We start from the raw sequence: 115,343 nt of genomic DNA, 5'->3' as shown, positions 1-115,343 counted from the left end.
TCCGCTGTGTTTCCGCATCCGCCACGATCTTCATAAACCCTTTCGTCTCGCCCTTTTCGACCGCGCGCCCGACACGGGTCATCGGCCGCTTCGAGACCAGGATCGGTCGCCCGGTCTTCTCCGCCTGCGCCTGCGTCATCCCCACCCGGCCGAGCGGCGGATCGGTATAGAGCGCATAGCCAACCAGCCGCTCGCTCAGCGTCCGGTCGTCATGATCGAGCAGGTTCGCCGCGGCGATCTCGAAATCGTTGTACGCGGTATGCGTGAATGCGCCGCGCCCGTTGCAATCGCCCAGCGCCCATACGCCCGGCACGTTGGTCTGCAGCATGTCGTCGACGGTGACATAACCCCTCTCGTCCGTCGCGATCCCCGCGAGATCGAGCCCGAGGTCGTCGGTATTGGGGCGCCGGCCGACCGCCAGCAGCACATGGCTCCCGATCACCTTCGGATCGCCCGCCTGGCAATCGACCGATACCGCGACGCCGTCCGCATGGCGCGCGAACGCGATGCAGTTCGCGCCGGTTCGCACGGTGATCCCCTCGTCTTCCAATATGCCCCGCACGGCGTCCGACACGTCGGCATCCTCGTGCGCGATCAGCCGTTCGCCGCGCTCCACCACCGTCACCGCGGCGCCGAACCGCCGATACATCTGCGCGAACTCGAGCCCGACATAGCTTCCGCCGACGACGACGAGATGCGCGGGAATCTGCTCCAGCGCGACCATGTCGGTATTGTCGAGATGCGGCACGTCGCCGACACCGGGCATGTCCGGCACGCTCGCGCGCCCACCGACGTTGAGGAAGATGCGCGGCGCGGTCATCTCCTCGCCGTCGACCGCGATCGTCCGCGGTCCGGTAAAGCGGGCGTGGCCGCGCAGGAATGTGAGGCCCGCCATCCCCTCGAGCCAGCGCTCGTTGCCTGATCGCGCGTCCATCACGACCTTGCGCGCGCGGGCCGCGACGGCGGGCATGTCGACCGTGACGTCGCCGGTCGCGATGCCGAAATCCGCCCCGCGCCTCGCTAGGTGCGCGGCATAGGCGCTCGCCACCAGCGTCTTGGTCGGCATGCAGCCGGTATTGACGCACGTCCCGCCGACCAGCTTCCGCTCGATCAACGCGACCGTCATGCCCGCAGCAGTCAGGCGGCCCGCCAGCGGTGGTCCGGCCTGCCCGGCACCGACGATGATCGCGTCGAAATTCCGCATCAGATCGACAGCACCACCAGCACCGCCAAGAGGATCGCGACCGCATCCTCGATCAGCGCAGCCGGTCGATCGTTACCGAACGTTGCCGCCAATCGCGCGCGCAAAGCCGCGCCGCCATAAATTCCGAAGACCGCACCGACGACGCCGAGAACGATTCCCGGCAACGGCACGCCGATGCCGTATCCCACCGCCGCACCCGATACCCCGCCCGTGAGCAGCCGCGCGACGAACTGCGGCGGCACCTTGCGGCTGGGCGTGGATGGCAGCTGATCGGTAACGAGTTCGGTGGCCGCGAGCAGCGTGAAGATCCACGGCGTGAACCGGTAGCCGAGGAACGCCAGCCACGTCCCCTGCAACGGCAACGTCCCCTTGCTCGCGGCCCAGGCTACCGCGGCAGGCGCCAGCATCGCGCGCAACCCCGCGACGATGCCGATGACGAAGGCGAGGATCAGTCCGTGAACGAGCGGGGGGACGAGCATGGCAGTCTCCGATCCGGTGTGTCCAACATCGTCCCACGCACCGCCCCGAGCGTCAATTCGTTACGCATCCGATCTGGCCTCGATCCAGTCGCGGATTACCGTCCGCCAACCACCCGACCGGACCAAGCACCTGATATCGAAAGCGAACACGAGGCCATTTTCGCCCGAATTTATTTCGCCGCCGTTGCCTCGATCTCGACCAGGAACGCCGGCCCTGCGAGTGCCGCGACCTGAACGGTCGACCGCGCAACGGTGTTCGGGTTCTCCGCCGTCCCGAAATACATCTTGAACGCGTCGTTCATGCCCGCAAAATCCATCTTGCCGCCGAGCTTCGGATCGCCCGCGACGAACACGGTCAGCTTGATGATGTCGCTCATCGCATAGCCCTGCGCGGCCAGGATCGTCTTGATCTTGGTGAACACGCTGATCGTCTGCGTCTTGGTATCGCCGAAATCTGCGATCGTCAGCTGCGCGGGCGGCGTCTTGCTCGCCGGATCGATCGGGGCTGCCAACTGTCCGCTGAGATAGAGCATCTTCGCCTCCGCCGGCACGGTGACACCCTGCAGGATCAGCCCAGGTGGCGTATTGGTATGGCGGACTATGCCGGATTTGGGGGCCTGCGCACCGGCAACCGACGCGCCCACCAGCGCTGCGAACAGGGCAAGCGATCTAACAAAAGTCTTCGTCATGGATATCCCCTCGTAGAAACCGGGCGCCGGATGTTTCCGGCGCCCGGCAGACATTAGAAACTGACGTTCATGCGCGCATAATAATAGCCGCCGTTGATCCCGTACGGGCTGAACGTCAGCGGTGCATCGAGCTGGTTGCCACCGCCAACCAAGGTCGCATTGGTCGTACCCGGCACCAGGCCAAGCGTCGGCGACTTCTTGTTGAAGACGTTGTTCGCACCGATCGACAGCTCCAGGTCGTCGGTCGCCTTGAAGTTCAGTTCGACGTCGCCGATGAACGCGGTGCCGATCGTCTGCTTGTAGAACTTGCCACCATCCGGGCTGTATCGGGCCGAGCTCTTTCCGTAGACCGTACCGCGCAACGTCATCGAGAACTTGTCGATCGAATAGAAGGTCGAGCCGATGACCTTCACCCGCGGCGATGCGGTCTCGATATTGGCGCGAGCGCCCTCGTCGAACAGCGGAACCGTGATCGTCTGCCCGAGGACGTTGACCAGCGGTGGTGCCGACATGACCTTGGTGATCTTGGTCTGGTTATAGTTGCCTGACAGGGTCCAGGTCGCGTTGCCGTAGTCGCCGAAATCGCTCGCATAGCTGGCGACGATATCGACGCCGCGTGTCCGGGTATCCGCGCCGTTGGTGAAGATGTTGATGCCGGTCTGCGTCACCGTCGGATCGAGCACGTTGCCGTTCGCACGGATCGCCGCGGTCACCACGGGGAAGTTGACGTTGACCGGCGAGGTCGCGCCACCGCCGCCGAACAGCGAGCCCGTGCCGAGAATACGGTCCTCGATCTTCACCTGATACGCGTCGATCGTGATCGTCAGGCGCGGCACCGGCCGGATGACCGTGCCCAGGCTATAGTTGGTCGATTTCTCCGGTTTCAGATTGGCGAAACCTAGCAGTTTGGCCGCAGCCGAATTGGCCGGCAGCTGAACGAACGCGGAGGTCGGCGAGACGTTGGTCGCGGAGTAGAACGATTCCGCCAGCGTCGGTGCGCGGAACCCCGTCGAGAACGTACCCCGCAGCGCGAACGCATCGGAGAAGTCGTAGCGGGTTGTGCCCTTGTAGATGAACTTGCTGCCGAAATCGGAATAATGTTCGTACCGGCCGGCGACATCGACCTTCCAGCCCTCGACCGGCATCAGCGCCACATCGACATAGCCTGCCTGCGAATTGCGCCCGTTGACGCCCGCATCCGAACTGCGGAAACCGGGATAGGACTGCCCGCCTTCCTTGTAGGTGGACGCAGCATCGCCCGCGCCGATCTGATAGACGTTCTTTCGATATTCTCCACCGAAAGCGAGGTTGATCGGGGCCGCCATGCCCGCTTCGATCTCATGCGTGAAATCGGCGTTTGCGGTCAGCTCGCTCGATTTGAAAAAGCCGTTGTAGAAGGTCGTCGGGGTAAAGCCGGTGTCCGCGTAGAGCGAGGCGTTTGCCGAATTGACGGTATAGATCTCGTTCTTGTCCTGTCCGAACGTCGACGACAGGTCGTAGTGGAAGCCGCTGACGTCGCCGCGAACGCCGCCGGTGAACGCCATGTCTTCCTCGCGGATCTTTTCACGCGGCGAGAAACCGTTGACCGGGCTATCGCCCTCGGGATCGAAATAGGTCGTTACGCCTGCGACGGTGCGCGATACGCGGGTCGGCACCCGGACATTCTCATAGGCGCTGGCGACCCGGCGTGAGTAGGTGCCGAAGCTGTACGCCTCGATACCGCCGAAATCATACGCCGAGTTATACTGGAGGTTGATGAGGCGCGACTGCGCATCGCCGCTGATCTTGTTCACGTAGGGGAAGTCGGACATCCCCGGATAGAGGCTTTGCTGAAGCGGCGTGATCGACGGCGTCGTCGCACTCGTCAGCAGCTTGCCGTTGATATCGGTGATGCGGCGATCGAGCCCGCCGACCTGCGTGAAGTCGTGATAGCGGTAGAAGCCGGTGACGTTGATGAAGCCGTTTTCACCGACCTTGGTCGCGAGGTGCAGGCTTCCCCCATAGGTGCGGCCGCCGGTGTCGTAATTCTCTCCCGCTGTCAGCGCAGCGTCGCCGCCTTCCTTGTCGTCCTTCAGGATGACGTTGATGACGCCGGCGATCGCATCCGAGCCATATTGGGCGGCGGCGCCGTCCTCCAGCACCTCGATTCGCTTGATCGACGCTGGCGAGATCAGGTCGAGATCGGCGGTCGCCGCGCCCTGGTAGGGTCCGCCGAGGACGGCGAGGTTCGAGGTGCCGTGTCGTCGCTTGCCGTTGATCAGGACCAGCGTGTGGTTCGGGCTCAACCCACGCAACCGCGCCGACAGCGTCAGGTTGGCGGTGTCGCCGCCGAACGCTTGCGCGGTGAACGACGGTACGAGCTGGGTCAGCACCTGGTTGAGATTGGGCTGGCCGACATGGCTCATGAGTTCGGCGTCGAGCACCTTGATCGGGGCAGCGCTTTCGGCCGCGGTAATGCCTGTCGCGCGCGTGCCGGTGACGATGATGTCGTCGGGTATCTCGGAAGATCCGGTCTGGGGATCGGTCACGGTAACCGACGCGGTTTGCGCGGAGGCCGTCATGTGTCCGGCGCTGGCGAGCGCCACGATAAGTGCGCCGCGTGAAATGCTGGTAACGATCCGCATAAGGTTTCCCCCCTTATTGTTGAGCGCCTTCAGCCATCCTCAATATTCTTCGATGATCTTCTGCCATCTATTTACAGTTACCCGATCCACGAAACACCGTTTCGTAGTTCCATTCCCTGATTTACTTGATTCCCTAACCTTAGTCAGGATTGACTATAGAAGGATACGTGACAACTAATTCTGATCTAATCGACATTTAATACAGAACTATTGTTTGCACTGTCACTAATATGCAACGTTTTACCTTGAGGCGCTGGTGTTAGGCTGCGCGTCTTCCATCGCGTGAACCCAGTACGGCCCGGTTGGCGCCCTGCGCCGCGACGCGTTTAGCCAGCGCGATGACCTGCCCTTGCGCGGACTGAATGCCGCCCTCCTGCCAGCCCGGCGTTTGGCTGAGTGCGGCGGACGCGAAATAAACACGGCCGTCGGGCTGCTGGAGCAGGCGAAACTCGGGCGTATCGATATGCCCCTCCTGCCGCCCATTGGTGCTGCCCGCGTTCCAGTCGGGCCAAGGCCCCAGGCTGTACGGGATCTTGTGCCAGTTCACCGCGATGCCATTGACCAGATCGCCGCCATGCCCGGGATGCAGCCGATCGATCACCCCACGCGAAAAGGCGATCTGTTCCGCGATCGGCCGCTTGGCAAACTCGGCGGCATTGGGTCCCGACGAATAACAGCCCAGGATCATGCCGCGGGCAGAGTGCAGCCCTGCCGATGGGTACCAGATCAGTGTCGTCGGGCCGCCGACGAACGAGATGCCGCCATAGATCTGTTCGCGTTCCCAGAAGCGCGGGCTTTCGAACGCGACCTTGTTCGAGTGATCGTAGACCACCCCGGCGATCGTCTTCTTCAACGCGGGCGAGAAGTCGGTATCGATCGTCGCGAGCACCGGGAACGGGATCGTGCAGATGATGTAATCCGCCGTCACTGTGTCGACCACGCCGCTCGCCTTGTCACGGTAGACGACGTCGACGCCGCGGGCGGTGTGACGGACTTTCGTGACCTCCGCACCGCGGATCGCGGGACGGCGCAGGTTGCGATCGAACCCGGCATGGATCCGGTCCATGCCGCCGACCGGCTCGAACATCGTCGCCTGCATGTAGAGGTTGTCCTCGAACAGCGTCATCGGCAGCCGTTCGTTCGCCAGCAACTGGTCCATCGGCACTGCGCTGCCCGCCGACGAGAAGGTGACGCCCGCACCCGGCGCCGTCCCGAACCCCGATCGCTCGGTGCCCGCAAACGCATAGTCGGTACCGAGGTCGCCATATGCCTTGAGGAACGGCAGGAGTTTCTGCTTGTCCGCCGCCGTCACCGACTGATCGAGCGCACCCTGATTGATCGCCTTCGCCAACAGTTCGGCGATGTGGCCGCGCATGTCGTTGATCGCGGTCCGCATCCGGATCTTGCTGCCGTTCTCGCCCATCACGTACGCCGAACGGCTAGAATTGACCTCGACCTCCAGCGGCACGTCGAACTTCTTCGCGTACCCGATCAGTCCTTGGTGAAAGCTCGGAATGCGCGCCGGCCCCGCGTTGAAGTAGATTCCGTCGGAGAACTTGGCAGTCTGCGTTTGCTCGCCGATCATCTCGATCTTGTCGCCGTCACGCACCGTCCAGGCGCGCCCACCGACCCGCTCGCGGGCTTCGAGCAAGGTGACCTGGAAGCCCGCTTGTTCGAGTTCGTATGCCGCGGTCAGCCCGGCGATCCCAGCCCCGAGCACGACGACATGTGTTCCCTTGCCGACCCCCGGCGGCAGCATCGCCAGCCCCTCCGCCTGCGAGGTACCGATCAATCCATTGGTAAGACCCAAAGCCTGCATTGCGCCAAGCGTAGCGCTCAACCCTCCCATCAGGCCAAGTCGGCCCAACAAGGTCCTGCGTGTCATCACACCGTGTCTAGTCATCAAGGCCCCCCGAAACGGCACCCCCCTGGGTTTGCCGAACATCAGAATTGCCGGCGGATCGAACCCGTCAGCAGCCTTGCAGGATCATCATCCCCCGCCAGCCCCGATGGACGTCAGACAGCGATCGCAAAAGAACACATCGTTCCTTTGCACGCGATATCTCGACACGTTGCATCTTTTGACTGGACGATCCGGATTGAACATTGCTTTGGCATGTAACGCAAATGAAATCTTTAACGCCGCGGTGACGATCTTGTGGCGATAACCCGTACGAACACGCGGGCCTTGAATTCGGTACGTGCTCCGGCCAATTCTCGGACTGATCATTTCACCAAGAGACCTGTCACATCCTATGACCATCGAAACCGCTTCCGCTGCCGAGACGTCCGCGCCCGAGACCCACGCCTTCGAGGCGGACGTCGCGCGGCTGCTCCACATGATGGTGCACTCGGTCTATTCGGATAAGACCGTATTCCTGCGCGAGCTGATCTCGAACGCCGCCGATGCGTGTGAAAAGCTGCGGTACGAGGCGTTGAGCGCGCCCGAGTTGCTTGGCGACGAGACCCGGCTGGCGATCGCGATCACGCTCGATCCCGACGCCAAGACGCTGACGATCGAGGACAACGGCATCGGCATGACTGCCGAGGACATGGGCGAGGCGCTTGGCACGATCGCGCGCTCGGGCACCAAGGCGTTCATGGACCGGATCGCCGCGTCGAGCGGAAGCGACGGCGCGCAGCTGATCGGCCAGTTCGGCGTCGGCTTCTATTCCGCGTTCATGGTCGCATCGAAGGTCGACGTGATCTCGCGGCGCGCCGGCGCGGACACCGCCTCGCTCTGGTCGTCGGACGGCCTCGGCACCTACACGATCGCCGACGTGCCGACCGCCGACGCCCCTGCCCGCGGCACCCGCGTCGTGCTGCACCTGCTCGAAGACGCGACCACCTACACCGACCGGTTCACCGTCGAGCGCCTGATCAAGGACCAGTCGGGTCACGTACCCGTGCCGATCACGCTGCGCGAAAAGCCCGATGCCGATCCGGTCGACATCGCCGACGGCGCCGCGCTGTGGACCAAGCCGAAGGCGGATATCTCGGTCGAGGATTATGCCGATTTCTACCGGAGCGTGTCCGGCCAGTATGACGAACCCGCACTGACGCTCCACTACCGCGCCGAGGGGCTGCACGAATATTCGGTGCTCGCCTATGTCCCGGGGGCCAAGCCGTTCGACCTGTTCGACCCCGACCGCAACGGCCGCATGAAGTTATACGTCAAACGCGTGTTCATCACCGACGATGCCGAAGTCTTGCCCCGCTATCTCCGCTTCATGCGCGGGCTGGTCGATTCATCCGACCTGCCGCTCAATGTCTCGCGCGAGATGATCCAGGAAAGCCCGATGCTCTCGGCAATCCGCAAGGGCGTGACCGGGCGCGTGCTCGGCGAGCTCGACAAGCTCGCGACGCGCGACCCTGAGGCCTATGCGAAGATCTGGGAGAATTTCGGCGCGGTCCTGAAGGAGGGGCTGTACGAAGATTTCGAACGGCGCGAGGCACTGCTGAAGCTCGCCCGGTTCAAGACCACGACGTCCGACGGCGCATGGCGTTCGGTCGCCGATTACGTCGCGGCGATGAAGGACAACCAGACCGCGATCTATTACGCGGTCGGTACCGATCTCGACCGGCTCGAAGCCTCCCCGCAGCTCGAGGGGTTCCGCGCGCGTGGGATCGAAGTGCTGTTGCTGCCGGACTCGGTCGACGGGTTCTGGGTGACGGCGGGCATCGATCATGACGGCAAGCCGTTCAAGTCGGTTACGCAGGGTGCGGCCGATCTCGGCCTGATCCCGCTCGTAGACGGTGCCGAGGAGCCGACCGCCGATACGACGCCCGAAGTCGCGGACTTCATCGCGTTCGTGAAAACGACGCTCGCCGATGCCGTTTCGGAGGTCCGCGCGTCCGAGCGCTTGACGGACAGCGCCGTCTGCCTCGTCGCAGCGGACAGCGGCATGGATCGCCAGCTCGAACGCATCCTCGCGGCGAGCGGTCAGGCGATGCCGGCGGCCAAGCCGGTGCTGGAGATCAACCCGCGCTCGGCATTGATCGCCAAGCTGGCAGCGCTCGGCGAGACCGAGACGGCCCTGCGCGAGGACGCGGCGCACCTGTTGTTCGACGAGGCGCAGATCGCCGATGGCGAGCGTCCGGTCGACGCCCGCGCTTTCTCGGCTCGCCTGACGCGGCTTTTCACGCGCGCGCTCGGCTAAGCGCCCCGACCGCGGTTTCGCAAATTTGCGGAACCGCGGTCCAGCGACTACCCCGCTCCAAAGACTGAGGAGCAGGATATGTCGCCCATTCTAGACCGTCGCCAGATGCTGACCGGCGGCGCGGCCATCGCTGGCCTGTCGCTCGGCTCGACCACCGTGTTTGCGCAAAGCGACCGGATCGAGAGCCTGATCGCCAAGATGACGCCCGCCGAAAAAGCGGGCCAGCTCAGTTGCTTCTCGGATCAGATCCGACCGATCGGCGTGCCCTTCAACCCAGGCCTTGCGACCGGGGGCGCGGCGGAGCAGCTTGCTCGGATCAAGACCGGGCAGATCGGGATGCTCTTCAACGGTGTCGGCTATGCCGGTGCCAAGGCGGCGCAGGACGCCGCGCTCGCGACCCGCTTGAAGATTCCCCTGATATTCGCTGGCGACGTCATCCACGGCCTGCGCACCGCCTACCCGCTGCCGATCGCAGAGGCCTGCGCGTTCGACCCCGACCTAGCGATGCGCACCGCACGTGCGGCAGCGCTTGAGACCACGGCGCTCGGCATCCACTGGACCTTCGCGCCGATGGTCGACGTCGCGCGCGATCAACGCTGGGGTCGTGTCGCGGAAGGCTCGGGCGAGGATCCGTATCTCGGCATGGAACTGGCCAAAGCGCGAGTCCGCGGTTTTCAGGGCAACGATCTTCGCGACCCCACGCGCGTCGCCGCCTGCGCCAAGCATTTCGCTGCGTACGGAGCGGTTTCCGGTGGCCAGGATTACAACTTCACTGAAATATCCTCCGCGACGCTGCACGAAGTCCACCTCGCTCCTTTCAGGGCTGCGGTCGATGCTGGCGTTGCAACTTTGATGAGCGCGTTCAACGACATCGACGGCGTTCCTTCCAGCGGCAATCACTGGCTGATGACCGACCTGCTGCGTGGCGAATGGCGGTTCCGCGGGATGGTGGTCGGCGACTATACCGCGGACGAGGAACTGATCGCACACGGCTATGCCACCGATGGCCGCGACGCCGCGAAGAAGGCGTTCATGGCAGGGATGGACATGGCCATGCAGTCCAACCTGTTCAATCTGTGGCTCCCCGACCTCGTCGAGAAGGGCGAGGTCCCGCTCGCGCGGCTCGACGAAGGCGTTCGGCGTGTGTTGCACCTGAAGGATGCGATCGGCCTGTTCGACAATGCCTATCGCTCGGTCAGCCAGAAGGCGGAACGCACCAGCGTCTCGACACCCGCCATGCTGAAGCTCAGCCGCGAGGCCGGGGCGCGTTCGATCGTATTGCTAAAGAACGACGGTAACCTGCTGCCCTTGAAGAAGAACCCGGGCCGCATCGCCTTGATTGGCCCGTTTGCGGAGGATCGCAAGAACGTCGTCGGCACCTGGGCGTTCATGGCCGACGAAAAGCTCAACGTTTCGATCGCGCAGGGGCTCCGCACACGCGGACTGACGGTCACGACAGCGCCGGGGTCGGAGATCGAAGCGCCCCTGCCCGGTGGGATCGCCGCCGCCGTCGCCGCTGCGCAAAACGCGGACATCGTCCTGCTCGCGGTCGGGGAATCTCAACTCATGTCGGGCGAAGCGCAATCGCGCACCGAGATCACCATCCCAGCCCCGCAGATAGCGCTCGCCGAAGCCATTGCAGCGACCGGCAAGCCAATGATTGTCCTCCTCCGCCACGGCCGCGCTCTTGCCCTGCACGGGGCAGTGAAGGCCGCACCAGCCATCCTCGCGACGTGGTTTCTCGGCTCCGAAAGCGGCAACGCGATCGCCGACGTTCTGTTCGGCGACGTCAACCCTTCAGCCAAGCTTTCCGCCAGCTTCCCCAACGAGAGCGGGCAGGAACCCTATTTCTACAATCACAAGAACACGGGTCGCCCGGCACCGGATACGGGCAGCCAAGAATACAAGTCGCGCTACCGTGAGACCAAGAACGAAGCGCTTTATCCGTTCGGTCACGGCCTGAGCTACACCAGCTTTTCGGTATCGAATGTCGTCGCGCCAGCGCGGATGACCAATGCGCTTACGGTGACCGCCACCGTTACGAACACCGGTGCGCGAGCCGGCGACGAAGTGGTGCAGCTGTACATCCACGACCGGGTCGCCAGCCGCACCCGACCGGTCCGCGAACTCAAGGGGTTCGCGCGCGTTTCACTGGCACCCGGCGCATCGAAGCGCGTGACATTGACCTTGAAGCGCGAAGACCTACGCTTTTGGGGTGATGGCGATTGGGTGATCGAACCGGGCCTGTTCGACCTCTGGGTAGCGACGAGTTCCGTCGATGGCGAGAAACAGAGCTTCGAACTCGTATAACCCTGTTCGTCCGCGAAGCTACATCCGCACGACCCGGTTTCCGATCCGCTCGGCCTCTTCAGGGTCGTGCGTCACCATCAGGATCGGAAGCTTGAGTACGTCGCGGACATGCTCGATCGCCAGCATGATCTCTTCGCGACGCGCACGATCGAGCGACGACAGCGGTTCGTCGAGCAACAGGAAGCCCGGTTGGCTGAGCAGCGCCCGGCCGATCGCCACTCGCTGCGCTTCGCCGCCGGAGAGCGTGCGCGGCCAGCGATCGAGCAGACGACCGATGCCGAGAAAACCGATTATGTCCTCGAACCGCTCCGCTTCGCCACGAACGCCGTACAGCAGGTTCGCGCGCACGCGTTTATGCGGGAATAATCGCGCTTCCTGAAAGACATATCCGGCTCTCCTGCGCTCGGGTGGTACGTCCAAGCCGTCGCCGAACAGCGTTTCACCATCGACCACGATCCGGCCGCGGTCGGGGCGGAGTAGCCCGGCGACCATGTTGAGAACGCTTGATTTTCCGACGCCCGACGGGCCGAACAGCACCGTCGCCCCCTCGCCTGCCTCCAGCGTCAACGACACCTGCGTATCGCCGAGCCGCTTCTCGATATCGATCTTAAAGGACATGGAGACCCCGCCCCGCCCGGCGCGTCAACAGTTCCGACGCAATCAGAGCGATCAACGACAAGCCTACGGATACGCAGGATAATCGCCACACAAGCGCATCGGCGCCGGGTTGCTGGAGCGCCGAATAGATCGCCAGCGGCAAGGTCTGCGTTTCGCCGGGTACGTTGGAGACGAAGGTGATCGTCGCGCCGAATTCGCCGATCGATCGCGCAAAGCCGAGTACCGCACCGGCCAGCACGCCGGGGGTACTGAGCGGCAACGTCAGCGTCCAGAACACGCGCCAAGGCCCCGCGCCTAGCGTTCGCGCGGCGTTCTCGAGCCGCCTGTCGACCGCTTCGATCGAGATACGCATCGCACGAACCATCAATGGCAGCGCCATGACGCCCGCCGCGATCGCCGCGCCGGTCCAGCGGAACAGGACCGTCACGCCGAACCAATCCTGAAGCCAGGCACCGATCGGGCCATTGGAACCAAACGCGAGCAGCAACAGCCACCCGGTCACCACCGGCGGCACCACCAGCGGAAGATGGATCGCCGCATCGACGATCACCTTGCCGGGAAACCGGACGCGCGCGAGCAGCCAGGCCAGCGCGAAAGCGACCGGCAGGGTCACCAGCATCGCCACCCCGCCGACCTTCAACGACAGCGCGACGATCCCCCATTCGGTCGCGTCGAGCACTAGCGCGCGGAGAACCCATAGCGGACGAAGATCGCCTTGCCCACAGGCGAGACGAGGAAGCGGCGAAAGCCCTCGGCCTCCGAGTTCGTCGATGTCTTCAGCCGCGCGATCGGATAGGTGATCTTAGGGTGCGTTGCCTCGGGGAAGACACCGGCGATACGAACCTTGGCCGACGCCTTGGCATCAGTCGCGTAGACGATCGCAAGCGGCGCTGCGCCGCGCTCGACCAGCGCAAGCGTCGCGCGGACATTTTCCGCGCGCACCACCTTCGGCGACACCTGCGCCCAGACGCCGAGCTTCTCGAGCGACGCCTGCCCGTATCTTCCGGCGGGCACGGCGGTATCCGCCATCGCCAACGGTCCGGCGGTCAGTACGCGCACGAGCGCAGCGGGCGGGCGCACCGGGATCCTTACCTTGCTACCCGCAGGCGCCGCGACGACGAGACGGTTGCCGAGGAACGTGACGCGGGTGCTGGCGACGATCAGGTTCTTAGTGGCGAGTTCATTCATCCAATCCTCGTCCGCCGACACGAACAAATCCGCCGGCGCACCGGACTCGACCTGCCGCGCGAGCGCCGACGATGCCGCGAACGAGATCGTTGGCTTCACATGCCCCTTCTTTGCCCATGCGTCCGCGGCCGCGGTTAGCGATTCCTGCAACGAAGCTGCGGCGAGCACCAACGGAGGGCGCTGTTGTGCGTGTGCACCCGACACCCCAAGACTGACCGCCATCACCACCGCCGACGTCAGATACCGCATGCCACCTACCTCTCGAACTCTGCGCGTACCGATATATAGCGCCGGGCCATAACGCCAGTCGGTTCGATACGTTGCGCGCCTAGTTCGTCGTGACCCGTCCCGTCCGCGCCAGCTTGCCCCAGCCAACCAGCGGTCCCCGCAACGCCTGCGCGATCGCCTTTAGGACGACGTAGTACATTACCTGCCGGTAACCGATCCGCTGCGGGATCAGCAGCCAGAGCAGCCGCCAGCGCTCCTTGCGCTCCAAGGCAAACGCGATCGTCGCGGCGAGCAGGTCGATCGCGGTGAAGATCAGCCAATAGGCGAGCATCGTATAGACGTCGTGGCTCGTCTGCTCCCAGCCATGCGCCTGGACGGCTAGATAGGTCGAGGCGAAGCTGACGAGCAGCGCGAGATCGATGATCGGCGAGATCGACGCGAGCACGATCTGGAACACGATCGCCTGCGGCAACCCTACCCAACCCAGCCCGCGCGGATGCGAACTCCCAATCGCCGAGCGGTGCTTGTAGAGGCACTGCAACGTCCCGAACGCCCAGCGGAACCGCTGCTTGGCAAGTGCACGCATCGTCTCAGGCGCCTCGGTCCAGGCGATCGCGAACTGGTCGTATTGGACCTTCCAGCCGTGGCGCTGAATCGCGATCGTGAGGTCCTGATCCTCGGCGAGGGTGTCATCGGGATAGCCGCCGACGCTGCGGATCGCCTTGAGCCGCCATGCGCCGACCGCACCCGGCACGACGGTCATCGCGTTCAGCCGCGCGAGCGCCCGCCGTTCGAGGTTTTGTGCGGTAATGTATTCGAGCGCCTGCCATTTTGTGATCAGGTTGACGCGATTGCCGACCTTCGCGTTACCCGCGACCGCGCCGAGCTTCGGATCGTCGAACCAGCGCGCCAGACGCGCGATCGTCATCGGTTCGAACTGCGTATCGGCGTCGAGCGCGATCACGATCTCGCCGCGTGCGAGTTCGAGTCCGCGGTTGAGCGCGCGTGCCTTGCCGCCATTCTCCAAGGTCAGCAGGCGGACGCGGTCGTCGCCGGCGAACGCCTCGGCCACGACGCGGCTGGTGCCGTCGCTCGATCCGTCATCGATCACGATCACCTCGATCGCGACGTCGTTCGACGCCAGCACGCCCTCCACGGCGCGGACGATCACGCGCTCCTCGTTGAACGCCGGGATCATCACGGTGACGAACCGCGACGGGTCGATCGCCGGGAACACCGTCTTCAACTCGCGCCGGGCCTGGATCAGCGCGAGCGCCGACAAGGCTAGGGCGCGAATGATACCAATTGTGATCGCGATGCCGAAGATCCAGCGGAGCGCGACGACGATGCCGCCCAGCGTGCTGAACAGCGCGAGGTCAGCAACCGCGGCAACACGGTCGCTCGACGAGATCACCGGCATCGACTGGTTGCGCGACAGCCCGGCGAGCGTCGAGACGGGGACGAAGCTGTAGCCCATCGCCCGCAACCGCTCGATGATGATCGGGAGTGCGGCAACGGTCTGGGCGCGGTTGCCGCCAGCGTCGTGGAGCAAGATGACGTTGCCGCTGCGCTCGGGATTGCCCGCCTCGACGCCCGCAATGGTCCGGTCGATGATCGCCTGCACACCGGGCCGCTTCCAGTCGTCGGGATCGACGTGGAGACCGACCGAGATATAGCCGCGCTGCTGTGCTTCGAGCGCGGGCAGGATCTCGTCCGCGGTGCTCGGCTCGGCATCGCCGAAATAGGGTGCGCGGAACAGCCGGAGCGAGCGCCCGGTGAACGCCTGGAACAGCCGCTGCGTGGTGTTCAGCTCGTACTTCACCTGCCGCTGCGAGACGTTGGCGAGGTTCGGATGCGTATAGGTGTGGCTGCCGATCTCATGGCCTTCATCGACCATCCGTTGGAGCAAAGGCCGCTCGGTCAGCGCATTCTCGCCGATGACGAAGAACGTCGCGGGCGCGTGTTCGCGCTTGAGGATGTCGAGGATCTGCGGCGTCCATTCGGGATCGGGCCCGTCGTCGAACGTCAGCGCCAGCTGCTTCGGACGATAGCCGGTCCGCACCACGACATAGGGCGACGGCATCCGCGTGAAGTTGACGTCGGCGATCGTGCCGTCCTTCGCCGGCACCGCGTCGCGAATACCGGTGACAGGCTCTGCGGCGATCTTCAGGATTTCGCCGCTGCCCTCGATGTCGACATTGGTGCCGGCCGGCATGTTATCGATCGAATCGGGGATCGGCAGTTTCCGATGGTCGCGACCCCAGATCGACCAGAGCCCGGGATCTTCCGAGCCGAGACGCCAGAGCGCGACGCTGCCGAGACCCGCCTTTTGCAGGAACGCGATCTGGTTGTACGCCGACGCCGCGTCGAGCAGCCAGACCTGATGCTGCACCCCGCCCTCGGAATAGGCGAAGCTGCTGTTGCCACTGGTCTTGTCGAAAGTCGGTACGGTGCCCGAATCCGCTGCGGCCTGCCATGCCTCCTCGACGTCCAGCGCATCGCCGTTGCCGCTGTCTGCGCCCGCATGCCAGTCATAGGCATAGGAGCCGATCGCGACGACCAGCTTGGCGGGGGGAATGCCGCGCGCTGCGTCGGCGACCATGCGCGCAAACCAACGCTGCGACGCGATCGGGCCGGGTGCGCCGCTCGTCTCATGCTCGTCATACGCCATCAGGAAGACCTTGTCGGTCACCTTGGCATAGGCGGGCAGGTTCCAGTCTGGATTGGCAACCGGCGCCGCGATCGCGACGACCCAACCGCGCGGCGCGAACCGCGCGCGCGTTTCGGCGAGGAAGGCGCGGTAATTGGGCTGCGCCGATGCGGGCAGGTCCTCGAAATCGTAGAACACGCCGCCGGCATGGTTCGCGCTGAGGAACGGCACCAGCTTGTCGAGGAAAGCCGCACGCGCCTTCGGATCGGCGAACAGCGCGGCACTACCGGCGCCGTCCCAATTCCCGTCGACCGCGTTCTGCACCATCGGCAGGATCATCGGGCGGTGGACCGCCTTGTTCAGGATGTCGCGCCCGGCCTGGTCGCGAAACACCGTGATGTGGTGATCCTTGCCGGTGATCGAGACCCAGCCGGGGATCAGCCAGTCGAGCTGTTCGACGTGCCGTGCGAGGCTCGCCGTGCTCGCCTCGTCCCAAGGCGCGTGGAAGGCGATCGCAAGCGGCGGGTTGGCGCCGTTGCCGATACCGGGCTTGGCCGCGCTCGTCCCGAACAGCTGCTTGGCGTAGTAATTGAGGTCTCGCCGGGTCTCGCGGAGGATGCCGCCGCGCGGTGCGGGCAGCTTGTGGAGCGCGGGATGCTCGGGCTCGATCGGGAGCAGCGGCGCGGTTGGCACCGCACCGATCGAGACGGCGAACATCGCGATCGACAGCAGCAGCAGGGCGATGAACGCCGCGACGCCAAACGTGAATCGCCGGCGACGACGGCCGCTTGCATCATAGAATACGGGATTGAGCGACATGGAGCGAGTATCAACCGGCCGAAGGAAAACGGCAACTCGCCGCAACGTTGCGCTACAATGCCGTTTGCGCCCGCGCTGCTGAAAAATGCGTCACGCATAGTTTAGGTAGCGACGCAGACCTCACTGCATCCCCTCCCGCAAGCGGGAGGGGACCGAGGGGTGGGCGCCCGGCTCGAACGCACGCCGCGCTTGACGATAGCGCGAGCCCACCCCCGACCCCTCCCGCACGCGGGAGGGGGAAGAAATCAGCGGAACTTGCCGCTGAGCGAAACGCCGATGATCCGCGGTTCGTTGAATACCGCCGCCATGTAGTTCTCGATCACGCCCTTGAGGTTCTTCTCGCCGGTGATGTTGCGGGCGAACACAGCCAGTTCGTACGCATCGTCCGGGGCCGCATAACCGATCTTCAGGCCGCCCTCGAAGTTGCCGTTCGCAGTGAACTCCTTGGTCTTGTACAGCACGAACTGCGTGTAGCCCTGGATGTTGAAGTCGCCCGCGATGAATGCGCGACCGCCATTGCGGAGCGGCTGGTCATAGCGCGCGGTCAGGTCGACATTGTATTCCGGCGCATTCGGCAGCGGCTCGCCGTCGATCTTGACCAGGTACGTCGTACCGAAAGCGCCGGGAACCGCGCGGACCGGCGCCGAGGGCGTGCAGACCACGACGTTGTTGAGCGCGCAGATCTGCACCTCGGTCGTCTTGTCGCGGATCGCGCTGTGCAACAGGCTGAGGCCGGCGCCCAGCGTGAGGTTCGGTACCGGCTTCCAATTGGCCTCGGCTTCCATGCCGTACGCCTCGGCCTTGTTGCCGTTGAACAGGATGCCGTTGCCGTTGACGTCGTTGCCGTTCAGCTGGATGTCGTTGACGCGGTAGCCGAACACCGTGGCGTTAAGCGTCAGCGTATTGTCGAGCAGGCGCGTCTTGATCCCCGTCTCCCACGACAGGATCGTCTCGGAATTCGCGGTCGAGAAGTCGGAGTTGAACACCGCCGAACGACCCTGGATCGTCGGTCCGCGGAAACCCTGGGCGACGCGCGAATACAGGCTGATATCGGGGCTCGCCTGGTACAGGATGCTCGCATCCCAGCTCGGCTTGGTCGACTTCAGCGTGACGTCGCGGCGGAAGTTGATCGGATACTGATTGACGCCAGCCGCATTCTGAACGGTCTTCAGCAGCTGCGTACGCTTCTTGTCCTCGGTGATGCGCCCGCCAAGCGTTACCGTCAGCTTGTCCATCAGGTCGTAGCTGACCTGGCCGAAGCCCGCCCACGAGGTGTTGACGTCATGCAACCGCACCCAGTTGTTGGGATTGCGCGCCGCCGTCGTCAGGAAGAACGTCCGCTGATAGAAATCGGTGATGTCGCGGTTGTCGAAGTACAAGCCACCGAGCTGCCAGTTGAAGCGGCCACCGGGGGTGCCGGCAACGCGCAATTCCTGTGACCATTGATCCAGATCGCGGATCTGGCCCTGCGACTGGCCGAAGCCGTTGGCGACGCCGCGGACCGGGAAGTTCGCGCCCGCGCCACCATCGGTATCGCCGCGGCTGAACCCGGACGTGGTCTCGTATGCCGTGATCGAGGTCAGCGTGGCTGGACCGAAGTCGTACGACGCACGCGCCGAGCCGCCATAGGTATTGTAGCTCTGCGGGTTGTCGTTCCCCTCGTCGAGCGACACGGTGTTGCGCGGCTCGGCGGAGACGTCGTTCGAACCCTTCTTGAGCGCGCCGCGGTGGAACAGCGTCGAGGTGCCGTCATACCAGCGCGCGTGGCCCGACAGGTCGAGCGTGAAGCGTTCGCCCGGTGTCAGCGCAAGCTGCACGCGGACGTTGCGATCGTCGAAGCCGCCCATCGCGTCCTTGCGCGGCGTCGCGGTGCTGTCCTGGCTTACACCGGCATAGGCGTTGTCGATGTAATCCGAGCGGTGCTGGAGCAGCGTCGACAGGCGGATCGAGAGGAGGTCCTTGATCAGCGGACCGCCGACGCCCGCGTCGAGGCTGACGCTGCCATAGCTGCCGACCGAGGCCGATGCACGGCTCTCGAAGTCGTTGGTCGGCTTGTTCGTGTCGAACTTGATGATGCCGGCGGTGGTGTTGCGCCCGAACAGCGAGCCCTGCGGACCGCGGAGGACTTCGACCTGGCGGACGTCGAACACCGGGTTCGACTTCAACACGACATGCTCGAGGATCACGTCGTCCTGGATGATCGTGACCGGCTGCGATGCACCAAGGTAGAAATCGATGTTGCCGAGGCCGCGGATGTAGAACCGCGGGAAGATACGGCCGGTCGTCGATTCGACGTACAGCCCGGGGACGCGGCCCGACAGCGCGAGCAGCGTGTCGTCGCCGCCTGCGGTATACGCGCGCAGTGCGTCACCCGACGCGACGCCGACCGAGAGCGGGACCTTCTGGAGGTTTTCCGAACGACGCTCGGCGGTGACGACGATGTCGTCCAAGCCTTCCTCGGGAGCAGACTGCCCAGCCTGAGTCTGGGCCTGATCCTGGATCGGCGCGACCTGTGCGAACGCAGCCGATCCACCCACAACCGAACCAAACGCGACGCCGAGCATCAACGCCGACTTAACGACCGAAATCTTCAAGATGATATTCCCCAATAGTGCGGCGGCGTCCCTGACGACCGGCCGCACATCCCAATACGCAACGTCGCTACGCGCCATCGACCGCCCTCCCCGGACGGCCCGACGACGCCTCGCGACGCTCACTCCCCGGTTGGGCGGGTAGGCCGGGAATGTGTTGGTATGATGACAGTTGGTTACGGTGTTTTGGGGTTAGTGCAGGTTTGCGACACAGTGCGATATTTTGGCCGATGGTAGGAAGCGGAAACGCTATGCTAGCTTCGCCCTATGGACTTCGTGATGCAATTTTGGCTGACCATTCGGCGTTCGGGTTGGTTCGAGCCCAGTGCGACGGGCGGCATCTTCCCGTTCCCGTTCGCCTGGCAGGCTTGGGCGATCATGGCGGTGTTTATCGCCGCGATCGCGGCTAGCGTTGTGCTGCACGGCGAAGCGGCGTGGCTGACGCGGATTATCCTGTGCGTCGGCTACATCGCGTTTGGGGTCGCGACGTACGAGTGACGGCGACGTATCGCAATGCGCCGTCCAACTACGGGCAGGCTTTCGGGGTTTGGCTCACGACATTGCAAAGCCGCTCAACGACCGCGGATTGGTTCGGCGCTTGTTCCGTGAAAACGAGAACAGCTTGTTTCCCCGCGGAGGCGGGGATCCAGCCTGGGCTCCCGCCTTCGCGGGAGAACAAGGAGTAGCGGAGTGGCGTTCGAATACGGCCGCAGCTTCGCCGTGGCAAAGCGCCGTCCTCGCGCGACACGGCCGAATACGAGCCTGCCATGTCGCCGTCCGGCTTGGCGCTAGCTTCAGCTAATCGCTGCCCCGCCTACCCTTGGCCGCCTACGCGTCGTCACCCATCCGCAGCGCCGCAATAAATGCCTCCTGCGGGATGCTGACCGAGCCGTATTCGCGCATCTTCAGCTTGCCCTTCTTCTGCTTTTCCAGAAGCTTCTTCTTGCGGCTCGCGTCGCCACCGTAACACTTCGCGGTCACGTCCTTGCGCATCGCGCTGATCGTCTCGCGCGCGATCACCTTGCCGCCGATCGCCGCCTGGATCGGGATCTTGAACAGATGGCGCGGGATCAGCTCCTTCAGACGCTCGACCATGCCGCGGCCGCGGACTTCGGCGGTGCCGCGGTGGACGATCATGCTCAGTGCGTCGACCGGCTCCTCGTTGACGAGGATACCCATCTTGACGAGGTCGCCCTCGCGGTAGCCGATCTGGTGGTAATCGAAGCTGGCATAGCCCTTCGACATCGATTTCAGCCGGTCGTAGAAATCGAACACGACTTCGTTCAGCGGCAGTTCGTAGGTCGCCTGCGCACGACCGCCGACATAGGTCAGGTTCTTCTGGATCCCGCGGCGGTCCTGGCAGAGCTTCAGGACGCTACCGAGATATTCGTCGGGGACGTAGATCGTCGCCTCGATCCACGGCTCGCTGATCGTCGCGATCTTGTTCGGCTCGGGCATGTCGGCGGGGTTGTGCAGCTCGATATGCGTCGTGCCGGACGGATCGGGATGAGTCAGCTCGATCTCATATACGACGGAAGGCGCGGTGGTGATCAGGTCCAGATCATATTCGCGCGTCAGTCGCTCCTGGATGATCTCCAGATGCAGCAGCCCGAGGAACCCGCAGCGGAAGCCGAAGCCCAAGGCCGCCGACGTCTCCATCTCGAACGAGAAGCTCGCATCGTTCAGCCGCAGCTTCGAGATGCTCTCGCGCAGCTTCTCGAACTCGGCGGCATCGACCGGGAACATCCCGCAGAAGACGACCGGCTGGACTTCCTTGAAGCCCGCCAACGCTTCGAGTGCAGGCCGCTTGGCGTCGGTGATCGTGTCGCCGACGCGCGTCTGCGCGACCTCTTTGATCTGCGCGGTAATGAAGCCCATCTCGCCGGTGCCGAGCTCGGTTAGCTGCTCGATCTTCGGGCGGAAACAGCCGACCCGGTCGACCAGGTGCATCGTGCCGGTCTGCATGAACTTGATCTGCTGGCCCTTTTTCAGGACGCCGTCGATCACGCGCACGAGGATGACGACGCCGAGATACGGATCGTACCAGCTGTCGACCAGCATCGCCTTCAGCGGCGCTTCCGGATCACCGCTGGGGGGCGGGATCTTGGTGACGATCGCCTCGAGGATCTCGACGATGCCGATCCCGGACTTGGCCGACGCGAGCACCGCCTCGGACGCGTCGATGCCGATCACGTCCTCGATTTCCTTGCGCACCTTCTCGGGCTCGGCGGCGGGCAGATCGATCTTGTTGATCACCGGCACGATCTCGTGGTCGTGCTCGATCGACTGGTAGACGTTGGCGAGCGTCTGCGCCTCGACGCCCTGCGCGGCATCGACCACCAGCAACGCGCCCTCGCACGCGGCAAGACTGCGGCTGACTTCATAGGCGAAATCGACATGCCCCGGCGTGTCCATCAGGTTGAGGACGTAATCGAGACCGTCCTTCGCGTGATAGGCAAGGCGCACGGTCTGCGCCTTGATCGTGATCCCGCGCTCCTTCTCGATGTCCATGTTGTCGAGCACCTGCTCGGACATTTCGCGCGCGGTGAGGCCGCCAGTTTCCTGGATCAGCCGGTCGGCGAGCGTCGACTTGCCATGGTCGATATGGGCGATGATGGAAAAATTGCGGATGCGGTCGAGCGGAGTCATGGCGCGCTCCTAGCAGCGACACCGCGTGCGCGATAGATCGCGGACACACTCCATAATTGTCTTGAACGTTCGGGATGTCGCGGCTAGGGCGCTCACCGGCAATGTTGTCGGGGCGTGGCGCAGTCTGGTAGCGCACTGGTCTCGGGGTCCAGGGGTCGTAGGTTCGAATCCTATCGCCCCGACCATTGCCGATTTTACGGGGTGAGTTTGCCCCCTCCCCGAACCCAAACTCTCCGTGATGATGAAGCGCGCAGCGGGCCGCCCTGCCGCCGAGATAAAACTCAGCGCCCTAGAACGCGTTGGCAATCCGCTTCTGCATCGACCGAACCGGGCTCGCGATTACCTCCGGCATATCCTGCGCCTCGTCCATCAGGGCCACGCGTCGATGGAGATCGGTGCTGGACCCGATCATCTCGCGCGCGCGCGTCGGCAGCATCGCGAGCAGCGCGGCGTCAGTGATCGGCGCATCGCCCAGCCGCCGCGAGGGATCGAGCGCGTCCCGGGGCCGTAGCTCCCCCGCTTGGACCGCGCGTTGCGTCAGCAGCCACGCGATGACGTGCATCAGCCGGGTCGTCACCTTGAGCGATTCGCAGCTGAAGCTGACCCGGATCAGCGGATCGAGCGCCTCGCGTTCGACCCGGCCGGCTTCGTCGAAATAGGTCCGAGCCTCGTCGGCCAGCAGCATCGCTTCGCTGTACAGAGCGTCGATCAGGCGGCGCTGCATCCGCGATTCATAGCCGGCGTGGGTCATCGATTGGACAAATGGCACACCGGCCGGACGCCATCCAGAGAGGTTAACGACGCGCTAACCATCACCTGTCCCAAAATGCGCCAGTACGTGCGCGTTCCAGTTTAGGACGTTGCAATCACGCGATAATATCGGGAATCAGCAGGTCTTCCAGCGAGGCAATTTCGTCCCGAAGCCGCAATTTGCGCTTTTTGAGCCGCGCCATCTGCAACTGATCTGGCGTCGACGCCTGCGCAAGGGCGGCGATCGCGTCGTCGAGATCGCGATGCTCGATCCGCAATGAATCAAGTCGAACTCTGGTCTGCGCGTCGTCCACTCGCCCCCCGATGGCTGCCGTCATGTGCGCTGCCCTTAGCAAACGCAGCGCAGTGCGCGAGTGCGAAACCGTCCCTGCAAGGCGGACCGGGGTCGAAAACGTACTTCACGACGAATCGGGACCCACCGCGCACGATCGGTCCGTCGCGCCAAATCGTTCGACCAATCGATTTGGTCCGTTTCCGATGAAGACATTTCGATGACGGAGTGGTTTACTCAGTTCCCCAACCCGAATGCAGGAGGCAACCCACCGTGCAGACGACTCATCAGACAGCCCTGGAAACCAAGCATGCCGTGCTGGAGCAGCGGATCGCCGACGAAACGCACCGTCCGCTACCCGACGCGAACCTGTTGGCGAGCCTGAAGAAGCAGAAGCTGCGGCTGAAGGAAGAGATCGTCAGCGTATGACGGTCGTCGATACTGCTCCCCGGGTCGATCCGGGGAGCCACTAGCCGGAGTTACAGTGGTTTCGGATTGCGCAAAGCGTACGCGCTGTCTGACGCCTTGACCGTATAGGATGACGACGAGGGCTTGGTCCCACCGGGAGATTTGCGCACGAGCAGCGGATCGATCGGCGAGGCGAGCGATATGCCCATCCGCCCCTCGGTGCACCACGCGACCGTGCCGGCAACTTCGCCGATCCCGCGCAGTGATACCGTGACCGGCGTTCCGACGTCGACGACCTTGGCGAGTTCGGCCATCAAACCCGTCTCGGACAGATTACGAACCCTCGCATCGCGGGCAGTCGTCTCGTCGCCGATCCTCACCTGCGCGATCAGCAGCAGGCTGTCCCGCTCACGCTGTCGCCGGTTCTCGTTGCCGCCGGGCGACCCGGTGTCGATGCTCATGCCGCGACCGATTTTACCATGATCGAACACAGCTTTCTCTTCCCCGTCGGTGGGCGCGATCAATCCTCGCGCGACACCTTCTCGTTACGCTCGTGCCGTTCCTGCGCCTCGACCGTCATCGTCGCGATCGGTCGTGCCTCAAGCCGCGCAAGGCTGATAGGCTCGCCGGTGACTTCGCAATAGCCATATTCGCCTTCGTCGATCCGCCGGATCGCGGCTTCGATCTTGGAGACGAGTTTGCGTTGACGGTCGCGCGTGCGAAGTTCGATCGACCAGTCGGTTTCGCTCGATGCACGATCGGTGAGATCCGCCTCACGCAGCGAATCGACCTGCAACTGCGAAAGCGTTTCCTGCGACTCCCGCAGGATCGATTCCTTCCACTCCTGAAGCTTGCGGCGGAAATACGCCTGTTGCTTCAAGCTCATGAACGGCTCGTCCGCGTCTGGACGATAACCATCTTCGCCGCTGTCGTTGGCGGCCTCTCGACTGGAATTCCCGGTATCGTCCACACGATTCATTACGGTCGCCATACCACTCTCCCTCTGGCCCCGTCGCATCAGCCTCGCTGATTTCCAAGGACCGCCCCCAAATGGTGAAAGCGCCTATAGTCTCACGGGCATGCGACCACAAGCGACAGCGCTTGCGCATTCTGCCCCGAAACCGACATTTTATTGCGGCGCCCGGATAACGCATGTCGCGTCAGCGTTTTTCGGCACGGGACGGATTCGCGGGATGCCTGGGCTATACTTTGTCCCAGCCCGGCACGTTAACGATGACGCACTGGTTTCCGCATAAGTAAATCCTCGTTTAACCATCCGGAATGTGGTTAAGCCACTTGCGCTTAACGCTTTGTTTTGCAGTTAGTCGGATAGCAGTTCCGAATACTGCGTACGGGGATCCGGCAACACGAGGGTGCCGGCAACGAAAGAGTGACGATATGTCGGTGAGGATGGCCCTGGCGAAATTGTGCGCGTGCGCGTGCGGTGGCGCTTTGATCGGCGGCGGCGCGGTGCATATCGCCGAGCGCCCGCAGCGAACCGCCAATACCAAGCGAGTGTTGGTCAAGCGTGTCGCGCGACCACAGATCGCCGCCGTGACTCGGCCGCGCGTCCGCCGCGTGGTCACCACGACTCGACAGACGTGCGCGCCGACCGTTGTAACGGTCGCGAACGCAGCGCCCGTCCCGGTTCCGGTCGGCACCGGCTACATTGGCGGCGGCGGCGCGGGTCCGGATCCGATCGCGGTTGGCGGCAGCGGCGGGTTCTTCGGTACGCCCGGCGGATTTGGCGGCGGGTTCGGTGGTGGCTTTGGCGGCGGCTTCGGTGGCAGCGGCGGATCGAGCGGGAGCATCGTCATCTCCTCGACGTCGAGCGGCGGATCGACCTCGACCGGCGGATCGTCGACCAGCAGCGGCGCGTCTTCGACATCAAGCGGCGGGTCGTCGACCAGCACGGGGGGCGCGACCGTCTCCAGCACCTCGTCGACCGGTGGATCGAGCGGCAACGTATCGTCCGCATCGGGTGGATCGAGCGGCAACGTCTCGTCGGCATCGGGTGGATCGAGCGGCGACGTGTCGTCCTCGACCAGCAGCGCATCGTCGGCATCGTCCGCCTCCTCCGCGTCGTCGGCCAGCAGCGGTAGTTCGTCCGGTTATGGATCGAGCAGCAAGGGTTGGGGATCGAGCGGCGGCTGGAACTCGACTGGTGGCTGGAGCTCGAACGGATCGTCGGGCAGTTCCGCGTCCTCGGGCAGCAGCGGTTCGACCGGCAGTGGGTCGAGCGCAAGCAGTGCCAGCAGCGCGTCGAGCGCAAGCAGCGCGAGTTCGAGTGGCAGCACGGGATCAAGCGGCGGTCCGCCGGCACCCGTTCCCGCTCCGCCGATGGTGCTGCTGTTCGGTGCAGCAGCCGCCGCGCTCGTCGCGCGCAAGCGTTTCGCCAAAACGAAGGCGGTTGCAGCTTAACCTCTGGAACTTCGCATAGAAAAGGCCCCGCCGGAGATCCTCCGACGGGGCCTTTTTCTTGATCTGCGATCAGGCGTTCATGAGGGCCTTCTCGATGTCCTTGATCGGATGCCCGGTCAGGTCCTTGTCGAGTTCGCCCTTGAGGCGGCTGGTGACTTCCTTGTGGTAGTGCTTGCGCAGTTCGCCGAGCGTCTTCGGCGGCGCGATCACGATCAGCGAGTCATATTTGTTCTTCAGCGCACCGGTCTTCAGAAAGTCGGCCGCGTCGGCGGCAAAGCGGTCTTCCTCGATCTGGTGGAAATCGGTCGGCTCTACCGAACTCTGCACACCGCCCTGTGGCGACGAGGCACGGCCAGCGGAATCTGTCGCCTGGTCGCGCGTCGCCGGATTGTCCTGCTCCTGCGCCTTCTCGACGACGAGATTGGGGAACTCGGCGTCCCCCTCGTTGCGCAGGAACAGCATTTTCCGGCCGTCCGCGACGAGCACGACGGAGTTGTGGGGAAGATGCATGCGTGTCTCTCCTTTTCGCTATGCGTATGCGGGGTGAACGCGCCGCGTACCGGGGAGGTTGCGCCGCCTTGCGTACGCCCCCAGCGGTCGGCATAGCCCAGCCATGCACGACATACGCCTGATCCGCGACGATCCCGCCGCCTTCGACGCCGCCCTCGCCAAGCGGGGTGTCGCACCGCAGTCCGCCTCGCTGGTGACGCTCGACGAGCAGCGCCGCGCGACGATCGCGGACTCGCAGAGCGCGCAGACCCGCCGCAACGAACTGTCGAAGGCGATCGGCCAGGCCAAGGCACAGAAGGACGAGGCCAAGGCCCAGGCGCTGATGGCCGAGGTCGCGAGCCTGAAGGAGGCGCTGCCCGCTCTGGAAGCCGATGAGGCGCGGCTTGGCAGTGAACTCCAGGCCATGCTGGCCGCGATCCCGAACCTTCCCGCGGCTGACGTGCCCGAGGGCGGTGGCGAGGACGACAATGCGCTCGTCCACACGCGCGGAACGCCGACAACGTTCGCGTTCACGGCGCGCGAGCATGACGCGATCGGTCCTGCGATCGGCCTCGATTTCGAGACCGGCGCGGCGATGTCGGGCGCGCGCTTCACGTTGGTCCGCGGGCCTGCCGCCAAGCTGCAACGCGCGCTTGGCCAGTTCATGCTCGATCATGTCGCCGACGCTGGCTTCGAGCAGGTCTCGCCGCCGTTGCTGGTCCGCGACGAGGCCGTGTTCGGCACCGGCCAGCTGCCCAAATTCTCGGAAGACCTCTTCCGCACCACCGATGGCCGCTGGCTGATTCCGACCGCTGAGGTGAGCCTCACCAACATCGTCCGCGAACAGATCCTGAGCGAAGCCGAACTGCCGCTGCGCTTCACCGCGCTGACGCCGTGCTTCCGCTCCGAGGCGGGCGCCGCGGGTCGCGATACGCGCGGCTACATCCGCCAGCATCAGTTCGACAAGGTCGAGATGGTCTCGATCGTCACGCCCGACATGTCCGAGGCCGAGCATGAGCGCATGACGGCGTGCGCGGAGGGCGTGCTCGATGCGTTGCAGCTGCCGTTCAGGCGGATGCTCCTATGCACCGGCGACATGGGCTTCACCGCGGCACGCACCTATGATCTCGAAGTCTGGCTGCCGGGTCAGGCGCGCTACCGCGAGATCAGCAGCGTCTCGACCTGCACCGATTTCCAGGCGCGGCGGATGAACGCACGCTATCGGCCGGAGGGCGAGAAGGGCACGCGGTTCGTCCACACGCTCAACGGCTCCGCGCTCGCGGTTGGGCGGACGCTCGTCGCGGTGCTGGAGAATTACCAGCAGGAGGACGGCTCGGTCGCGGTGCCGTCGGTGCTCCAGCCGTATCTCGGCGGACTGACCATGTTGGAGCCCAAGCGCTGATGCGGATCCTGCTGACCAACGACGACGGCTATCATGCGCCCGGTCTGAAGGTGCTGGAGACGATTGCCCGAACCTTGTCCGACGACGTCTGGATCGTTGCACCCGCGGAGGAACAGTCGGGCGCGGGGCATTCGCTCACGCTGTCGCGACCGATCCGCGTGCGGAAACACGGCGAGAAGCGGTATGCCGTCGCGGGCACGCCGACCGATGCGGTGATGATGGCGCTTGCCAAGATCATGAAGGATTGCCCGCCCGACCTGATCCTGTCGGGCGTCAACCGGGGCGCGAACCTGGCCGAGGACGTGACCTATTCGGGCACCGTCTCGGCAGCGATGGAGGGCGCGTTGGGCGGCATCCGGTCGATCGCGCTGAGCCAGATCTACAGCCGCGAAGGCATGGGCGATAGCGTGCCGTTCGAGGCCGCCGCGGCTTGGGGCGAGCGCGTCCTGCGGCCACTGGTCGACGCACCCTTGCCTCCGCGCACACTGGTCAACATCAACTTTCCCGCCGGCCCGGCCGACGCGGTGAAGGGCGTGCGCGTCGTCGGCCAGGGTTTCCGCGATTATGGCCGGTTGCAGATCGTCAGCAACACCGATCCGCGCGGCTACGAATATCACTGGTTCGCGCTTGGCCGAACCGTCGAGACGCCGGCGCCCGCGACCGACCTTGAAGCGACCGCGGCGGGGTACGTCTCGGTCACGCCGCTGCATCTCGACCTCACGCATTTCGAATCGATGGACATGCTGACGCAGGCCTATCGTTGATGCGGCGTGCGGGCGTCCTGGTTTCGCTGGCGACGCTCATGCTGACCGCGTGCATTCCGCACGTCGATCACCCCGCCGGCTACGGTAATCCGCCACGGCGTCCGTACCGCGATCCGCCGCCCCGCCGCGACGATCCGCCGCGTCCCCGTGACGATTCGCCGCGGGAGGATACGCCGCGTGACGACCGGCAGCCGCAGGACATCCCCGGACGTGACACGGGCGAGGTCACCACCCTGCCCGCCCCGCGCCCCGCCTGGGAGGCGCGGCCGGTCAGCGCGGATGCGAAGACGATCCCTGACACGACCTATGTGGTCCGCCCCGGCGATACGTTAAGCCGCGTGGTCGATCGCAGCGGTGCGAGCCTCGAAGCGATCGCGCGCGCGAACGACCTCGAATCGCCCTATTCGATCCAAGCCGGCCAGCGGTTGCAGATTCCCGGCGGCCGCTATCACCAGGTCCGACGCGGCGAGACGGGCATCGCGATCGCCCGCGCGTATGGGGTCGAATGGTCGCGGATCGTCGCTGCCAACGCGCTCGTCGAACCCTACGTGCTGCGTGCCGACCAGCGCATCCAGATCCCTGGCGAGCCCAGCGGCGGCACCACAAGCGCATCGGAACGCGCGCGCGCCTTCTCACTCGCCATCGACGATATTCTGACTGGCGGCGAACCCGCGCTTGCCAGCAACCAGGCGCCGGCAAGACCGATCGCGACGCCGCGGCGCGTGCTACCGTCGAACGCGGTCGTCACCGCGCCGGCGCGTCTCGCGAGCGGCGGGTTCCTGTGGCCGGTCGACGGCAAGGTCGTGAAACGCTTCGGCCACGGCGCCAGCGGCGAACGCAACGACGGCATCAAGATCGCCGTACCGGTCTCGACCCCGATCCATGCGGCCGCTGACGGCGTCGTCGCCTATGTCGGCGACGGCATCGCTGCGCTGGGCGGGCTGGTAATCGTCAAGCACGGCGGCGGCTGGACGAGCGTCTATGGCCACGCGTCGAAGCTGCTCGTGCAACGCGGCCAGAGCGTCAAGCGCGGCCAGACGATCGCGCTGTCGGGCGATACGGGGTTTGCGGATCGCCCCGAACTGCACTTCGAACTGCGCAAGGGGCGGACTCCCGTCGATCCAACGTCGCAGTTGCCTCGAACGTGATTCTCCCCTCCCGCTTGCGGGAGGGGTCGGGGGAGGGCATGGGAGCCTGCAAGCCCCTCCCCTAACCCCTCCCGCAAGCGGAAGGGGAACGAGACGCACCATGACCTACCAGTCCGACCTGCTCACCACGCTGACCTCGCGCGGCTATGTCCACCAGATGACCGACGCGGCCGCGCTCGATGCGCTCGCGGGCAAGCAGGTCGTGCCCGGCTATATCGGCTTCGATCCAACCGCGCCGTCGCTGCACGTCGGCAGCCTGGTCCAGATCATGCTGCTCCGTCGGCTCCAGCAGACCGGGCACAAGCCGATCGTCCTGATGGGCGGCGGCACCGGCAAGATCGGCGACCCGAGCTTCAAGGACGAAGCGCGCAAGCTGCTCGGCGAGGACGGGATCAAGGCCAACGTCGCCTCGATCCGCCGCATCTTCGAACGCTTCCTGACGTTCGGCGATGGGCCGACGGACGCGGTGATGCTCGACAACGCGGAATGGCTCGACGCGCTCGAATACATCCCGTTCCTGCGCGACGTCGGCCAGCATTTCTCGGTCAACCGGATGCTCGCGTTCGACTCGGTCAAGCTCCGCCTCGACCGCGAACAGTCGCTGAGCTTCCTCGAATTCAACTACATGATCCTCCAGGCGTACGACTTTCTCGAACTGTCGCGCCGTGCCGAATGCCGGTTGCAGATGGGCGGCTCGGATCAATGGGGCAATATCGTCAACGGCATCGAACTCGCGCGCCGCATGGATTCGACCGAGGTCTACGGTGTCACCACCCCGCTGATCACGACCGCGGACGGCGGCAAGATGGGCAAGACGATGTCGGGTGCTGTCTGGCTGCACGAGGACCAGTTGCCGCACTTCGATTACTGGCAGTTCTGGCGCAACACCGACGACCGCGACGTCGGCCGCTTCCTGAAGCTGTTCACCGACCTCCCGCTCGACGAGATCGCGCGTCTCGAAGCGCTCGAGGGCGCGGAGATCAACGCCGCCAAGATCGTGCTTGCCAACGAAGCGACCGCAATGTGCCGTGGTCGGGATGCCGCCGAACAGGCCGCTGAGACTGCGCGGAAGACGTTCGAGGAAGGCGCGTCGGGCGACTCGCTGCCGAGCTACGCCGTTTCCGGTGGCTCGATCGGTGTCGTCGAGGCACTGGTCGGGCTCGGCTTCGTCGCCTCCAACGGCGAGGCTCGTCGGAAGATCGCCGAGGGCGCGGTGCGTGTCGATGGCGAGGCCGTCCGCGAGGCCACCACCAGCATCGACGTCGCGTCGCCCGTCCGGCTCAGCCTCGGCAAGAAACGACATGGGATGCTAACCCCCTCGTAATAGAGGCATTCTCGTTTCGAAGAACGTCGCGTTAAGTATCACCGTTCGTATCGGGTTCACGCCGCGCGCCGTACACAGGCGGGATGGTTATTCCAGGGGAGCGATCGATGCCACGCTACGCAATGGCCGTTCGCGATGCGCGCGGCGAGCCCCGCGACGAAGTGATGCACCGCACGCATGCGCTCGACGGCGACGACCGCATGGTCAAGCTGGTGCTGGTCAACATGTCCGCCAACGGCCTGATGGCACGGTGCGATAGCGATCCGGCCGCGGGCGATCGATTGCGGATTCGCCTGCCGATCTTCGGCTATGTCGACGCGGTCGTACGCTGGTCGCTCGGCGGTCGGATCGGCTGCGAGCTCGAACGGACGATCCCGCTCGCCGAATATTACACGATGCTCACGGTGATGATCCGCAACAGCTGACGGCTCAGCCGGAGCGGAGCAGCGCCACGCCGGCGTCGCGGTCGAACAGATAGAGCGCTGTCCGCGCCGCCTGTCCTCGCGGTCCCTCCAATCCACCGTCGCGGTCGATCAGCAGGCGCGCGTCGTCGTGCGCGCATTGCAGCAGGTCGGCCATCATGTCCGGCGTTGCGAGCCGGAACGCCATCTCGCCCGACTGTTTCGTGCCGAGCAGTTCGCCCGCACCCCGCAGCCGCAAATCCTCCTCGGCGATGCGGAAGCCGTCGTTGGTCTCGCGCATCAGCGCGAGGCGCGCGCGCGACGTTTCGCTGAGCGACGAGCCGCGCATCAGCAGGCAGATCGACCGCCCGGTGCCGCGCCCTACCCGCCCGCGGAGCTGGTGGAGCTGGGCAAGGCCGAAGCGGTCGGCGTGCTCGATCACGATTAGCGTGGCGTTGGGGACGTCGACGCCCACCTCGATCACCGTCGTCGCGACGAGGACCGACGTGTGCGCGGCGGAGAACTCGGCCATCACCGCGTCCTTCTCCGCGGGCTTCATGCGGCCGTGGACAAGCGCGACCTTGTCGCCGAACCGGGCGCGCAGCGTTTCGGCGCGCATCTCGGCAGCGGCGAGGTCGCTCTTCTCGCTCTCCTCGACCAACGGGCATACCCAATAGGCCTGCCCGCCATCCGCGAGATGCCGGCCGAGTGCGTTGACCACGTCGTCGAGCCGGTCCTCGGAGATAACGCGCGTCTCGATCGGCTGGCGCCCCGGCGGCATCTCGTCGAGGCGGCTGACATCCATTTCGCCGTACTGCGCGAGCGTCAGCGTGCGCGGGATCGGCGTCGCAGTCATCGCGAGAAGGTGTGGCGGGGCGACGCCTTTCGCCTGCAACGTCATTCGCTGTGCGACACCGAAGCGGTGCTGCTCGTCCACCACCACCAGACCCAGGTCCTTGTAGCCGACCGCATCCTGGAAGATCGCGTGCGTGCCAACGAGGATGTCGATCTCGCCACTCGCCAGCGCCATCAGCGTCGCCTCGCGCACGCGCCCCTTGTCGCGACCGGTGAGCACGCCGATCTCGATCGGCAGGCCGGCGAGCGTTTTCCGCAGCGTCTCGTAATGCTGGCGCGCGAGGATTTCGGTGGGTGCGAGCATCGCCGCCTGCGCACCGGCCTCGACCGCGATCAGCATGGCCATCGCCGCGACAAGCGTCTTGCCGGAACCGACATCGCCTTGCAGCAACCGCAGCATTGGCGCGGTCTGCGCGAGATCGCCCTCGATCTCGCCGACGGTACGCGATTGCGCGCCGGTCAGCGTGTAGGGCAGCTTCAGCATATCGCGCAACCGGCCGTCGCCCTGCAACGCACGGCCTCGGCGCTTGCGGGTATCGGCGCGGACGATCGTCATCGCCAACTGGTTTGCGAACACCTCGTCATAGGCGAGCCGTTCGCGCGCCTTTGCGTCCGACGGGTCGGTGTGGATGCGCGCGAGTGATTCGTGCCAGCCCGGCCATTCGCGTTTCGCCTTCAGCCCCGGCTCGATCCACTCGGGCAGGTCCGGCGCGCGCGCGACCGCCTGCGTGGTCAGTGCCGCCAGCCGCCGCGACGTGAGGCCTTCCGACAGCGGATAGATCGGCTCGCGCTCGCGCAACTCCTCGTCCGGTTCAACGATGTCGGGATGGACGATCTGCAATTCCTGCCCGTATTCGTCCAGCCGCCCGGAGACGCGCTTGGCCTCGCCGATCGGGAGAAGTTTCTTCGCCCAACCGGAACTCCCGCCGAAAAAGACCAGGCTGACGTAATTGCCAAGCTCGTCGGTCGCCTGCACCCGCGTAGGCCCCCGCCCCGCACTGATCCTGTAGTCGCGCGGAGTCAGCGTGATCGTGATGATCCGCCCGGCATCGCTCGACATCAGCTCGGTGCGTGGCAGGCGATCGACGTAGCCGGTCGGCAGATGGAAGGCGACATCGACGACGCGCGCTAGCCCGAGCCGGTCGAGCGGCTTGGCGAGCGCGGGCCCCACCCCCTTCAGGACGAGGGTTTCGGCGAACAGCGGATTGAGGATTTCGGGTCGCATGACTATCTGGCCTCTATAGCCTAGCCGACGCCCGCCGCCAGCGGGTCGCCGGCTCTTCGTGTTTGGAGATACGATGGACCACGAGACCCGCCTCAAGCGCCTGGGCTTTCGCAGCTCGCACCGCGGCACGCGCGAAGCCGACATGATGATCGGCGGCTTCTTCGCGACCTATGGCCGGACGTGGACGCCGGAAGAGCTCGACTGGTTCGAGGCGCTGCTGGAGGAACAGGACGTCGACATCATGGGCTGGGCGATCGGCTCGATCGTGTGCCCGCCCGAATGGGACGGCCCGATGATGCAGGCGATGCGCGACATCAACTATGTGACGGTCGTGAAGTAACTTCGTCTCCCTCTCCCCCTGCGGGGAGAGGGTCGGGGTGAGGGGCAGCCAAGCAGCGCAGCGCCTAGAACAGCCCCTCACCCAACCCTCTCCCCGGCGGGGAGAGGGCTTTAGGAAGCCAATGCCAGACCTCAAGACGATCCTTTCCGCGAAAACCCCGCTGATCCTGTCCGGCGTGCCGTCCGGCTTCCAGCCGTCGCTGCTCGCCGACCTTGCACGCGCCGCGAAGACGCGTGCGGTGTTCATCGCGCCGGACGATGCTGCGATGCGCGCGGTCGCCTCGACCGCAGCCTATTTCGCACCCGATCTCGAAGTGCTGAGCTTCCCGGCCTGGGACTGCCTCCCCTACGACCGCGCCTCGCCGACGCTCCGCATCATGGCCGAGCGTGTCGCCGCGCTCCAACGGCTGCAAGGCAAGCCCAAGGGTCCGCAGCTCCTGCTGACCACCGCCAACGCCGCGACCCAGCGCGTCCTCACCCCGTTCCGCATCCGCCAGCTCGTCGCGCGGCTCGCGCCCGGCGAACGGATCGGCCGCGACAAGCTCGCCATGCTGCTCCAGGCGAACGGCTATGTCCGCACCGACACGGTGCACGACCAAGGCGAATATGCGGTGCGCGGCGGGATCGTCGACCTGTACCCGTCGGGCGAAGACCACGCGCTGCGCCTCGATTTCTTCGGCGACGAGATCGAGAGCGTCCGCACGTTCGACGCGGCCGACCAGCGCACCACCGGGCGGATCAACGGCTTCGTTCTGCTCCCCGCCTCCGAGGCATTGCTCGACGACGATTCGATCAAGCGCTTCCGCACCCGCTACCGCGATGCGTTCGGGGCGACCGCGACCGGCGATCCGATGTACCAGGCGATCTCCGAAGGCCGCCGCATCGCGGGCATGGAGCATTGGCTACCGCTGTTCGAAGAGAAGATGGCGACGTTGTTCGACCATCTCAGCTCCGACGACGTCGTGGTCCGCGACAACGGCGTCGCCGCGGCGGTGGAAAGCCGGCTCGAATCGATTGCCGACTATTACGAGAACCGCAAGCGCGCCGAGGCCGCCCAACCCGGCAGCTACAGACCGATGCCCGCCAAGGCGCTGTATCTAGATGCGCAGGAATGGTCCGGCGGCGTCGAGGCCTTCGCCGCGCACATCACCTCGCCGTTCCACGAGCCGCCGAGCGACACCGTGCTCGACTTCGACGTCGACGGCCCGCGCGATTTCGGCCCCGAGCGCGCAGCGCAAGCGAACATCTATGAAGCCGTCGCGGATCACGTCGAGAAACTGCGCAAGCAGGGACGGAAACCGATCCTCGCGAGCTACTCGATCGGCGCACGTGAACGCTTGGGGAGCCTGCTTGCCGACCACGGCATGAAAGGCGGCAAGCACGCCGAGACCTGGCAGGACGCGCTCGGCATCGCCGACACCGCGCGCAGCTTCGGCGTCGCGCTGATCGTCCTGCCGCTCGATCACGGCTTCACCGCCCCGGGGATCGCGGTCCTCACCGAGCAGGACATGCTCGGCGACCGCCTCGTCCACCGCAAGAAGCGCAAGAAATCCGCCGACGCCTTCCTCGCCGAACTCGCGACGCTGACACCGGGCGATCTGGTCGTCCACACCGAGCACGGCATCGGGCGCTACGAGGGGCTGACCTCGATCCCGGTCGGCCAGAGCCCGCACGATTGCGTCGCGCTCAGCTATGCCGGCGGCGACAAGCTCTACGTGCCGGTCGAGAATATCGACGTGCTCTCGCGCTACGGATCGTCCGAGGAAGGCGCGACGCTCGACCGGCTCGGCGGCGAAGGCTGGCAGCGCCGGAAATCGAAGATGAAGGAGCGGATCCGCGAGATCGCCGGCGAACTCATCGCGACCGCCGCCGAACGCGCGCTGCATCCGGGCGACGTGCTCGAACCCGATGCGAGCGGCTATCCAAGCTTCGTCGACCGTTTCCCGTACGAGGAAACCGAGGACCAGGACCGCGCGATCGAGGACGTGCTGGGCGATCTCGCGGCGGGCAAGCCGATGGACCGGCTGGTGGTCGGTGACGTCGGCTTCGGCAAGACCGAGGTCGCGCTGCGGGCCGCATTCGTCGCGGCGATGGGTGGCAAGCAGGTCGCGATCGTCTGCCCGACCACCTTGCTCGCGCGCCAGCATTACAACAACTTCGTCGCCCGCTTCGAAGGCTTCCCGATGAACATGGGCCGCTTGTCGCGGCTCGTCACCGCGAGCGAGGCGAAGGCGACCAAGGAGGGCCTCGCGAACGGCACGATCGACGTCGTCATCGGCACGCACGCGCTGCTGGCGAAGAATATCGACTTCAAGCGGCTCGGGCTGGTCGTGGTCGACGAGGAGCAGCGCTTTGGCGTGACCCACAAGGAGCGGCTGAAGGCGCTGCGGGCGGACGTCCACATGCTGACGCTGACCGCGACGCCAATCCCGCGCACGTTGCAGATGGCGATGTCGGGCATCCGCGAGCTGTCGGTGATCCAGACCCCGCCGGTCGATCGCCTCGCGGTGCGGACGTACATCATGCCGTTCGACCCGGTCGTGCTGCGCGAGGCGTTGCTGCGCGAGCATTACCGCGGCGGGCAGAGTTTCGTCGTCACGCCGCGCGTCGCAGACCTGCCCGAGATCGAGGATTTCCTGCGCGAACAGGTGCCCGAGATCCGCTTTGTCGTCGCGCACGGCCAGATGTCGCCGACCGAGGTCGAGGAGCGCATGTCGGCGTTCTACGACAAGAAGTTCGAGGTGCTCGTCTCGACCACGATCATCGAGAGCGGGATCGACATCGCGTCCGCCAACACGATGATCGTCCACCGCGCCGACCGCTTCGGCCTCGCCCAGCTGTACCAGTTGCGCGGGCGCGTCGGTCGCTCGAAGACGCGTGCGTACGCGTATCTCGTGACGCCGCCCGAGCGACAGATGACGGTGACCGCGGAGAAGCGGCTGAAGGTGCTGTCCGATCTCGATTCGCTCGGGGCTGGCTTCCAGCTGGCAAGCCACGATCTGGATATCCGCGGCGCGGGCAACATGCTCGGCGACGAGCAGACCGGGCATATCAAGGAGGTCGGCTTCGAACTCTACCAGGCGATGCTGGAGGAGGCGATCATGGACGCCAAGGCCGGCGGCATGGCCTCGTCGCGGCCGCGCGATTTCTCGCCGCAGATCACGGTGGATGCGCCGATCCTCATTCCTGAGGATTACGTGCCCGATCTCGACCTGCGGATGGGGCTGTATCGTCGCCTCAACGATCTCGACGAGGGTCAGGAGATCGAGGCGTTCGCCGCCGAGATGATCGACCGCTTCGGCCCGCTGCCGGATGCGACGGAGAATTTGATCAAGGTCATCGAGATCAAGCTGAACGCCAAGCGCGCGTGCGTATCGAAGATCGACGTCGGGCCGAAGGGCGTGCTCGTGTCGTTCCACGACGACAAGCCGCCGAACATCGACAAGCTGCTGGCGTATGTAGAGCGCTTGAACGGGGTCGCGCGGTTGCGGCCGGATAGCAAGCTGGTGCTGCAACGCGCTTGGGGCGATCCGAAGGCTCGGCTGCACGGCGCGCTACAGCTGTCGAAGGGGTTGGCGAAGGCGGCGGGCTAGCTTCTTGTTAGCCCTCTCCCCTTCGGGGAGAGGGTTGGGTGAGGGGCGCCGCGAGCGCTGCGCTTCCCAACTGCCCCTCTCCCCGGGCCCTCTCCCCGAAGGGGAGAGGGAGCAGCGTAACAAAAATGCCGGACTACCTGTGAACGTAGCCCGGCCTTTTTTCGTTCGCAAAGAAGCGCTTACTTCGGCAGCACGACGCTCGGTCCGATGCTGTCGACAACCTTGCGTGCGTCAAACGCCCGAATGTTGTCGCGCGGGATCGGGCCCTTGCGCATCACGATCTCCGCAGTCGCCTCATACCGGTCGATCGTGCGGATATCGAAGTCGTTGCCCCATGGGCCACCACCGAACCCGCCATAGCCGCCGCCGAAACCACCGCCGAAGCCGCCATACGGGCTCCAGTTGCGCCAGCCGAATCCGCGACCGTAATATCGCCACGACGGACCCCAATAGCCGCCGAAGCCGCCATAGCCGAACCCGCCACCGATCCCCGGCGTCGAGTAGGTCCGCGACTGGAGGTTGGTGTCGCGGTCGGCCATCAGATAGTAGTCGTAGCCATTCTGCAACGTCAGTTCGGCCGCGCGGAAGAACAGGTAACGCTCGACGGTATCACGCGATGTCACGCTGTTACCGGCGAAGCTGACGAGGAAGCGGCCCGGCTCTACCTGCCGGTCGCTATAACCGGTGCGGCTGAACCCCTGGCCCGTCGCCGGCCGATAGGTGGTCTCGGTCGCGCAACCGGCCAGCAATAGAGCGCCCGTTGCGAGCGCTGCCAATGCGACCTTGCGACCAGGTTTCATGAACATGGTATGTCTCCGTTCGCGGCGAGTGCGGCGAAACGCCTCTTATTAGCCGTCAGTGGTGGAACGGTTGATGAACGGGTTCGCTCCAATGCGCCACCTTACTGACTCATTTTTCACGATTCGTCTAAACGCCGATCAAGTGAAGCGCCAATGTGCGGTGATGTGGGCGGCGGCGATGCTCGAACAGGTAGATGCCCTGCCATGTGCCGAGCGCGAGTCGGCCGTCGATCAGCGGGATCGCCAGCTGGACCTGCGTGAGCGCGGTGCGGAGGTGGGCTGGCATGTCGTCAGGGCCTTCATCGTCGTGGAGATACTCTCGCGATTCGGGCGCTATGCGGGCGAAATAGGCTTCCAGGTCGGTCCGGACTTCGGGCGCGGCGTTTTCCTGGATGAGGAGAGAGGCGGAGGTGTGGCGGCAGAATACCGTCAGCAAACCTTCCGTCATTTGCTGTTCGCGGAGCCAGCGGACGATCTGGTCGGTGACATCAACGAGGCCTTGGCGGGTTGTGTTAAGGGTTAGGATAGTGGTGGATTGGCGCATGGGGTCCTAACAATCTGTCAGCAGAGTGGCTCCGAAATCCTTTCCTCGGCGAACAACCGTTCCCCCGCGAAGGCGGGGGTCCAGGGGTCCCACACGCCATCGCTGGTAGCCTGGACTCCCGCCTTCGCGGGAGAACGAAGGGGGCCGTATCATCCCGCACCACCCCGGCGAAGACCGGGGCCCAATTGGGGAACGTCGTCAACGACAGGCGCCGTCCGTTACTTCGACCTCACCAATTGGGCCCCGGCCTCCGCCGGGGTGGTAACGCCTGGTAAACTCAGTCCCTCAAACAGCGCCGTGGCACTGCTTATACTTCCGCCCCGACCCGCAAGGGCAAGGCGCATTACGGCTCACCACGCCTTCCCAGTTCGCAGGATCCTCTCCGATATCGGCCTCCTGCGGCTGCGGAATCTGCAACGGCGGCATCGTCGAGGTGATGTGGCCACGCGTGCCCGCATCGAAGTCGTTCGAATCATCCTCCCCCGTGAACGGGTCGAAATGCGTCGTGATGAAGTCCGGCAGTTCCGGCAGCCCGACCGGTGCCTGCATCTGGAACTGGGCATGCGCGATCGTCTTGGTCACGTCCTCGCGGATCGTCTCGAGCATCCGCTGGAACAGCGAGAACGCCTCCTGCTTATACTCGTTGATGGGCGTCTTCTGCGCATAAGCCCGCAGATGGACGACCTGACGCAGCGCGTCGAGCGTCGCGAGATGCTCCTTCCAATGATGGTCGAGGTTCTGCAACAGGATCGACTTCTCGACCGACGTCCACGTCTCCGCATCCAGATCCGCCGACTTCTGTGCGATCGCCTCGTCGGCCATCGCCCGGACCCGCTCCTCGATCACCTCGGGGTCGACCGACTCCTCCAGCAGCCATGCGTCGATCTGCGGCTCGAGGTTCATCACCTCGGCGAGCCGCGTCTTCATCCCCGCGACGTCCCACTGCTCGGGATAGGAGTTGGGCGGGCACGCATCGCCGACGATCACGTTGACCGTCTCCGCACGCATGTCGGTCACCACGTCGCCGACCGTATCGGCATCCATGATGTCCGCGCGCTGCTCGTAGATGACCTTGCGCTGTTCGTTCATCACGTCGTCATACTCGACGACCTGCTTGCGGATGTCGTAGTTGCGCGCCTCGACCTTCTTCTGCGCGGTCTCGATGGCCTTCGACAGCCACTTGCTGCCGATCGCCTCGCCGTCCTCGATATTGTTGCGCATCATCTTGGCGAACAGCGTGTCGGGCCCGAAGATGCGGAGCAGATCGTCGTCGAGGCTGAGATAGAAGCGCGACAGGCCCGGATCGCCCTGACGCCCCGACCGCCCGCGCAGCTGGTTGTCGATGCGCCGGCTCTCGTGACGCTCGGTGCCAAGCACGAACAGGCCACCCGCGGCGAGCACCGCCTGCTTCTCAGCCTCGATCTCGATCGTGATCCGCTTCGCCGCCTCGTCATATTCCGGCGTGCCCTCGACCAGTTCGGGATGCTCGTCGAGCATGCGGAACTCCAGGTTGCCGCCGAGTTTGATGTCGGTACCGCGGCCCGCCATGTTGGTCGCGATCGTCACCGCGGACTTGCGCCCGGCCTGCGCGACGATGTGCGCCTCCATCTCGTGGAAGCGCGCGTTGAGGACCTTGTGATCGACGTTCTCGCCGACCAGGAACTCGCTCAGCATCTCGGACTTCTCGATCGACACCGTGCCGACCAGCACCGGCTGGCCCAGATCCGCGTGATGCTTGATCTTCTTGGCGATCGCCGCGAACTTGTCCTTGGTGTCCTTGTAGAACTCGTCTTCCTCGTCGACGCGCTTCACCTCGACGTTGGTCGGGATGCTGACGACGTTGATCTTGTAGATGTCGTAGAACTCGGCCGCCTCGGTCGCCGCGGTGCCGGTCATGCCGCCGATCTTGGGGTACATGCGGAAATAGTTCTGGAACGTGATCGAGGCCATCGTCTGGTTCTCGGGCTCGATCTGGACGCCCTCCTTCGCCTCGACCGCCTGGTGCAGGCCGTCCGACCAGCGCCGGCCGTCCATCATGCGACCGGTGAACTCGTCGATGATGATGACCTTGCCGTCCTTGACGATGTAGTCGATGTCCGACTTGAACATCACGATCGCGCGCAACGCCTGGTTGAGGTGGTGCACGACCTGCGTGTTCTCGAAGTCGTACAGGTTCTGCCCCTCCAGCAGCCCGGCGGCCTCGAGCATCCGCTCGACCTTCTCGGTACCGTCCTCGGTGAGGATGATCGTCTTCTGCTTCTCGTCCTTGTCGTAATCGATCGGCTCGAGCTGCTTCACCACCGCGTCGACTTGCATGTACAGCTCGGACTTGTCGTCGGTCGGGCCGGAGATGATCAGCGGCGTGCGGGCCTCGTCGATCAGCACCGAGTCGACCTCATCGACCACGGCGAAGTTGAACGCGCGCTGCGTCATCGCGCTGCGCTCGTACTTCATGTTGTCGCGTAGATAGTCGAAGCCGAACTCGTTGTTGGTGCCGTAGGTGATGTCCGCGGCGTAGGCGGCGCGGCGTTCCTCGTCCGACAGGTTGGGGATGATGACGCCGATCGTCATGCCGAGGAACGTGTAGACCTGCCCCATCCACTCGGCGTCGCGCGCCGCGAGGTAATCGTTGACGGTGACGACGTGGACGCCGTCGCCCGGCAGCGCGTTGAGGTAGGTCGCGAGCGTCGCGACGAGCGTCTTGCCCTCGCCGGTCCGCATCTCGGCGATCTCGCCGCGGTGGAGGACGATGCCGCCGACCATCTGCACGTCGTAATGCCGCTGGCCGAGCACGCGGTGGGCGGCCTCACGGACGGTCGCGAACGCCTCGGGGAGCAGGTCGTCGAGCTTCTCGCCCTCTGCAAGCCGCGCGCGGAACTTGACGGTTTGTGCGGAGAGTTCCTCGTCCGACATCGCCTGGAGCGAAGGCTCGAACGAAGCGATCTTTGCGAGGATCGGGTTGAGCGACTTGACGTAGCGGTCGTTGGACGAACCGAACAAGGATTTGGCGAGGCCACCGAACATGGGCTGATTTCCTGAAGTTGAGACGCGGCGGCACGCAGTGGGCGCACGCGGAAGAGGATCGCTCGGATCCAAAGGTTACGATAAGGTCACACCAAGACGCTATTCGCGGCGGCGCTCTGCCCATAGCGGTAGCGAGACGATTGCGATGGTACGCAGCGTGATAGCGACGGCAACCTGAAGCAGCGCGGGAAGGCCAGATACGGGCCTTATCAGCACCTTGACCGGCGTTGCTGCTACCGACTGCGAGCAGACGTTGCCTTGCACCACTGCCTGTGCGGACTGCCCACGCATACCCGGTACCGCGGCGGTCAGCGCGGAGAGCAGGGCAGAGAGGAGTAGCAGCAGGTTCATGCGGAACCGGCTTTATGCGAACACGTCGTCAAGGTCCATCCGTCGTCCGGTGATCATTTCCCGACGGGCCGTCCGATCAACCGATAGCCCATCTGCATCCGGTCCTGCACCTTGATCGGCGCACCCTGATGCGCGACGAACCGCTCGGCGCTGACGCACGGGTCGACGGACTTTGCATCCTCCTCGCCCATCGTCTCAACGACTAACGTCGAGACCGGCGTGCAACCGGTACGCGTGCCATCGGGCTGGACGACAAACTCGCTGCCAATGTCCTGAATGAGCGTGATTCCGGCAGGCATCGGACCAGACAAACGAGCGGCCTGTCCGATCGTCCGGTCGATCAGCGCCAGGACCTCGATGTCGCCCGGTGGCGAGGTCTCGGGGTTGCCGCCGAACATCGCGGCCATGTATTCACGAAACCCCGCGCACATGGTCATTGCTTCGACTGCAACATTGCCGGGCATGTCGCGAAGCTCACAGCGTTTGATCACGGCTTTGTTGGACAGCAACAGGGTCAACCGCTGCCCCATGCTGTTCAAGGGGCTGGGTGGCGGTTCGGGCAATATCCAACGGGTCTTCAAGGTGTATGATCCCGCAACCGCCTTGCCCTCGGCATCATGCGCGGGAGAAAACACCGTCTTGTGTTCGGTTATGATCCTGCACGTCGCGGCATCGAGCGACGTCGAATCGGAGGACGTGACGATCCGGCATGCCGTTACCGCGCCCAGCGGATCGATCGTCAACGCCGCGACCACCAGCCCGTCCTCGCCAAGATTAGTCGCCAACGGCGGATACGCGTCGGACCCAAACAACGTCGACAGTTCGATTCGAGGTTTTGGCGCGACAGGCTCGGGCGCAGCTTCGACTGGTACAGTCGCGAACAACGCCAGTCCCGTGACAACCCCGTATATCCTCATGGACGAATCCCCCGAAATGATCCGGCGCGCAACCAAGCCGTTGCAGCCGCCGGGCACAAGCGGCAAATGGCAGGCATGACCGAGTCCACATCTCCCCTCGCCCTACCCTTTCCCGCCATGCCGGCGATCGACGGAGTCGCGCTCCATGTCGCGCGGGCGCAGTACAAGGCGTGGGACCGGTGCGACCTGACGTTCGTGACGTTGGAGCCGGGGACTGTGGTTGCGGGCGTGCTGACAACCAGCAAATGCCCGTCGCCCGAGGTGGAGTGGTGCCGTGCGGCGCTGACCCTGGGTCAGGCGCGCGCGCTGGTGGTGAATGCGGGGAACTCTAACGCGTTCACCGGATCGCGTGGGCGAGCGGCGGTCGAGGCGATTGCGGCGCGGACGGCGGCGCATCTTGGGTGCCAGCCTTCGGATGTGTTCGTGTCCTCGACCGGGGTGATCGGCGTGCCGTTGCCGATTGACAAAGCCGAGGCCGGGCTCGACGCCGCGTTCGCCGCCGCGCCGTGCGGGTGGGAGGATGCCGCTGCAACGATCATGACCACCGACACCTTCACCAAGGGCGCGGTGACGACGGCAGTGATCGGGGATCGCACTGTCTCGCTCGTCGGGATCATCAAGGGTTCGGGGATGATCGCACCGGACATGGCGACGATGCTCGGGTTCATCTTCACCGACGCCGCGGTCGAGCCGGAGTTCCTGCAGGCCGCGCTGTCGAAGGCGAACGCGCCGAGCTTCTCGTGCATCACCGTCGACAGCGATACCTCGACCAGCGACACGGTACTGGCGTTCGCGACGGGTAAGGCTGGTAACGCGGTGCTGACGGACGACGATAGCGTCGGCGCGGACGCCTTCCGCGCTGCACTGGCGGACCTCTGCCATCAACTCGCCATGCTCGTCGTTCGTGACGGCGAAGGCGCGCAGAAGCTGATCGAGATCCAGGTGACCGGCGCGGACAGCGACCGCAGCGCGCACCGCATTGCGATGAGCATCGCCAACTCGCCGCTGGTGAAGACCGCGATCGCGGGCGAGGATGCAAATTGGGGGCGCGTGGTCATGGCGGTCGGCAAGGCCGGCGAACCAGCCGATCGCGACACGCTGTCGATCCGGTTCGGGAATACGCAGGTTGCTGAAGGCGGCTTGGCGCTGAGCGGCTACGACGAGGCGCCGGTCGCTGCGCACCTCAAGGGCCACGAGATCGAAATCGGAGTCGATCTGGCGCTAGGCAAAGGCGAGGCCACGGTTTGGACCTGCGACCTTACGCATGGCTATATTTCAATAAACGCCGACTATCGGAGCTAAGACCCCTACGCCGTCACCCCAGCTTTCGCCGGGATGACGGGAGGGCGTCTACCTTAGGCCAGCTCACCCTCGAGCCAAGCCTTCAGCCGGCCCTTGGGCTCGGCGCCAACCTTGGTCGCCGCCGGTGCGCCACCCTTGAAGAGGATCATCGTAGGGATACCGCGGACGCCGTACTTGCCCGGCGCGTCGGGGTTCTCGTCGATGTTGAGCTTGGCGATCGTCACCTTCTCGCCGAGCTCTTCCGAAATCTCCTCGAGCGACGGCCCGATCATCTTGCACGGGCCGCACCATTCCGCCCAGAAATCGACGAGCACGGGGCCGTCGGCGTTCAGTACGTCCGCATCGAAGCTGGCATCGGTGATCTGCTTGGTCGCCATCGTGAATTCTCCTTGGTTGAGTCGTATCTAAGGTCGCTCGCGTGTGCGCTCAACCACCGGGGCGCTAGCTTTGCTCCGTGGGCCGATAGTGCGGCTTGTTCGCGGCCAGCGTCTCGTCGTCCAGCACGATCAGCCGCGGGCCGGCCGTGTACAGCAAGGCTGCCTCGACCGACCGCCCCGGAAAGATCACGCTCAAGGCTTCGGCATAGGCCGCCATCTGCTTCAGGTGATATTCCGGCACGTCGTCGAGACCGCGCGGCGCGCGGCGGCCAGTCTTGAAGTCGACGACGCGGATGCGGTCGGACTCGATAAGCAGGCGATCGACCGTTCCCGATACGACCATGCCGTTCGCGAGGGTCGCAGCGATCGGCGCCTCGGCGAGCGTATCCGCGCTGAAAAGCTCGGCAAAGCGCGGGTCGTCAAGCACGGCGACCACGCTCTGCACGATTTCGGACCGTGCTGCGACATCGTCGACGCCGCCCGCTTTTGCCAGCCAGCGATCGGCTGCCGTCGCGCGGTCGGTGGCGGCAACTGCCGGCAGACGCTCGAACAACGCATGGATCAGTCGACCTCGCTCCGCCGCGACGCGCATCGCTGGTGTCGGCGGCGGATCGGATACCGCGTCGTCACCCAGCGCAGACGGCGACAGCGGACGAGGCGGACGGGCTTCTTGCGGTGCGGGTTCATGCGCCCATCCGGGCAGCTGCGCGTTAGCCGCAATCTCGACCGAAGCCGAAGCCTTGGCGATCACCGCAGGCTGAGGCTCGACCCCGGCGAACGTCCGCGCGCCCTCGGTGATCGGCACATCTAGTGCCGTCAACGCACGATCGGACGCGGCGTACCAACTGTTCTCCGGCGGCACGCCCTTCGCGCGCGGCCCGAGCGCACCGGCGATCACCAGCCGCTCTTCGGCGCGCGTGGCGGCGACGTAGAACAGCCGCCAATGCTCCTCCAGTTCGCGTTGCTCGGCGGCCGACACGACCGCATCGAGCGGGCCGCCGCGCTCGCTCGACCGCGGCCGGAATACCGGGATCGGCGCTGCCCCAGGCTCGGGCGCCCATTTCAGGATCGAGCGCGGCGCCGCCGACGGATCCGCCGTCGCATCCGCCAGGATCACCAGAGGCGCCTGCAACCCCTTCGCGCCATGTGCGGTCATCACCCGCACCGCGTCGAGCGGCGCCGACGGATCGCGGACGATCTCGACATCACCGCGATCGAACCAGTCGAGGAAGCGCTGTAGCGACGGCGTCGTCGTGCTCTCGAACGTCAGCGCGGCGTTGAGCAGTTCCTCGATCGGGTCGCGCGCCTCGGTCCCCAGCCGGCGGATCAGTTTGCGGCGACCGTCGAGCGGGCCCGACAGCAGTTCCTCCAGGAACTGGTAGGGCGTGGCGATATCGGCGCGCGCCAGCATCGCCAGCAACGGGGCGAGCCGCGTCGCGGGTTGCGTGCGTTGCAGGTGCCGCCACAGCGGCCCCGCCTCGCGCGGTGCCGCTGCCATCAGCTCGTCCTGCGTCCAGCCGATCAGCGGCGACACGAGCAGCGCCGCGACGGACAGGTCGTCCTCGGGCTGCAACACGAAGCGGATCGTCGCAAGCAGATCCTGTACCGCAAGCGGCGCGTTAAGTCGCAGGCGATCGACGCCCGCCACCGGCACGCCCTCGGCATACAGCCGCGCGACGATCAGCGAGGCAAGATCGCCGCGTCGCTTGACGAGGATCATGACGTCCTCGGGCCGCAACCGCCGCCCCTTGCTCTCCAGCATCAGGCCCGCATCGGGCGCGAGCCAGCCCTTTACCGCGCGCGCGATATCGCTCGCGAGTTTGCGCACCGCGTCATCGACCCAGCCCTCTTCGTCGTCCTCGCTGCCGCCAGCCGACACCGGCGGCCACAAGGTCACAGTGCCCGGCCCGGCGACCTCGCTGGCGTGCGGTTCCGTAGTCTCGATACCAAGCCCCGGTTCGCCGATTGCTTCAATAGCTGCGTCAACAAACTCTAGAACGGGCAGCGTCGACCTAAACGAATGCGTCAGCGACAGTGCTGATAAAGGCAAACCACGCTCGTTCTCCGGCCAGTCGTCGTCACCAAACGCCTCTTCGGCGCGCCGGGAGAAAGATATCTGCGCGGCTTCGAACTGTCGCGGATCGGTGCCTTGGAACCCGAAGATCGCCTGTTTGTAGTCGCCGACCGTAAACAGGGTGCGCGTCGACGGCGCATAGATGCCGCGGCCGACGAAGAACTCGTCGGCCAGCGCGCGGACGATCCGCCACTGGTGTCCGTTGGTATCCTGCGCCTCGTCGATCAGCAGGTGCTCGGTCGCCTGGTCGAGCTTGTAGCGCACCCATTCGCCGATCCCCGGCTGGTCGAGCAACGCCACCGTCGTCGCGATCAGGTCGTCGAAATCAACCGCCCCCGCGCGCCGCTTGGCCAGCGCATAGCCCCGCGCATAATCGCGCCCGACTTCGAGCCCGTCGGCGAGCAGGTCGCAATAGGTCGCGCGCTGGACCATCGACAGCACGTCGGTGCACGCCTCGCCCAGATCGCGGGCGAGGATTTCGTAATCGGGCTCGGCATCGATCAGTTTCTTCGAGGCTTTGCGCTGCGTGCCCGTGCCGGTGAGCACGACGCTGGCAAGCTCGTCCAACGTCGCAGCGCGGTCCTCGGAGTCGAGCCAGCGCTGCACGGTCGCCGCTGCGGCTTGACCCGTAGCAGTCCCCCACGCGCGGTTCGCCGCGGCAATGCGCGCGATCGCGTCGAGGTCGAGCGCATCGCACCATTCCGCGATCGCCTCGTCGATGTCTCCGGACGGAAGCCCGAGTTCGCGACGGAGCCATGGCTGGATCCCGACCGGGAGGGCCTCCAAAGCGGGCAGCGCGCGGGCGCAGGCGAGCAGGAACGCCTCCGCCCCGCCCTCGCCCATGCGCAGCGACAAGCGTCCCACGATCTCGACCGGACGTTCGCGGCCTTCGCGCTCGGCGTCCGACAGCATCGACGCCAGCGCCTCGCGCGCCAGGCCGGCTTCCTCGCGCGCTTCCAGCGGTCGGAAGCCTGGCGTCAGCCCGGCCTCGACCGGGAACGCGGCCAGCAAGCCTTGGCAAAATCCGTGGATCGTCTGGATGCGCAAGCCCCCGCCCGGTGCATCGAGCACCTTGGCGAACAGGGTGCGGGCGCGGCCTCGCAATGCTTCGGACGTGCTCTCGCCCAGCGCGTCGAGATCCTTCGCCAGAATGGAGTCCGGCATCCGCACCCATGCGGCGAGCCGGCCGTTGATCCGCTGCGCCATCTCCGCCGCGCCCGCCTTGGTGAAGGTCAGGCACAGGATCGCGCCGGGATCGACACCGCGCAACAGCAGCCGGAACACGCGGGCGGCCAGCACCTGCGTCTTGCCCGTGCCCGCCGACGCGGACAGCCAGACGTGCGAGGCCGGGTTGCTCGCATCGGCCTGCGCGCCTCTCAGCCGGGGGAGCGTGGCGAGCGCGTCACCGCTCACGGCCATACCATTCGTCGCGTCGCATCAGTTGGTCGTACTCGGCATAGGGGGCGTATTCGGGGACGAGTTTGGCGGTGAACGCGGCGCTGCCGGTGAGCCATTCGCCGACGACTTCGGTGAAGTTGTGCGCGGCGATTGCCGTGAACTCGGCGGTCGGGATCTTGTCGCGCTTGCCCTCGGGGTCGACCGGGCTCTCGATATAGCCGAACGCGTCGCGCTTCTTGCCGAGCGACCAATATTCGAACGCGCCTGCGGTGCCGCGCACATCCTCGAACCCGCCGCGTTCGGCGATCAGGCCGAGCAGGCCGAGTTGGAGGCTGTAGCCGGCACGCACCGCGGTCGGGGACGGTGGCTTGCCGGTCTTGTAGTCGATCACCGCGAGGCGCCCGTCGGGCAGCTTGTCGATGCGGTCGTAGCGACCTGACAAGGTCACGCCGGCGATCTCGATCTTGCCCTTGCCCTCGGCGCTGGCGACCGTTCGGCCGTCTTCGCCTTGCGCGACTATGGCGCCGGCGATCCAGTCGATCGCCTCCAGCAGCCGCGGTTGCCAGAGCGCGCGCATCATCGGGTGCGTGCGCTCGTCGTCGAGCATCGCCTTGGCACGCTGCCGAAGCGTGTCGACGGTGCAGTTGTCCTGCTTCCACCATTGCTCGAGGATGTCGTGCACGGCGGTTCCGCGCCACGCGGCGCTGGGATCCGCATCGACCGGATCGAGAGGCATCAGCCCCAGCACGCGGCGCGCGTAGAAGGCGTAGGGGTCGGCCTTGAGGCGATCGACCTCGGTGACGGAGATGGCCTTCGGACGCAGCAGCGTGGGCGGCGACGGCGCGGGACGGTCCGCGGGGAGATGCTCGCCCGGATCGTCGAGCGCGCGCGTCCAGCCTTCCAGCGCCGACGCGCGTTCGAACCGGTCCCCCGCGAGAGCTTGCAAGCGGAGCCAGAGGCGCGAGGCCAGAGCGGGTGACTTCGCGTCCCGCCGCGCTCGCGTGACGACCGCGCGAGGTGCGCCTAACGCCTGCGCAAAATCATGCGCCGCGGTGCCGACACGGCGCTCCAGACCTGGTAGCCCGAGCTCCATGCGGATACGTGGCGCCAGCCAAGGATCGGGCGCAGGCCGCCCCGGCCACACGCCTTCGTTCAGTCCGCCGAGCACCATGACGTCGGCCGTCTGCAACCGCGCCTCGATCAGGCCGTATATCGCGAGTCGGGGATGGCCGCCCGGTGCCGGCCGTACCGCTACTTCGTCGAGCAACGTCCGCAACAGTTGCGGCAGTTCGCGCGGATCGATCCGCGGCGGTCCGGCGGGCGCTTCGGCTTCCAGATCGGCGAGGAACTCCGCCGCGGCACGCCCGGCCAGCCCCGACCAGAGGTTGTCGCCGCACAAGGTTTGCGCCGTCTCGCGCAGGCAGGCGAGTACCGATGCCAAGGGCTGTGGCCCCTGGTCGAACGCGTTCGCCAGCGGCGTCAGCAACGGCTGGACGTCGGTCCACCATGTCGCCGCCGTGCCCTTGCGCTCCTCCAGATGTCCGGCGATTCCGTCGAGCCCTGCCGCCGGCCTTGGCCCGCGCAACCGTCGGTCGAGCGCACGCGCGCCGTCGAGCCATAGCAAGCGATCCTCACCCGCGCGCACCAGCGGATGCTTCAGCAGCGCCAGCAATGCGAGCGGCGAGAAGCGCTGCGCCGCCGCTTCGGCCAGCGCGAGGAGCAACGTGCCCGGCGGGAGGATCGACAAGGGCCGTCCCGCGCTGTCGTCGATGCCGATGCCCCAGCGCCCGAGATGTGCTGCCACCCGACGGGCCAGCGCGCGATCAGGCGTGACCAGCGCGGCGGTGCGCTCGGGCACTTCCAACGCCTCGCGAAGGACGAGAGCGATCGCTTGCGCTTCCTCTGCGGGCGTGGCGAGTTCGGCGGCGGTCACGCCCTTCAAGCGGCGATCTTCCGCGGCGATCTGTGTCCATTTGCCGGTGAAATCCGCGGGTGCCAGCGCGTTGGCGATCGCCCGGCCGCGCGCGGGGTCGGCGTCATGCCCGCCACCTTCGCGCCATGTCTGCACCTCGCCGCGAGCGACACCCATGCGAAGGAGCATCAGCTTGGCATCGAACTGTGGGTGCGTCTCGATCGAGCGCCTCGTGAGCCCGGTGACCGGGTTCGGATCGTGCGGGCCGAGCGCGTCCCACTCCTCGTCCGGCAGCGCGAGGTCGAGGCCGGCGAATACCACCATGCCCTGCGGCATATCGGCGATGCAGCGGAGCAGACGCGCGACTGCGGGCGCGGAATCGGTCACGCCCGCCGCGCAGACGATCCCGGCGGGCGGCGCACTCCGCCAGCGCTTGGCAAGCCGGTCGAGCAACGCCGAGCGCCGCGTCGCCGCATCGATCCGCTCAAGCCGTGCGAGTTCGCCGGGCCAGCGTTGCAGGACGATCTCGAACGTCGCCAGCGCGCGCCGCCAATGCTCGGTCAGTTCAGGGCCAAGCTCGATATCGCGCAAGCTGGTCGGCGGTACTTCCTCGACCAGCAACTGATCCAGCGTCCGCGCGAGTTCGCCTGCGAGGCGCACCGCTTCGGCGGCATCGACCGGATGCCCTTCGCGCGCCCGCTCTTCCGATACCAATCGCGCGAGGATCATGCGGCGTTGATAGGGCGCAATGGCGGGCAGCGGCGGATCGATATCGTCCGCCGGATCGAGCGCGGCGCCGACTGCCTCGCCCATCTCCGGATCGCCTAGTGCCACCAGTCGCGGCAAGACGAGCCCGCCGCCACTCGCGCGCACGAACGCCTCGGTAACCGCCTTCACCGCGCGGTTGTTCGGCAGCACGACCAGCGCGCGGGCGAGTGCGAGCGGATCGCGCCCCGCCCGCCGGGTCAGTCCGGCGACCAGCGCATCGGCGAACGCCCGGTGCGCGGGGATCGTGTAGAGCGTCGGGCGATCCGCCGTGACAATATCAGCCATCCGCGAGGATCGCCTCGGTCTTCGGGATCGCGGCGGGCGTGCCGACGTCGAACCACAGGCCCTGGTGGACCTGACCATAGGCGCGGCCCGCGGCGATCGCGCGGTCCCAGAAGATGTTGGTCGAGAACGGCCCCTCCGGCCAGTCGGCGATCAACCGTGGGTGGAGGATCTGGATGCCGGTATAGGCGAACGGCGCGACGCGGCCGGGCTTGCGGCGCCCGACGATCCGCCCGTCGCTGCCGAGATAGAAATCGCCCATGCCGCCGTGATTGTTGGCGCGCGCGAGCGGCACCATCAGCAGAAGCGCGTCCATCTTGGCGTCGTCCCAGCGCGATGCCAGCAGCCTGATCGCGTCGACCGGCCCGTCGATCCAAAGGTTGTCGCTGTTGACCACCAGCACCGGCGCGTCGCCCAGCAGATGCCGCGCCTGGACGAGCCCGCCGCCCGTCTCCATCAGCATTTTCCGCTCGTCGGAGATCACGACGTCGATCCCCGCGAACCGATCGGTGACGTGCGCCTCCAGCGTGTCCGCAAGGTAGTGCACGTTGACGACGGCTCGCTTGATCCCGGCGGCCTGCAAGCGTTCGAAGACGTGATCGATCAGCGGTTTCCCTGCGACCTGAACCAGCGGCTTGGGTCGCGTCGCGGTCAGCGGGCGCATCCGCTTGCCCAATCCCGCCGCCATCACCATCGCCGTCTCGGGCACGATCCCACGCGGGACAGGGCGGATCGTCTGCTGGCGGGTCACGCGCCCAGTGCCAGCGGATCGCCGCGTAACTCGGGCGGCACGTTCGCCGCGAACCACGCCGCGACCGGCGCCATGACCGGCTGCGCCAGGTCGCGCTCGAGATACGTCCAGACGCGCGGGCACATCGTCGCATAATGCGGCTTGCCATCGCGTTTCCACAGTCGCGTGAAGATGCCGAGGATCTTCGCATTCCGCTGCGTGCCGAGCACGTGATACGCGTTCATGAAGTCGTCTCCCGCATCCGCTGCCGCGCGATATCGTGCCAGCATCGTCGCCTCGACCGCCGGATCAACCGTCCGCCGCGCATCCTGCAACAGCGACACCAGATCATAGGCCGGATGCCCCGCGAGCGCGTCCTGAAAATCGAGCAACCCGAGCGACCGCGCCGGTCCGACGAGCATCAGGTTCTCGGCGTGATAATCGCGCAAAACCGTGACCGGAGTCTCGGCGATGGCGTGATCGAACACTGCCTCCCATGCCGCGGCCCAGCCAGCCAGATCTGGCTCGACCCCGACCGCCGGGCAGTACCATTCGACGAATAGCCCCGCCTCGCGCTTCAGCACCGCGCGATCGTAAGGGGGGACCGGCCCAGCCGGCTCGGCGCGCAACCGCACCAGCAAGTCGATTGCCGGCCCGTAGAGCGACAGTTCGTCCGCGGGCGCCGCGTCGACCGCCTCACGCAATCTATCGTCGCCAAAATCCTCGATCAGCACGAGCCCCTGGTCGAGGTCACACGCCAGAATGGCGGGCGCGGCGAAGTCGCGCTCGACCAGCCATTCGGCGATGGCGATGAACGGGCGGGGATCTTCGTGCGGCGGTGGCGCATCCATCAGGATCGCTTGGCGCCCACCCTGTTCGGCGCTCTCGATCGCGCGGAAATAGCGCCGGAACGACGCGTCGCCCGCGACCGGAAGGATCTGTGCCCCACCCCAGCCATGAACGTCGAGAAAAGCGGCGGCGCCGGGCGGCGGGGTCATGTCGGCCATCGCGACTTCCAAGCTTCCGGCACGCCGATAGTCAAGCTGCGCGTGCCGTCCGGCTCGATCGTCAGGCTCAGGCGAAGCGCATCCGGCCAGTAATCCGGGCCTGCGCGTTCCGGCCATTCAACCAGCAGAAGCGAATCGTAGCGCGCGTCGTCGAGCGCGAGTTCCTCGATCTCGGCGGGGTCGTCGATGCGGTAGAGGTCAACGTGCAGTACGGGAAAGCGCACTTCGGGTGGCTCGTAGGGCTGGACGATCGCGAAGCTGGGCGATGGTGCCTCTCCGGCGAGGCCGAGTGCGGCGAGGAGGCCGCGGGCGACGCTGGTCTTGCCGGAGCCGAGCGTGCCCACAAGAGTGATCACGTCGCCGGGTCGAACGCGCTTGGCAAGCATAGCCCCGAACGCTTCGGTGGCTTGCGGGTCGGGTAGACGGATCATGCGCACGAGCCCTCTCCCCCTCGGGGAGAGGGTTGGGTGAGGGTCCGTTCGAGGCGCTGCGCTGCTCGGCGACCCCTCACCCCGACCCTCTCCCCGGAGGGGAGAGGGGGCAGAAGATCGGCGCTCATCGGCGTGGTAGCTCGACGGTGATCAGCGTGCCGGCGCCGGGTTCGGACATAAGCTCGATCGTCCCGCCGTGTGCCTCGACGAACTGTTTCGCCAACGGCAATCCGAGACCCAGAGCGCGATCCCCCATAGGCTTCGACTCCGCAAACCGGTCGAACGCATGCGCCACCGCCTCCGCATCCATCCCAACCCCATCGTCCGACACCACGATCCGCGCCGACGTCGCATTACCGTCGGTATGCAGCAGCACCCGCCCGCCGTCCGGCGTCGCCGCGACCGCATGGCGCAACAGATGCTCGACGACCTCCTTCAGCCGCTTCGGATTGCCGTTCACGCGGCCCGTCGAGCGCGCGACCTCGATCGCGAAGTCGAGTTTACGTCGCTTGGCCGACGGCAGGATCGTTTCCGCCGCGGCGCGCACGGTAGCTGCGAGGTCCACGTCGCTGCGATCGGTTTCCGCACGATCGCTCTCCGCGCGCGTCAGGTCGAGCACGTCGTCGACCAGCAACCCCAGCCGCTCGACGGACTCGAGAATCGCCCCGACATAGCCCTCGGCCTGCGGCGTCAGCGCGCCGGCATATCCGCCATGCAACATCTCCGCGAACCCGCTGATCGACGTCAGTGGCGTGCGCAGTTCATAGCTCATATTCGCGACGAACGCGGTCTTCACCTTGTCGGTCGCCTCGAGCGCATCCGCACGATCGCGCAACGCCTGCTCCGCGCGGCGGCTGTCGGTGATGTCTAGCATCGTGAACAGCGCATTCCCGTCAGGTAACGGCACGCCGGCAAACTCGAAATGCCGCCCGTCCGCAAATGCCACGCGCCCGCCGCGTTGCTGCCGCCCGACCGTCGCCGATCGCACGAGATCCGGGATCAGTGCCGACCGGCCAGGTGTCGCAAGCTTGGCCCCCGCCGCTTCGGCAAAAGCGTCGACGCGGGGGTGCGAGGCGAGAAACTCTTCCTCCAGGCCCCACAGCGCGCGAAACCGGTTGTTCCAAAGCTGCAACCGACCATCCGCCGCGAACACGCCGAGCGCCTCGAACAGGTTGTCGAACGTCGCCGTCCGCACCCGCAGCAACGTGTCGCGCGCGCTGGCAAGCTGGACCTGCTCGGTGCGATCCTCGAAGATGAGCAGCAAGCCGCCATCGGGAAGCGGCTGCGCGACGACGCGCAGGTGCGTGCCGCCGCGCAGGTGCCAATTCTCCTCCATCGCGCCGCCACCCTGGGCCGAGCCGGTCTGCATGAACCAGTCGCGCCGCTCCGCCTTCCAGCTTGGAAAGTCGCGCACCTCCGGTAGCCGGTTAGCCTCGCGCATGCGCTCAAGCACCCGGTCGAACTCAGGCCGATCAGCGAGCCATTCGCTCCGCATCGCGAACATTCGCCGGAATGGCTGGTTGCAGAATACGAGCGACCGGTCGCCACCGAACTGCGCGACGCCCGCCGACAACCGGTCGAGCATCGCGCGCTGGGCTTCGGCAAAACGCTTGGCGCCCGACCGTGCCTGCTCCAGTTCCTCGATATCGATCGCGAACCCGGCCACCCCGCCGCTCGGCAACGGCACGTCGTAGATCTGCAACGACCGTCGCGCACCGTCGATCGTCGCGGGCAGAACCTGCTGATGTGGCCGCCCCTGCTCACGCGCCACCGCCGCGCCGGCAAGAGGCCCGCCACGGCCCGAGCCCTCGACCAATTCCAGTCCACGCGCGACGACGTCCGCGGCATCGCGCCCCTCGACCGCGTCGACATAGGCCGAGTTCACCATCGCCAGTCGCAAGTCGGTCGCGCGATACCACATCGGCATCGGGGCCGCCTCGATCAGCCCCGTCAGCGACTCATACGCCTCACCCAGTCGCGCGGTCTCGGAGCCGAGTCGCGCAATCTCCGCCTCGCTGTCGGTCGCATCGAACGCCCATAGCAGCACCGCCCCGGTCGCCCCCATCTCGCCTGGCGCACGCCCACCGCGAAACGTGATCGCGCGCGTCGAGCCCTGCAACCGCACCGACCGCACGAACGCCCGCCCCGACCGCTGTGCCGCAGTGACGTCGGCAATCAGCCGCGCGGCATCGTCCGCAGACAGCCCCGCCCCCCCGGAAGCGAGCTCCGCGATCGACCGCGGCGGCGCGTCGAGCCCCAGCCAGTCCGCCATCCGCTGCGTCATCTCGATCCGCCCGCCCGAACGGATCACCGTCACGATCGCCGGCGACCCGTCGAGGATCGTCTGCAACTGCGCGCGCACCTCTATCACTTCCGCGGCGTCGGAACGGGCTTGCAGTCCGATGTATAGCAGTACCAAGCCGGCGAGGATCACCAAGAGCAGCAACGCCCCTACCATCACGGCGGTACCGATCCCCAGGACCATTATCGGGAAGCCCGTAGCGACATCATCGGACCATGTAGGCCAAACCGTCCCCCGGGGGAAAGCCACGAGACAAGGAAAAGGGCGGGCCCGACATACGGACCCGCCCTTCTCGATCTAACCGATAGAACCTGGCTTACGCTTACAGCTTCACCGAAGCGCCGATGTACATCGCGCGACCGATGTTGTCGTAGATCGCGTCGCCGTCGCCATTGCCGAGCAGGCCATAAGGCGGCTTCTTGTCGGTCAGGTTGTCGACGCCACCGTACAGGGTGAAGCGCTTGTCGACGTCGACCGACGCGCGAACCGCATGATAGAACACCTTCGGGTAATAGACGACGTCGGCATAGTTCGGGTTGAGCGCGGGAACGCCGTTGGTGTCGTGCTGCGCTTCCCAATCGGTGATCGACTGACGGCCGATATAGCGGACCTGATACCCCAGCGTGAAGTTCTTGTGCGTCAGATCGACCGAGGCGTTGACGTTCCAGATCGGATCACCGAGCTCGCCCTTCACCCGGTCGGGGCGGCTCGGCTCGTCGAGATACGGGAAGTCGGTCCGGTCGCGGACCCAGGTCCCCACCACGCGCACCGCAGCCTTGGTGTCCGCACCGAACCGGCGGTTGTAGCTGGCGTCGAAATCAATGCCCTTGGCCTTGAGCGCGGCGAAGTTGACCGTGCTCTGCAACAGCGCCGGCCGTGCGAACAGGCCGTTCGCCTGGCGCGGATTGATCAGGCTGCAGAACTGGTTGTTCAGCGTCGGAGCGTCGTAGCAGGCATCGAGAATCGTCTGTGCGTCGACAGCGTTGATGACCTTGTTGATCTTGATGTCGTAATAATCGACCGTGAGCGCAAAGCCTGGAAGGAAGCTGGGCTGGAAGATCGCACCATAGGTCCAGCTCCGTGACTTCTCCGCCTGTAGGTTGGGATTGCCGCCTGACAGGATTTCAGTGGAACCAGCCCGGGCCGTGCTGTTGATGAAACCAGCCGGAACACCTGCTGCCGCACAGTTTGCAGCACGGGTCGAGCGCCCCGTGGTGATGAAGTTGACATCGCACGGATCGTCGAGCTGCGGGAAGTCCTGGCTGTTCGAAGCGTACAGATCGCCAAGCGTAGGCGCCCGGACCGACCGAGAATAGTTCACGCGGAACTTGATGTCGTTGATCGGCGCATAGATCCCGCCGAAGTTATAGGCATAGACCGTTCCCGTGGACCCCTTGTAATCCGCGACACGACCTGCAGCGTTGATCGTCAATTCCTTGGCGAAGCTGATGTCCTTCAACAGTGGAAGTTCGATCTCGCCATACGCTTCCTTCACGGCGAATGCCGGCGGACGGAAGTCGGGGATGACATTAAAGAACGTATCGCCGCCCTTGATGGTATCGTCATACGCCGAGAACGCCGTTTCGCGACGATACTCGCCGCCGACCGCGAACCGGACCGGACCGCCGGGCAGTTCGAACAGCTGCGAGCTGTCCCCGACGATGTTGCCCGTCACGTCGAACTCAGTCGCCTTGCCGCGGCTGGTCGAGGTCGTGTTGATGTAGTTCAGCGCGGCTTGGCTAGCCCGCCCCTCGCCCAGGATGTTGAGCGGAGCGCACGACGGATCGACGACAGTCGCCTGGTTGATGCGGCAGACGATCTGGCCGGCCCCGTTACGGACCGCATCGATCGCGTTATAGAAGCGCGACTGGAACTGGTTGTTGTAGAATTTCGACTTCGTACGGAATTCGCCGTAGTTCACCGAGAAATCATACTTCCAGTCGTCGTTGAAAGTCCCCTCTGCACCGACGACGATGCGATAGGTATCGCGCCGATCGGCCTCATCACGCGTGCCGAGATCGGTGTTGTTGCGATTGAGCCGGAAATACTCGGAGCCTGCCGGCAACAACGACCGGATGGTCGCCGCAGCCTGAGGATTGAGGAACGCGTTGTCGAACGCGATTGGCACGCCCCCACCAAGATACGTCTCGCCCTCGGCATCGGTCCCCTGCGATCCACCTTGGTTGAACGTACCGCTCGACTGGGCAAAGCTTTCAACGCGCACGAACTTCGCTTCGAAGAACGGCTTGAACGCCTCCGATACGTCGTAATGGCCGATCAGGTTTGCGACGTAGCGCTTGAGCGACGGATCCAACGTACCCGTATCGGTCAGCGTCGCGCCGCTGCCGTTCTGGTTGTTGTTCGAGCCTACCGGGCGGAAATCATTCCCGTAATTATACTCGGAGAGTTGCCCGTTCGACCCGAAGCCGAACACGCGGGGAGCGCCGTTCGCACGACAGGCAGCAGCTACGCCACCACCGCAGCCCAGCAGATTGCCGCCGTTATAGGCGATGAAGTTGCCGCCATTGTCATAGCCGAAGCTACGGACACCCGTTAGGAAAGTCCGCTGCGGCTGACCGGACGCGTTTGTCGCGACACGCTGGAACTGGTTCCGGCCATCATAGGCACCGGTCAACCCCGGACGGTCGGTATAAGTCAGCAGATCGGCCTGGTTATATTCGAGACCGAGCGCGATGTTGCCGCGCCCCTCGGCGAAGTTCGTCCCGAAGGTGCCCGACAGGCGATATGTACCGCGATTGCCGCGATCCGCGATCCCGCTCTGGGCATTAAGCGATACGCCGTCGAAATTGCGCTTCAGCACGAAGTTCACGACACCGGCCATGGCGTCCGAACCATACACCGCCGAGCTACCGCCGGTAACGATGTCGACGCGGTCGATCAGGTCGGTCGGGATCGTGTTGGTGTCGACGAGAAACTCGCCGGTCGATCCGGTGATGTGACGGCGGCCGTTGACGAGAACCAGCGTACGCGATGGCCCAAGACCACGAAGATCGAGCAGGTTGATGCCGGCGGTACCGATGAACTGGGTCGAGTTCGCCTGGCTGTAGGTCGAGCGCAGCGACGGCAGGTCGTTCAGCACGTCGCCGATCACGACAGCGCCGGTCCGCGTCAGGTCGGCCTGCGTCACGGTGGTGACGGGGATAGGCGAATTGAGCGTCGGCCGCGCGATGCGCGAACCGGTGACGACGATCTCACTGCCGGCATTGGCTTCGGCCGCCACCGTCTGTGCAACTGCGCCCGTCGTAGTGTCCGAACCAACCGGAGCTGTTGGATCGGTGCCGGGCGCCTGGCTTTGCGCGTCAACCGGTGTTGCAGTCTGCGCCGCTGCCGGAATCATTGAGACCAATACGAACGCCACCGTCGACGCTGTTACGAACAATCCGGACTTCCGGATCGGCATGCCAGTCATATTAAATAACCCCTGAACCCAATCTTTTACTGAGGTCAGAAGGACACCTTTCCTGCCCGTTTTTCAATCCGGGCAGCAAAACATTACAAACATGTTGCAGAGCTGCAACACGGATGCGTAACGAAAAAGCCGCGCCCGCCTGTTGGCGAACGCGGCTTTCGAAAACCCTACGGAATCCTTAAGATCAGTAGCGGTAGTGATCCGGCTTGAACGGGCCCTCGACCGGCACGCCGATATAGCCGGCCTGCTTGTCCGACAGCTTCGACAGCTTCACGCCGAGCTTCTCGAGGTGGAGCATCGCGACCTTCTCGTCGAGGTGCTTCGGCAGGACGTACACTTCGTTCTTGTAGTTCTCGCCCTTGGTCCAGAGCTCGATCTGCGCGAGCGTCTGGTTGGTGAACGAGGCCGACATCACGAACGAAGGGTGGCCGGTGGCGCACCCCAGGTTCACCAGGCGACCCTTCGCCAGGATGATGATCTGCTTGCCGTCCGGGAACTTCACCAGGTCCGTGCCGGGCTTCACTTCGGTCCAGTCGTAGTTCGACAGCGCGGCGATCTGGATCTCCGAGTCGAAGTGACCGATGTTGCAGACGATCGACATCGGCTTCATCGCCTTCATGTGATCGGCGGTGATGACGTCGGCATTGCCGGTCGCGGTGCAGAAGATGTCGGCGCGCTTCACGGCCTCTTCCATCGTCACGACCTCGAAGCCCTCCATCGCCGCCTGCAGTGCACAGATCGGATCGACTTCGGTGACCATCACGCGCGCGCCGCCGTTGCGGAGCGACTGGGCCGAGCCCTTGCCGACGTCACCGAAACCGGCGACGCAGGCGACCTTACCGGCGAGCATGACGTCGGTCGCGCGACGGATCGCGTCGACCAGCGATTCCTTGCAGCCGTAGAGGTTGTCGAACTTCGACTTGGTGACCGAGTCGTTGACGTTGATCGCGGGGAACGGCAGCTCGCCCTTCTTGGCGATCTCGTACAGGCGGTGGACGCCCGTGGTGGTTTCTTCCGAGACGCCCTTCAGGTTCTTGACGGTCTCGGTCAGGTAGCCAGGGTTCTTCGCGACGTACGCCTTGAGCGCACGCTGCATCTCGACCTCTTCCTCGTTCTCGGGCTCGGGCATCGTGTGGCCAGCCTCGAGCTTGGCGCCCCAGAGTGCGAACATCGTCGCGTCGCCACCGTCGTCGAGAATGATGTTGGCGGTCTGGCCCTCTACGTCGCGATCCCACGAGAAGATGTCGCCGACATAGTTCCAGTAATCCGCGAGGCTCTCGCCCTTGATCGCAAACACCGGCACGCCGGTCGCGGCGATCGCGGCGGCGGCATGGTCCTGCGTCGAGAAGATGTTGCAGGTCGCCCAGCGGACGTCGGCGCCGAGCGCGGTCAGCGTCTCGATCAGCACTGCGGTCTGGATCGTCATGTGGAGCGAACCGGTGATGCGCGCGCCCTTGAGCGGCTGCGCTGCGCCGAATTCGGTACGCAGCGACATCAGACCGGGCATCTCGGTCTCGGCGATGTTGATCTCGGCGCGACCGAAATCGGCGAGGCTGATGTCGGCGACGACGTAGTCGGTCTTCGCGGGAGCGAGGGTGGTGGCCACTATGGGTCTCCTGGAAATTCTGTGATCGGCGAGCCTCATGCCCGTGCCGGATGCGCTGCCCTGTAGGGGAACGGAGGGCTCAAATCAAATATAAAGATATCTTTATATGACGTCTCAGTGTCCCTTGGGCAGCATGTTCTCCTGCGAACGCAGGAGCCCAGGGTAACGAACGGTGCCCAATGTGATCCTGGACTCCTGCGTTCGCAGGAGAACAGAAAGCTTACGCCCGCCCCGTCTCCGCCACGAGCAACCGCGGGTCCACACCGGCCTGCGCAAACGCCATCGTCCAGCGATCCTCCGCGGCGGTATCGAACAGCAATTCGGCATCCCCCGGCACGTTGAACCACCCCGGCCGCGACAGCTCGCCCTCGAGCTGTCCGCCATCCCAACCGGCATAGCCAAGCGCCACCACCCATTCCGACGGCCCCTTCCCCTCGGCAATCGCGCGGAGCACGTCGACCGTGCTCGACAGCTTCCACCGGCCGGCGACGTCGACCGAGTCCTGCCCGCCCCAGTCGGACGAATGCACGACGAAACCGCGCCGCGGCTCGACCGGCCCGCCGAGATGCACCGGCGCGTTGGGGGCGTCGCCCGGCTCGATCCCGAACTGTTCGAGCAGATCGTGAAAACCCAGACCGTCGATCGTCGCGCCGATCCCGATGCCGATCGCCCCATTCTCGTCATGGCTGCACATCGCGATCACCGCGCGGGCGAACCGCGGATCGCTCATCCCCGGCATCGCGAGCAGGAATTGTCCGGAAAGAAAGGGCGTCTTGTCCATGCGTTCGAACATAGCGACGCGGACGAGCCCCCGCCACGCTTGAAATACGCGCGCCCGCGTCCAAGGTACGGCTCGCCCGCGACCAACGCGCGGCGACAGGAGATTTTAGATGACGATCAGCGTCGGCGACCGGCTTCCCACCACCAATCTCGTCAAGGCGACCGCAGACGGCCCCGACCAGGTCGATACCGACAGCTTCTTCAAGGGCCGCAAGGTCGCGCTGTTCGCGGTCCCGGGCGCGTTCACGCCGACCTGCTCGGCCAAGCACTTGCCCGGTTTCGTCGAAAAGGAAGCCGAACTGAAGGCCAAGGGCATCGACGAGGTCGCCTGCGTCTCGGTCAACGACGCGTTCGTGATGGGCGCTTGGGGTAAGTCGGCGGGTGCCGGCGACATCACGCTGCTGGCCGACGGCAATGGCGATTTCGCCAAGGCGATCGGGCTGACGATGGACGGCTCGGGCTTCGGCATGGGCACGCGCAGCCAGCGTTACTCGATGCTGGTGAACGACGGCGTGGTCGAGCAGCTGAACGTCGAGGCTCCGGGTGAGTTCAAGGTGAGTTCGGCCGAGCACCTGCTTAGCGAGATCTAATCCTCCCCGGCACGGGGAGGGGGACCGTTCGGCACCTTTGCCGAAGGGTGGAGGGGGCTCACCGCGAGCGTTACGGTCGCGGAGCGCCCCCTCCGTCAGCCCGAGTGGGCTGCCACCTCCCCGACACGGGGAGGATTTAGGTGGTCTTGCCACCGTAACGTCCGCCACCTAACACTGCCCGATGACAATCGCATCCGACCTCGTCGCCGAACTCGACCGCCTCTACCGCGCCTCCGTCGAGCGCCTCCAAGCCGCCATGAGCGCGTATATCGCCGACGGCACGACGCCAGATCCGGCCAGCCGCACCGATGGTTCGTTCGCCTATCCCGAAATACGCCTCACCTATAAGGGCGGCGTCGACCGGCCCACCCCGCTCCGCTCGTTCGGTCGTCTGGTCAACGCGGGCGAATACCGCATCAGCGTCACCAAGCCTGCGATCTTCGCCGAATACCTGACCGAACAGCTGACGCTGCTGATCGAGGATTACGACGTCACTGTCGAAGCCGTCGAAGGCCGCCAAGAAATCCCGTTCCCCTATGTGATCGAGCCCGGCCACGCGCTGAGCCTCGATGAGGTCTCCGCCACCGAACTGTCACGTCACTTCCCCGCCACCGAACTAGCGCATATCGGCGACGAGATCGCCGACGGCCTGTGGATCGCGCAGGACGAGACGCGTCCGCTCGCGCTGTTCGACGGCCTGCGCACCGATTTCAGCCTTGCCCGCCTGCGCCATTACATGGGCACGCCCGCCGAACACGCGCAGCGCTTCGTGCTGTTCACCAACTATCACCGCTATGTCGACGAGTTCGTCCGTTGGGCCGGCACGCAGCTTGGTGAAGGTTCGCGCTTCACCAGCCTGTCGGGTGCAGGCGGTATTACGATCTCGTCGGGCGACGACATCGACAAGATCATTTCCGACAGCGCCTGGCGTCGCCACCAGATGCCCGCCTATCACCTGATGGCGGACGACCGCACCGGTATCACGCTCGTCAACATCGGCGTCGGGCCGTCGAACGCCAAGACGATCTGCGACCATCTCGCGGTATTGCGTCCCGAGGCGTGGCTGATGATCGGCCATTGCGGTGGCCTGCGCCCGAGCCAGCGGATCGGCGATTACGTCCTCGCGCATGCGTATCTGCGCGACGACCACGTTCTCGACGACGTCCTGCCCCCTGAAATTCCAATTCCCGCGATCGCCGAAGTCCAGCTCGCCATGGCGAAGGCGGCCGAGATCGTCTCGGGTCAGTCGGGCGAGGAACTCAAGCGCCGCCTCCGCACCGGCACGATCGTCACCACCGACGATCGCAACTGGGAACTCCGCTACTCGAAGTCCGCACTCCGCTTCTCACTCAGCCGAGCGGTCGGTATCGACATGGAATCCGCGACGATCGCCGCGCAGGGCTACCGGTTCCGCGTTCCCTACGGCACGTTGCTCTGCGTCTCGGACAAGCCGCTCCACGGCGAGTTGAAGCTGCCGGGCCAGGCCAATCGCTTCTACGAACGCGCGATCAGCGAGCATCTGCGGATCGGGATCGAGACCTGCGAACAGCTCCGCCTCGAAGGGTCGAAGCTTCATAGCCGCAAGCTCCGCGCGTTCGACGAGCCGCCGTTCCGCTAAAAACCGGAGCGGATCGCACGGGAATGCGTTACGCTTCCGGAATCATTGCTGAGGGAAGATAGAAGTGGCCGACACCGACACGCCCGATACGGAAGCAAAGAAGCCCGCCGCCCGCCGTCGCGCGCCGCGCAAGACGAGCGCGCCTAAGGCGGCACCGGCTGCCACGTCGTCGGCCAAGCCGGTCGCGTCCAAGCCCGTGCCGGTTGCGGACAAGCCTGTCACCGCCGCGTCGTCGAAGTCAGTGGGCAAGCCGACGCCAAAGCCGCGCTCGACCAAGCGCAGCACGCCCCGCCCGGTGCCTGCACGCAATACGGCCACGCCTGTTCCGATTGCGAAGCCGCCAGAGAAGACCCGTGGCAAATGGGGCGCTGCTGCGATCTTTAGTGGTGTCGCGGTAGCTGGAGCGGCGGTTGGCGCGCTGCTAACTCTGCGTGGCAGCACGCCGAAGTCTCAGACAGCACCCAAACCGAAGGGTACGCACGCGCATCAGGCTGACGGGACGGACTCGTCGAAGTCGTTCGACGCGGGCATCGTCGATCCTGGGACGGTGCCGGAGTAAACATATCCCGACCGAGTACTGAATAGATACTCCACCCCGGCGAAGGCCGGGGTCCAATTGGAACGTCTTGTGTAACGAAGCTCATCGCTCTGTTAGCGGCGTTTCCCAATTGGGCCCCGGCCTTCGCCGGGGTGGGCAAGACGGAAAGTCCCGCCTTTCTCGTTCCCCCGCGGAAGCGGGGGCCCAGCTAAAACCACGGGTGCGTTCGTAACCCTGGGCCCCGCCTTCGCGGGGGAACTAGAAGTTGGAGTAGTCAGGTTTATCCCTCACCACCCAGTCGGCTTCCCCTTGTTCTGCACGTCCAGCCACGCCTTCAACGGCGCGAAATACTCCACCAGCGCCGCGCCCGACATCTCGCGGCTGCCGGTGAACACCTGCAGCGCATCGGGCCAGGGCTTCGACTGCCCCATGCTCAGCATCGCGTTCAGCTTCGTCCCCACCGCCTTGTTGTCGTAGAACGAGCAACGATGCAGCGGCCCCTTCCAGCCCGACTGGTCGCACGCCGCCTTGTAGAACTGGAACTGCAACACCCGCGCCAGGAAGTAGCGCGTGTACGGCACCGCCGCCGGGATGTGGTATTTCGCGCCCGCATCGAACTTGGTCTCGTCGCGTGCGACCGGCGGCTTGATCCCCTGATACTGGAGCCGCAACGCGTCCCACGCCGCCTGATACCCGGTCGCCGGGATCTGCCCCGAGAACACGCCCCAGCGCCATTTGTCGATCAGCAGCCCGAACGGCAGGAACGCGACCTTGTCCATCGCCTGGCGCAGCAGCAGCCCGATGTCCTTGTCCGCGCTCGGCACCTTCGCCTGGTCGAGCAGCCCGATCTTCAATAGGTAATCCGGCGTGATCGACAGTGCGACGGTATCGCCGATCGCCTCGTGGAAACCGTCGTTCGCACCGTTCGCGTACAGGAACGGCTGCGCCTTGTACGCGCGCTGATAGTAATTGTGGCCGAGCTCGTGGTGGATCGTGACGAAATCGTCGGCGTTCACCTTCGTGCACATCTTGATCCGGATATCGTCCTTGGCGTCGATATCCCACGCCGACGCGTGACAAATCACATCGCGGTCGGCGGGCTTGGTGATCTGCGACCGCTTCCAGAACGTCTCGGGCAGCGGCGCGAAGCCGAGCGACGAATAGAAGCCCTCGCCCTGCTTCACCATCTTGAGCGGATCATAGCCCTTCGCCTTCAGCAGATCGCCGGTATCGAAGCCCAGATCCCCCGCCCCCTTCGGCGCGACGATGTCGTAGATGTTGCCCCATTCCTGCGCCCACATGTTGCCGAGCAGGTCGCTGCGGATCGGCCCGGTCTTCGCCTGCACCGCGTCGCCGTATTTCTCATTCAGCTTCCACCGCGTGTAGGTGTGCAGCGCCATGTACAGCGGCTCGACCTGCTTCCAGATCTTGTCGGTCAGCGCCGCGAACTGTTCGGGCGTCATGTCGTAGCCCGAGCGCCACAGTGCACCGACATCCTTGTAGCCGAGCTCGCGCGCGCCTTCGTTCGAGATCGACGTCATCTTCGCATAGTCGCCGCGCATCGGCGCGCCGACCTTGTCGTTCCAGCTCGTCCACATCTCGGTCAGCTTGGCGGGATCGCGCGTCGAGCCCATCGCCGCCTCGATGTCCGACCCGTTGATCGGCTTGCCGTCGAGCGTCCCCATGCCCTTGCCGTAGGAGGACGACATCTTCGTGGTCAGCGTCGACAGTTCCTCGGAAGCCCCTGCCCGCGTCGGCGCCGGTAGCGTCAGCCCGCCGCGCAGCAGGTCGAGCTTGCGCTTCGTATCGAACGACAGCCCCGGCACTGACGCATACGGCGCGGCGCCGAGCGCATATTTCACCCCGAGATCGGTCATTTCGGCGCCCGACTTCGCCGCCAGCGCATCGGTATCGTCGGTGATGTACGTCGCGTTGACCCACGCCACGCGGTTGGCGTCGAGCGACGCCGCGGCCATTACGCGTTCGGCTTCGGCCACGAACGCATCCGCCTGCGCTACGGTGGGCTTGCCGGTGGTGGCGGGTGCTGCAGTCTGGGCCTGTGCTACGGACGGCACGGCGATCGCGCACGCGAGCGCGATCAGAGAGACGGTACGGATCATGATCTTCCCCTGGATTATGCCTCCAGAGTGAGCATCCGACCCCGTCTGGTCAACGCCGATCTTTCTAATCCTCCCCCGCTAGGGGGAGGTGGCGCCGAAGGCGACGGAGGGGGAGGAACGCGCCACGGAGGTGGTTTCTTACCTCCCCCTCCGTCTGGCAAGAGCCAGCCACCTCCCCCTGGCGGGGGAGGATCGAGGACAGGGCGTCAACCCGCCAGGAAGTCGGCGATCGCTTGGCCCAGTTCGGGCTTCACGACAGCGCTCATGTGGCCGCCGGGGGTCTCGACATACTCGCCATGCGGCAGCACCGCGGCCAGATCCGGTGCCGAACCATTATCCTGATCCTCGCCGCCGCAGACCACCAACGTCGGCTGCTGGATAGCCTTCACGGACTCGAGTGGCGTATCGACGAACGTCTCGAGGATACCGAGCAACGCGACCGGATCGCCGCCGGTGGTCTTCAGGAACGCCTCCGCCAGCCACTCCGGCGTACCCTGCACATGCTGCCCCAGCTTGGTCAGGATATTGCGGAAATGCCCAGCGCGGCGTGACGTCTGGGTAAGCCCTTCGAGACCCATCCCCGAAAAGATCACGCGCCGCGGCGTCGCCCCCGTCGCCAGCATCCGCGAGGTCGTCCGCGCACCCAGCGAATAGCCACCAAGATCATACTCCGTCAGTCCGAGGTGTGCGATCAGCGCGTGGCCATCCTGCGTCAGCGCATCCGCAGGATACGCTTCGAGCCCGTGCGGCTTCTCGCTCTCGCCGTGCGCGCGCAGGTCCGGCATGATCACGCGGAAGCCCTTGGCGGCGATCTTCGCGGCGTGGCCATAGCGGATCCAGTTGGTCTTCGCGTCGGAGAAATAGCCGTGGATCAGCACCACCGGCCGCCCCTCGCCGACCTCGCGCCACGCGATCCGCGTGCCGTCGAAGCTCTCGAAAAACTGCGTCTCGGTCGGGGTGCTGGCCACGGTCACATCCTGCATTGGTTCGCCGCCAATTCGTAGCCGCCGCCGCCCAAGTCAACCCGCGCCCTCGTCTTCCTTGGTCTCCAACTCCTCGCGAGCCTGAGCCCCAAACGAAAACGGGCGACCCGAAGGCCGCCCGTTCCCAACTTCGAATGACGGGATCAGAACTGATACCCGATCCCGCCCGATGCGCCGGCACGGCCCTGCGAGTCATAGGTGCCGCTCAGCTTGACGACGGTATGGCCATCGCTGAACGCCTTCGACATCCCGACCGCGACCGCCGACTGGCCGGCATAGGTGCCACCACCCATCGCGATCATCCCCTTGCCCGCTTCATACGCCTGCGGGAGTCCGGCTGCCGCCAGCGCGTTGGAGGTCCCGGCGAAGCTGTCCCGGCGGAGGTTGCGCAGATCGAAGTCGAGCGCCGCGATCCGTCCGTCGGTATAGGCGTTCGCCTGCGTCACCGCGGAGTTGATGCCCGAGTTCAGCTGTCCGACATTGACCGCGTCGGTCGTCGACACGCCCGCCGCGACGTTGCTCAGCACGGTGGCCTGGCCGCCGGCGTTGAACGTCACGTTGGTACGCGAAGGACCATATTGCACCGAGTTGCTACCCAGCGCGAGCGCACTGTTCGCGGTGCCCTGCGCCGTCGCGACCGCCTGGTTGGTGGTGTAGAGCTGGCCACCGTTCACCGCTTCGGCGGACCCGGCCGCGACATTACCGGCGGCGACGTTGGCGATCGTCACCGGCGCCGCTGCATTGCCGCCGGCCAGCGTCACGGTGTTGGTCCGCGCACCGTTGGCATCGGTGTTGTACGACACCGCGTTCACCGCCGTCAGCGCCAGGGCATAGACCTGCCCGCCATTGACCGCGTCGGTCGAGCCGGCCGCAATCGAGCCGCCAGCGACGTTGTGCAGCCCGACCGGACCGGCCGCCGCACCGACCAGCGTGAGGTCGTTGGTCTTCGTGCCACCGTTCGGCGTGGTGGCGCTGCCGGGGTTCGAGTATTGCACCGGCCCGGTCGCACCGTTGCTGATCTGGTTGCCCAGGTTGGTGATCGCGGTCGTGTTGTTCGCCACCTGCGTGTTGGTCGCCGCAAGCTGCGCGCCGTTGACCGCGTCGGTAGACCCGGCGGCGACGTTGCCGGCGGCGACGTTGGTGATGACCGTCCCGCCGGCACCGCCGAGCGTGATCGAGTTCTTCGTGCCGTTGTCGTACTGGACGGTGGTGGTGCCCAGAGCCGCGACCTGTGCCGCGACGCCTGCGACCTGGCCGACATTGGCAGCATCCGTTGCTGCCGTGCCGGCCGCGACGTTGGTGATCTGCCGAGCGCCACCAGCCGAGCCGACCGACACTTCACCGACCGAGTTCTGCAAGCCCGCGAGCCCCAGCGCGGCGTAGCCAAGCGTACCGCCGCGAAGCGCCGAGGAGCCGGTGCCAATGGCGACACTGTTGTCCGCGGTCGCGGTCGCTTCCGGCCCGATCGCGATGCTGTCGGTGCCCGTCACGACGCTGTCGCCGCGCGCCGAGAGAACCCGGAAATACCGGATGCCCGCACCGCCGTTGATCGCGCCATCGACCGCATCGAAGACCGACTGGACGTTGCCATATTGCACCCCGCCGAACCCGATCGAGGCCAGCACGCGGTTGGTGGCAGCGTCGTAGCTCGACAGTCCACCCAGGCCTGCCGCGACACTGGTGCCGAGCCCGACGAGCTGACCGCCGTTGACCGCTTCGGTCGACCCTGCCGCGAGCGTTCCCGCCGCGACGTTGCCGAGCACGACCGGCGCGTTGCCTGCTCCACCCAGCGTCACGCGCGTCCGGGTCGGATCGTCGTACTGCACCGACAGCGCGGCGAGATTGCCGACCTGGCCGGAGACGGTTGCCAGTTGGCCGCCGTTGACCGCATCGGTCGAGCCGACCGCAACCACGCCGTCGCCGACGTTATGCAAGGCGACGGCACCAGCGGCACCTCCGACGAGCGTCACGTCGTTCGACGGTACGCCGCCGTTCGGCGTGGTCGGTGCACCTGCGCTCGAATATTGCAGCGCACCGATCGCGCCATTCGCGATGCTCGTCGTCAGGTTGGTGACGTTGGTGTTGGTCGCGAACAACTGACTGCCGTTGACCGCCTCGGTCGAGGTCGCACCGAGCGTCCCTGCCGCGACATTGCCGATCACGACGGGCGCTGCACCCGTACCGACGCCGCCAAGCGTGATCCGCGAGCGGCCAACATCGTCATACTGCACCGCGAGTGCGGACAGGCCGCTGACTTGCCCCGAAACGCTGGCGAGCTGACCACCGTTGACCGCGTCGGTCGATCCCGCCGCGACATTGCCATTCGCGACATTGTGCAATCCAACCGGACCCGCCGCCGCACCGACCAGCGCGACGTCGTTGCTCGGCACGCCGCCATTCGGCACGGTCGGCGTCGCGGCGTTCGAATACTGGACGGCGCCGATGCCGCCATTGCTGATGTTGGTGGTCAGGTTGGTCAGCGCGGTGTTGGTGTTGGTGACGTTGGCGTTGGTCGTGAACAGCTGGCTGCCGTTCACCGCCTCGAGCGAGGCGGCGCCCAGCGTCCCCGCCGCGACGTTGCCGAGCACGACGGGTGCAGCACCCGCGCCCCCGAAGGTCACACGCGACCGGCTGAGGTCGTCATACTGCACCGCCAAACCGTTCAGCGTGCCGACCTGCCCCGAGACCAGGGCAAGCTGACCGCCATTGACCGCGTCGGTCGAACCCACCGCGACAGTGCCGTTCGCGACATTGTGCAGAGCGACAGCGCCGGCGGCACCGCCCACCAGCGTCGCGTCGTTCGACGGCACGCCCCCGTTCGGCGTGGTCGGCGCACCTGCGCTCGAATATTGCAGCGCACCGATCGCGCCATTGGCGATGTTGGTCGTCAGGTTGGTGACGTTCGTATTGGTCGCGAACAGCTGGCTGCCGTTGACCGCATCGGTCGAGGTCACGCCGAGCGTACCCGCCGCGACGTTGCCGATCGCCACCGGAGCGGCCCCCGTGCCGAGACCGCCCAGCGTCACGCGGGCGCGCGTCGCGTCGTCATACTGGACCGACAGCGCCGCGAGGTTGCCGACCTGGCCGGTCACCGTGGCAAGCTGACCGCCATTCACGGCGTCGGTCGATCCGGTCGCGACAGTGCCATCGGCAACGTTGTGTAGAGCGACCGGGCCTGCCGTTGCACCGACCAGCGTGACGTCGTTGGTCGGGACGCCACCGTTCGGCACCGTCGGCGTCGCGGCGTTCGAATACTGGACGGCGCCGATCCCGCCATTGGCGATGTTGGTCGTCAGGTTGGTCAGCGCGGTGTTGGTGTTGGTGACGTTGGTGTTGGTCGCGAACAGCTGGCTGCCGTTGACCGCATCGGTCGAGGTCGCACCGAGCGTGCCGGCTGCGACGTTGCCGAGCGCCACCGGGGCCGCACCCGTGCCGACGCCGCCAAGCGTCGCCCGCACGCGGGTCGCGTCGTCATACTGGACGGCGAGCCCGGCCAGCGTGCCGACCTGATCCGTCACAGTCGACAATTGTCCGCCGTTGACCGCGTCGGTCGATCCGGCAGCAACGACGCCATTGGCGACATTGTGCAGCCCGACCGGGCCCGCCGCGACACCGACCAGGGCAGCGTCGTTGGAGGGAGCGCCGCCATTCGGAACGGTCGGCGTCGCGGCGTTGGAATATTGCAGCGCGCCGATCGCGCCGTTGGTGATGTTGGTCGTCAGGTTCGTGACGTTGGTATTGGTCGCGAACAACTGGCTGCCGTTGACGGCGTCGGTCGATGCCGCGCCGAGCGTGCCTGCCGCAACGTTGCGGAGCGCCACCGCCGGCGCGCCGGTACCGGCTCCCCCCAGCGTCACGCTGGTGCGGGTCGCACCGTCATATTGGACCGCACCGCTTGCGAGCGTGCCGATCTGCGCCTGGACGCCGGTGAGCTGGGCGACGTTGACCGCATCGGTTGCCGCGGCGCCCGCCGCGACGTTGGTGATCTGGCGTTCGGCACCCGCCGCGCCGACCGAGACTTCGCCGGCCGAGTTCTGGGGAACAGCGAGCCCGATCGCGGTATAGCCTGCCAGCGGTCCGCGTGCGGCGACGCTGCCTGCACCGAGCGCGACGCCGTTCGCGCCGGTCGCGATCGCTCCCGTACCCAGAGCGATCGCGCCGGTTGCATTGGCGCCGACCGTCGATCCGGTGCCGAGCGCGATCGAGCCGAGCGCGGTCGCGCTGGTCAGCGCTCTGTTACCGAATGCGATCGAATTTCCCTCTCCTGCAGACGCTTCGGCGCCGGTCGCGCCGAGCCCGGTGATCCGATTGCCGCCGATCGCGATGCCGGCCGGCGTCCGCAACGTGAAACTGTCCGCCTGCGTATCGCAGCGGTCCGCCGGTCCGACGAGCTGTCCGTTGGCGTTGAGCACCTGCAACGTGATGTTGTTGCCCGCCGCGGCGTTTGTCAGAAGCGCGGATGCGTTGATGCCGAGCGTCGGCACACCAAGCAGCGGCAGCAACGTGTTGATGCCCCCGGTGATGGGGTTGACCGTGTTCTGGATCGGCGTGACGATTCCGTTGACCACCGGGGTCAGGATATCCGTGACGACCGAGCGTGGCAGGCTGACGCCCGAGCATACGCTGACGATGTTCGGCGTGGCTGTCTGCGCTGAAGCCGCTTGGGTCGCGAGCAGCGACGTTGTCGCCAGCCCGATCAGCGAAGCGCCATCGCGCAGGCGGCGCAGCGTGCGGGCAAAGGTGGGCGACTTTGCAGGATGCGATCCGAGCGTCTTTGCGCCAGTCGGCGTCACGGCGTCTCGATTCTGCGGGCGAACAAACGCGTTGGACATCAAACAACCTCCACTGACGACTGCAACAGCAGCCCTGACTTTCCGCATCGTCGAACTCTAGATTCGACTATCGGAACGGGAGGATGTTCACCCCTGTAATACTAACAGTCTGTTACCGTAATAAATAAGACTAAAGTCGGAACAGGCATAGCAATCTGTCGTTATTCAACACAACTTGAACTCAGATTGACCAAGTTATAAAACCGTTTTTGTTTTAGCTTTTGCGCCCACTGTCAAAGTACTTGCTCGTCGGACACTTTCGATCGTTAACAATCGCACCCAAACTGGTCGCTATCCAGATCGACGATCAAATTCACCGCAATTCGGTTCGATCGGTGTCTTCCGCCGCTCGCGCTCGTCATCCGAAGCGAATCGCAAAACCGCGCCGTCACACGGGGTGACGACGCGGTTTCGATCGGTCTTTTGGAGCGTGTTGAAGGCGCGATGGCCCCGCCCGACTACGCCTTCTGCAGGTGCCGGCGCCCGAGCAGTTCGGCGATCTGCACCGCGTTCAGAGCGGCACCCTTGCGGAGGTTGTCGCTGACGCACCACAGGTTCAGCCCGTTCTCGACGGTCGGATCCTCGCGCACGCGGCTGATGTAGGTCGCGAAGTCGCCGACGCACTCGATCGGCGTGATGTAGCCGCCGTCCTCGCGCTTATCGACCAGCATGATGCCGGGTGCCTCGCGGAGGATGTTCTGCGCTTCCTCGGCCGTGATCTCGTTCTCGAACTCGATGTTGATCGCTTCCGAATGGCCGACGAACACCGGCACGCGGACGCAGGTCGCGGTGACCTTGATCTTCTTGTCGAGGATCTTCTTGGTCTCGACGACCATCTTCCACTCTTCCTTGGTCGAGCCGTCGTCGAGGAAGCTGTCGATGTGCGGGATCACGTTGAAGGCGATCTGCTTGGTGAACAGCTTGGGCTCGGCGGGATCGCCGACGAAGATGTTGCGGCTCTGCTCGAACAGCTCGTCCATCCCCGCCTTGCCCGCGCCGGAGACCGACTGGTAGGTCGAGACGACCACGCGCAGGATCTTCGCCGCGTCGTGCAACGGCTTCAGCGCGACGACCATCTGCGCGGTCGAGCAGTTCGGGTTGGCGATGATGTTGCGGACCTTGTAGCCGTCGATCGCCTCGGGGTTCACCTCGGGCACGATCAGCGGCACGTCGGGGTCCATGCGGTACAGCGACGAATTGTCGATCACGACGCAGCCGGCCGCGGCGGCGATCGGCGCATAGATCGCCGAGCCCTCGGAGCCGATCGCGAACAGCGCCATGTCCCAGCCGTTCCAGTCGAAATGCTCGATGTTCGTGCATTTGATCTGCTTGCCGGTGTCGCCATAGTCGACCATCAACCCCTGGCTGCGCGACGACGCGACGCAGGCGATCTCATCCGCCGGAAACTCGCGCTCCGCCAGGATGTTGAGGATCTCACGCCCGACATTGCCGGTCGCCCCTGCGACCACCACCCGATAACCCATGTTGTCACTCCGATTGGACTTGGGGCGGGCAGTACCGACGTTGCGCGGCGAGGTCCAACGGCTTTCGACTTGTTGCGCGGATAGGGGGAGTTTGGGGGGCTTGGGTGAGGGGCTGCCCCCCGCCCCCTTGTTCCCCCGCGAAGGCGGGGGTCCAGTCTGGGCCCCCGCCTTCGCGGGGGAACAAGCTTCTAGCTGCACCACCAAGCTAGTACCACCCCGGCGAAGGCCGGGGCCCAATTGGAAAGGTCGCAATAACGGGGGACCGCACTCCGTTAGCGACTTCCCCCAATTGGGCCCCGGCCTTCGCCGGGGTGGTGTCGAATGTAAGGTGAGATCCGCCCCCGCGTCAGTCGTGCGTCCGCGCCTGCCATGTCGCATGTTCAATCCCGTGCACCTTCGCCAGGTGATCCGTAATCGCATCCAACTCCTCCGCCGGCACGTTCGTCGCCACCAGAGTCGCCGCAATCTCTACCCGATCCTCCCCCCGCTCGGTCACGTCCAGTTCGGCCACCTGCAACTGCGTCGCCTCCAGATGCTCGACCACCAGATCGCCGATCGGCCCCGCATCCCCCGCCGCCACCGTCACCATCACGCTGTAGGTAGCCTCGATCGTCCGCCCCTCGGTCGGGATCCGGTTGATCCCGTCGACCAGCGGGCGCAGCGCGGTGTTCGCCAGCAGCACGACGAACGTCAGCAACCCAGCCTCCGCGATCATGTCGCTGCCCGCGCACGACCCCACCGCCGCCGAGCACCACAAGGTCGCCGCGGTGTTGAGGCCGCGGACGTTCATCCCCTCCTTCATGATCACGCCCGCGCCGAGGAAGCCGATCCCCGACACGACGTAAGCAATGATCCGGATCGACTCGACGTCCCCGCCCAGCCGCTGGCCGAGATCGACGAACGCCGCCGACCCGAGCGCGACCAGCGTGTTGGTCCGCAACCCCGCGGTCCGCTGGCGATATTGCCGCTCCGCCCCGATCAGCGTCCCAAACACGAACGCGGCGATATAGCTCACCAGCGTGTCGAGGAACGGCCACAGGTGAAACGTCTCGACGAACCGCACCGGCGTTTACTTGACCGGAACCGCAGCAGCCTCGGGCACCGGCTTGTCCTTCACCGTCCGGTCGAGGAAGTTCAGGATCGTCCCCCAGACATGCTCGCTGATCCCCGGCCCCGCCACGCGGTGCGTGTAGCCAGGGTAGAACATCATCTCGAACGGCGTCGCAGTCGCCTGCATCCGCGCGGCCACCTTGGTCGAATTGTCGAGGAACACATTGTCGTCCGCCATGCCGTGGATCAGCAGCAACGGATCGACGATACGGTTCGCCTCCTCGACCGCCGCCGACGTCGCATAGCTCGCCGGGTCCTTCGCCGGATCGCCGAGATAGCGCTCGGTATAATGCGTGTCGTACAACTGCCAGTCGGTGACCGGCGCGCCCGAGACCGCGGCCGCATACACGCCCGGCGTCTTCTCCAGCATCTTCAGCGACATATAACCGCCGTACGACCAGCCATAGGTCGCGATCTTGCTCGGTTCGACGAACGGCAGCGATTTCAGGTAGTTCGCGCCCGATAGCTGGTCCTCGACCTCGACCGTGCCCATCGCGTGATAGATCTGGTCCTCGAACGCCTTGCCGCGGTTATACGAGCCGCGATTGTCGATCTTGAAGTAAATCCAGCCGCGATCGACGAGGTATTGCGGCAGCGCACCTTGCCAGCCGCGCGTGACGACCTGACCTGTGCCGGGGCCGCCATAATGCTCGAAGAACACCGGGTATTTCTTGCCCGGCTCCAGCGGCGGCGTGATCATCTCGTAATGGAGCGTCATGCCGTTCTTGGCCTTCAGCGTGCCGAACTTGGTCTCCTGATGGCTGGCGAGATACGGGTAATAGGGATGCCCCTCGACCACCGCATTCTCGTTGATCCACGAGAGTCGCTTGCCGGTCGCATCCGCCAGATAGACCTGCGTCGGTTGCTTGGGGTTCGAGCGCGAGATGATGAACCGGCTCGCCGCCGCATCCATCGTCGCGCTGTTCCACCAGCCGGCCTCGGTCAGTTTGGTGATGACATTCGGCTTGGCGACGTCGACCGAATAGAGTTGCTGCTCGAGCACGTCGTCCTTGTTGCCAAGGAAGAAAAGACGTCCCTTGGTTTCATCTACGCCGACCAGATCGGTGACGACCCAGTCGCCCTTGGTAAGCTGCGTCCATTTCCCCGACGCGAACCGGTAGAGCTGGCCGTAGCCGCTCCGCTCCGACCGCCAGATCAGGCTGCCGTCCTTCAACACGCGATACGCGTCGGACAGGTTGAGCCAGCTCTTCACGCCAGACTTCTCGGTGAATAGTACCGTCGACTTGCCCGTCGCCGGATCGACGCGGAGCATCTCCAGCAGCTTCTGGTTGCGGCTCTGGCGCTGGACCAGCAGCATTCGGCCATCCGGCGTCCAGTCGACGCGCGCCAGATAAATGTCGGGGTTGGTGCCGAGATCGACCTTCACCTGCCCCGAGCCATCGGGCTTCATGATATACAAATCGACCAGCACGTTGGGGGTGCCGGCGGCAGGATAGCGCTGCTCGTACACCTTGGTGCCCGTCGCGCCGATCGACGCGCGAGTGGCGGTGTGGACCGGTGCCTCGTCGAACCGCTCGACCGCGACATATTGCTCGTCGGGCGACCACCAGTATCCGGTGTCGCGGTGCATCTCCTCCTGCGCGACGAACTCCGCCTCGCCGAAATGCACGGTGCCGCCGCCGCCAGTCGTCACCGCCCGCGCGTCGCCACCAGCCAGTGGCTGAACGAACACATTCTTATCGCGGACGAACGACACGAAGCCGCCCTTGGGGCTGACCACCGGGTTCAGTTCGCCACCCGGCGTATTGGTCAGCCGGCGGACATTGCCGTCGAGGCTCGCCAGATACAGGTCGCCATCGAGCGGCACGAGGATCGACTTGCCGTCGGGCGACCAGTCATAGGCGACGATCCCTTTCTGCCCGCCGATCCGCGCGCGCTCGCGCTGCATTTTTTCGGCCTCGGTCAGCTCCGCACCGCTACCGACCTTCTTCGAATCGACCAGCATCCGTGCCTGCCCCGTCGCGGTATCGACCGCCCACAGATCGAACCGCTCCTTCTCGTCGTCGCGATTGCGCAGCGACGTCAGCAACGTGCCATCCGGCGACAAGCGGACCGCTTTCGGCTGCGACCCCGACAGGTCCGGATTGCCGAATACGCGTGCCATCGTCAGGTCGCCGGGCTTGGCCGCCTCGACCGGGCGAACAGGTGCAGGAGCCGGCGTGGCAGGCGCTGCCGGCGGCGCGACCTGATCAGCGGCCATCGCGGCGGTTCCGACCGAAGCAAGTGCAAGCCCGAGCAACCATGTGCGCATCCTGTAGTCTCCGTGGGATCATCCCGCCGGATACCGCCCGACGGACCCGAAAATCTTCGGTCGCGCGTTATCGCGGCGGCATGCCCCGCCGTAAAGGGCGCATCGCAGCCGCGTTCATAGCGACACCGGCGTCCCGCGCGTTCGTCGCTATGGCAAACACAGTATGATGAACACCGCGTATACTTCGTCTTTACGTCCTTCGTTTATGGCGACCGGGACATCGTCGCGGATCGAGCTTTCCGTGGTGCAGCACGGCCGGGGAATAATGGTTTCGAACGCGGGCATACAAGGCGGGGAGCCGAGCGAGCGGAGCGCATGGGATGCGTTCGTCACGCTCGCCGACGCGGACGGCAGCGCAGCGCATCCGCATCATGCGCGCCTGATCGCTGGCGGTCCGGGCCAGCGAAACTTGTCCGATGCGGTCCACGCACTGTGCGCGGTTCATGGCGACCATCCCGGCCTGATCGCTGACGTGCTCGCCCGCGCGATCCAGCCCGAGGCATCGGATTGGCTCGCCGTCGCCGCCAGCGGCTTTGCGGACGAGCGCACCTATCTCGCACACCTCACCGCCGCGGTCGGCCCCCTACCCTCGACCCCCGGCCAGGCGGAGAGCGAGTCGGCACTGGTCGGCGAACGTCACGCACTCGAAATGCTCGCCCGTTCGGAGCGTCGTGGATGTGCGACCGGGGCGGTGGCCGCGCTGCTCCATGACTGGCGCGCGATCCGCCGCGTCCTCGATGTCGCCGCCGACCGGTTCGGGGTAGCCGTCCCCACGATCACGCTTCCGTCCGAGACGGACACCGCCGCGCTCGTTGCGGAACTCGGTGCATCGCCCGGTTGCCAGCGCGCGATCCTGTTCGGCGCGCAGCAACTCTTCGCGCAGCACCGCGGCCTGTGGTCGCTGCTCGAAGCGCGATCGAGTGCGCGCGGCGACCTCTGACCGCTTGCGCTGACCGACGCTTCCCCTCTATCCATACCCGGTATTCAGAACCGGACGGGACATCGCATGAAGCGCTTCGAGGGCACCCAGAGCTACGTCGCGACCGACGATTTGAAAGTCGCGGTCAACGCCGCCGTGACGCTGCGCCGTCCGCTGCTGATCAAGGGCGAACCCGGCACCGGCAAGACCGTGCTGGCCTACGAGATCGCCAAGGCGCTCGGCGCGCCGCTGATCGAGTGGAACATCAAGTCGACCACCAAGGCGCAGCAGGGCCTGTACGAATATGACGCGGTCGCCCGCCTGCGCGACGGCCAGCTCGGCGATGCGCGCGTCCACGACATCGGCAACTACATCCGCAAGGGCAAATTGTGGGAGGCGTTCACCCAGCCCGCGCCGCCCGTCCTGCTGATCGACGAGATCGACAAGGCCGATATCGAGTTCCCCAACGACCTGTTGCAGGAACTCGATCGGATGGAATTCCACGTCTACGAGACCAAGGAAACCGTGCGCGCGGTCGAGCGCCCGATCGTCATCATCACCAGCAACAACGAGAAGGAACTGCCCGACGCGTTCCTGCGCCGGTGCTTCTTCCACTACATCAAGTTCCCCGATCGCCAGACGATGCAGGCGATCGTCGACGTCCACTTCCCCGGCATTCAGAAGATTCTCGTCAGTAAGGCGATGGACCTGTTCTACGACGTCCGCGACGTGCCGGGCCTGAAGAAGAAGCCGTCCACCAGCGAACTGCTCGACTGGCTGAAGCTGCTGCTGCACGAGGACATGCCGCTCGACATCCTCCAGAATCGCGACCCGACCAAGGCGATCCCGCCGCTCCACGGCGCGCTGCTCAAGAACGAGCAGGACGTGATGCTGTTCGAGCGCCTCGCCTTCATGGCGAAGCGCCAGAAGAACCAGGGATAAGCTATCGAGGAACCGGCGGCGCGCATGAGCACCGCCGCCGGTCCGATAGTTCAAGCGTTACGTGACGTTCGGACCCGTCGGGATATAGTCCAGCGCCAAATGCGGCAGCGAGATCGGGCTGCGGAAGTTGAAGCGGTTCACCGTCGCTGGATCGGGGATGTGCAGCTTCTTGCCGAGCGTCACGAAATACCACGCCGGTGACGCCCCGCTGATCGCGATGAACGAGCCCGCGGCGAGCGCCAGTCCCTTCGGCATGTTGTCGACGATATAGTCGCTGTTGATGATTCCGCTCCAGTCCTTGAAAATGCTGTTGAAGGTAGCGGGATCGGGAATCCAGTGAAGCTCGCCCCACATGACCAGATAGATCGCACTGGTCGTGTGCGCCGCAACGCGGAGCCCGTCATACTGCTTCCAGTTCACGGCGCCGGCAAGCAACGCTTCTGCCGCAACTGCATCGATTGTATCGCTGATATCGACCGACATGATCACAATCCTCTTATGGTGAAACCGTGATCACTCAGTCGGACAAGCGAAGCATTCCGATAGGGGAACCACCTAGCCTCTTTGAACGAAGATACTGGAATTGGTCCGTCGATACGCGACCACTTCGGAGTTATTGCACGACGCCGCAGTTTTCGTGAGCCGTGTTCGAGAACTATACGTATTTGAATCAACAGGATCGGCGTCACCGTCCGTTCAGCTATTCCGCGCCATTGTGACCGCAATTCGTCGAGACGGTCACGGCGATTGGCGAGCAAAACTACGACGAAGTTCGACGGGTCAGATATTGATGCACATTAACCATCTGCGGCAACAATAATGCCATACCTGTCCGGCAAGGTGACGGCATGAGATTGTATGCTTTCCGTCGTTGGGCGCCGGCACTGCTGGCAATCGGCATGGCCGCCCCCGCATCCGCCTCTCTGCTCGACTATGTCGGCCAGTGCGTCCCCTTCGCCCGCGCCGCGTCGGGCATCCAGATCTACGGCAACGCCTGGACCTGGTGGGAGCAGGCCGACGGAAAATACGAACGCACGCACAAGCCCAAGGAAGGCGCCGTCATCGTCTTCGCCAAGACCCCGCGCCTGCCGTTCGGCCACGTCGCGGTCGTCAGCCGGGTGGTCGAGAAGCGCGTCGTCATGCTCACCCACGCCAACTGGTCGCGCCAGAACGGCGAGCGCGGCCATGCCGAACAGGACGTCACGCTGTTCGACGTCTCGCGCAACAACGACTGGAGTGACGTGAAGGTCTGGTACAAGGACGTCGATGGCCTCGGCGGCGGGGTGTATCCGGTGTACGGCTTCATCTACGGCCACGCGCACGCGGCCGCTGAATTGACGAGCCGGAACCCTGATTATGTCGGCGCGCTGATCGACGCCTATGTGCCGGTAAGCGGCGAGCCCATCGCGCGATAATCCGTCATCCTGACGAAAGTCAGGATCCAGAACCAAGAAAGACAGCGTTCGTAACCCTGGATCCTGACTTTCGTCAGGATGACGGTGCGAATGGATTGCCGCCACCTGCCAAACCGTGCCACCACCGTCGCTGAAAAGACGGTGAGGATAGCGATGCGGTTCAAGGCTCTTACGACGGTCACGCTGGCCTTGCTCGCGACCACCGCCCCCACAATCGTCGGCGCGCAGAAGGAAAAGGCCCCGCCCCCCGGTGGCGATATCCCCGCCAAGTTCGTCCCCGCCAACGCCAGCTTCGACTTCGACCGCCGCGAGGTCGACATCCCGATGCGCGACGGCGTCACGCTCCACGCGGTCATCGTCCAGCGCAAGGGCCTCACCGAGGCGCCAATCCTGCTCCAGCGCACGCCCTACAACGCCGAGAGTGTCGCCAGCCGATCCTCCAGCCCGAGCGGCGCGATGAACCTGCGCGCATCCGACGCGATGTTCTTCGACGCCGGCTACATCCGCGTGTTCGAGGACGTCCGCGGCAAGAACGGCTCGAACGGCGCGTACATCAACGAACGCCCGCTGATCGGCCCGCTCAACAAGACGAAAGTCGACCACTCCACCGACGCCTACGACACGATCGACTGGCTCGTGAAGAACCTCAAGAACAGCAACGGCCGCGTCGGCATCATCGGTGGCAGCTACGACGGCATGATGGCCGCGATGGCGCTGGTGAACCCGCACCCGGCGCTGAAGGCCGCGGTGCCGATGAACCCGGTGATCAACACCTGGAAGGGCGACGACGACTTCCACGGCGGCGCCTTCCGCCAGATCGGCTATGATTATTACTACACGCAGGACGCAGCGAAAGGCGAAGCCGGCGACCTCTGGCGCGACGCCTACGACGATTACGACACGTTCCTGCGCGCCGGATCCGCCAGCGCGTTCGTGAAAAGCCGCGGCCTCGAACAACTCCCGTTCGTCAATCGCCTCCACGATCACCCGACCTACGACGCGTTCTGGCAAGGCCAGGCGCTCGAGACGATCCTGCCGAAGCAACCGCAGACCGTGCAGACGCTCTGGGTCGCCAGCCAGTGGGACCAGGAGGATATTTACGGCGCAGTCGCGGCGTATGAAGCCGTATCGAAAGTCGACCCCAACCACGTCAACCACCTCGCGCTCGGCCCCTGGGCGCATGGCGGCGCGAACGGCGATGGCTCGACCTTGGGCGCGATCCGCTTCGACGCCGACACTGCGCTCTGGTTCAGGAAGAACGTCCTGCTCCCGTTCCTGAACGGCGCGCTGAAGACCGGCGCGACACCGCCTGCGCTCGCCCCCGTCACCGCGTTCCAGACCGGGACCAACCAGTGGCAGACGCTCGCCGGCTGGCCGAACTCGACCGCCACGCAGAAACTCTACTTCCAGCCCGCCAACGGTCTCGGCGCCACCGCCCCGGCGCAGGACGGCCACGACGACTATATCTCCGACCCCGCCAAGCCGATCCCCTACCGCCTCCGCCCGATTCGTCCGACCTACGCGACCGGCTCGACCTGGCGGCAGTGGCTCGTCGACGATCAGCGCCCGTTCTCCGATCGCACCGACGTCCTGACCTACCAGACGCCGCCGCTGACCAGCCCGGTCGCCATCGCCGGCGCGCCCGTCGCGGACCTGATCGCCAGCACCACCGGCACCGACGGCGATTTCGTGGTGAAGCTGATCGACGTCTACCCCGCCGAATATTCCGACAAGCCTGAGATGGGCGGCTACCAACTCGCCGTGTCGATGGACATTCTCCGCGGCCGCTACCGCGACGGGTTCGACAAGCCGACGCCGATCGTCGCCGGCCAGCCCACGCATTTCCGCGTCGTGCTACCCAACGCGAGCCACGTCTTCCTCCCCGGCCACCGCATCATGGTCCAGGTCCAGTCGAGCTGGTTCCCGCTCTACGACCGCAACCCGCAGACCTACGTCGCCAACATCTTCGACGCGAAGCCCGCCGACTACCGCAAGGCCACGATCAGTGTCTTCCACTCGGCCGCGCAGCCCAGCGTGATCGAACTGCCGATCGCGCGGTGAAACCGTGCGACCGACCCAAACCACTCCGTCACCCCGGACTTGTTCCGGGGTCCACGGTGCCGCACGATCACGACTATCGAGTGCGCGGAACCGTGGATGCCGGAACGAGCCCGGCATGACGGGGAGCCTTGGAGAGTTACGATGTTCCTGAACTTCCTCGACGAACTCCGCAGCGCCGGCATTCCCGCCAGCCTGAAAGAGCACCTCATCCTCCTCGAGGCGCTCGACGCCGAGGTGATCGAACGGACGCCCGAGGATTTCTACTATCTCTCCCGCGCGGTGTACGTGAAGGACGAGGGGCTGCTCGACAAGTTCGACCAGGTCTTCGCCAAGGTCTTCCGCGGCCTAGCCACGAGCTACGGCACCGTCCCCGGCGAGGTCCCCGAAGACTGGCTGAAGGCGGTCGCCGAGAAATTCCTGACCCCCGAGGAAATGGCCGCGATCAAGTCGCTCGGCTCGTGGGACGAGATCATGGAGACGCTCAAGAAACGTCTTGAGGAGCAAAAGGAGCGCCACCAGGGCGGCAGCAAATGGGTCGGCACCGGCGGCACGAGCCCGTATGGCAATGGCGGCTACAACCCCGAAGGCGTCCGCATCGGCGGCGAAAGCACGCACAAGCGCGCGCTGAAAGTCTGGGACCAGCGCGAGTTCCGCAACCTCGACAACACCAAGGAACTCGGCACCCGCAACATCAAGGTGGCACTCCGTCGCCTGCGCCGCTTCGCGCGCGACGGCGCCGCCGACGAACTCGACATCGACGGCACGATCGCCGGCACCGCGCGCCAGGGCTATCTCGATATCGTCATGCGCGCCGAGCGTCGCAATGCGGTAAAACTGCTGCTATTCCTCGATGTCGGCGGCTCGATGGACCCGTTCGTCAAGCTTTGCGAGGAACTGTTCTCGGCCGCGACCACAGAGTTCAAGAACCTCGAATTCTTCTACTTCCACAATTGCCCGTACGAGGGCGTGTGGAAGGACAATACGCGTCGCTTTGCCGAGCGCACGCCGATGTGGGATCTGCTCCACAAATACGGCCACGACTACAAGCTGATCTTCGTCGGCGACGCGTCGATGAGCCCGTACGAGATCACCCACCCCGGCGGCTCGGTTGAGCATTTCAACGAGGAGCCGGGCGCGGTGTGGATGCAGCGGCTGACGAATACCTATCCGGCGGCGGCGTGGCTCAACCCGGTACCCGAGGCGCAATGGGGCTATTCGCAGTCGGTGCGGATCATCCGCGAGCTGATGACCGACCGGATGTACCCGTTGAGCCTCGCCGGTCTCGACGATGCGATGCGCGAGCTGACCCGCAAGCGGTGACTTCGGCACGGTAAGCCGCTGACCGTAACGGAACCGTCACGGACGCGATCGGTTTATCGGGCATCATCCCTTACCGAAGGACAAGCCCTTATGTCGTCGATCCCCAACTCCGCCATGCCGCACGCCAAGGTCCATCACGACGACGACCACAAGCCGAAGCCCGACGCGAAGAAGACCGCGGCGACCAGCGACTGGGTCGAGGACGCGACCGATGCGGCCAAGGCCGGCCTCGCGACCGCGACGGATGCGGTGAAGTCGCATCCGAAGACCGCGATCGCGGTTGGTGCGACGGTGATCGCGGGGATCGCAGCGGCGATCGCAGCGCCTGCGTTTATGGCCAAGGAAGCGGATAAGAAGGCACCGACGCCGGCCGATCCCAAGCCAGGCAAGGGCAAGAAGGGCAAGGCTGCCTAAGTTTGTTTTCGTAATGCCGGATTTCGGTCCAGCATTACGGCGCTGAAGCTCGGGCTTGGTAAGCGTTGAGCGAGTCAGGCCCGCCAAGAAAACTACCACCCCGGCGAAGGCCGGGGTCCAATTGGAAAGGTCGCGGTAACGAAGCGCGACCTCAATTAGCAACGTAACCCAATTGGACCCCGGCCTCCGCCGGGGTGGAATACTTACATTGAGCAGGCGTTCAGCAAAGCGAGCAACGCCCCTTCTTGTTCTCCCGCGAAGGCGGGAGCCCAGACTGGGCTCCCGCCTTCGCGGGAGAACAAGCTTTAGGCCGGTTTAGGTGGCGTTGGCCTAGCCCCCCCCTCAAACCCGATCCACAACCCCACCAGCCATCGCCACCGGAACCCCGGTCGTCCCCGGAAAGCTGATCGCCAGCCCCTTCAGCGTCCGAACCGCCATATACGCGAATCCCTCGGCCTCCAGCGCATCGCCGTTCCACCCGAGCACATCGGTAGGCTCCACCACCAACCCGGTCCGCTCCGCAATCATCGCCAGCATAGTCGGATTATGCCGACCACCCCCCGCCACCAGCAACCGAACAGGCCGAGCCGGCAAATGTCGCAAAGCCTCCGCCACGGTAGCGGCCGTAAACGCCGTCAAAGTCGCCGCCCCATCGGCCGCCGACAACCCCCGAGCCGGCTGAATCGTAAAGTCATTCCGATCCAAAGACTTAGGCGGAGGAGCATCGAAAAACGGATGGTCCAGCATCGCCGTCAGCACCGTCTCGTCCACCCGCCCGGACGCCGCCAACGCCCCCCCGGCATCATAGCGCGCGCCGGTCTCCGCCTCGACCCAGCTATCGATCAACCCGTTCGCCGGCCCGGTATCGAACGCCACCAGCCCATCGCGGTCCGTCATCTGCGCCCGCTCCGGCGACATCTCGCGCGAATCATGCATGTCGCGCCCGCCGGGAATGAAGGTGATGTTCCCCACTCCGCCAAGGTTCAGCACCGCGACCGGCCCCTCGAGCCCCGCCGCCAACGCCGCATGATACACCGGCAGCAACGGCGCACCCTGCCCACCCGCGGCCACATCCGCCGAGCGAAAATCCGACACCGTCGTGATCCCGGTAGCGCGCGCGACCGCCGCCCCGTCCCCGATCTGCCACGTCCAGCGCCGATCCGGCCGATGCGCGATCGTCTGCCCGTGAAAGCCGATCACATCCACGTCCGCCGCCGCAACCCCCGCATCCGCCAGCAACTTGTGCACCGCAAACACATGCGCGCGCGTAATCAGCTCACCCGCGGCCACCACCGGCGGACTCGCGCGCGGCTTGTCGAACGTCAGCGCCATCCGCGTGGCTTCCGCCAACTGCGCCCGCGCCGCATCCGAATACGGCTCGCCACGAAACGCGATCGGTCGCACGAACGCCTCGCCGTCGGTCTCGATCAACGCCGCGTCGATCCCGTCGAGCGACGTCCCCGACATCAGTCCAATCGCCAGCATATCGGTTCCTTCCGCGCAATCCGCCCACCCATGCAGGATGCATTTTCCACCGCCTAGAAAAAACCGAACTTTGCGCCTATGTGCGCGGTCTTCATGGCAACAACACTCCCCTCCCCGCCGAAGATCGGCATGGTCTCGCTCGGCTGTCCGAAGAACCTCGTCGACAGCGAACGGATTCTCACCCAGCTCCGCGGCGACGGCTACCAGATGTCGCCGGATTACGCCGGCGCCGACATCGTGCTGGTCAACACCTGCGGCTTCCTCGATTCCGCCAAGGAGGAAAGCCTCGAGGCGATCGGCGAGGCCATCGCCGAGAACGGCCGCGTCATCGTCACCGGCTGCATGGGCAAGGAAGCCGACGCGATCCGCGCACGCTTCCCGCAGGTCCTCGCGATCACCGGCGCGCACGAATATGAGCAGGTCGTCGGCGCGGTCCACGAGGCTGCCCCGATGCCGCCGTCGGCGTTCCTCAACCTGATCCCCGACGCCGGCCTGAAGCTGACGCCGCGCCACTACAGCTATCTGAAGATTTCCGAGGGCTGCAACCACCGCTGCTCGTTCTGCATCATCCCGTCGTTGCGCGGTGACCTCGTCAGCCGCCGCCCCGACGCGATCCTGCGCGAAGCGGAGAAGCTTGTCGAAGCCGGCACCAAGGAGCTGCTGGTCATCAGCCAGGACACATCGGCGTACGGCGTCGACCTGCGCCACGCCAGCTGGCCGGTGAAGACCGGTGGCCCAATGTCGCGCAACGAGGCTCGCGAAGTCCGCGCGCACATGACCGATCTCTCGCGCGAACTCGGCAAGATCGCGCCGTGGGTGCGCCTGCATTACGTCTACCCATACCCGCACGTCGACCACGTCATCCCGCTGATGGCGGAAGGCCTCGTGCTGCCATATCTCGACATCCCGTTCCAGCACGCTGCGCCGTCGGTGCTGCGCCGGATGAAGCGCCCCGGCAACGATGCGAAAGTGCTCCAGCGGATCCACAACTGGCGGACGATCGCACCTGATATCACGATCCGCTCGACCTTCGTCGTCGGCTTCCCCGGCGAGACCGAGGAGGATTTCCAGTATCTGCTCGACTGGCTCGACGAAGCACAACTCGACCGCGTCGGCGCGTTCCGCTTCGAGCCGGTCGACGGCGCCGCGGCGAACCTGCTCCCCGACCACGTGCCCGAGGAGCTCAAGGAAGAGCGCTACGCCCGCATCATGGAAAAGACCGCGGCCATCTCCGCGGCGAAGTTGCAGGCCAAGATCGGCCGCACGCTCGACGTGATCATCGATGCGGTCGACGAAGAAGGCGCAACCGGCCGCTCAAAGGCCGATGCGCCCGAAATCGACGGCGAAGTCTTTCTCCGCGACGCCGGCCACCTGAAGGTCGGCGACATCGTCCCGGTCACGATCGAAGACGCCGACGATCACGACCTCTACGGAGTCCCCATCGCCTAAATCCCTCCGTCACCCCGGACTTGTTCCGGGGTCCACCGTTCCGCAAACTCGATAGCATCCGATACGCGGAACGGTGGATGCCGGAACAAGCCCGGCATGACGGAAAAGTCAGACGACGTTGCGACCGGTGAACAGCTTCACCAGAACGACGATGACCGCGATCACCAGCAGGATGTGGATCAGCCCGCCCGCAACATGGAAGGCGAAGCCTGCCAGCCAGAGGATCAGCAGGATGACGGCGATGGTATACAGCATGGTTGTGTCCCCTAAGACGTGAAAAGGCTCCCGGTCGGACGATGAAACGTGCGTGTAACACGGCGTGTTCCGTCAACATTTCTGCCCTAGCCTAACTCCTTCAACCGCCACGGAATAAAAATCACGGCGTTGCGCGCGCACGCCGGTTCTGCTTCGTTGCGCGCATGATCCTCCGCCTTCTCGTCGTCGCCGCGCTGCTCCCCGCTCCCGCCATTGCGCAATCGCTCACCCCCACCGAAACCGCGCAGATCGACACGCTGGTCACCGGCGCGCTCGGCGATACCGGCGTGCCGTCCGCCTCGATCGCGGTAGTGCGCGGCGGGCGTATCGTGTTCGCCAAGGCCTACGGGAAGCCGTCCGAGGCGATCGCCACCGCCGACCCCAAGCTCCCCTACCAGATCGCCTCCATCTCGAAGCAGTTTACTGCCGCCGCGATCCTGTTGCTCGAGGACGAGGGCAAGCTCAGCCTCGACGACACCGTCGCGAAATACATCCCCGGCATCACCGGCGGCGATCGCATCACGATCCGCCAGCTGCTCAGCCACACCTCGGGCCTGCAGGATTACTGGCCGCAGGATTACAGTTTCGCCGCGATGGCAAAGCCCGTCACGCCGCAACAGATCGTAGATCGCTGGGCCAAGAAGCCACTCGATTTCGCACCCGGGACGCAGTGGCAGTATTCGAACACAGGCTACGTCGTCGCCGGCATGATCGTCGAGAAGGTCGTCAAGCAACCGCTGCTGAGCTTCCTCCAGCAACGCATCTTCAAGCCACTCCACATCCGCGCGCTCGACCAGGACAAGGCGATCGGCAAGGCGTTCCCGCAAGGCTATGGCCGCTTCGCACTAGGCCCGGTTCGCCCCGAAACGCCGAGCGCGGACGGCTGGCTATACGCCGCCGGCGAACTCTCGATGAGCGCCGAAGACCTCGCCAAATGGGACGTCGCGCGCCTCAACCGCACCACGCTCCCCGCCGACGACTGGGCCGCGCAAGAAACCCCCGTCAAGCTCGCGGACGGATCGAGCAACGGCTACGGCCTCGGCGTCTTCACCGGCAGCGCGAACGGCCGCCGCTACGTCGAGCACAGCGGCGAGGCGGTCGGCTTCCTGTCCGAGAACACCGTCTACCCCGACGAGAAGGCCGCCATCGTCGTCCTCACCAACAGCTGGTTCAGCGACGCAACGGGCCGCATCGCCGCGGGCGTCGCCAAGATCGTCCTGCCCACCGCACCCGCCAATGCCGAGGACACCGCCGCGCTCGCCCGAGCCCGCGCCGTCTACGACCAGCTCCGCACCGGCACGCTCGACCGCAAAGGCCTGACCGAGGACGCTAACTTTTACTTCAAGCCGGTCGCGCTCGCCGACTACAAGGCCAGCCTCGGCGCACTCGGCGAGCCCACCGCATTCGCACAAACCGGCAAGACCCGCTTGCGCGGCGGCTTCGTCAACCGCACCTACCGCATCACCTATCCCGACCGCACGCTCTCGCTCAGCACCTATGCCGAGCCCGGCGCCAGCGGCCGATACGAACAACTCCTGGTGGCGCCCGCACAATGACCAACTTCGCTTCGATGCTCCAACCCGACCGCGGCCAGCCTGCCCGGACGATCCACGTCGTCCACCCGGACGCGTATGAAGGCTGGCTCGCCAAACAGTCGCAGCGCATCCGCACGACGATCGCCGCACACCGGCTGACCGGCAAGCCCGGCGACCGCGCGGTCCTGCCCGGCGAGACCGCGGACGACTGGTCGATGCTGCTGGTCTGCAACGAAGCCGTGACGTCCCCTTGGCGGATCGCCTCGCTCGGTGCGTCGCTGCCTGCGGGTACCTACCGACTCGCGGAAGGCCCCGTCGGCGCGGCCGGGCTCGGCTGGATGCTCGCCCAGCACCAGTTCACGCGGTACGTGAAGCCCGACGCGACCGGCCCGCGCGTGCTCCTGACCGCGGACGCCGCGCACATCGACGAGACGGTTCGCCTAGCCGAAGCCACCGCGCTCGTCCGCGACCTCGTCAACACCGGTGCCTCCGACATGGGCCCCGCCGACCTCGAAGCCGCCGCCGAGACGCTCGCCAAACGCCACGGTGCGACCGTCACCACCACGCGCGGCGATGCGCTCGCGAACGGCTACCCGATGATCCACGCAGTCGGCCAAGCCGCGAGCAAGGACCGCGCGCCCCGCCTGATCGAACTCGAATGGGGCGATCCCTCGCACCCTCGCATCGCACTAGTCGGCAAGGGCGTCACCTTCGACACCGGCGGCCTCGACATCAAGCCGTCCGCCGGCATGCGGCTGATGAAGAAGGACATGGGCGGCGCGGCGCACGCCCTGGCGCTCGCGAGCCTCGTGATGGCGGCCAAGCTCCCCGTCCGCCTCCATTTGCTGATCCCCGCGGTCGAGAATTCCATCGCCGGCAACGCCTTCCGCCCCGGCGACGTGCTCACCACGCGCAAGGGCCTGACCGTCGAGAACACCAACACCGACGCGGAAGGTCGCCTCGTGCTCGGCGACGCGCTGACCAAGGCGGGCGAGAGCAACCCGGAGCTGATCCTCGACTTCGCAACGCTCACCGGCGCAGCGCGTGTCGCGCTCGGCCCGGACCTTCCGCCGATGTTCACCGACGACGAATCGCTCGCGGCGGACCTGCTCGCATCCGGGCTGGAAGAGAACGACCAGATGTGGCGGCTGCCGCTCTGGAACGGTTATGACGAGATGCTGAAGTCGGACATCGCCGACATGGTCAACGCACCCGATGGCGGGTTCGCGGGCGCGATCACCGCCGCGCTGTTCCTGCGTCGGTTTGTGCCCAAGACCGCCGCGTGGGCACATCTCGACGTGTTCGCATGGCGGCCGTCCGCCAAACCAGGGCGACCGAAGGGCGGTGAGGCTTACGCCCTCCGCGCAGCGTTCGCGATGTTGGCGAAACGATATCGCGCCTAGCCGTTCCCCCGCGGAGGCGGGGGTCCAGGGTTACGAACGCTACCCTGTGAGATCCTGGGCCCCCGCCTCCGCGGGGGAACAAGCTGATGCTTGGGAAAGCGCAAGCGAAGACGACGTCACCCCGTAGCGAACTGCCCGAACGGCAGCAGCTTGTCCGCCAGAGCCTTCGTCGCATTCGCGTCACCAGCCCGCAACGGCACCAGCACCGCCACCGCAGCCTTGCGCACATACCCGTCGATCGCGGTCGGCGTCGGCGCCTTGCTAGCCGTCTCCACTAAAGCCCGTCCCCGAGCATCGTTCGGATCAAGCTCCAACCGCAACAACCCGGCAAGCCCAGCAAACATCGCGCGGTTGCCACCCAGTGCCACCGACCGATCCAGAGCCTCGAACCCGGTAGCCTTCTGCGCGCCCGCCACCGCACGCCCGACGAACCGTCCGAGCTTGGCGATCACCCCGACATGCCATGCGCCAAGCGCAGCCTGCGCCTCCGCATTGCGCGGATAGCGGACGACAAGCGCCTCATATTGCTTCCGCGCGGCGATCGCCTCGCTGCGGTTGCCGAGCAGCTTGGCGCGATACCCTTTTGCCATCGCCTGCATGATCGCGGCCTCGGCGTCGTTCGGCGAACGGCTCAGTGCCTGCCCCGCCGCCGCCGCCGCCCGGTCGATCCGCGCCAGCGCGACATTGCGATCGCGGTCGACGAACCCGGCCTGCGTCAGCAACTCGCGCGGCGTCTCCGCGCGCGCCGCGATCGGACACAGGACGGCGCTCGCGATCAGCGAGGCACTCACGCAACCGGGGAACCACCTGGCCATATCAACCCTCGCACCGATGTTGTTCGATCAACGCCCCGGCCCGAAACTCGGCCGTCGAATCGTTGCACGGACCATAAGACCGCCGTGTTTATCGAGACTTAACACGCTCTACCCGAGATCCGGATCATAAACGTCCAGATCAGGATCAAGATCGACCGGACCGCCCGTCACAACCCCGCCGCTGCCTCGATGATCGGCACGAACTTCTCCGCGCTCAGGCTAGCGCCACCGACCAGCGCCCCGTCGACGTTCGGTGTATCGAGAATCGACGCCGCATTCGCCCCCGTCACCGACCCGCCGTACAGGATCCGCACCCCAGCCGCCGCATCACCGATCAACATCCGCAGTTTCGCGCGCGCAATCGCGTGGATCGCCGCGATCTCGTCCAGCGTCGGCGTCCGCCCCGTCCCGATCGCCCAGCGCGGCTCATAGGCGAGCGTGAACCAGCTCCCGTCAGCATTGTCCGGCACCGACTTCTCGATCTGCGCCTGCACGACACGTTCCGCACGATCGGCGTCTCGCTCCGCCTCGGTCTCGCCGCAGCACAGGATCACGTTCAGCCCCTGCCGCTGCGCCGCCGCCGCCTTCGCCCAAGCGTCGTGGCTGGTCTCGTGCTGGTCCGCGCGACGCTCCGAATGGCCGACGATCGCGAAGCTTGCGCCGACTTCCTTGACCATCGACGCCGAAACGCACCCGGTATGCGCGCCCGAATCCGCCTCGTGCACATCCTCCGCGCCGATCGCCAACCCCGGCACGCGCTGCGACGCCGCGTCGATCAGCGTGAACGGCACCGCCACCGCGACATCAACGCCCGGCGCCGCAGCCGCTGCCGCCGCGATCGTATCGAGTTCGGCCAGCGCCGCGCGCGACCCGTTCATCTTCCAGTTTCCGGCTACAAGCTTACGCCGCATCGTCATCTCCCGCGTGTTTTGCCCAGCGATAGCGCCGCACCCGCCCCGCACAACCCCACACAACCCCAAGCAACGTTGCGCGCCCGACTTGAAGAGCCGCCCTCGCCCCCGTAAAGCAACCGCGTTCCCATCCCTGTCGATCGGCTGTCCATGCTCGCTTTCTTCCGCCGCCTTACCCATTCGAAGGTCGGCGTGATCATCACGTTCCTGGTACTCGGCGTGATCGCGCTCGCGTTCGCGGCGGGTGACGTCACCGGGCTCAGCTCGATGACCGGCGGTGCCGGGATCACCGGCGGCGACGTCGCCAAGGTCGGCAAGGCGGACGTGACCGCGAACCAGCTCAAGACGCAGGCACAGACCGAGATGGAGGGCTTCCGCCAGCAGCAGCCGACGCTCGACATGGCGACCTTCGTCAACCAGGGCGGCTTCGACGGCACGCTCGACCGGATCATCTCCAGCATGGCGCTCGAACAGTTCGGCCGTGCGCAGGGCATGGTCGTCAGCAAGCGCGCGATCGATGGCCAGATCGCCAGCATTCCCGCGTTGCAAGGCCCGACCGGCAAGTTCGACGAGAATCTCTACCGCCAGGTGCTTGCCCAGCGGAAGCTGACCGACGCGCAGATCCGCAGCGATATCGAGCGTGACACCTTCGCGCAGCAGCTGACGCTGCCCTCGAACGGCGCGACCCAGGTCGCCAGCCAGCTCGCGCTGCCTTACGCGTCGCTGCTGCTCGAAAAGCGCACCGGCACGATCGGCTTCATTCCTGCCGCCCTCGTCCCCGCCGGCCCCGCGCCGAGCGATGCGGACCTCAACACCTTCTATCAGCGCAACATCGCGCGCTATACCGTCCCCGAGCGCCGCGTCGTCCGCTACGCGATGATCACGCCCGAGGCCGTCAAGGCACAGGCCGTCCCGACCGACGCCGAGATCGCCAAGACCTATCAGCAGGACAGCGCCCGCTACGCCGCGACCGAGAAGCGCGACATCACGCAGGTCGTCGTCGCCGACCAGGCCGGTGCCGCCGCGATCGCCGCCAAGGTGAAGGGTGGCGCCAGCCTCGCCGACGCCGCCCGCGGTGCCGGTCTCGAAGCATCGACCCAGGCCGGTGTCGAGAAGGCCGCCTATGCCGGAACGACGTCCGCGCAGGTCGCCGATGCCGTCTTCGCCGCCGCCAGCGGTGCAGTGATAGGCCCGGTCCGCACGCCACTCGGCTGGACCGTCGCCAAGGTCGACAAGATCGAAAAGGTCGCGGCGCGTTCGCTCGATCAGGTGCGTGGCGAAATCGCTGCCGCGCTCGGCATCCGCAAGTCGGCCGAGGCGCTCTCGGCGATCCACGACAAGATCGACGATTCGCTGTCGAAGAACGCGACGTTCGACGAAGTCATCGCCGACCAGAAGCTCGCGGCCGTCACCACGCCTGCGCTGATCGCCAGCGGCCTCAACCCCGACGACCCCGCCAGCAAGCCCGACCCCGCGCTTACGCCGCTCGTAGCCGCAGCGTTCCAGGCTGCCGATGGCGACGGCCCGCAGCTCGTCCAGGTCGGCACCGATGGCGGTTTCGCCGTCGTCGCGCTCGGCCGCGTCGTCCATTCCGCCCCGCGTCCGCTGGCACAGGTTCGCGCCGCGGTGCTCAAGGACGTGACCGCCGATCGCGCTCGCCAGGCCGCCCGTCGTGTCGCTGGCGAAGTGCTCGCGCGCATCAACAAGGGCATGCCGATCCAGCAGTCGTTGGCGCAGACCAAGCTGCCGATGCCGCCTGCCCGTACGCTGACCGCCGCCCGTGCGCAGCTCGCCGCCGATCCGCGCGGCGCACCGCCCGCGCTCGCGCTGATGTTCGGCATGGCACCGAACACCGCCAAGACGCTGGCGGCGCCCGACGACAGCGGCTGGTTCGTCATCAAGCTCGACAGCGTCCAGAGCGGCAACGCGACCGGCAACGACGCGGCGATCAAGGCAGCACGCGGCAATATCGCCCGCTCGGTCGGTCGCGAATATGTCGAGCAGTTTGCCAAGGCGGTCCGTGCCGATGTCGGCGTGAAGACCAACCCGTCCGCACTCGCGCGCGTCCGTGCCGACCTGCTCGGCCAGGGCAGCGCCGGGAACTGATCGCATGACCAGCGCGCGTGAAGCCTTGGCCGAAGGGCGTCCCGCGCTCGTCTGGCGTCGACAGGTCGCCGACACCGAAACGCCGGTCGCCGCCGCGCTGAAGCTGATCGAGCCGGGACGTGGCGACTTCCTGCTCGAATCGGTTGAGGGCGGCGAGACCCGGGGCCGCCACAGCCTGATCGGCCTCGCCCCCGATCTGCTGTTCCGCGCGCACGGGCATCACGCCGAGATCAATCGCCACTGGGCCACCGATCGCGAGACGTTCGCGCCGTGCCCCGTGCCTACGCTCGATGCTCTCCGCGCGCTGGTCGCCGAATGTCGCGCTGACGTCCCAGCCGAACTACCACGCGCGCTCGCCTGCCTAGTCGGCTATTTCGGCTACGAGACGATCGGGCTGGTCGAAACCCTGCCGCAGCCGTCGGTAGATCCGCTCGGCCTGCCCGACATGATCTTCGTACGCCCGACCGTCATCCTGGTGTTCGACCGCCTGACCGACGCGCTCTACCTCGTCGCACCCGCCTGGCCCGATCCAGCCCGCGATGCCGACGCGATCGTGACCGAGGCCGAAGAGCGGCTTGACACAGTGGCCGCCAAGCTCGCCAGCACGCCCGTCCCCGCACCGATCCGCGCCGATGTCGCCGAACCGACTTACACGCCCGCGCTCCCCGAAGGCCGCTACGGCGAGATGGTCGCCGCCGCGAAGGACTATATCCTCGCCGGCGACATCTTCCAGGTCGTGCTCGCCCAGCGCTTCAGCACGCCATTCGCGCTGCCGCCGTTCGAGCTCTACCGCTCGCTACGCCGGATCAACCCGTCGCCGTTCCTCTACCACCTCGACCTGCCCGGCTTCGCGCTGATCGGCTCGAGCCCGGAGATCCTCGTCCGCGTCCGCGACGAAGAGGTGACGATCCGCCCGATCGCCGGCACACGCCCCCGCGGCAAGACCGCCGCCGAGGACGAAGCGAACCGCGTCAGCCTGCTCGCCGACCCCAAGGAGCGCGCCGAACACCTGATGCTGCTCGATCTCGGCCGCAACGACGTCGGCCGCGCCGCGGCGCCGGGGTCGGTTAAGGTGACCGCCAGCTACGGCGTGGAATTCTACAGCCACGTCATGCACATCGTCTCGAACGTCGTCGGCACGCTGTCCCCCGACAAGGACGCACTCGAAGCGCTGTTCGCCGGGTTCCCGGCCGGGACGGTCAGCGGCGCGCCTAAGGTCCGCGCCTGCCAGATAATCGCCGAACTGGAGCCCGAACGCCGCGGTGCCTATGCCGGCGGGGTCGGCTATTTCTCGCCCGACGGCTCGATGGACTCCTGCATCGTGCTGCGGACGGCGGTCGTGAAGGACGGCACGATCCACGTCCAGGCCGGCGCCGGCATCGTCGCCGACAGCATCCCCGAATACGAACAACGCGAATGCGAAGCCAAGGCCGGCGCGATTCTCGCCGCGGCTCGCGAGGCTGTCAGCCGGGCGAAAGCTCCGGGCTTCGGTAAGTAGGCCTACCCGATAACGCCACCCCGGCGAAGGCCGGGGCCCAATTGGGAAGGTCGCCGTAACGATGCGCAGCCTCAGCTAACACCGTCCCCCGATTGGGCCCCGGCCTTCGCCGGGGTGGTAGAAGTAGTTGCTCGACTACAACCACGCATCAACCGACGTTGATCAAATCAAGGCGTGGTGTTCGTCTCGCTAGCCGGCGCACGACGCTCCTGGGCATAGGCATTGTTCCGCGCGAGGAAGCAGCCGGACTGGCCGCCGGTCCCGACCGCCGAACATGTATCCGGCAACCCGCCGGCAACACGCCCGAGCTGATCCATCGACGCCGCCCGATTAACCCAGCTCTGGTTCTGCGCGGCGATCGGCTTGTCGTCGCGCAGCTGCTTCGGAATGCGATACGGCTGGTCGAGCGTCGAACACACCACGACTTCGCCCGCGGTCGACTTCGGGCAAGCCTGGTCCCCGGTCAGCGTCACGCTGCGAATGCGCTGCGGTGGCGTGTCGACCTGCGCCTCCTGCGCGGACGCCATGGCGGGGAATGCGATCAGTGCGGCGAGGACGGCGGTACGAAACATGGATCAGGCTCCTTTGAGCGAATAACGTCCGTCATGCAGCATTGCTCCGCACTGAATGATGGTCGCCTGCCCCGGCGATATAGGAACCGCCATCGCCGTTCGCGACCTTGCCAGAACAATCTCCAGGCAATTAGCGCCGAACCGTCCCGGCCGAGCGCTGTTGCACCGCGCCCCGCATCGGCTATGGCGGCGCCATGATCCTCGTCGTCGACAATTACGACAGCTTCACCTGGAACCTCGTCCATTATCTGATGGAACTGGGTGTCGAGGTCGAAGTCGTCCGCAACGATGCGATCTCCGCCGGGCAGGCTCTGTCGTCGGGCGCGGACGCGTTCCTCATTTCCCCCGGCCCCTGCACGCCGACCGAGGCAGGCGTAAGCCTGGACTTGGTCGCGGCCTGCGCGGACGCCGGCAAGCCGCTGCTCGGCGTATGCCTCGGCCACCAGGCGATCGGCCAGCATTTCGGCGGCAAGGTCGAGCGCGGTGGCCTGATGCACGGCAAGACCTCGCCTGTCGTCCACGACGACACCGGGCTGTACGCCGGGCTGCCCTCGCCGTTCATCGCCACGCGCTACCATTCGCTGATCGTCAACGCGGTCCCCGACACGCTGGTGGTGAACGCGACCGCACAAGACGGCACGGTGATGGGCTTTCGCCACAAGACGCTGCCGATCCACGGCGTCCAGTTCCACCCGGAAAGCATCGCCACCGAACATGGCCACGAAATGCTCGCGAACTTCCTGAAGATGGCGAACATCCCCCACCAACTCCCCTCCCGCCTGCGGGAGGGGTCGGGGGAGGGCCGCGCCGCACCCACGACCTCTGAGGTAGCCCCTCCCCTAACCCCTCCCGCAAGCGGGAGGGGAATGTGACCACCGTCGCCCTGCTTCCCGACCCGTCCTCCCCCCTCTCCCGGGAATCCGCCCGCGAAGCCTTCGCCGACATCCTCGACGCCCGCGCAAGCGACGACGCGATCGCCACCTTCCTCACCGACCTCGCGACCCGCGGCGAGACCAGCATCGAGATCGCCGAAGCTGCGCGCGCGCTCCGCAACCGGATGATCCCGATCGATGCCCCCGCCGGCGCGATCGACGTCTGCGGCACCGGCGGCGACGGCCACCACACCTTGAACGTCTCGACCGCCGTCGCGCTGGTCGTCGCCGCGTGCGGAGTCCCCGTCGCCAAGCACGGCAACCGCGCCGCCTCGAGCAAGGCCGGCGCCGCCGACACGCTGGAAGTCCTCGGCCTCGACATGGACCGCGCCGGCGCCACTGCCGAGGCGAGCCTCAACGAGATCGGCATCGCCTTCCTCTTCGCCGCCAATCACCACCCGGCGATGAAGCGCATCACCCCGATCCGCCAACGCATAGCCAAGCGGACGATCTTCAACCTGATGGGCCCGCTCGCCAACCCGGCCGGCACTACCCGCCAGCTCATCGGCATCGCCCGCCCCGATTACGTCACGCTCTACGCCGAAGCCCTCGAACAGCTCGGCACCGAAGCCGCGCTCGTCGTGTCCGGCGAAGAAGGCCTCGACGAACTGTCGGGCGCCGGCCCCAGCATCGTCGCTTCGGTCGGCAGCGTAACGCTCCCCGGCAAGGTCACGCCCGAAGACGCAGGCCTCACCCGCCACGCCATCACCGATATCCGCGGCGGCGACGCGGCCCACAACGCCGACGCACTCCGCCGCCTGCTCAAGGGCGAGGCCGGCGCCTACCGCGACGCCGTCCTGTTCAACGCCGCCGCCGCCTTGATGGTCGCCGGCACCGTCCCCACTCTCGTCGACGGCGCGGCCAAGGCCGCCGCCGCCCTCGACACCGGCAGCGCAGACGCGCTGCTCGCCCGCTGGATCGCCTACTGACATGACCATGCTCGACCGTATCCTCGAGACCAAGCGCGCCGAAGTCGCCGCGCGCAAGGCAACGACCTCGCTCGCCGACATCGACGCCGGCATCGCCCGCATGTCGAAGCCCCGCGGCTTCCGCGCCGCGCTTGATGCAAAAAAGGGCGACGCCAAGACCGGCTACGCGCTGGTCGCCGAGGTCAAGAAAGCCAGCCCCTCGAAAGGCCTGATCCGCGCCGATTTCGATCCAGTCGCGCACGCCCGCGCCTACGAAGCCGGCGGTGCCGCCTGCCTCTCGGTCCTGACCGACGAAAAGTGGTTCCAGGGCTCCGACGCCTATCTGACCGCGGCCCGCGACGCTGTCTCGATCCCCGTGCTGCGGAAGGACTTCATGGTCGACCCCTGGCAGTCGACCGAAGCACGCGCGATCGGCGCCGACTGCATCCTGATCATCGTCGCCGCACTCGACGATATCCAGATGGCCGAGATCGAAGCCTCCGCGCTAGAATGCGGCATGGACGTGCTGGTCGAGGTCCACGACGCACACGAGATGGAGCGCGCGCTGAGGCTCAAGTCGCGCCTGATCGGCGTCAACAACCGCGACCTCCGCGACTTCTCGGTCGATTTCCAGCGCACCTACGACCTCGTCGGCAAGGCGCCCAAGGACTGCACCTTCGTCGCCGAGAGCGGGCTCACGACCCGCGCCGAACTCGACGCGATGGCCGAACACGACATCCACTGCTTCCTGATCGGCGAAGCGCTCATGCGCCAGGACGACGTCGAAGCGGCAACGCGCGCTCTCGTCGGATGACCGGCCTAACGCACATCGACGAAGCCGGCGCGGCAAGAATGGTCGACGTAGGCGGCAAGGCCGTCACTGCCCGCGAAGCTATCGCCTCCGGCCGCATCACCATGTCCGCCGAAGCCGCCACGGCGATCGGCGCCGGCACCGCGAAAAAGGGCGACGTCCTCGCCGTCGCGCGCGTCGCCGGCATCATGGCCGCCAAGCGCACCAGCGACCTCATCCCCCTCTGCCACCCGCTCCCGCTGACAAAGGTCGAGATCGACCTGGTCGTCGACGAAACCGGCGTAACCGCCACCGCCACCGCCTCGACCGAAGGCAAGACCGGCGTCGAAATGGAAGCGCTCACCGCCGCCACGGTCACGCTCCTGACGATCTACGACATGGCCAAAGCGATCGACAAGACGATGGTCCTCACCGACATCCGCGTCCGCGCAAAGTCCGGCGGCAAATCCGGCAACTGGACCGCCTAAAACAAAACCCTCTCCCCAAAGGGGAGAGGGAAAGACGCCAAAGGCGGCGAGGGTGAGGGCAAGCCAAGCAGTTTGCCGTCAACTAGGACCTTATTCCCCACCCATAGTCCATTCATGATCCTCAACGATCGTAGACTCCACCGGCCGCCCGGCCGCATCGAGCGAGGGATCATACCGAAACCGCTCCTCGATCAACCGACACGTCAGCGTATCCAGCTCCCGGCTTCCGCTCGAGCGGGTCACCCGGCACCGCGAAACCCGCCCATCGGTCTGGACCAGATACCGAACCGAGACCCGCCCCCGGATCCCCGTCTCGGCCGCCTCGCGCGGATAGTCCGAATCCTTCAACCGCCCCTTTCGCCACCGCGGCGGCGTCTCCTCGCCACCCCCGCCGTCGCCATCGCCATACCCGCCGCTGCCAGTGCCATTACCGATCCCGCCACTTCCGGTCCCCGGCCCGCGAATATCCGAAGCCCCCGCAGTAGCCTGCGCGCCCACCCCAGCCTTCTCCGCAACGACGACCGGCGGCGGCACCACGACCGGCACCACCGGCGGCGGCGCCACCACTTCAGTAGCCTTAGACTTCAAATTAGGCGGCGACGCAGCCCCCTCCGGCTTGCGACTAGGCGACGGCCGAGGCCTGACCTTCTCCTCGGGCGGCGGTGGCGGAGGCGGCGCAGCATCGAACACCTTCAACGCATCGCTCACCGCCGCCGGCATCGTCACCACCAGCCCATTGAGCAGCGCATAGCCAAGCACCCCCGGCAACAGGACAGCACCCACCGCCGCCCCGATCCTGTCTCTCGCCCGAGGCTGATTGCGTGTCATCATGCTGATCTGGTGTCTCTTTCTCCCAAACAAAGCCCCGCAAGCGATGAACCCGCGCTGGCCGAGCGTGCGAAGAGGTGATCGACGACTAGCCCGAACTCCTTGTCGCGCCGCGGAGAAAACAGCGGAACACCATCAACACCACCCCGGCGAAGGCCGGGGCCCAGTTGGGAAAGCCGAAGTAATCCGTAGCGACCGCTCCGCCCAACCCCTGTTTCCCCGCGAAGACGGGGACCCAGACTGGGCTCCCGCCTTCGCGGGAGAACAAGGACGCAGTGGCCGCGACGGACCGTCCCGCCGCCCACCGCAACTCCAACAACACCTGTCCTACGTCCCAAACCCATGGCAAAGCGCCAGACACGCCAAAACTCACCCCCTCCCGCCGGACCTTCTACCGGACGAGACCGTTCCAAACCTGACCCCCAGAACCGCACCCGCCAAATGTCTCCCAGCGTGTGAACTTCCTGCACTTCCAGCAGGAGAGCCGCCCAGAAACAGAGCCTTACGCATGACCTTAGTCCCCGTCGCCGAAGCCCAGACCCGCCTCTTCGCCATGGCCCCCCGCGTCGGCAGCGAGACCGTGACGTTGCGCGAAGCCGCCGGCCGCTGGGCCGCCGAGGACATCCTCGCCCGCCGCACGCAACCCGCCGCCGACCTCTCGGCGATGGACGGCTACGCGATCCGCTTCGAAGACCTCCCCGGCCCCTGGAAAGTCATCGGCGAAAGCGCCGCCGGCCGCCCCTTCGCAGGCCAGGTCGCTGCCGGCCAAGCCACCCGCATCTTCACCGGCGCCGCCATGCCCGACGGCGCCGACACCGTCATGGTCCAGGAAGAAGCCGAGCGTGACGGCGAAACCCTGATCCTAGCCGGCGAAGGCCCCCCGACGCTCGGCCGCAACACCCGTCGCAAGGGCCTCGACTTCTTCACCGGCACCCGCCTGATCGCCGCCGGCGACCGCCTCAGCCCCGCGCGCATCGCCGTCGCCGCGACCGGCGGCCACGGCAGCCTCACCGTCAACCGCCGCGTCCGCGTCGCCGTTGCCGCCACCGGCGACGAACTCGTCCCCCCCGGCTCGACCACCGACGGCGTAGCGCTCCCCGAATCGAACGGCATCATGCTCGCCGCGATGCTCGCCGACATGCCCGTCGACGTCATCGATCTCGGTATCCTCCCGGACAATCTCGAAGTCCTCCGCGAGGCCTTCGCCAGCGTTCACGCAGACCTCCTAGTCACGACCGGCGGCGCATCGGTAGGCGACCACGACCTCGTCCGCCCGGCGATCGAGGCGGCCGGCGGCACCATCGATTTCTGGCGGATCGCGCTGCGCCCCGGAAAGCCGATGATGGCCGGCCGGATCGGCGAGATGATGGTGCTCGGCCTCCCCGGCAACCCGGTCTCCGCGTTCGTCACCGCGACGCTGTTCGTGAAGCCCGTCGTCTCGTACATGGCCGGCGCAAGCGACCCGCTCCCCCAGTCGACCCACGCGCTGCTCGGCGAAGACCTCCCCGCCAACAACGCCCGCACCGATTACCTCCGCGCCGAACTGCGCGACGGGAAAGCCTATGCCTCGACGATCCAGGACAGCTCGATGCTGCTGACACTGGCCCGGTCGACCTGCCTGATAGTCCGCCCCGGCAACGCACCGATTGCAAAGACAGGCGAATCGGCGGAAATCCTTGTGATCGCGTGATACGGACGCTTGACGGCGTTAATTATGTTCCATAGAAGTTCCCAGTCTGTTCCGGACGGAGAACCGCCATGCTCACGCGCAAGCAGCACGAACTCGTCTGCTTCATCAACGATCGCCTCAACGAAACCGGCGTCTCGCCGTCGTTCGAGGAGATGAAGGACGCGCTCGACCTCAAGTCGAAGTCGGGCGTCCACCGTCTGATCAGCGCGCTCGAGGAGCGCAACTTCATCCGCCGCCTGCCAAACCGCGCGCGCGCACTTGAAGTGCTGCGCATGCCCGAGCGTGCGGAAAAGAAGACCTCAACCAAGCCGTCGAACGTCAAGGCCGCCCCCGCCGCCGCGACGCCGCAACCAGCGAACGACGTCGTCGAAATCCCGCTCCACGGCCGCATCGCCGCCGGCGTCCCGATCGAAGCGTTCGAAGGCAGCACGATGCTCGCCGTCCCCGCAGCCCTCCTCGGCACCGGCGAACACTACGCGCTCGAAGTCTCGGGCGACTCTATGGTCGAAGCCGGCATCCTCGACGGTGATTACGCCCTCATCCGCCGCACCGAAACGGCGCGAGACGGCGAGATCGTCGTAGCGCTGATCGAGGACAGCGAAGCCACCCTCAAATACTTCCGCCGCGAAGGCGCGATGGTCCGCCTCGACCCCGCCAACCGAGCCTACGACCCCCAACGCTACGCCCCCGCCCAAGTCCGCGTCCAAGGCAAACTTTCCGGCATCCTCCGCCGCTACGACTGAACTGCAGGGATCGGCCCGCGTCATCGCGACGCAGGCCGGTCTCAGTTTTTTGGTTGCTCACGAAAAGCGACAGCCAAGCTGATAGGCCAAGTCGCTCTTTCCTACCGGCAACAGCGGCCGAGCCTCTTTGGCAAAGTAAGCGATGTCCTCGGAGCCGTCGAAGAAGTGGCAGTTTTTCGCCACGCCCAAGCAAACGCCACCAAGTGTCCGGAAGACCCTCTCACGCTCCGATCCGTAAGCGCGACCTCGACTCGAACGCCTGATCTCTGCGCCTGTGCGCCTGTGCGCCTGTGCGCCTGTGCGCGAACACATCGCCGCCAATCTCCCGCGCAGCCGAAGAATTGGTTCGCGCGGAGACGCGGAGGTGTTGCGTTCGGGGAGGGATGAAGCTGTTCCAATGCCTTCGGCAGTGAGACTGAACAATAGCCAGCCCGATTCACCCATCGTATCAAACTGCTCCGCGGCTCCGCGTCCCCGCGTCTCCGCGTGAACAAATTCTTCGTACTGCAATCGCAGGTGATGACGGATGATTTTGTTCACGCGAAGGCGCAAAGGCGCGAAGATGTGGTGCTTAGATTGGCGTCTATTTGTCTTCGCAGACCACGGAAAAACCGACGTCGGCTTATCGTTCATTAAGGTGTGAAGGTCTCCCGAATCGCATCACCTTCGCGCCTGTGCGCCTTCACGTGAACATTTCTACTTTTGACGGCCTCGGCTGGCTTGAAACGCCGACGCTGCATCGTGAAACCGGACATGACGCGGTCTAAACGAATGTGCCGTACGTTCGAGCATGGGCGGATCGCGCCAGGGATGGCGATCGCCCGCGTTCAGGATCGTCACGACCGTCCCGGTCCTCAAGGTCAGCGCGACTCCACCCGTCCGCCGGAGGACACGACGATCCAGTTTTAGCCACCGCGGCATACAGCGTCTCGGCAGACCGCGTTCGCTTACGACGACATCGGCGCTGCGGCAGGCGGCAAGGAACTCGGCGATCGGGACCATATAGGCGCTGCGGGTCGCAAGTATCCGCCACATCTGCCCCCGCGCGGCGATATCGGTGACGCAAAGATCGCGGCTGCACCGTGCGTCGGGTTGGTCCGCCAGCAGCAATGGCTCGCCATCCACCCCGCCATTCTCGGCGAGCATGTCGCGCGTATAGTCGCCCGCCCGGTCGCGCAGCATCGCGAGCCCCGCTGCCGTCCGCACCGCGACATGGCGCCCATCACCGGTCACGAGAACGTCAGGCGCTGGCGTCGTCAGCGCCCAGACCGCGCCGATCGCCAGTGGTACCAGCCCGAGCCGCCGCCACCGCGTTCGCCACAAGGCGATCCAGATGCCACCGACGATCATAAACGCGAACGCCGCCGTCGGCATCGCGGGCAACGACCGCACCGATCCTGGCGCGCTGGCAACGATATGTGCGAGCCACAACAGAGCATCGAGCGATCGCTGCACGAGCCACCATATCGGCGCACCAAGCCCACCAGCATCGAGCAGCAACGCCAAAGCCTCCAACGGCATAACGACAAAGGTCGTCAGAGGGATCGCGATGATGTTGGCGAACGCGCCGTAGAGCCCGGCCTTGTGGAAATGATAGACCGCGATCGGCATCAGCGCGAATTCGACGAGCAGGCCGGTGAGCAACAGCGATGCTACTCCGCGAGCGAGACGGCGCGGTCGCCCCTCCTCGTGGGGCCCGAAAAACGCGCGAACCGAAGGATGCTCGTGCAGCGCCATGATTGCAGTTATCGCCGCAAACGAGAGTTGAAAGCTCGGCCCCGCCGCCGATTCGGGCAGCACGAGCATGACGCACGCCGCGCCCGCCGCGACGAGGCGCAACGTCATCGCCTCACGCCCCATCGCCAGTGCCGCCAACACGAGCAGCGCAGCAACGCACGACCGGATCGTCGGAACCTGGCTTCCGGTCAGCAACGTATAGCCGATCGCTGCCCCCGCTCCCGCCAACGCAGCGATCAAAGGCAAGCGCGCATGCAGAGCCAACCACGGGCTCAGCGCCAGCAACCGCAACACGATCAACATCGTCGCGGCCACCGCAGCCGTAATATGCAACCCGCTCACCGACAACAGATGCGCGAGCCCCGCGCGGCGCATCGCCTCCGAATCCTCCTCGCTGATCGCGCCGACGTCGCCGGTTGCAAGAGCCGCAGCGATGCCTCCCGCGCTGCCGTCCAGTCGCGATACAATGTGGTGCGATAGCGCGACGCGGATGCCCGCCCCCGATTCGCTCGGGGTCGTCACGACCACCGGTGCGAAACCGCGTCCCGTCGCACCGATCCCGCCAAACCATGCGACGCGGGCAAAATCGTACGCACCCGGTACGGCTGGCAATGGCGGCGGCATCAGGCGGGCCCGGAGATGCACGACCGCTCCCGTTCCCAGCAGCTTGGGTGCATCCGCTTCCGCCAGATTAACGCGGACGCGGTATGGCAGGGCAACCGGTTGCCCGTCGGTCTCGGCGCCCTTCCCGATCGGCAGCAGCGTCAGCCGGACCAGCTTCCGCGCCACCAACGGCTCGATCGCCTCCACCCTCGCGGAGAAGCTAGCGATCGTCGGTCCACCCATCACTGGTCGCGCGACCGACTCCGATCGCGCCCAGATCAACGCCAGCCCCAGCGCCGTCGTCAGCAGCCCGATCGCCAAAGACCGCGCCGCACGGCCACCCTGCCCCACGGCCAGACACGCCAACCCACTCGCCACCAGCAGCAGCATCGCCACACACCACGCCGCCGGGTCCGGCAACGCGAACCACAGCGCGATCCCGCCGCCCAGCATCACCGGCAGCCACAACACCAACTGGTCGCGCTCCGCCTCCAGCCAGCGTTCCACGGCAAGCCCGACGACAGCCCCCCATCGCGGCACGCCCATTTGTCGCCGCCAAGGACGCATGCTAGGGGCGGCGACGGCTGTCATGGCCATCGTTTTTCCATCGTTCTTACAGTCTGGGAGCACCCGCGGTTGGGCGCAATATCTGATACGGGCACCGCCAATTCGGCCGCACCCGTGGTTACCCGTTTCGCTCCGTCGCCGACGGGGTTCCTGCATCTTGGCGGCGCGCGCACCGCGCTGTTCAACTGGCTGTTCGCGAAAGCAAACGGGGGTAAATTCCTGCTGCGGATCGAGGATACCGACCGGGTCCGCTCGACCCAGCCGGCGATCGACGCGATCATCGACGGGATGCGCTGGCTCGGGCTCGACTGGGACGGCGACGTCGTCATGCAGTTCGCGGGTGCCGAGCGCCACGCGCAGGTCGCGCACGAGATGGTCGCGAACGGCCACGCCTATCGCTGCTACATGACCAACGACGAGATCGCCGCGATGCGCGCCGAGGCGCAGGCGGCGAAGAAACCGCTCCGCATCCGCAGCCCCTGGCGCGATCGCCCAGAGAGTGAAGCGCCGAACCTCCCCCACGTCGTCCGCCTGCGCGCGCCGCAGGAAGGCGCCGTCACGATCGAGGACCGCGTGCAGGGCGCCGTCACGGTCAAGAACGAAGAGATCGACGATCTCGTCCTGCTCCGCTCCGACGGCACGCCGACCTACATGCTCGCGGTCGTCGTCGACGATCACGACATGGGCGTCACGCACGTCATCCGCGGCGACGATCACCTCAACAACGCGTTCCGCCAGCTGCCGATCTATCGCGCGATGGGCTGGCCCGAGCCGATCTACGCGCACATCCCGCTGATCCACGGCCCCGACGGCGCCAAGCTGTCGAAGCGTCACGGGGCGGTTGGCATCGAAGCGTACCGCGACGAGATGGGTATCCTGCCCGAGGCATTCGACAATTACCTGCTCCGGCTCGGCTGGGGCCACGGGGACGACGAGATCATCAGCCGCGAGCAGGCAGTCCAGTGGTTCGACCTGTCCGGCGTCGGCAAGTCGCCCTCGCGCTTCGACCTGAAGAAGCTCGAGAACCTCAATGGCCACTACATCCGCGAAGCCGACGACGCGCGCCTCGCGCAGCTCGCCGCCGATCGTCTCGGCCACGACCTGCCGACCGGCGGGCTTGATCTTCTGACTCGTGCGATGCCTGCCCTGAAGCCGCGTGCCGCAAACCTGAACGAGCTGGCCGAAGGCTCGAATTTCCTGTTCAGCCAGCGTCCGTTGGCGATGGATGACGCCGCGGCGAGCCTTTTACAGGGTGAAGCGAGTGCGATTTTGGTCAATGTTCATGCCGAACTTGACGCGCTCGCGGAGTGGGATACGGAAGCGCTCGAAGGCGCGGTACGGCGCGTGGCCGAAGCGCGGGGTGTCAAGCTCGGCCAGGTCGCACAGCCGCTTCGCGCCGCGCTGACGGGACGCAAGACGTCGCCGGGGATCTTCGACGTGCTCGATTTGCTCGGGCGCGACGAGAGCCTTGGCCGGATCGCCGACCGGATGGCTAGCTGATAAGATTTCGAGGAAGGATACAAGCATGAGCGAGACCGCAACCCTCAAGGTCGACGGCAAGGATTTCGAGTATCCGGTGATGTCCGGTACGGTCGGACCCGATGTCATCGATATCCGCAAGCTGTACGCGCAGACGGACAATTTCACCTATGATCCGGGCTTCACCTCGACGGCATCGTGCCAGTCGAAGCTGACCTATATCGATGGTGACGCGGGCACGCTGCTGCACCGCGGCTACACGATCGGCGAACTGGCCGAGCAGTCGAACTTCATGGAGGTCGCGTACCTCCTGCTCAACGGCGAACTGCCGAGCGAAGACGAGCTGGCGAACTTTTCCACCACGATCACGCGCCACACGATGGTGCACGAGCAGCTCGCGCAGTTCTTCCGTGGCTTCCGCCGCGACGCGCATCCGATGGCGATCCTGTGCGGCGTCGTCGGCGCGCTGTCGGCGTTCTATCACGATTCGACCGACATCCACGATCCGGCGCAGCGCGTCATCGCGTCGCACCGCCTGATCGCCAAGATGCCGACGATCGCCGCGATGGCGTACAAGTACAGCGTCGGCCAACCGTTCGTCTATCCGGACAACACGCTGAGCTACACGGGCAATTTCCTGAAGATGACGTTCGGCGTCCCTGCCGAAAAGTATGTCGTGAACCCGATCGTCGAGAAGGCGATGGACCGCATTTTCATCCTCCACGCCGATCACGAGCAGAACGCGTCGACCTCGACCGTCCGTCTCGCCGGGTCGTCGGGCGCCAACCCGTTCGCGTGCATCGCGGCCGGCATCGCCTGCCTGTGGGGCCCCGCGCACGGCGGCGCCAACGAAGCCGCGCTCAACATGCTGCATGAGATCGGCACCGTCGACCGCATCCCCGAGTACATCGCCCGCGCCAAGGACAAGAACGATCCGTTCCGCCTGATGGGCTTCGGTCACCGCGTCTACAAGAATTACGATCCGCGCGCGGCCGTCATGCAGACGACCGTCAAGGAAGTGCTCGGCGAGTTGGGCGTCACCGACCCCGTGTTCGACGTCGCGATCGAACTCGAGCGTCTGGCGCTGAGCGATCCGTACTTCATCGAGAAGAAGCTCTTCCCGAACGTCGATTTCTATTCGGGCGTGATCCTGTCGGCGATCGGCTTCCCGACCTCGATGTTCACCGTCCTCTTCGCGCTCGCCCGCACCGTCGGCTGGGTCGCGCAGTGGAACGAGATGATCACCGATCCCGACCAGAAGATCGGCCGTCCGCGCCAGCTCTACAGCGGCCCGACCGCGCGCGACTACGTCCCGATGGCGTCGCGCTGATGAAAACGCTCCGGCCGATCCTGATGGTCGTCGGCGTGCTTTGCGCGCTGATGGGTCTGCTCTGGATCGGCCAGGGGCTCGGATACGTCCACTGGCCGCAGTCGAGCTTCATGCTCGACCAGCGGCCATGGGCGGATCGCGGCGCATTCCTCGCCGCGTTCGGTTTAGCGCTGATCCTGGTTGCGCGCCGGATCCACCGGTAACGTCAGGACGAAGCGCGCGCCTTCGCCGGGTGCGCTCTCGACCGTGAGATCCCCCTGCATCGCCCGCGCGAGACGCCGTGCGATATACAGGCCGAGCCCGTTGCCGCCGGCTTCCGACGGATCGACCCGTTCGAACTTCTCGAAAATCCGGATCTGATCCTCGGGTGCGACGCCCTTGCCCTTGTCCGCCACCACGACGACCGCGTGGGTCTGCGTCCGCGTCACGGTGACGATCACCTGCGCACCGCGTGGCGAGTAGCGCACCGCATTGCCGACGAGGTTGACCAGCACCTGCAACACGCGACGGAAATCGCCGAGCGCCGGAACACGCACGTCCACCGCCGGGCGCGTGATCGTGACGCCTGCGTTCGCCGCGCGCACCGACAACAGCCCGGCCGCCCGTCGCGCTACATCGGCAAGGTCGATCGGCTCGGGCACGAGTGAAAAATCGGGCCGCTCGACGGCCTGGAGATCGACGAGGTCATCGACCAGTTCGAGCAGATGCCGTCCGGCACTGGCGATATCCGCGGCGTAATCCGCATAATCGCCCTGCACCGGACCATCCGCCTGCGCATTGATGCTGTCGGCATTGGCGACGATACGCGCGAGCGGAACCCGCAATGCCTTGTCGAGTCCGCTCGTAAAGGTCGGCGACAGTGTCTCGGGCGAGGCAGCAGGGGGTGGCGCGTCTTCGACTACCATGCGTGCAGCGCCAACGAACCCCGCAAAGTCGCCCGCCGCATCGTGTCGAACATTGGCCGTCAACGTCACCGCGCGTCCGGAACTCCGCAGCCGTGCCGGTTGCGCCGTCATCGGGCGTCGCCGGGCAAGAGAATCGAGGATCGGCAAAGCCCCATCCACACCGGTATCCAGCGAGAACATCGCCGTCAGCGGTTGGCCGAGCAGCGCGAAGGCGTCGAACCCGTGCTTAGGCCCTGCATCGAGCGTGACGAACGTCAGCCGCAGCGCGGAATCCGTCTCCCACCGCCAATCCGTGTCGCTGCCGTGGAAATCGTCCTGCGTATCCGGCGACGGTCGCGCCGGCCGCCACGCCGCGATCTCGCGCCAGCCGCTCACCGTCAGCCGCACGTTCTCACCATCCGGCTGAGCCCGTACCCAAAGGTCTACATCCGTTTCGTCGTCCGCGACGACCACGCCGCGCGACACGACGATCCCCAGCCGACGCGCGAGCCGTGCGATCGTCGCAAGCTGCGGCACCGCGAGTGGCGCACCGCGCATCCCGCCCGCCCGCTGGTTGAGCGCAACCAGCGCCGGGTCCGCAAACGACAGCGAGCCGTCGGGCGCGACGATCGCGTGCGCAATCGGACTTTCGATCGAAGGGTCGAACACGCTCATAGCCGATCCGTACGCGCCAGCGCGCGCAACGCTATCCGAAAATCGCGGTTCAGTGCCAACGGTGCAAGCGACGCACGCGCATCCTCGACCCTGACCGACACGATCGCGTCGAGCGCATCCGCAAACGCCTCGATATCCCGTCGCGGATCCGCCTCCGACAGCGCCAGCCCGATCCGTGCGATTGTCGGCCGGTCGAGATCGATCGCGCGCAATGCGAGCCACAACCGATCGCCCTCCGGATCGAGCGTGATCGCCCGCGCCTGATCGAACGCGATGCCGATTGCATGCGCCAGCACCGCGACGAACAAGGACAGCCGCCGGTCGCCAATCGATTCGACCAGTACCGCGGGCAATTCATTCGGTCGCGCATCGAGCGCACCGGCGAGCCGCGTCGCCACCGCATCGGGCCGCTCGCCTTCGTCATGTGCCGCGAGACTGCGCTGTGCCGCATCGGTGATCGCCCGGTCGCTCTCGCGCGTGACGGACTTCAAGCCATCGCGCACGGCCGCCGCCACCCACCAGACGAGCCGATGATGCAGTTCGGCGGGCAACTCGCTGCCGCCGACCGATCCCTGCTCGTTCGCCACCCGCCGCCGGCTTTCCGCTGCCAGCAATGCAGACGCCGCCGATGCCACCACGCTGTCCGGCACCCCGGTCAGCCGTACCAGCAAGCTCGCTTCGTCGGGTTCCGCGACCTCCACCGGCAACGACGCGGCGATCAGGTCATGGCGTACGCGCGCGATCAGTTCGTCCATCAATTCTTCGTCGCGAAGCAATCCCGCCCGCGTAAGACGATCGAGAACGCCGCCCGCCCCGGCCTTCAACATCGCCTCGCCGGCCTGCGTCGCGCCGCCACCCGCCAGCAGTCGCGCGGCATGTCGGCGGATGTCCCATTCGATCGCCCCGACGATCGCGCCGAGCACTTGCGCGAGCATCAGCCGCGTTCGGTCGTCGAGCCGTGCGTCGGCGTCGAGAAAGAAATCCGCGATCGTTCCGGTCAGCCGCGCGTCCGCGCGCAGGCGTGCATCCTCCGCTCGCGCAACGGGATCATAGGGCGACACGACGTCACGCACTGGGTCTGGATCGACCGACATGATCCCGTGCTTAGCCTCCGGACGTTAAGGTCCGCCTAAGGCGTTCGGCGAAGTCGTTCGATGACGACCGCCAGCGTCGCGGTCGCATACACCGCGGTCAAGCCGAGCCCGAACACCGGGAACCCCAGGATCGCGAACAGCGCGACGATCAACAGATAGGCCGCCGGACTTCCCCACCACATCTGCCGTTCGCGCTCGAGTATGGCGCGTTCCGCTAGCGCGCCGATCGCGACGAGCGCGGTACCGATCGCCAATGCGGTGTTGTTCCCTGCATAGCCACTGACGAAAAACGCGAAGACCAGGATCGATGCCGCAGCCACGCCGCCGATCGCGAAGGTCTGCCCACGGGCCATCGGCGCATCGTCGCGAAGTCCGCTGAGCACCGAGCCGAGCGCCAAGGCTATGCATCCTACGAGCGACAGGACCAGGCCGATCGACGGCAGCCCGAAGCCGATCGTCACCAATCCGGCCACGCCCAGCGCAGCGCCTGCCGCCCCGACCGTCGTGCCCGCCGCACCACGATCGACCAGCAGCGGCAATGCGAGCCGCGCGATCGGTGCGAGAACGAAGCGGTCGAACCAGCCGCGCCGCCCCGACACGATCGTCATCAGCACCGCGCGCCCGCGCTCTTCCAGCGTCCGCGCCTGACGCTCGATCCCATGCCCACCGCGCACCGCGTCGGTCGGCAGCAGCACGTGCGTCGCGCGCGACTGCACTGCGAACCGCAACAGCGATGACTGGAGATCGTAATCCTGCGGCAGGCCCGCGACTTCGGCGATCCGGCTCGAACTCAGCCGAGCGACGCCGGCCCACGCCATTTGCCCGCCGACACGCTCGAACCCCGGCCCTGCGTCGCTCTCGGGGACGACGAGCAGGCAGTCGCCATCTTCGACCGCCATCGCCTTGACGATCGCGTCGGTGGTGACGAGCCCGTCGCCGAGCATGAGCACCGGTGCCAGCGGGTGAAGTTTCTCGCCAGCTTCCATCGCGGATCGTACCGTATCGACGCTCACGCCGCGTCGTCCGATGCGGTTGATCGCCCCGAGCAATTCGGGTGTCATGCGCGCGACGACGATGATGATCTGCGAAACGCCGGCGGCGATCAGCAACCGCGCCTGATACTCGATCAGCGTCACACCGCTGAAGGGCAAGGTCGCAGCAAGACGATCGGGGCGATCGTCGGCATCATGAATTGCAAATAATAGGCCGGCAAGCATCGCAGGCTGTTAGGCGGTACGCGCCGTCCTGCAAAGCCCGCGTTCGGCCGAACCGCCCTGCGCCAAGGCTCGGTTCGGCGTTACAGGCACGAAACCGCACGTCGTACGGTACCTAACCTTATGGTCGCCGGATTGTAAGCCGTGCCGCCCTGCTTACCGGACGGATGAACGCGCAAGGATCGCATCATGCGTTTTGTCCCGCCGCAATTCATGATACTTCCGCAGTTCATGAACGGGGGTTCGTCAATGATCGGGTTTCGCGCGTCGGCAGGCAATGCCCATCCCATTCGCGCGGATATCGTGATGGATCCGGTGATAGAAAACATGTCCGACACCGTCACAGAAACGGGCTTCGACGAGGTTTATCAAGAGCCTGCGCCCGACCGCGGACACCTTTACGTGGGTATCGCGGTTGCCGTCGTGGTCGTCTGGCTGGCGGGGATGCTGTGGCTCGCGCGCGGTTCGCTCGCGACCATCGAGCCCGTTGCCTTAGTCCAGTTCATCGCCGCGCTCTGCGTTATCCCGGCGCTGATCGGTATCGTCTGGCTGCTCGCGATGCGGACCAGCCGTAGCGAGGCGCACCGGTTCGGCATCACCGCGCAGGCGATGCGCGACGAGGCCGCCAGCCTCGAACGCACCGTCGCCGCCTTGTCGAACACGATCGACGCCAACCGCCAGCACCTCGCCGAACAATTGAACGCGTTGATGGCGATGGGCGGCGGCGCGACCGAACAGCTCGCGGCGATCGGTCGCGGTATGGTCTCCGAGATCGACCAGGCCGCGGCGCACGCGCGCAACCTCGCGACCTCGACGGCCGGCGCGCAGACCAGCCTCGGCGTCCTGATCGCCACTCTGCCCCGCGCGCAGGCAGATATCGACGACGTCGCCAAGCGTCTCGAACGCACCGGGCTGTCTGCGAGCGAACATGCCGCCGCCCTCGACGCGCAGATCGTCGCGCTGGCCGAACGTGGCCGCGATGCCGACGCGATGGCCAGCGGCGCCGCACAGCGGCTCGCCGCGCACATTGTCCGCATGGAAGCGACCAGCCAGACCGCCGGCGCGCATCTCGAATCGGTCACCGACGGCATGTCCGCAGCTGTCGACGCGCTGCTCAACCGCACCGCAGACGCAGTAGACCTGTCACGCCGCGGCATCGCCGCGCAGGGTGACGCGATGCTGGCGATGGTCGGCGCGAACCAGGCCGCACTCGACAGCGCCGCCCGCGACAGCGCCGAAGCGCTCGCCAAGCGGATCGCCAGCGTGGAGGACGCGATCGAACGCGTCGCGATCCGCCTCGATCTACAACGCAGCGCCGGCGACCGGATCGTTGACGATCTCCACACCGGACTCGGCGAAGTCGAATCGCGGATCGAACTGCTCCATCGCCACGGCACCGAGCGCACGCAGGACCTCGCCGCATCGATCAGCGCGCTAGGCGGCTCCGCCGACGCGATGACCGAAGCGCTGCGGGCCGGCGACGACATGGCGCACCGGACGATCGCGACGACCGAAACACTGCTCGTCGCCCTCGACTCTGCGGCGCGCGAAATCGACGAAACGATGCCAGCCGCGCTCGGCCGTCTCGATACGCAGGTACTCGCCAGCAAGAGCATCGTCGTTTCGGCGCGCCCCGAGCTACTCGCGCTCGTCACCGCCGCAGAGAGTACACACGACGCGATCGAGGCGATCGCCGGGGTGATCGGCGAACAACGCCATGTGCTCGACACGCTGTCGACCGACCTGCTCAACACGCTCAACACCGGCCGAGCGAAGGCCGATGCGCTCGGTCACATGGTCGATGAGGCGATCGGCCGGACGCAGCATTTCGCCGAAGACGCCGCGCCGCAGTTGATCGAGGCGCTCCACCGCGTGCGCGAGACCGCCGCGGTCGCCGCCGACAAGGCGCGCGAGACGCTGTCGAAGGTCATTCCCGAAGCCGCAGCCGCACTCGAAGCCGCCAGCGCCGACGCGATGCGCCGCGCGACCAACGACACCGTGGAACGCCAGGTCAAGGCGCTCACCGACGCCACCGGCGCCGCGGTCGACGCCGCCACAGGCGCGACCGAACGCCTCGCGCGCGAAGTCCAGGCGATCGTCGACCAGACCGCGATCGTCGAGACGCGGATCCAGGAAGCCCGCACCGAGCGCGAGGACGCCGACCAGGACACCTTCGCGCGCCGCGTTTCGCTGCTGATCGAATCGCTCAATTCCGCCTCGATCGACATCACCAAGGCGATCGCACCCGAAATCTCCGACAGTGCCTGGGGAGCGTACCTGAAAGGCGACCGTGGTGTCTTCACGCGTCGCGCGGTCCGTATTCTGGACGCCAGCGAAGTCCGCGAGATCGCCGGCCTGTACGACGAGGACGAGACCTTCCGCGAGATGGTCAACCACTACATCCACGACTTCGAAGCGATGCTCCGCACGATCCTGACGCAACGCGACGGCTCGCCGCTCGGGGTGACGTTGCTGTCGTCCGACATGGGCAAGCTGTACGTGGCACTGGCACAGGCAATCGAACGCCTGCGCTGAGACGAGCTGCATAGGAATTCGAAATGATCCAGCGTCACCGCTAAAGCGGCCTTCGCCAGCGGAGCAATCCGCCGACCGGACTCATATTCCAGGCTTACATGCCCAGACTGAACACCAAGATTTGCGTCGTCACCGGCGCAGCACGTGGCATCGGCCGCGCGATCGCCGAGCGCTTCCATATCGAAGGCGCCATCGTCATCCTCACCGACGTCGACGAAACCACCGGCGCCGAGACTGCGATGGCCATCGGTTGCCGGTTCGAAAAGCTCGACGTCCGCGAAGAGGCGGATTGGCAGCGCCTGGCGGCGGTCGTTCCGGCGGCCGATGTGGTCGTCAACAATGCTGGCGTAACGGGTTTCGAGCACGGCATGGTCGCGCATGATCCCGAGCACGCGACCTTGTCGGACTGGCGCGCGGTCCATGCGGTCAATCTCGATGGCACGTTCCTCGGCTGTCGCTATGCAATCGGTGCGATGAAAGCAGCGGGCACGGGGTCGATCATCAACATCTCGTCGCGGTCGGGGCTGGTCGGCATTCCCCTCGC

General features: G+C 65.8%; 88 protein-coding genes, 1 tRNA gene and 2 pseudogenes (2 of these 91 running past the window's edge). 38 read left to right on the top strand and 53 right to left on the bottom strand.

Annotation, left to right across the window (positions count from 1 at the left end; translation table 11 throughout):
* From C8J39_RS09100 to C8J39_RS09080, 5 genes are all read right to left on the bottom strand, one after another.
* Positions 1-1,207: the 5' portion of an FAD-containing oxidoreductase gene (locus C8J39_RS09100; protein ID WP_183037981.1), read on the bottom strand. 176 nt of this gene lie to the left of the window's left edge; only the first 1,207 of its 1,383 coding nucleotides appear in the window; it begins with the start codon at positions 1,205-1,207; its stop codon lies beyond the left edge, outside the window.
* Positions 1,204-1,683 (bottom strand): DUF4126 domain-containing protein, encoded by a 480-nt coding sequence (locus C8J39_RS09095; RefSeq protein ID WP_120300142.1) that lies wholly within the window; start codon positions 1,681-1,683, stop codon positions 1,204-1,206. Before C8J39_RS09095 ends, C8J39_RS09100 begins: the two co-directional genes overlap by 4 nt.
* Before the next feature lie 170 nt (positions 1,684-1,853).
* Complete coding sequence (locus tag C8J39_RS09090) at positions 1,854-2,372, bottom strand: RidA family protein (protein WP_120300505.1); 519 nt, start codon at positions 2,370-2,372, stop codon at positions 1,854-1,856.
* 53 nt (positions 2,373-2,425) lie between these two features.
* The gene (locus C8J39_RS09085) at positions 2,426-4,996 is read right to left on the bottom strand and encodes a TonB-dependent siderophore receptor (protein WP_120300141.1); all 2,571 of its coding nucleotides are present in this window, start codon (positions 4,994-4,996) and stop codon (positions 2,426-2,428) included.
* 259 nt (positions 4,997-5,255) lie between these two features.
* Positions 5,256-6,881 carry a flavin monoamine oxidase family protein gene (locus C8J39_RS09080; protein WP_165895171.1) on the bottom strand — a complete coding sequence of 542 codons (1,626 nt, stop codon included), beginning with the start codon at positions 6,879-6,881 and terminating at the stop codon, positions 5,256-5,258.
* A gap of 370 nt (positions 6,882-7,251) precedes the next feature.
* Here C8J39_RS09080 and htpG point away from each other — a divergent pair, with 370 nt between their 5' ends.
* Entirely contained in the window at positions 7,252-9,156 is a 1,905-nt protein-coding gene (htpG, locus tag C8J39_RS09075) for a molecular chaperone HtpG (protein WP_120300139.1), read from the top strand.
* Between the two features lie 78 nt (positions 9,157-9,234).
* Positions 9,235-11,466: a glycoside hydrolase family 3 N-terminal domain-containing protein gene (locus C8J39_RS09070; RefSeq protein WP_120300138.1), complete on the top strand. Its 2,232-nt coding sequence runs from the start codon at positions 9,235-9,237 to the stop codon at positions 11,464-11,466.
* An 18-nt stretch (positions 11,467-11,484) separates the two neighbouring features.
* Here the strand turns inward: C8J39_RS09070 and C8J39_RS09065 are convergent, their stop codons facing one another.
* The 5 genes from C8J39_RS09065 to C8J39_RS09045 all read right to left on the bottom strand — a co-directional run bounded on the left by C8J39_RS09065 (position 11,485) and on the right by C8J39_RS09045 (position 19,533).
* The gene (locus C8J39_RS09065; protein WP_120300137.1) at positions 11,485-12,084 is read right to left on the bottom strand and encodes an ATP-binding cassette domain-containing protein; all 600 of its coding nucleotides are present in this window, start codon (positions 12,082-12,084) and stop codon (positions 11,485-11,487) included.
* Positions 12,074-12,763 (bottom strand): molybdate ABC transporter permease subunit, encoded by a 690-nt coding sequence (gene modB, locus C8J39_RS09060; protein WP_120300136.1) that lies wholly within the window; start codon positions 12,761-12,763, stop codon positions 12,074-12,076. The genes C8J39_RS09065 and modB overlap by 11 nt, the downstream gene beginning before the upstream one ends.
* On the bottom strand, positions 12,763-13,521 hold the full coding sequence (modA, locus tag C8J39_RS09055; protein WP_120300135.1) for a molybdate ABC transporter substrate-binding protein: 759 nt from the start codon (positions 13,519-13,521) through the stop codon (positions 12,763-12,765). The genes modB and modA overlap by 1 nt, the downstream gene beginning before the upstream one ends.
* A 79-nt stretch (positions 13,522-13,600) precedes the next feature.
* Positions 13,601-16,969 (bottom strand): polysaccharide deacetylase family protein, encoded by a 3,369-nt coding sequence (locus tag C8J39_RS09050; protein WP_120300134.1) that lies wholly within the window; start codon positions 16,967-16,969, stop codon positions 13,601-13,603.
* 245 nt (positions 16,970-17,214) lie between these two features.
* A complete protein-coding gene (locus C8J39_RS09045) occupies positions 17,215-19,533 on the bottom strand; it encodes a TonB-dependent receptor (protein WP_120300504.1) in 2,319 nt (772 codons plus the stop codon).
* Between the two features lie 306 nt (positions 19,534-19,839).
* Between C8J39_RS09045 and C8J39_RS09040 the strand changes: the two genes are divergently transcribed.
* Entirely contained in the window at positions 19,840-20,058 is a 219-nt protein-coding gene (locus tag C8J39_RS09040) for a hypothetical protein (protein ID WP_132833407.1), read from the top strand.
* A 330-nt stretch (positions 20,059-20,388) separates the two neighbouring features.
* Here C8J39_RS09040 and lepA read toward each other — a convergent pair whose 3' ends face one another.
* Positions 20,389-22,209: a translation elongation factor 4 gene (lepA, locus tag C8J39_RS09035; protein ID WP_056049136.1), complete on the bottom strand. Its 1,821-nt coding sequence runs from the start codon at positions 22,207-22,209 to the stop codon at positions 20,389-20,391.
* Between the two features lie 108 nt (positions 22,210-22,317).
* Between lepA and C8J39_RS09030 the strand changes: the two genes are divergently transcribed.
* Positions 22,318-22,394 (top strand) — tRNA-Pro (locus C8J39_RS09030).
* Between the two features lie 104 nt (positions 22,395-22,498).
* Here C8J39_RS09030 and C8J39_RS09025 read toward each other — a convergent pair.
* Both C8J39_RS09025 and C8J39_RS09020 read right to left on the bottom strand, forming a co-directional pair.
* The gene (locus tag C8J39_RS09025; protein WP_120300503.1) at positions 22,499-22,933 is read right to left on the bottom strand and encodes a DUF1465 family protein; all 435 of its coding nucleotides are present in this window, start codon (positions 22,931-22,933) and stop codon (positions 22,499-22,501) included.
* A 142-nt stretch (positions 22,934-23,075) separates the two neighbouring features.
* Complete coding sequence (locus C8J39_RS09020; RefSeq protein WP_120300132.1) at positions 23,076-23,297, bottom strand: YdcH family protein; 222 nt, start codon at positions 23,295-23,297, stop codon at positions 23,076-23,078.
* Positions 23,298-23,524: 227 nt separating this feature from the next.
* Between C8J39_RS09020 and C8J39_RS09015 the strand changes: the two genes are divergently transcribed.
* On the top strand, positions 23,525-23,680 hold the full coding sequence (locus tag C8J39_RS09015) for a YdcH family protein (protein WP_082441033.1): 156 nt from the start codon (positions 23,525-23,527) through the stop codon (positions 23,678-23,680).
* A 50-nt stretch (positions 23,681-23,730) separates the two neighbouring features.
* Here the strand turns inward: C8J39_RS09015 and C8J39_RS09010 are convergent, their stop codons facing one another.
* The 5 genes from C8J39_RS09010 to C8J39_RS08995 all read right to left on the bottom strand — a co-directional run bounded on the left by C8J39_RS09010 (position 23,731) and on the right by C8J39_RS08995 (position 26,590).
* Positions 23,731-24,120 (bottom strand): PilZ domain-containing protein, encoded by a 390-nt coding sequence (locus C8J39_RS09010; protein ID WP_120300502.1) that lies wholly within the window; start codon positions 24,118-24,120, stop codon positions 23,731-23,733.
* A 59-nt stretch (positions 24,121-24,179) separates the two neighbouring features.
* A complete protein-coding gene (dksA, locus tag C8J39_RS09005) occupies positions 24,180-24,650 on the bottom strand; it encodes an RNA polymerase-binding protein DksA (RefSeq protein WP_056058504.1) in 471 nt (156 codons plus the stop codon).
* Between the two features lie 673 nt (positions 24,651-25,323).
* On the bottom strand, positions 25,324-25,656 hold the full coding sequence (locus C8J39_RS19065) for a hypothetical protein (RefSeq protein ID WP_243649825.1): 333 nt from the start codon (positions 25,654-25,656) through the stop codon (positions 25,324-25,326).
* A gap of 114 nt (positions 25,657-25,770) precedes the next feature.
* Positions 25,771-26,058 (bottom strand): hypothetical protein, encoded by a 288-nt coding sequence (locus tag C8J39_RS19060; RefSeq protein ID WP_259457521.1) that lies wholly within the window; start codon positions 26,056-26,058, stop codon positions 25,771-25,773.
* Between the two features lie 91 nt (positions 26,059-26,149).
* Positions 26,150-26,590, bottom strand: a complete 441-nt coding sequence (locus C8J39_RS08995; RefSeq protein ID WP_056482080.1) for a host attachment family protein — start codon at positions 26,588-26,590, stop codon at positions 26,150-26,152.
* Between the two features lie 103 nt (positions 26,591-26,693).
* On the opposite strand from C8J39_RS08995, the gene serS reads away from it, so the two are divergent.
* The 5 genes from serS to C8J39_RS08970 all read left to right on the top strand — a co-directional run bounded on the left by serS (position 26,694) and on the right by C8J39_RS08970 (position 31,632).
* Entirely contained in the window at positions 26,694-27,971 is a 1,278-nt protein-coding gene (gene serS, locus C8J39_RS08990) for a serine--tRNA ligase (protein WP_120300131.1), read from the top strand.
* Positions 27,971-28,735 (top strand): 5'/3'-nucleotidase SurE, encoded by a 765-nt coding sequence (gene surE / locus C8J39_RS08985; protein ID WP_120300130.1) that lies wholly within the window; start codon positions 27,971-27,973, stop codon positions 28,733-28,735. The genes serS and surE overlap by 1 nt, the downstream gene beginning before the upstream one ends.
* On the top strand, positions 28,735-29,883 hold the full coding sequence (locus C8J39_RS08980; RefSeq protein ID WP_120300129.1) for a M23 family metallopeptidase: 1,149 nt from the start codon (positions 28,735-28,737) through the stop codon (positions 29,881-29,883). Before surE ends, C8J39_RS08980 begins: the two co-directional genes overlap by 1 nt.
* A 100-nt stretch (positions 29,884-29,983) precedes the next feature.
* Positions 29,984-31,207, top strand: coding sequence for a tyrosine--tRNA ligase (gene tyrS, locus C8J39_RS08975; protein WP_120300128.1), 1,224 nt, complete (start codon positions 29,984-29,986; stop codon positions 31,205-31,207).
* Between the two features lie 107 nt (positions 31,208-31,314).
* Positions 31,315-31,632, top strand: a complete 318-nt coding sequence (locus tag C8J39_RS08970; protein ID WP_120300127.1) for a PilZ domain-containing protein — start codon at positions 31,315-31,317, stop codon at positions 31,630-31,632.
* Between the two features lie 4 nt (positions 31,633-31,636).
* Here C8J39_RS08970 and recG read toward each other — a convergent pair whose 3' ends face one another.
* A complete protein-coding gene (recG, locus tag C8J39_RS08965) occupies positions 31,637-33,688 on the bottom strand; it encodes an ATP-dependent DNA helicase RecG (RefSeq protein ID WP_120300126.1) in 2,052 nt (683 codons plus the stop codon).
* Between the two features lie 73 nt (positions 33,689-33,761).
* Between recG and C8J39_RS08960 the strand changes: the two genes are divergently transcribed.
* Both C8J39_RS08960 and mfd read left to right on the top strand, forming a co-directional pair.
* Positions 33,762-34,028, top strand: coding sequence for a succinate dehydrogenase assembly factor 2 (locus tag C8J39_RS08960; protein ID WP_056048683.1), 267 nt, complete (start codon positions 33,762-33,764; stop codon positions 34,026-34,028).
* A gap of 121 nt (positions 34,029-34,149) precedes the next feature.
* Entirely contained in the window at positions 34,150-37,620 is a 3,471-nt protein-coding gene (gene mfd, locus C8J39_RS08955) for a transcription-repair coupling factor (protein ID WP_120300125.1), read from the top strand.
* A 179-nt stretch (positions 37,621-37,799) separates the two neighbouring features.
* On the opposite strand, the gene C8J39_RS08950 is transcribed toward mfd, so the two are convergent.
* From C8J39_RS08950 to C8J39_RS19295, 6 genes and pseudogenes are all read right to left on the bottom strand, one after another.
* The gene (locus C8J39_RS08950; RefSeq protein ID WP_056059563.1) at positions 37,800-38,420 is read right to left on the bottom strand and encodes a CC0125/CC1285 family lipoprotein; all 621 of its coding nucleotides are present in this window, start codon (positions 38,418-38,420) and stop codon (positions 37,800-37,802) included.
* A gap of 127 nt (positions 38,421-38,547) precedes the next feature.
* The gene (locus tag C8J39_RS08945) at positions 38,548-38,964 is read right to left on the bottom strand and encodes a secondary thiamine-phosphate synthase enzyme YjbQ (RefSeq protein WP_120300124.1); all 417 of its coding nucleotides are present in this window, start codon (positions 38,962-38,964) and stop codon (positions 38,548-38,550) included.
* A gap of 285 nt (positions 38,965-39,249) precedes the next feature.
* A complete protein-coding gene (gene secA, locus C8J39_RS08940) occupies positions 39,250-41,988 on the bottom strand; it encodes a preprotein translocase subunit SecA (protein ID WP_120300123.1) in 2,739 nt (912 codons plus the stop codon).
* A gap of 99 nt (positions 41,989-42,087) precedes the next feature.
* Positions 42,088-42,339 (bottom strand): hypothetical protein, encoded by a 252-nt coding sequence (locus C8J39_RS08935; protein ID WP_120300122.1) that lies wholly within the window; start codon positions 42,337-42,339, stop codon positions 42,088-42,090.
* 53 nt (positions 42,340-42,392) lie between these two features.
* Positions 42,393-42,857, bottom strand: coding sequence for a hypothetical protein (locus tag C8J39_RS19055; RefSeq protein WP_259457520.1), 465 nt, complete (start codon positions 42,855-42,857; stop codon positions 42,393-42,395).
* Positions 42,858-42,959: 102 nt separating this feature from the next.
* A pseudogene (locus C8J39_RS19295) lies at positions 42,960-43,256 on the bottom strand (TonB family protein); the annotation flags it as partial.
* 75 nt (positions 43,257-43,331) lie between these two features.
* Between C8J39_RS19295 and argJ the strand changes: the two are divergent.
* Complete coding sequence (gene argJ, locus C8J39_RS08925; protein ID WP_120300501.1) at positions 43,332-44,558, top strand: bifunctional glutamate N-acetyltransferase/amino-acid acetyltransferase ArgJ; 1,227 nt, start codon at positions 43,332-43,334, stop codon at positions 44,556-44,558.
* Between the two features lie 53 nt (positions 44,559-44,611).
* Here the strand turns inward: argJ and trxA are convergent, their stop codons facing one another.
* From trxA to C8J39_RS08875, 10 genes are all read right to left on the bottom strand, one after another.
* A complete protein-coding gene (gene trxA / locus C8J39_RS08920; protein WP_055877560.1) occupies positions 44,612-44,935 on the bottom strand; it encodes a thioredoxin TrxA in 324 nt (107 codons plus the stop codon).
* Positions 44,936-44,999: 64 nt separating this feature from the next.
* A complete protein-coding gene (gene addA, locus C8J39_RS08915) occupies positions 45,000-48,428 on the bottom strand; it encodes a double-strand break repair helicase AddA (RefSeq protein WP_165895168.1) in 3,429 nt (1,142 codons plus the stop codon).
* Complete coding sequence (gene addB / locus C8J39_RS08910; protein WP_120300119.1) at positions 48,412-51,372, bottom strand: double-strand break repair protein AddB; 2,961 nt, start codon at positions 51,370-51,372, stop codon at positions 48,412-48,414. The genes addA and addB overlap by 17 nt, the downstream gene beginning before the upstream one ends.
* A complete protein-coding gene (locus C8J39_RS08905; protein ID WP_243649819.1) occupies positions 51,365-52,120 on the bottom strand; it encodes a nucleotidyltransferase family protein in 756 nt (251 codons plus the stop codon). Before C8J39_RS08905 ends, addB begins: the two co-directional genes overlap by 8 nt.
* Positions 52,117-53,097 (bottom strand): aminoglycoside phosphotransferase family protein, encoded by a 981-nt coding sequence (locus tag C8J39_RS08900; RefSeq protein WP_165895186.1) that lies wholly within the window; start codon positions 53,095-53,097, stop codon positions 52,117-52,119. The genes C8J39_RS08905 and C8J39_RS08900 overlap by 4 nt, the downstream gene beginning before the upstream one ends.
* The gene (gene tsaE, locus C8J39_RS08895) at positions 53,094-53,537 is read right to left on the bottom strand and encodes a tRNA (adenosine(37)-N6)-threonylcarbamoyltransferase complex ATPase subunit type 1 TsaE (RefSeq protein ID WP_056058455.1); all 444 of its coding nucleotides are present in this window, start codon (positions 53,535-53,537) and stop codon (positions 53,094-53,096) included. The genes C8J39_RS08900 and tsaE overlap by 4 nt, the downstream gene beginning before the upstream one ends.
* A gap of 124 nt (positions 53,538-53,661) precedes the next feature.
* Positions 53,662-56,022, bottom strand: coding sequence for a PAS domain-containing sensor histidine kinase (locus C8J39_RS08890; protein WP_120300117.1), 2,361 nt, complete (start codon positions 56,020-56,022; stop codon positions 53,662-53,664).
* A 139-nt stretch (positions 56,023-56,161) separates the two neighbouring features.
* A complete protein-coding gene (locus C8J39_RS08885; RefSeq protein WP_259457518.1) occupies positions 56,162-59,197 on the bottom strand; it encodes a TonB-dependent receptor domain-containing protein in 3,036 nt (1,011 codons plus the stop codon).
* Positions 59,198-59,453: 256 nt separating this feature from the next.
* The gene (gene ahcY, locus C8J39_RS08880) at positions 59,454-60,914 is read right to left on the bottom strand and encodes an adenosylhomocysteinase (protein WP_404969325.1); all 1,461 of its coding nucleotides are present in this window, start codon (positions 60,912-60,914) and stop codon (positions 59,454-59,456) included.
* A gap of 181 nt (positions 60,915-61,095) precedes the next feature.
* Positions 61,096-61,656 carry a YqgE/AlgH family protein gene (locus tag C8J39_RS08875; protein WP_120300499.1) on the bottom strand — a complete coding sequence of 187 codons (561 nt, stop codon included), beginning with the start codon at positions 61,654-61,656 and terminating at the stop codon, positions 61,096-61,098.
* 109 nt (positions 61,657-61,765) lie between these two features.
* Between C8J39_RS08875 and C8J39_RS08870 the strand changes: the two genes are divergently transcribed.
* From C8J39_RS08870 to C8J39_RS08860, 3 genes are all read left to right on the top strand, one after another.
* Entirely contained in the window at positions 61,766-62,245 is a 480-nt protein-coding gene (locus tag C8J39_RS08870) for a peroxiredoxin (RefSeq protein WP_120300114.1), read from the top strand.
* 181 nt (positions 62,246-62,426) lie between these two features.
* Positions 62,427-63,863, top strand: coding sequence for an AMP nucleosidase (locus tag C8J39_RS08865; protein WP_120300113.1), 1,437 nt, complete (start codon positions 62,427-62,429; stop codon positions 63,861-63,863).
* A gap of 64 nt (positions 63,864-63,927) precedes the next feature.
* Entirely contained in the window at positions 63,928-64,422 is a 495-nt protein-coding gene (locus C8J39_RS08860) for a hypothetical protein (protein ID WP_120300112.1), read from the top strand.
* Between the two features lie 266 nt (positions 64,423-64,688).
* On the opposite strand, the gene C8J39_RS08855 is transcribed toward C8J39_RS08860, so the two are convergent.
* The 6 genes from C8J39_RS08855 to C8J39_RS08830 form a co-directional block, all read right to left on the bottom strand.
* Entirely contained in the window at positions 64,689-66,521 is a 1,833-nt protein-coding gene (locus tag C8J39_RS08855) for a M2 family metallopeptidase (protein ID WP_120300111.1), read from the bottom strand.
* Between the two features lie 206 nt (positions 66,522-66,727).
* The gene (locus C8J39_RS08850) at positions 66,728-67,504 is read right to left on the bottom strand and encodes an alpha/beta fold hydrolase (protein ID WP_120300110.1); all 777 of its coding nucleotides are present in this window, start codon (positions 67,502-67,504) and stop codon (positions 66,728-66,730) included.
* A gap of 143 nt (positions 67,505-67,647) precedes the next feature.
* Entirely contained in the window at positions 67,648-72,336 is a 4,689-nt protein-coding gene (locus C8J39_RS08845) for a YadA-like family protein (RefSeq protein WP_165895166.1), read from the bottom strand.
* A gap of 458 nt (positions 72,337-72,794) precedes the next feature.
* Positions 72,795-73,820: an aspartate-semialdehyde dehydrogenase gene (locus tag C8J39_RS08840; RefSeq protein WP_107954835.1), complete on the bottom strand. Its 1,026-nt coding sequence runs from the start codon at positions 73,818-73,820 to the stop codon at positions 72,795-72,797.
* A 346-nt stretch (positions 73,821-74,166) separates the two neighbouring features.
* On the bottom strand, positions 74,167-74,883 hold the full coding sequence (locus C8J39_RS08835; protein ID WP_120300108.1) for an MgtC/SapB family protein: 717 nt from the start codon (positions 74,881-74,883) through the stop codon (positions 74,167-74,169).
* Positions 74,884-74,889: 6 nt separating this feature from the next.
* Entirely contained in the window at positions 74,890-77,151 is a 2,262-nt protein-coding gene (locus tag C8J39_RS08830; protein WP_404969333.1) for a DPP IV N-terminal domain-containing protein, read from the bottom strand.
* Between the two features lie 256 nt (positions 77,152-77,407).
* On the opposite strand from C8J39_RS08830, the gene C8J39_RS08825 reads away from it, so the two are divergent.
* Positions 77,408-78,142 carry a DUF6975 family protein gene (locus C8J39_RS08825; protein WP_243649818.1) on the top strand — a complete coding sequence of 245 codons (735 nt, stop codon included), beginning with the start codon at positions 77,408-77,410 and terminating at the stop codon, positions 78,140-78,142.
* A 66-nt stretch (positions 78,143-78,208) separates the two neighbouring features.
* The gene (locus C8J39_RS08820) at positions 78,209-79,063 is read left to right on the top strand and encodes a MoxR family ATPase (protein ID WP_060525606.1); all 855 of its coding nucleotides are present in this window, start codon (positions 78,209-78,211) and stop codon (positions 79,061-79,063) included.
* Positions 79,064-79,120: 57 nt separating this feature from the next.
* On the opposite strand, the gene C8J39_RS08815 is transcribed toward C8J39_RS08820, so the two are convergent.
* Positions 79,121-79,546, bottom strand: coding sequence for a hypothetical protein (locus C8J39_RS08815; RefSeq protein WP_120300106.1), 426 nt, complete (start codon positions 79,544-79,546; stop codon positions 79,121-79,123).
* Positions 79,547-79,911: 365 nt separating this feature from the next.
* Here C8J39_RS08815 and C8J39_RS08810 point away from each other — a divergent pair, with 365 nt between their 5' ends.
* The 4 genes from C8J39_RS08810 to C8J39_RS08795 all read left to right on the top strand — a co-directional run bounded on the left by C8J39_RS08810 (position 79,912) and on the right by C8J39_RS08795 (position 84,273).
* Entirely contained in the window at positions 79,912-80,478 is a 567-nt protein-coding gene (locus tag C8J39_RS08810) for a CHAP domain-containing protein (RefSeq protein WP_056482168.1), read from the top strand.
* A gap of 153 nt (positions 80,479-80,631) precedes the next feature.
* Entirely contained in the window at positions 80,632-82,539 is a 1,908-nt protein-coding gene (locus C8J39_RS08805) for a CocE/NonD family hydrolase (RefSeq protein ID WP_120300497.1), read from the top strand.
* Between the two features lie 141 nt (positions 82,540-82,680).
* Complete coding sequence (locus tag C8J39_RS08800) at positions 82,681-83,859, top strand: VWA domain-containing protein (protein ID WP_120300105.1); 1,179 nt, start codon at positions 82,681-82,683, stop codon at positions 83,857-83,859.
* A gap of 90 nt (positions 83,860-83,949) precedes the next feature.
* Positions 83,950-84,273 carry a hypothetical protein gene (locus tag C8J39_RS08795; RefSeq protein WP_120300104.1) on the top strand — a complete coding sequence of 108 codons (324 nt, stop codon included), beginning with the start codon at positions 83,950-83,952 and terminating at the stop codon, positions 84,271-84,273.
* Positions 84,274-84,615: 342 nt separating this feature from the next.
* On the opposite strand, the gene C8J39_RS08790 is transcribed toward C8J39_RS08795, so the two are convergent.
* A complete protein-coding gene (locus tag C8J39_RS08790; RefSeq protein ID WP_120300103.1) occupies positions 84,616-85,758 on the bottom strand; it encodes an anhydro-N-acetylmuramic acid kinase in 1,143 nt (380 codons plus the stop codon).
* Positions 85,759-85,851: 93 nt separating this feature from the next.
* Between C8J39_RS08790 and rimO the strand changes: the two genes are divergently transcribed.
* Positions 85,852-87,207, top strand: coding sequence for a 30S ribosomal protein S12 methylthiotransferase RimO (gene rimO, locus C8J39_RS08785; RefSeq protein WP_120300496.1), 1,356 nt, complete (start codon positions 85,852-85,854; stop codon positions 87,205-87,207).
* Between the two features lie 108 nt (positions 87,208-87,315).
* Here rimO and C8J39_RS08780 read toward each other — a convergent pair whose 3' ends face one another.
* On the bottom strand, positions 87,316-87,462 hold the full coding sequence (locus tag C8J39_RS08780; RefSeq protein ID WP_107954842.1) for a lmo0937 family membrane protein: 147 nt from the start codon (positions 87,460-87,462) through the stop codon (positions 87,316-87,318).
* Between the two features lie 164 nt (positions 87,463-87,626).
* Here C8J39_RS08780 and C8J39_RS08775 point away from each other — a divergent pair, with 164 nt between their 5' ends.
* Positions 87,627-89,018 (top strand): serine hydrolase, encoded by a 1,392-nt coding sequence (locus C8J39_RS08775; protein ID WP_120300102.1) that lies wholly within the window; start codon positions 87,627-87,629, stop codon positions 89,016-89,018.
* A complete protein-coding gene (locus tag C8J39_RS08770) occupies positions 89,015-90,400 on the top strand; it encodes a M17 family metallopeptidase (RefSeq protein ID WP_120300101.1) in 1,386 nt (461 codons plus the stop codon). Before C8J39_RS08775 ends, C8J39_RS08770 begins: the two co-directional genes overlap by 4 nt.
* Before the next feature lie 116 nt (positions 90,401-90,516).
* Here the strand turns inward: C8J39_RS08770 and C8J39_RS08765 are convergent, their stop codons facing one another.
* Positions 90,517-91,215 (bottom strand): hypothetical protein, encoded by a 699-nt coding sequence (locus C8J39_RS08765; protein ID WP_056482189.1) that lies wholly within the window; start codon positions 91,213-91,215, stop codon positions 90,517-90,519.
* A 167-nt stretch (positions 91,216-91,382) separates the two neighbouring features.
* Positions 91,383-92,126, bottom strand: coding sequence for a triose-phosphate isomerase (tpiA, locus tag C8J39_RS08760; protein ID WP_120300495.1), 744 nt, complete (start codon positions 92,124-92,126; stop codon positions 91,383-91,385).
* Positions 92,127-92,276: 150 nt separating this feature from the next.
* Between tpiA and C8J39_RS08755 the strand changes: the two genes are divergently transcribed.
* Together C8J39_RS08755 and trpE are read left to right on the top strand one after the other, a co-directional pair.
* Positions 92,277-94,232, top strand: a complete 1,956-nt coding sequence (locus C8J39_RS08755) for a peptidylprolyl isomerase (protein WP_120300100.1) — start codon at positions 92,277-92,279, stop codon at positions 94,230-94,232.
* A gap of 4 nt (positions 94,233-94,236) precedes the next feature.
* Positions 94,237-95,730 (top strand): anthranilate synthase component I, encoded by a 1,494-nt coding sequence (trpE, locus tag C8J39_RS08750; protein WP_120300099.1) that lies wholly within the window; start codon positions 94,237-94,239, stop codon positions 95,728-95,730.
* A 167-nt stretch (positions 95,731-95,897) separates the two neighbouring features.
* On the opposite strand, the gene C8J39_RS08745 is transcribed toward trpE, so the two are convergent.
* On the bottom strand, positions 95,898-96,302 hold the full coding sequence (locus C8J39_RS08745; RefSeq protein ID WP_120300098.1) for a hypothetical protein: 405 nt from the start codon (positions 96,300-96,302) through the stop codon (positions 95,898-95,900).
* A 194-nt stretch (positions 96,303-96,496) separates the two neighbouring features.
* Here C8J39_RS08745 and C8J39_RS08740 point away from each other — a divergent pair.
* The 4 genes and pseudogenes from C8J39_RS08740 to moaC all read left to right on the top strand — a co-directional run.
* A pseudogene (locus C8J39_RS08740) lies at positions 96,497-97,060 on the top strand (anthranilate synthase component II); the annotation flags it as partial.
* A 110-nt stretch (positions 97,061-97,170) separates the two neighbouring features.
* On the top strand, positions 97,171-98,163 hold the full coding sequence (gene trpD / locus C8J39_RS08735; RefSeq protein ID WP_120300096.1) for an anthranilate phosphoribosyltransferase: 993 nt from the start codon (positions 97,171-97,173) through the stop codon (positions 98,161-98,163).
* A gap of 1 nt (position 98,164) precedes the next feature.
* Complete coding sequence (gene trpC, locus C8J39_RS08730; RefSeq protein ID WP_120300095.1) at positions 98,165-98,956, top strand: indole-3-glycerol phosphate synthase TrpC; 792 nt, start codon at positions 98,165-98,167, stop codon at positions 98,954-98,956.
* Entirely contained in the window at positions 98,953-99,420 is a 468-nt protein-coding gene (moaC, locus tag C8J39_RS08725; RefSeq protein WP_120300094.1) for a cyclic pyranopterin monophosphate synthase MoaC, read from the top strand. The genes trpC and moaC overlap by 4 nt, the downstream gene beginning before the upstream one ends.
* A 90-nt stretch (positions 99,421-99,510) precedes the next feature.
* Here moaC and C8J39_RS08720 read toward each other — a convergent pair whose 3' ends face one another.
* The gene (locus C8J39_RS08720; RefSeq protein ID WP_243649816.1) at positions 99,511-100,203 is read right to left on the bottom strand and encodes an energy transducer TonB; all 693 of its coding nucleotides are present in this window, start codon (positions 100,201-100,203) and stop codon (positions 99,511-99,513) included.
* A gap of 553 nt (positions 100,204-100,756) precedes the next feature.
* Here C8J39_RS08720 and glp point away from each other — a divergent pair.
* Together glp and lexA are read left to right on the top strand one after the other, a co-directional pair.
* Positions 100,757-101,938 carry a gephyrin-like molybdotransferase Glp gene (glp, locus tag C8J39_RS08710; RefSeq protein WP_120300092.1) on the top strand — a complete coding sequence of 394 codons (1,182 nt, stop codon included), beginning with the start codon at positions 100,757-100,759 and terminating at the stop codon, positions 101,936-101,938.
* 68 nt (positions 101,939-102,006) lie between these two features.
* Positions 102,007-102,681: a transcriptional repressor LexA gene (gene lexA / locus C8J39_RS08705; RefSeq protein WP_120300091.1), complete on the top strand. Its 675-nt coding sequence runs from the start codon at positions 102,007-102,009 to the stop codon at positions 102,679-102,681.
* 57 nt (positions 102,682-102,738) lie between these two features.
* On the opposite strand, the gene C8J39_RS18490 is transcribed toward lexA, so the two are convergent.
* Positions 102,739-103,314 carry a hypothetical protein gene (locus tag C8J39_RS18490; RefSeq protein ID WP_147420659.1) on the bottom strand — a complete coding sequence of 192 codons (576 nt, stop codon included), beginning with the start codon at positions 103,312-103,314 and terminating at the stop codon, positions 102,739-102,741.
* Between the two features lie 63 nt (positions 103,315-103,377).
* A complete protein-coding gene (locus C8J39_RS08700) occupies positions 103,378-105,567 on the bottom strand; it encodes a ComEC/Rec2 family competence protein (protein WP_183037979.1) in 2,190 nt (729 codons plus the stop codon).
* 90 nt (positions 105,568-105,657) lie between these two features.
* Between C8J39_RS08700 and gltX the strand changes: the two genes are divergently transcribed.
* From gltX to C8J39_RS08685, 3 genes are read left to right on the top strand one after another with little or no spacing between them, the layout of a single operon-like run.
* Positions 105,658-107,088, top strand: coding sequence for a glutamate--tRNA ligase (gltX, locus tag C8J39_RS08695; protein ID WP_404969324.1), 1,431 nt, complete (start codon positions 105,658-105,660; stop codon positions 107,086-107,088).
* A gap of 25 nt (positions 107,089-107,113) precedes the next feature.
* Complete coding sequence (locus C8J39_RS08690; protein ID WP_060524737.1) at positions 107,114-108,397, top strand: citrate synthase; 1,284 nt, start codon at positions 107,114-107,116, stop codon at positions 108,395-108,397.
* On the top strand, positions 108,397-108,600 hold the full coding sequence (locus C8J39_RS08685; protein WP_120300090.1) for a hypothetical protein: 204 nt from the start codon (positions 108,397-108,399) through the stop codon (positions 108,598-108,600). The genes C8J39_RS08690 and C8J39_RS08685 overlap by 1 nt, the downstream gene beginning before the upstream one ends.
* Here the strand turns inward: C8J39_RS08685 and C8J39_RS08680 are convergent.
* From C8J39_RS08680 to C8J39_RS08670, 3 genes are read right to left on the bottom strand one after another with little or no spacing between them, the layout of a single operon-like run.
* Positions 108,562-109,956, bottom strand: coding sequence for a sensor histidine kinase KdpD (locus C8J39_RS08680; RefSeq protein ID WP_120300089.1), 1,395 nt, complete (start codon positions 109,954-109,956; stop codon positions 108,562-108,564). The two genes, C8J39_RS08685 and C8J39_RS08680, sit on opposite strands and share 39 nt — an antisense overlap.
* Positions 109,953-111,050, bottom strand: coding sequence for a DUF2336 domain-containing protein (locus C8J39_RS08675; RefSeq protein ID WP_120300088.1), 1,098 nt, complete (start codon positions 111,048-111,050; stop codon positions 109,953-109,955). The genes C8J39_RS08680 and C8J39_RS08675 overlap by 4 nt, the downstream gene beginning before the upstream one ends.
* Positions 111,051-111,085: 35 nt before the next feature.
* A complete protein-coding gene (locus C8J39_RS08670; protein WP_120300087.1) occupies positions 111,086-112,267 on the bottom strand; it encodes a hypothetical protein in 1,182 nt (393 codons plus the stop codon).
* Between the two features lie 186 nt (positions 112,268-112,453).
* Between C8J39_RS08670 and C8J39_RS08665 the strand changes: the two genes are divergently transcribed.
* Positions 112,454-114,799: a hypothetical protein gene (locus C8J39_RS08665; protein WP_243649812.1), complete on the top strand. Its 2,346-nt coding sequence runs from the start codon at positions 112,454-112,456 to the stop codon at positions 114,797-114,799.
* 98 nt (positions 114,800-114,897) lie between these two features.
* Positions 114,898-115,343, top strand: the 5' portion of a protein-coding gene (locus C8J39_RS08660) for an SDR family oxidoreductase (protein WP_120300086.1). 334 nt of this gene lie beyond the right edge of the window; only the first 446 of its 780 coding nucleotides appear in the window; it begins with the start codon at positions 114,898-114,900; its stop codon lies off the right edge, out of view.

The sequence above is a fragment of the Sphingomonas sp. PP-CC-1A-547 genome, assembly GCF_003610375.1.
GTDB lineage: Bacteria > Pseudomonadota > Alphaproteobacteria > Sphingomonadales > Sphingomonadaceae > Sphingomonas.
Note: the sequence above shows the minus strand (reverse complement) of the source record. Positions and strands in the feature narration are given on the sequence as shown.

Excerpts from the sequence above, each read along its gene's own strand:
- moaC (WP_120300094.1), top strand. The coding sequence starts at position 98,953 with ATGACCGGCCTAACGCACATCGACGAAGCCGGCGCGGCAAGAATGGTC.
- C8J39_RS08890 (WP_120300117.1), bottom strand. The coding sequence starts at position 56,022 with ATGGTCCTGGGGATCGGTACCGCCGTGATGGTAGGGGCGTTGCTGCTC.
- C8J39_RS09020 (WP_120300132.1), bottom strand. The coding sequence starts at position 23,297 with ATGACGGCAGCCATCGGGGGGCGAGTGGACGACGCGCAGACCAGAGTT.
- C8J39_RS08775 (WP_120300102.1), top strand. The coding sequence starts at position 87,627 with ATGATCCTCCGCCTTCTCGTCGTCGCCGCGCTGCTCCCCGCTCCCGCC.
- C8J39_RS09085 (WP_120300141.1), bottom strand. The coding sequence starts at position 4,996 with ATGCGGATCGTTACCAGCATTTCACGCGGCGCACTTATCGTGGCGCTC.
- C8J39_RS08870 (WP_120300114.1), top strand. The coding sequence starts at position 61,766 with ATGACGATCAGCGTCGGCGACCGGCTTCCCACCACCAATCTCGTCAAG.
- modA (WP_120300135.1), bottom strand. The coding sequence starts at position 13,521 with ATGCGGTATCTGACGTCGGCGGTGGTGATGGCGGTCAGTCTTGGGGTG.
- C8J39_RS09025 (WP_120300503.1), bottom strand. The coding sequence starts at position 22,933 with ATGCAGCGCCGCCTGATCGACGCTCTGTACAGCGAAGCGATGCTGCTG.
- tyrS (WP_120300128.1), top strand. The coding sequence starts at position 29,984 with ATGACCTACCAGTCCGACCTGCTCACCACGCTGACCTCGCGCGGCTAT.
- C8J39_RS08810 (WP_056482168.1), top strand. The coding sequence starts at position 79,912 with ATGAGATTGTATGCTTTCCGTCGTTGGGCGCCGGCACTGCTGGCAATC.
- C8J39_RS08700 (WP_183037979.1), bottom strand. The coding sequence starts at position 105,567 with ATGGGCGTGCCGCGATGGGGGGCTGTCGTCGGGCTTGCCGTGGAACGC.
- C8J39_RS09065 (WP_120300137.1), bottom strand. The coding sequence starts at position 12,084 with ATGTCCTTTAAGATCGATATCGAGAAGCGGCTCGGCGATACGCAGGTG.
- lepA (WP_056049136.1), bottom strand. The coding sequence starts at position 22,209 with ATGACTCCGCTCGACCGCATCCGCAATTTTTCCATCATCGCCCATATC.
- dksA (WP_056058504.1), bottom strand. The coding sequence starts at position 24,650 with ATGGCGACCGTAATGAATCGTGTGGACGATACCGGGAATTCCAGTCGA.
- C8J39_RS08875 (WP_120300499.1), bottom strand. The coding sequence starts at position 61,656 with ATGGACAAGACGCCCTTTCTTTCCGGACAATTCCTGCTCGCGATGCCG.
- C8J39_RS08950 (WP_056059563.1), bottom strand. The coding sequence starts at position 38,420 with ATGAAACCTGGTCGCAAGGTCGCATTGGCAGCGCTCGCAACGGGCGCT.
- glp (WP_120300092.1), top strand. The coding sequence starts at position 100,757 with ATGACCTTAGTCCCCGTCGCCGAAGCCCAGACCCGCCTCTTCGCCATG.
- secA (WP_120300123.1), bottom strand. The coding sequence starts at position 41,988 with ATGTTCGGTGGCCTCGCCAAATCCTTGTTCGGTTCGTCCAACGACCGC.
- rimO (WP_120300496.1), top strand. The coding sequence starts at position 85,852 with ATGGCAACAACACTCCCCTCCCCGCCGAAGATCGGCATGGTCTCGCTC.
- surE (WP_120300130.1), top strand. The coding sequence starts at position 27,971 with ATGCGGATCCTGCTGACCAACGACGACGGCTATCATGCGCCCGGTCTG.
- C8J39_RS08670 (WP_120300087.1), bottom strand. The coding sequence starts at position 112,267 with ATGCTTGCCGGCCTATTATTTGCAATTCATGATGCCGACGATCGCCCC.
- C8J39_RS08865 (WP_120300113.1), top strand. The coding sequence starts at position 62,427 with ATGACAATCGCATCCGACCTCGTCGCCGAACTCGACCGCCTCTACCGC.
- C8J39_RS09080 (WP_165895171.1), bottom strand. The coding sequence starts at position 6,881 with ATGACACGCAGGACCTTGTTGGGCCGACTTGGCCTGATGGGAGGGTTG.
- lexA (WP_120300091.1), top strand. The coding sequence starts at position 102,007 with ATGCTCACGCGCAAGCAGCACGAACTCGTCTGCTTCATCAACGATCGC.
- C8J39_RS08855 (WP_120300111.1), bottom strand. The coding sequence starts at position 66,521 with ATGATCCGTACCGTCTCTCTGATCGCGCTCGCGTGCGCGATCGCCGTG.
- C8J39_RS08945 (WP_120300124.1), bottom strand. The coding sequence starts at position 38,964 with ATGCGCCAATCCACCACTATCCTAACCCTTAACACAACCCGCCAAGGC.
- C8J39_RS08795 (WP_120300104.1), top strand. The coding sequence starts at position 83,950 with ATGTCGTCGATCCCCAACTCCGCCATGCCGCACGCCAAGGTCCATCAC.
- C8J39_RS08675 (WP_120300088.1), bottom strand. The coding sequence starts at position 111,050 with ATGTCGGTCGATCCAGACCCAGTGCGTGACGTCGTGTCGCCCTATGAT.
- C8J39_RS08970 (WP_120300127.1), top strand. The coding sequence starts at position 31,315 with ATGCCACGCTACGCAATGGCCGTTCGCGATGCGCGCGGCGAGCCCCGC.
- C8J39_RS08980 (WP_120300129.1), top strand. The coding sequence starts at position 28,735 with ATGCGGCGTGCGGGCGTCCTGGTTTCGCTGGCGACGCTCATGCTGACC.
- C8J39_RS08685 (WP_120300090.1), top strand. The coding sequence starts at position 108,397 with ATGAAAACGCTCCGGCCGATCCTGATGGTCGTCGGCGTGCTTTGCGCG.
- tsaE (WP_056058455.1), bottom strand. The coding sequence starts at position 53,537 with ATGATCCGTCTACCCGACCCGCAAGCCACCGAAGCGTTCGGGGCTATG.
- C8J39_RS08830 (WP_404969333.1), bottom strand. The coding sequence starts at position 77,151 with ATGGCCGCTGATCAGGTCGCGCCGCCGGCAGCGCCTGCCACGCCGGCT.
- C8J39_RS08765 (WP_056482189.1), bottom strand. The coding sequence starts at position 91,215 with ATGGCCAGGTGGTTCCCCGGTTGCGTGAGTGCCTCGCTGATCGCGAGC.
- addA (WP_165895168.1), bottom strand. The coding sequence starts at position 48,428 with ATGGCCGTGAGCGGTGACGCGCTCGCCACGCTCCCCCGGCTGAGAGGC.
- C8J39_RS08845 (WP_165895166.1), bottom strand. The coding sequence starts at position 72,336 with ATGTCCAACGCGTTTGTTCGCCCGCAGAATCGAGACGCCGTGACGCCG.
- trpC (WP_120300095.1), top strand. The coding sequence starts at position 98,165 with ATGACCATGCTCGACCGTATCCTCGAGACCAAGCGCGCCGAAGTCGCC.
- C8J39_RS08820 (WP_060525606.1), top strand. The coding sequence starts at position 78,209 with ATGAAGCGCTTCGAGGGCACCCAGAGCTACGTCGCGACCGACGATTTG.
- C8J39_RS08850 (WP_120300110.1), bottom strand. The coding sequence starts at position 67,504 with ATGCAGGATGTGACCGTGGCCAGCACCCCGACCGAGACGCAGTTTTTC.
- recG (WP_120300126.1), bottom strand. The coding sequence starts at position 33,688 with ATGCGACCCGAAATCCTCAATCCGCTGTTCGCCGAAACCCTCGTCCTG.
- C8J39_RS08935 (WP_120300122.1), bottom strand. The coding sequence starts at position 42,339 with ATGAACCTGCTGCTACTCCTCTCTGCCCTGCTCTCCGCGCTGACCGCC.
- C8J39_RS08790 (WP_120300103.1), bottom strand. The coding sequence starts at position 85,758 with ATGCTGGCGATTGGACTGATGTCGGGGACGTCGCTCGACGGGATCGAC.
- C8J39_RS08745 (WP_120300098.1), bottom strand. The coding sequence starts at position 96,302 with ATGTTTCGTACCGCCGTCCTCGCCGCACTGATCGCATTCCCCGCCATG.
- mfd (WP_120300125.1), top strand. The coding sequence starts at position 34,150 with ATGCCAGACCTCAAGACGATCCTTTCCGCGAAAACCCCGCTGATCCTG.
- serS (WP_120300131.1), top strand. The coding sequence starts at position 26,694 with ATGCACGACATACGCCTGATCCGCGACGATCCCGCCGCCTTCGACGCC.
- trpE (WP_120300099.1), top strand. The coding sequence starts at position 94,237 with ATGACCAGCGCGCGTGAAGCCTTGGCCGAAGGGCGTCCCGCGCTCGTC.
- addB (WP_120300119.1), bottom strand. The coding sequence starts at position 51,372 with ATGGCTGATATTGTCACGGCGGATCGCCCGACGCTCTACACGATCCCC.
- C8J39_RS08800 (WP_120300105.1), top strand. The coding sequence starts at position 82,681 with ATGTTCCTGAACTTCCTCGACGAACTCCGCAGCGCCGGCATTCCCGCC.
- C8J39_RS08825 (WP_243649818.1), top strand. The coding sequence starts at position 77,408 with ATGGCGACCGGGACATCGTCGCGGATCGAGCTTTCCGTGGTGCAGCAC.
- C8J39_RS09010 (WP_120300502.1), bottom strand. The coding sequence starts at position 24,120 with ATGAGCATCGACACCGGGTCGCCCGGCGGCAACGAGAACCGGCGACAG.
- C8J39_RS08815 (WP_120300106.1), bottom strand. The coding sequence starts at position 79,546 with ATGTCGGTCGATATCAGCGATACAATCGATGCAGTTGCGGCAGAAGCG.
- ahcY (WP_404969325.1), bottom strand. The coding sequence starts at position 60,914 with ATGAGGCTCGCCGATCACAGAATTTCCAGGAGACCCATAGTGGCCACC.
- C8J39_RS09050 (WP_120300134.1), bottom strand. The coding sequence starts at position 16,969 with ATGTCGCTCAATCCCGTATTCTATGATGCAAGCGGCCGTCGTCGCCGG.
- C8J39_RS08885 (WP_259457518.1), bottom strand. The coding sequence starts at position 59,197 with ATGATTCCGGCAGCGGCGCAGACTGCAACACCGGTTGACGCGCAAAGC.
- htpG (WP_120300139.1), top strand. The coding sequence starts at position 7,252 with ATGACCATCGAAACCGCTTCCGCTGCCGAGACGTCCGCGCCCGAGACC.
- trxA (WP_055877560.1), bottom strand. The coding sequence starts at position 44,935 with ATGGCGACCAAGCAGATCACCGATGCCAGCTTCGATGCGGACGTACTG.
- C8J39_RS09095 (WP_120300142.1), bottom strand. The coding sequence starts at position 1,683 with ATGCTCGTCCCCCCGCTCGTTCACGGACTGATCCTCGCCTTCGTCATC.
- C8J39_RS18490 (WP_147420659.1), bottom strand. The coding sequence starts at position 103,314 with ATGAACGATAAGCCGACGTCGGTTTTTCCGTGGTCTGCGAAGACAAAT.
- C8J39_RS09090 (WP_120300505.1), bottom strand. The coding sequence starts at position 2,372 with ATGACGAAGACTTTTGTTAGATCGCTTGCCCTGTTCGCAGCGCTGGTG.
- C8J39_RS08805 (WP_120300497.1), top strand. The coding sequence starts at position 80,632 with ATGCGGTTCAAGGCTCTTACGACGGTCACGCTGGCCTTGCTCGCGACC.
- C8J39_RS08690 (WP_060524737.1), top strand. The coding sequence starts at position 107,114 with ATGAGCGAGACCGCAACCCTCAAGGTCGACGGCAAGGATTTCGAGTAT.
- C8J39_RS09040 (WP_132833407.1), top strand. The coding sequence starts at position 19,840 with ATGCAATTTTGGCTGACCATTCGGCGTTCGGGTTGGTTCGAGCCCAGT.
- C8J39_RS08780 (WP_107954842.1), bottom strand. The coding sequence starts at position 87,462 with ATGCTGTATACCATCGCCGTCATCCTGCTGATCCTCTGGCTGGCAGGC.
- C8J39_RS08770 (WP_120300101.1), top strand. The coding sequence starts at position 89,015 with ATGACCAACTTCGCTTCGATGCTCCAACCCGACCGCGGCCAGCCTGCC.
- C8J39_RS09045 (WP_120300504.1), bottom strand. The coding sequence starts at position 19,533 with ATGCTCGGCGTCGCGTTTGGTTCGGTTGTGGGTGGATCGGCTGCGTTC.
- C8J39_RS09070 (WP_120300138.1), top strand. The coding sequence starts at position 9,235 with ATGTCGCCCATTCTAGACCGTCGCCAGATGCTGACCGGCGGCGCGGCC.
- C8J39_RS08995 (WP_056482080.1), bottom strand. The coding sequence starts at position 26,590 with ATGCATCTTCCCCACAACTCCGTCGTGCTCGTCGCGGACGGCCGGAAA.
- C8J39_RS08840 (WP_107954835.1), bottom strand. The coding sequence starts at position 73,820 with ATGGGTTATCGGGTGGTGGTCGCAGGGGCGACCGGCAATGTCGGGCGT.
- C8J39_RS08680 (WP_120300089.1), bottom strand. The coding sequence starts at position 109,956 with ATGAGCGTGTTCGACCCTTCGATCGAAAGTCCGATTGCGCACGCGATC.
- argJ (WP_120300501.1), top strand. The coding sequence starts at position 43,332 with ATGACCGAGTCCACATCTCCCCTCGCCCTACCCTTTCCCGCCATGCCG.
- C8J39_RS08900 (WP_165895186.1), bottom strand. The coding sequence starts at position 53,097 with ATGACCCCGCCGCCCGGCGCCGCCGCTTTTCTCGACGTTCATGGCTGG.
- C8J39_RS08755 (WP_120300100.1), top strand. The coding sequence starts at position 92,277 with ATGCTCGCTTTCTTCCGCCGCCTTACCCATTCGAAGGTCGGCGTGATC.
- C8J39_RS08960 (WP_056048683.1), top strand. The coding sequence starts at position 33,762 with ATGGACCACGAGACCCGCCTCAAGCGCCTGGGCTTTCGCAGCTCGCAC.
- C8J39_RS08665 (WP_243649812.1), top strand. The coding sequence starts at position 112,454 with ATGCGTTTTGTCCCGCCGCAATTCATGATACTTCCGCAGTTCATGAAC.
- tpiA (WP_120300495.1), bottom strand. The coding sequence starts at position 92,126 with ATGCGGCGTAAGCTTGTAGCCGGAAACTGGAAGATGAACGGGTCGCGC.